Origin of the sequence: Amphritea atlantica, assembly GCF_900111095.1 — a bacterium.
Lineage (GTDB): Bacteria > Pseudomonadota > Gammaproteobacteria > Pseudomonadales > Balneatricaceae > Amphritea > Amphritea atlantica.
The window spans coordinates 1-100,044 of the sequence record NZ_FOGB01000017.1; the positions used below are offsets into that span (position 1 = coordinate 1).

A 100,044-nucleotide genomic window follows, 5' to 3' on the forward strand; every position below is an offset into this window, starting at 1 on the left:
GTTAACACTGATGTTCAAATCGTTAGAGCAACCAGTTTTGCTTGGCGACAATAGCGAGATGGAACCACCCGATCCCTTCCCGAACTCGGAAGTGAAACGTCTTAGCGCCGATGGTAGTGTGGAGCTTCTCCATGCGAGAGTAGGTCATCGCCAAGCACCTAATTACAAAACAGCCCCGATCATGAAAATGATCGGGGCTTTTTTCGTTTAGACGCCGCTACGCGGCTCGCTAGAACGGCGCTGCGCGCCTGCTAGTGGTTAGAATAAGCGTAAGATCAAGAGCAAAAGCCTTCTTAGTCGGGAGCATAGGTAATCTTCACAGAAAGGATATTTCGTTCTCTGAAGAAGCTAAGGCCCTGTAGCGAGCGGCGCTAGCATGCCCTCTGGGTACCCGTCGCGATAGTTTTTGCTAGCAGGAGCCGAAGGCTCCGTTCTGGCAAGCGACGCAGTCGCGTTTAGCGAGCTGCGAAGCAGCGGTCTAGCGACTGTTTTTATCAGTTGCTCGTCTTAAATTGCTCTAATAGTTGCATCAGGCTGTTTCCGGTGTGGTTGACCTGTTGGGCGTATTGCTTGTTTTTCTCGGCTTCTTCTGCTGAATCATGGGCATGTTCGAGGGTCATATTGATGATTTCTGATATCTGGCCGGTCACAGCTGACTGTTCCTCTGTTGCTGAAGCGATCATGCTGCTCATGTTGTCTATTTCATCGATCGAAAGACGGATCTTCTCAACGCTTTTTCTGACGTTTTCAGCAAGGTTGACGGTGTTATGGACATGTTCAGCCTGTCGTTCTACCTTGTCGGACATCTGATCGATAGCGCCATTGAGTTTCTTTATAATGAGACCGATATTGTCGGCTGCTTTTGCAGTGTTGACAGCAAGGGACCTGACCTCATCAGCAACCACTGCGAATCCCCGGCCACTGGCTCCAGCGCGAGCTGCTTCAATGGCTGCGTTAAGCGCCAGCAGGTTTGTCTGTTCAGCAAAATTCTGTATTACGTGGAGCGCCGATCCAATCTCCTTTCCGTCCTCTTTGAGCTGTAGAAGTGTCGCATTAGTGGCTTCGGTCTCTTCTTCCAGCTGATGGATGCTGGCTCGGGTATGTTCCATATCCTCAACGCCATTGACAACGATCTCTGTGGCCTGGCGGGTGGCGGTCGATGTTCGTACAGCGTTTTCAGCGACCTCCTGGTATGAACTGCTAAGCTGTTGGATCTGAACTGCTGCCTGCTCAGTTGAGAGTTGCTGTTTGTTGACGATCAGTGTCAGCGTATCTGAGCTGTTATTCAGCCCTTTGCCAAGCAGATTCAGAGCATCGCTCTCGGTGTGGATCTTGTCGATCAGTGTCATAAAGTACTGACGCAGGCTGGTGATTGAGTTGCTCAGAATTTTTAGTTCAACAATCTTACTTGGTGTATTGGGGTGACCATTAAGCTGGCCGTTTGCCAGCGCATCAAGTTGTTGGCAGGTGTTGCTTATAATCTGGCTAAGGCGGGTGTTCAGAATCCCCATAATGAACCCGATGATCGCGATTAACAGAATGCTGGTGATCAGCAGTGTGTTTGCCTGCTGGCCGGTAGTGTCGTAATGTTTTTGCAAGCGGCTCTGGTTTATCTGCAACTGTTCGTTGAGTTGATCAACCAGTGAGGTTGTTTGTTCTATAGATGTTGTCCGTTGTGTATAGATCTTCTCGATATTACTGAGCTCTTTGCTGTATCGTCGAACCAGGCTCTGCAGTTCCTGAATCAGCAGGTTTCCCTGTTCATCCTGACTCGTTTGGACTTCCGTCATGCTGTTGCCCAGTAGTGTTGCCAGAGTGTCGCTGCTGTCAGTTTCCTGATAGATGCCAAACCGTGGTAGCTGATCGAGTTGTTTGCTCATCTGCGTTAATTCATCAAGGCGTATATTAATATCCGAACGGTTTGGCTGGCTGGATGAAAAATAACGCTGACGGCTATGGGCCAGACCTGAGATAGTGGCAATGAACTTGCTCAGGATTGAGGTGTATTGCTGTTTTAGTGCTGGCTGATCGTTGCCTCCGTTAGCGGCGTAATCCGCTAGCTGGCTCAGGGTCGCGAGAATTTCGCGCTCATTGTTGATCAGCAGTTCCTGTGGTTGTCTGAGTTTGCCTGCGGCCCGAAGTTTCAACAGGGCGGTTGTCTGTAACTCAGTCAGGGTATTTTGTATTTCCGGTGCGCCACTGTCTGTCAGGCTTTTAACCTGCGGGTCTTTCTCTATGAGGCGGCTAAGGGCGTTATCGATGTCGGATAGCAGTGACGCATTACCTGAACTCAGATAGATAAGGATTGGCCGGTTTACCTGGGTGTTAATCTCTTGTTGGAGTCGCTGATAGTCACGGGTTTGGTTGAAACTGTTTTCCAGACGCTGTAGCGACCAGAGCATTGTGCTGGCCATTGCGGTAACAATAACTAATAAGGTAGCCCCGGCTACCAGGTTGATGTGGGATATTTTCATCGCTAACTGCCCGGATATTTAAAACCGTCATTTATATTTCTTTTATGTTACTGAGGTGTTTCGGGGTTTTTCTGAGATACTCAGAATGGTGGGTCAGGTTACATAGACAAGGCCGGTCAGATGGACTAAAATACCGCCGATTTGCATGCTGGAAATGCACTAGAAGAATTCTCTACAGAAAAGCGAGGCGGGCTTATGGTTCTACCTCGCTTTTTTGCAACTTACAGTTTTATTTATTCTGTTTAGATTTTCGCACTAAGCGGGGAGGTTAATTTTGACAAGACCAGCCATTCTGGCCCTTGAGGACGGCAGTATCTTCCGGGGAGTAGCGATTGGCGCGGATGGCCAGTCCAGCGGAGAAGTTGTATTCAATACTTCTATGACTGGTTATCAGGAGATTCTGACGGATCCATCGTATTGCCGTCAGATTGTAACCCTGACCTATCCACACATCGGTAACGTGGGAACAAATACAGAGGATGAAGAGTCCTCTCAAACATGGGTTGCAGGTCTTGTGATCCGGGATCTGCCGCTGACGGCCAGTAACTGGCGAAGTGAGCAGAGCCTTGATGACTATCTGAAAGCGAAAAACATCGTCGGTATTGCTGACATCGATACCCGCAGATTAACCCGTATCCTGCGTGAAAAGGGTTCGTTGAATGGCTGCATCATGGCCGGTGATATCGACGAAAATACCGCTCTGACAAGTGCAAAAGCGTTCCCAGGTCTGAAGGGAATGGATCTGGCCAAAGAGGTGACCACTGATGAGCAATATCAGTGGACCGCAACAACCTGGCATCCCGTTGATGGGCATCAGGATCTGTCTGAGGCCGAACTTCCGCATCACGTTGTTGCGTATGATTACGGTGTTAAGCGCAATATTCTGCGGATGCTGGTTGAACGGGGTTGCCGTCTGACGGTGGTGCCTGCGAAAACGCCAGCGGCAGACGTGCTGGCACTCAACCCTGATGGTGTATTCCTCTCCAATGGCCCCGGGGATCCGGAACCCTGTGATTACGCGATTGAAGCGATTCAGGAGATCTGTAAAACCGACCTGCCGGTATTCGGTATCTGTCTGGGACATCAGTTGTTAGCCCTGGCTTCCGGAGCACAGACCATGAAAATGAAGTTTGGTCATCATGGTGCAAACCACCCGGTGCAGGACCTTGAAAACAAGCAGGTGATGATCACCAGCCAGAACCATGGTTTTGCTGTTGATGAAAGTTCATTGCCTGACACCCTGCGGGCGACACATAAGTCGTTATTTGATGGTTCCCTGCAGGGGATTGAACGCACCGACCGTGCGGCTTTCAGTTTTCAGGGGCATCCTGAAGCGAGCCCCGGCCCGCGCGATGTTGCGCCGCTGTTTGATCGCTTTATTCGCGACATTGAAGCGCGAAAGGCCTGATACGCCTGATTTAAGGTCAATACGTACTGCCTGTGAGCTATCTCCGGGCAGCTTTTAAAGAATTAAAATTTTCGATCGGTTATTTACACATGCCAAAACGTACGGACATAAAAAGTATTCTGATCCTCGGTGCGGGTCCTATCGTTATCGGTCAGGCCTGTGAGTTTGATTACTCCGGTGCCCAGGCCTGTAAAGCTCTGCGTGAAGAGGGCTATCGCGTTATTCTGGTTAACTCTAATCCAGCGACCATTATGACAGACCCATCGATGGCGGATGCGACCTACATCGAGCCGATTCAGTGGAAAACAGTTGCAAAGATCATTGAGCAGGAGCGTCCTGATGCGCTGCTGCCGACCATGGGTGGTCAGACAGCGCTTAACTGTGCCCTTGATCTGGAACGCGAAGGCGTCCTGGAAAAGTTTGGCGTTGAGATGATCGGTGCGAATGCAGATACCATCGATAAAGCCGAAGACCGTGACCGTTTCGATAAAGCGATGAAGTCTATCGGCCTGGAATGCCCCCGTGCTGCGATTGCGCATAGTATGGAAGAGGCGTTGCAGGTGCAGTCGCAACTGGGTTTCCCATGTATTATCCGGCCATCATTTACGATGGGTGGCACCGGCGGCGGTATCGCTTATAACAAAGAAGAGTTTATCGAGATCTGTGAACGGGGATTGGATCTGTCGCCCACCAACGAGTTGTTGATCGATGAATCCCTGATCGGTTGGAAAGAGTATGAGATGGAGGTGGTTCGTGATAAAAACGATAACTGCATCATCGTCTGCTCGATTGAAAACTTCGATGCCATGGGGGTACATACCGGTGACTCAATCACCGTTGCTCCGGCACAGACACTGACGGATAAAGAGTATCAGTGGATGCGGGATGCTTCCCTGGCAGTACTGCGTGAAATCGGCGTTGAAACCGGTGGCTCTAACGTTCAGTTTGGCCAGTGCCCGAAAACCGGGCGTTTCGTGATTATCGAGATGAATCCCCGGGTATCCCGCTCATCCGCTCTGGCTTCCAAAGCGACCGGTTTCCCAATCGCTAAGGTAGCGGCGAAGCTGGCGATTGGTTACACCCTGGATGAGTTGCAGAACGATATTACCGGCGGTGCGACTCCAGCCTCATTTGAACCGGCAATCGATTATGTTGTTACCAAGATTCCCCGCTTCACCTTTGAGAAGTTTCCACAGGCAAATGACCGTCTGACAACCCAGATGAAATCTGTGGGTGAGGTGATGGCGATTGGCCGTACTCAGCAGGAATCTCTGCAGAAGGCTCTTCGGGGGCTGGAAGTGGGGGCGACTGGCTTTGATCCGATTGTGGATCTGAGCAGTGAAGACGCCCGTACCGAGATCGTGCGTGAGATGAAACAGCCGGGCGCTGAGCGAATCTGGTATCTGGGTGATGGATTCCGTCTGGGCATGACAGTGGAAGAACTGTACGAACTGTCTGGCATCGATCCGTGGTTTCTGGTTCAGGTTGAAGATCTTATTAAAGATGAGCTGCGGGTGTCTACCATGACGCTGTCTGAGCTGGATAAGACTGAACTGTATCGCCTGAAGCGCAAAGGTTTCTCTGATGCGCGTCTGGCTGTTCTGCTGGGTGTGTCTGAGAAACAGGTACGCAAGCAGCGTCACAAGCTGGATATCCGTCCGGTGTTTAAGCGTGTGGATACCTGCTCCGCTGAGTTTTCTACCGATACCGCTTACATGTACTCCACCTATGAGGAAGAGTGCGAAGCGAATCCTACCGAGCGAGAGAAGATCATGGTTATCGGCGGTGGTCCTAACCGCATCGGACAGGGTATCGAGTTTGATTACTGCTGTGTGCATGCGGCGCTGGCGGCGCGTGAGGATGGTTACGAAACCATTATGGTTAACTGTAACCCTGAGACCGTGTCTACCGACTACGATACGTCTGACCGTCTCTACTTTGAACCGATTACCCTGGAAGATGTGCTGGAAATTGTACATGTCGAGAAACCTAAAGGGGTTATCGTGCAGTACGGTGGCCAGACTCCGCTGAAGCTGGCGCTGGCGCTGGAGCATGCCGGTGTGCCGATTATTGGTACCTCTCCGGAAGCGATCGACCGGGCTGAAGACCGGGAGCAATTCCAGCAGATGCTTAAGCGTCTGGGGCTGAAGCAACCAGAGAACGCCACCGTGCGCTCTCTTGAGGAGGCGGTTATCGAGGCTGACAAGCTGGGTTATCCACTGGTTGTTCGTCCATCTTACGTATTGGGTGGTCGGGCGATGGAGATCGTCTATAAAGAATCTGAACTGCGTCAGTATATGACCTCTGCGGTTAAGGTATCCCACGATGCACCAGTATTGCTGGATCACTTCCTTAACGCCGCAGTAGAGGTCGATATCGATGCGGTGAGTGACGGCGAAACCGTGGTGATCGGTGCGATCATGCAGCACATTGAGCAGGCCGGTGTTCACTCCGGTGACTCAGCCTGTTCATTGCCGCCGTACAGCCTCCCCGAAGCTCTCCAGAATGAGATGCGGGAGATGGTGCGCAAGATGGCACTGGAGCTGGGTGTAGTGGGCCTGATGAATACTCAGCTGGCTTATCAGGACGGTGAGGTTTATGTCATCGAAGTGAACCCGCGTGCATCCCGTACCGTACCGTTTGTCTCGAAGTGTATCGGTGTCTCGCTGGCGAAGATTGGTGCTCAGGTGATGACCGGTAAAACCCTGAAAGAGATCGGTTTCACCGAAGAGATCGTTCCGACGCTGTTTAATGTTAAAGAAGCGGTGTTCCCGTTCAATAAGTTCCAGGGTGTTGATCCGATTCTGTCTCCGGAGATGAAATCTACCGGTGAAGTGATGGGTGTGGGTGAAACCTTTGGTGAAGCCTTTATGAAGGCGCAGTTGGGTGCAGGCGAGAAGATGCCAGCAACCGGTAAAGCCTTTATCTCGGTTCGTGAGGTCGATAAGCAAAATGTTCTGCCAGTTGCCCGCGATCTGGTCAGTCTTGGTTTTACCCTGGTTGCTACCCGCGGAACAGCGGCCTTGCTGAGAGAGAATGGGCTTGAGGTTGAGGTTGTCAATAAAGTGATGGAAGGGCGTCCGAACATCGTCGATATGCTGAAGAACGACGAAATTGTTTACGTCATTAACACCACTGAAGGCCGTAAGGCGATTGCGGACTCGGCTGAGATCCGGCGTTCAGCGTTGCAACATAAAGTGCCATACAGCACAACCCTGGCGGGTGCTGAAGCGATGATCATGGCGATGCAGTACGGCGAAGAAAAAACAGTACGCCGTTTGCAAAACCTGCACTAAGGAGCTGAGATTATGCAAAAATTTCCAATGACTGTTAGCGGTGAGAAAGCGCTGCGTGAAGAACTGGATGATTTGAAAACAGTACAGCGTCCTGCCGTGATCGCATCCATTGCGGAAGCGCGTGAGCATGGTGACCTGAAAGAAAATGCTGAATACCATGCTGCCCGTGAGCAGCAGGGGTTTATTGAAGGGCGTATTCAGGAACTTGAAGGTAAGCTGGGTTCCGCTCAGGTGATTGATGTAACGCAGATACCGCATACCGGAAAGGTTATTTTCGGTACCACGGTCGATCTGATTAACATGGACACTGACGAAACAGTGAGTTATCAGATTGTCGGGGATGATGAAGCGAACATCAAAGGCGGTAAAATTTCTATCAGCTCACCGATTGCCCGGGCCTTGATTGGCAAAGAGGAGGGCGATGTCGCTGTTGTGCAGACGCCTGGTGGCGGTGTTGAGTATGAAATTGATCAGGTGCACCATATCTGATCCTGAAGGATAAAAAAAACCGCCTATCGGCGGTTTTTTTGTTGTTGATCTGTTCCGGTCACATTAACGTAGCAGGTTAGACAGTTTGGGGTCCGGATGTTTGGCCGCCCGATAGAGCAGTGCAACATTACCGATCTCCTGAACGATGGTGGCCTCGACGATCTGGGCCATCTCGCTGATCAGTAATTTCTTAGCTTCGCGGTCACCCACGGCAAATTTTACTTTGATCAGTTCATGGTCTTCGAGGGCGCGGTCAGCTTCCAGAAGAATGTTTTCACTCAGGCCATTTCCGGCAACAGTGATGATAGGGTTAAGGCTGTGACCGATTGTTCGGAACTGCTTCTTTTGCGTAGGGGTTAAGCTCATACTAAAATACTTGACCTTTAAATTTTGGAGCGGAAGATCCGCTTCGAACCATAATGTAGAGATTTTACCTGAGTTAGTGTGTAGAAAGTAGACATTGACTCAAATTCCGGACGGGGATGTTGGTGGCAAGATCAAAAAGCAGCGGTCGATGGCTGCAGGAACACTTCGACGATCAGTATGTGAAGAAATCCAGAGAGCTGGGGTATCGTTCACGGGCAAGCTTTAAGCTGCTTGAACTCAATGAAAAGGATAAACTGATTCGTCCCGGGATGACGTTGGTTGACCTGGGGGCCGCTCCGGGAGGGTGGTCTCAGATTGCTGCAGAGCTGGTTGGTGATCATGGTAGGGTGGTATCATCTGACATACTGCCAATGGATCCACTGCCCGGCGTACAGTTTGTTCAGGGAGACTTTACTGAGGAGTCAGTGCTCAATGAGATTCTGCAAACATTGGGCGATCAGCTGGCAGACCTTGTAATTTCAGATATGGCCCCCAATATGAGTGGTATGAATGCTGTTGATCAGCCTGCGGCGATGTATCTGGTAGAATTAGCACTGGATATGGCGCGTCAGGTGCTCAAGCCCGGCGGTGATTTTGTTGCCAAAGTGTTTCAGGGTGAAGGCTTTGATGAATATATGAACGATATGCGCAGCAGCTTTACTAAGGTTTATAGCCGGAAGCCGGACTCTTCCAGAGCCCGTTCGCGTGAAGTCTATCTGATTGGACGAAACTTCCGTCCCTGATATAGTCAATACAGTGTAACTACTGTAGTTTTGTTTGTTTTCGGACGGACACTAATTTTGAGAAAACAGAGGGTTTACCTTTGAACGATATGGCAAAGAATTTGGTACTGTGGCTGGTTATCGCGGCAGTACTGTTAACCGTTTTCAATAACTTCAACAGCGAAAGCACCTCGCAGAAGCTCAACTATTCTGAATTTATCACTGCGGTGAAGAATGATCAGATTCGTCGGGTGGTTATTGACGGTTATACCATTGAGGGTGAGCGGACCAATGGCGAGCGTTTTGCCACAGTTCGTCCTGCACTGCAGGACCCTAAGCTGGTTGATGACCTGTATAACCACAAGGTGGTTATCGAAGGTAAGCAGCCAGAAAAACAGAGCGTCTGGACGCAGTTACTGGTTGCCAGCTTTCCAATCTTGATCATTCTTGCCATCTTTATGTTCTTTATGCGGCAGATGCAGGGCGGAGGTGGCGGCAAAGGCGGTCCGATGTCCTTTGGTAAGTCTAAAGCCCGCATGATGGGGCAGGATCAGATCAAGACCACTTTTGATGATGTCGCCGGTGTTGAAGAGGCGAAGGAAGAGGTTAAAGAGCTGGTTGATTACCTGCGTGATCCGGGCAAATTCCAGCGCCTGGGGGGGCATATTCCCCGCGGTGTATTGATGTCAGGTAACCCGGGTACTGGTAAAACCCTGCTGGCAAAAGCGATCGCCGGTGAAGCGAAGGTTCCGTTCTTTACTATATCGGGTTCCGATTTTGTTGAGATGTTTGTCGGTGTTGGTGCATCCCGGGTTCGGGATATGTTTGAGCAGGCGAAGAAAAATGCCCCCTGCATCATCTTTATCGATGAGATTGATGCGGTAGGTCGCCACCGTGGTGTTGGTATGGGTGGTGGTAATGATGAGCGGGAGCAGACACTGAACCAGTTGCTGGTTGAGATGGATGGTTTCGAAGGCACCGAAGGTATTATCGTTATCGCGGCGACTAACCGTCCCGATGTACTCGACCCCGCGTTGCTGCGTCCCGGGCGGTTTGACCGTCAGGTGCATGTTGGTTTGCCTGATATTCGTGGTCGTGAGCAGATTCTTAAAGTGCATATGCGCAAAGTTCCGCTGGGCGATGATGTCAAACCTGAACTGATTGCCCGTGGTACGCCTGGCTTTTCCGGGGCGGATCTTGCTAACCTGGTCAATGAGGCGGCCCTGTTTGCTGCCCGCTCCAGCAAGCGGACCGTGGGAATGGAGCAGTTTGAGCGAGCCAAAGATAAGATAATGATGGGTGCGGAACGTAAATCAATGGTGATGTCTTATGAGGAGCGTCTAAATACCGCTTACCATGAATCCGGTCACGCCATTGTAGGTCGACTGATGCCTGAGCATGATCCTGTGTATAAGGTCTCTATCATCCCGCGTGGCCGGGCCTTGGGTGTCACTATGTTTCTGCCTGAGGAAGACCGTTATAGTCACAGCCGTAAACTGCTGATCTCCAATATTTGCAGTCTCTATGGCGGCCGTATCGCCGAAGAGATGACGTTGGGTAAAGATGGCGTGACCACTGGCGCGTCTAACGATATTCAGCGCGCCACCAGTCTGGCCCGTAATATGGTGACCCGTTGGGGTCTGACCGATGAGCTGGGGCCAATCCTCTATGATGATGAGGAGCAGGATCCGTTCAATCGTGGTTATGGTCAGCCGGGCAAAGCGATGTCTGAAGAGTTGCAGGGTAAAATTGATTCTGAAACCCGCAAGATTATCGATGAGTGTTACGCGAAAGCTTATAAGATGCTGGAGGATAACCGGGATATTCTCGAAAATATGACTCAGGCATTGATGAAATACGAAACGATTGATAGCAAACAGCTTGATGAGCTGATGGATCGTAAGCCGGTTACGCCGCCTGAAGGATGGCAGGAGGCTGACTCAAAAGCAGCAGAAGATGAAGCGGCTGCGGCAGATAAAAAAGAGGAGTTTGATCTGGATGATGATCATAATAGCGACCTGAAAAGCGCTAAGAAGGACGACCCCTCTTCTGATTCAGATGCATCGGATAGCAATCTGCACTAAGCGATTTATGTCAAATGATAAGGCCGGTCCCAGACCGGCCTTTTTTAATAAAAAACCGAATGGAAGATACTGTGAACGACTTTTCCACTTACCGTTTCGGTAGCCGCACACTGGACCTGAGCCGTCCTCAGGTGATGGGTATTGTTAATGTGACGCCCGACTCCTTCTCCGACGGCGGGACCCTTTATGAAGCGCGTAAGCTGAGTGTTGACCAGGCCGTTGAACGGGCCCGACAGATGGTAAAGGATGGCGCAACGATTATCGATGTTGGTGGCGAGTCCACCCGGCCAGGTGCTGCTGCAGTCTCGCTGCAGGAAGAGCTGGACCGGGTGGTGCCGGTTGTGGAGCGGCTGAATGCTGAACTCGATGTGATAATTTCGGTTGATACCAGTGCGCCTCAGGTGATGACTGAGGTTGCCAGGCTCGGGGCTGGACTAATCAATGATGTGCGTGCTCTGGGACGTGAGGGAGCGCTGGAAGCCGCAGCCGAGACAAATCTGCCGGTGTGTGTGATGCATATGCAGGGAAGTCCTGCCACCATGCAGAATGCGCCCCACTATGATGATGTGCTGGATGATGTGAACTACTTTTTGCAACAGCGGATCACAGCTTGCAACGCCGCAGGTATAAGCAGTGACCGGATCATTCTTGATCCGGGATTTGGCTTTGGTAAAACTGTTGAGCATAATCTGCGTTTGCTGAATAATCTGCGTCAGCTTCATCAACTTGGTATGCCCCTTTTGGTGGGTACCTCCCGTAAAAGCATGATTGACCATGTGCTTAGCCGCCCGGTAGATCAGCGGTTGGCAGGCAGTCTGGCCACCGTCGCTATCGGCGTTCAGCAGGGCGGACAGATATTCCGGGTTCACGATGTCAGGGAAACGGTGGATGTGGTGCGGATGACCGAAGCCATAATGAATGAGGGCAGGATTGCAAATGACTAAACGATATTTTGGTACGGATGGCATTCGCGGTAAGGTCGGTACGGCGCCGATTACACCTGACTTCATGCTCAAGCTGGGGTGGGCTGCCGGAAAGGTGTTTGCCCGCAAGGGACGCAGCAAGATCATTATTGGTAAGGATACCCGGATCTCGGGTTATATGTTTGAGTCAGCACTGGAGGCGGGGCTTTCGGCTGCGGGGGTTGATGTGCTGTTGCTTGGGCCGATGCCAACACCGGCAATTGCCTACCTGACCCGCACTTTTCGCTGTAATGCCGGTATCGTGATCAGCGCCTCCCATAACCCCTATTATGATAATGGCATCAAGTTCTTCTCCGAACTGGGGACCAAACTGCCCGATGATATTGAGCACGCCATCGAAGCGCAGATGGATATGGCGATGACTACCGTAGAGGCGGCGGAGCTGGGCAAGGCGCGGCGGATCGAAGATGCTGCCGGTCGTTATATCGAGTTTTGTAAAGGGACAGTCTCTGGTGATCTGAGTCTTAAGGATATGAAGATTGTCGTTGATTGTGCCAATGGCGCCACCTATCACATCGCCCCCAAGGTGTTTCGCGAACTGGGTGCAACAGTGGTTGAGGTTGGTGCTTCGCCTGATGGCATCAACATTAATGAAGAGTGTGGTGCCACTGCGACGGCGCTGTTGGAAAAAACGGTTATTGCAACCCAGGCAGACCTGGGGGTGGCGCTGGATGGTGACGGTGATCGGCTGATCATGGTTGATCATAAAGGCGAATCGGTGGATGGTGATGAGTTGCTCTTTATCATCGCTATGGCGTTGCATCGCAGGAATCAGTTGAAAGGTGGAGTGGTTGGCACGCTGATGAGTAATTTTGGCCTTGAACAGGGGCTTAAACAGGCTGATATTCCATTTATCCGCGCTCAGGTAGGGGATCGCTATGTGCTTGAACAGTTAGTGGCTAATGACTGGCTGTTGGGTGGAGAATCTTCAGGCCATCTGGTCTGTCGTCAGTTGACCTCAACCGGCGATGGTATTGTTGCTGCGCTACAGGTTCTCAAAGCGATGACTGACGATCAGAAATCACTGCATGATCTTAAATCAGGCATGCGTAAAATGCCGCAAACGATGATCAATGTGCGTCTTACTGAGAAAGTAGACCTGGCTGAGCTGCCAGCAGTGCAGTCTGCTGTGGCGGATATTGAGGCGCGTCTCGGAGAGCGTGGCCGGGTACTGCTGCGTCCTTCCGGCACTGAACCGGTGGTTCGGGTGATGGTTGAGGGAGACGATGAGGCCTGGGTGGAAGCGCTTTGTGAGGAACTGGCCGAGGCTGTTCGTCAGGCACTTTAATATTATTGGGCGGGTGCGAAAATTTATTCGTTACCAGTGGATAGCTGCTTGTAACTTATCAGGAAACTGGGTACTATGTGCGCCGCTTTGCACAGAGGGAAACTCATGCGTAAGACGATAGTCGCCGGAAATTGGAAAATGAACGGAACCAGTGAGTCGATCAGGGCTTTGCTGGATGGTATCACCGCAGGTGTACCCGTTGTTGATGGTCTGGTGACGCTGGTCTGCCCACCTGCTGTTTACCTGTCGCAGGTTAAAGAGCTGCTTGGCAATGCTCCGGTTGTTGTCGGTGCTCAGAATGTATCCGCTCAGCCAAAAGGGGCGTTTACCGGTGAGTGGTCACTGGAAATGCTTCAGGATCTGGGTTGTGAGTATGTTATTCTGGGGCACTCTGAGCGACGTAGTCTGTTTAAAGAAACGGATGCTGATGTTGCAGATAAAGTTGATGCAACCCTGACTGCCGGGCTGACTCCGATACTGTGTGTTGGTGAAACGCTGACACAGCGTGAGGCGGGTGAAACCCTTGCGGTTGTGGCGACGCAGGTTGATGCAGTTGTTCAGCGGGTTGGTATTGAACGTTTTGCATCGGTTGTGATTGCCTATGAGCCGGTCTGGGCGATCGGAACGGGTCTGACCGCGACGCCTGAGCAAGCTCAGGAAGTGCATGCTGCAATCCGTGCCCGGTTGGCTGGTAGTGGTATGAAGGTAGCTGATAAACTGTCGATTCTGTATGGCGGCAGTATGAATGCCGGTAATGCGGCTGAGCTCCTGGCTCAACAGGATATTGATGGCGGCCTGATTGGTGGCGCATCTCTGAAAGCTGATGAATTCCTGACGATCTGCGCTGCGGCGGCAGAGAGTCGTAAGTAAGTGGAAAAATAATGGAAACTCTGGTTCTTGCTGTACATGTTCTGCTGGCTATTGCCATTATTGCTCTGGTGCTGTTGCAGCAGGGTAAAGGCGCTGAGGCTGGTGCATCTTTTGGTGCAGGTGCGTCTCAGACCGTATTTGGTAGCCAGGGCTCCGGCTCGTTTCTGAGTCGTATGACTGCGATTATTGCAACCGGACTGTTTATTACCAGTTTTGTGCTGGCTGTTTATGCAAAAGATAAGGCTGTATCGGTGAGTGATGCCGGTGTGCCTGCGGCAGAACTGATTCAGAGTGCTGCTGATAATGCTGAGCAGGTGCCGGTTCTGGAAGAGAATAAATTGCCAGCAGGGGATGCGGACGTACCGCCTGCTGAGTGATCCTTGTTTAATGCCGAAGTGGTGGAATTGGTAGACACGCCATCTTGAGGGGGTGGTGACCTAATGGTCGTGCGGGTTCAAGTCCCGCCTTCGGCACCATATCTAAGGAAGCGCATCTTTGATGCGCTTTTTTTTTGGCCTCGGCGTGACTACGTCCCGCGTTGGTTCATCTTCGATGAAGTCCTTTGGACCGTCGTCGCGGGCTCCGACGCCCAATATGTATCCATATAGTCGGCACCCTATTTAAGGAAGCGTATTGTTGATGCGCTTTTTTTGGCCTCGGCGTGACTGCGTCCCGCGTTGGTTCATCTTCGATGAAGTCCTTTGGACCGTCGTCGCGGGCTCCGACGCCCAATATGTATCTATATAGTCGGCACTCTATTTAAGGAAGCGTATTGTTGATGCGCTTTTTTATTTCTGTCTGAGCGGGGCTTCTTTTAGTAGAGGCTCTTATCTATCGCTACGCTTATGAGCAGATCGGGCCGCTTGCTGGTTGGTTTGGAAGGTGTCCGGCGGTATGTGTCGCGTGCTAATGTAGTGTAAGGGTGAAATGTTGATGCGCGTCGGGTAATCCCGGGAAGGTGTCCTTGAACTACTCAGACAGGAGGAGTATAATTCTCGCCGATTTCTGATGCGGGGTGGAGCAGCCTGGTAGCTCGTCGGGCTCATAACCCGAAGGTCGTCAGTTCAAATCTGGCCCCCGCTACCATTGTTAGGATGATAGATCAGAAGCAAGAGATTCGTGTAACGGCCTCTTGAGGGTTAATAAGATTCAGCATCATCTTTCGTTGTTATGTTCTTTCGGGAAAGTAACGGCAGATGCTGATTCCCGCTACCAATTCCAGTGGGTTGCTGATTTGGCGACCGGTCTGGGATTGTCGATCAAGCAGTACGTTGATTGGCCCCTTTTTAGGGGCTTTTTCGTACTTGCGGCCCATCGGGGTCGTATGTTGAATGGGTCTTTGACCCATTTTTTGTTTGCCTAAGAAAGTGCGTTTAGAGGTTTTTGCGTGTCAGCAAAGTTGAGTGTGTTACAGGAACTGATTGAGCCATCTGTGGTGGCTCTCGGTTATCAGTTATGGGGTATTGAGATGATATCCCAGGGGCGTCACAGCATGCTGCGGATCTACATTGATGCCGAACAGGGCATCGGGGTAGAGGATTGCGCCAGCGTCAGTCGTCAGGTGAGCGGGATTCTGGATGTAGAAGATCCGATTAGCGGTGAATATACATTAGAGGTTTCCTCCCCGGGGATGGACCGCCCGCTGTTTACTCTGGAACAGTACCAGGCGTTTGTCGGACATGTGGTGCAGCTGAAGCTGCGCATGCCATTTGAGGGGCGTCGCAGGTTTAAAGGCATCCTCAGTGGTATTGAAGATGAAGATATTGTGCTGGTTGTCGATCAGGAAGAATACCTGTTACCGATTGACCATATTGAAAAAGCAAACATAGTTCCTCAGTTCTGAGTGTAAAGAATTGAATTTTGAGGTTGGGGCAGTTGTATGAATAAAGAAATTCTACTGGTTGCAGAAGCAGTATCTAACGAGAAAGATGTTTCTAAAGAGGTGATCTTCGAGGCGATTGAACTGGCGCTGGCAACAGCGACCAAAAAACGCTACGACGAAGAAGCGGATATCCGTGTAGTCATTGACCGTGCAACCGGTGATTACCAGACATTCCGGCGCTGGGCTGTGGTGAGCAACGAAGGTGTGCCTCTGCTGGGCACTGAGCTGACCATGCAGGAGGCGGAAGAGATCGATGCAAGCCTGCAGCCTGGCGATATCTACGAAGAAGAGGTCGAGTCGGTTAAGTTCGGCCGCATTGCTGCGCAGACTGCTAAGCAGGTTATTGTGCAGAAGGTACGTGAAGCGGAGCGCGCTAAGGTTGTTGCACAATACAGCAGCCGTCTGGGTGAGCTTATCTCGGGTACCGTAAAGAAAGTGACACGGGACAACATTATTGTTGACCTGGGTAACAACGCAGAAGCTGTTCTGCCGCGGGATCAGTTGCTACCACGGGAAACCTACCGTATGGGTGACCGGGTGCGGGCAGTGCTGAATGAGATTCGCACCGAAGGACGTGGTCCACAGCTGGCGATGAGCCGCAGCTGTCCTGAGATGCTGATCGAACTGTTCCGTATCGAAGTACCTGAGATCTCTGAAGAGGTGATCGAGATTCGTGCAGCGTCCCGTGACCCGGGTTCGCGTGCCAAGATTGCCGTTAAAACGAATGATGGACGTATCGATCCGGTGGGTGCCTGTGTAGGCATGCGTGGTGCTCGTGTTCAGGCCGTTTCTAACGAACTGAGCGGCGAGCGTGTAGACATCATCCTCTGGGATGATAATCCGGCACAGTTGGTGATAAACGCGATGTCTCCGGCAGAGGTGGCTTCTATTGTTGTGGATGAAGATTCCCGCTCAATGGATGTTGCTGTCGCTGAAGAGAATCTGCCGATGGCGATTGGCCGCAGCGGTCAGAACGTTCGCCTGGCGTCAGAGCTGACCGGCTGGAAACTGAACGTCATGACCGAAGATGAGGCTGCAGAAAAACAGCAATCTGAAACCGGTTCAATCCTGGAGCTGTTTATTAAGCACCTGGATGTTGATGATGATATTGCGGGCATCCTGGTAGATGAAGGCTTCACCTCGCTGGAAGAGGTCGCCTACGTTCCCGCTGATGAGATGCTCGAAATCGATGGTTTCGATGAAGAGATTGTTGATGAACTGCGCAATCGCGCGAAAGATGCTCTGCTGAATCTGGCACTGGCGAATGAGGAGGCTCTTGAAAATTCTGAGCCGGCTCAGGATCTGCTGGAGATGGAAGGTATGGAGCGTCATCTGGCCTTTGTTCTGGCCAGTAAAGGTATCGTGACCATGGAAGATCTGGCTGAGCAGGCGGTTGAAGACCTGCTTGAGATTGAAGAGCTGGATAGTGAAAAGGCAGCAGCGCTGATTATGACTGCGCGCGCCCCATGGTTTGCGGACGAAGAATAAGTCAACGGAGGAGATAAACCCAGATGGCAGAAGTCACAGTAAAACAACTTGCCGAAGTAGTTGGCGTTCCCGTTGATCGTCTGTTAACGCAGATGAAAGAAGCAGGTATTGCAGGCAAAAATGAAGCCGCTTCAGTTACCGAAGATGAGCGTCAGAAACTGCTGAACCACCTTAAGCGCAGCCACGGTGAAAAATCCGATAGCGAGCCTAAGAAGATTACCCTGAAACGCAAAACAACCAGCCAGATCAAAGTGTCCGGTGCGGCGGGTAAGAAAACGATCAATGTTGAAGTGCGTAAGAAGCGTACCTATGTCAAACGTGCTGATGTTGAAGAGACTCCGGTAGCAGAAGTTAAAGGTAAGAATCTTCAGGCTGAGCTGGAAGAGCAGGCTCGTCGGGATGCCGAGCTGCAGGCCGCGCAGGAGAAACAGCGTGAAGAGGCACGCCTGAAGGCTGAAGCCGAGGCGAAAGCCAAAGCGGAGCGTGATGCGGCAGAGAAGCAGTCTGAAGCTAAACCCGCGGTGTCTAAACCGACAATGGCTAAGCCTGCTGCGGTAAAAACCGCGGCTCCTGCGGTGGCAGATGTTGAGCCTGCGACAGCTGCACCCAAGCAGGATCGTAAACAGACCCGGGAAAAGAATTTCCGTAGCCAGGATAAGCCTGCTGCGGGCCGCAAAGGCGGTGATAACAAGCGCTTATCCCGTAAGCCGGGTGGCCGTGATGGTGGCAACCGTCGAGGTGGCGGCAAGCCTGCTCAGCGGGGTATGACCAGTTCCAACGTTCAGGCGTTTGAGCGGCCAACCGCCCCGGTGATTCATGAAGTGGCGATTCCGGAATCGATTACCGTGGCTGAACTGGCGAAGAAAATGTCAGTCAAAGCGGCCGACCTGATCAAGGTCATGTTCAAAATGGGGGCGATGGCGACCATCAACTCCGTGATCGATCAGGACACCGCAACCCTGGTGGTTGAGGAGATGGGGCACACCGCTGTTGCGATGCAGGAAAATACCGTTGAAGATCAACTGATCGAAAGTGCCGGTGCTGCAGAAGAGATTGCCGGTGAGCAGGTTGAGCGTGCGCCGGTCGTGACGGTAATGGGTCACGTTGACCATGGTAAAACATCGTTACTTGACTATATTCGTGAAACCCGGGTGGCTGCCGGTGAGTCCGGAGGCATTACCCAGCATATCGGTGCGTATCACGTTGAAACCGGTCACGGTATGGTGAGCTTCCTGGATACACCGGGACACGCCGCCTTTACCGCAATGCGTGCCCGTGGTGCTCAGTTGACCGATATCGTTATTCTGGTGGTTGCTGCAGATGATGGTGTGATGCCACAGACTGAAGAAGCGGTGAATCACGCTAAAGCGGCAGGAGTGCCTCTGGTTATTGCGGTCAACAAGATCGATAAAGAGGATGCCGATCCCGAGCGGGTCAAGAATGAACTGGCCCAGCGTGATGTCCTGCCGGAAGAGTGGGGCGGTGATGTTCAGTTTGTTAACGTCTCAGCTAAAACCGGTGAAGGTATCGATGCACTTCTGGATGCGGTTCTGCTGCAGGCTGAGATTCTGGAGCTTAAAGCGATCCCTGAAGCGCCTGGACGTGGTGTTGTTGTTGAATCCCGTCTGGATAAAGGGCGTGGTCCGGTTGCCACTCTGCTGGTGCAGAACGGAACCCTGAGACAGGGTGATATCGTGCTGGCTGGTCTGCAGTATGGCCGTGTTCGGGCGATGCTGGATGAGAATGGTAAGCCCGTTAAAGAAGCGGGCCCGTCTATCCCGGTTGAGATTCTGGGACTGGATGGTACACCAGGAGCGGGTGACGAGTTCACCGTGGTCTCTAACGAGAAGAAGGCCCGTGAAGTTGCCTTATTCCGTCAGGGTAAATACCGCGAAGTGAAACTGCAGCGTCAGCAGCAGGCCAAACTTGAGAACCTGTTCGAAAATATGCAGGCCGGTGATGTTAAGACACTGAACATCATCATAAAAGCGGACGTTCGTGGTTCTCTGGAAGCGCTGACCAGCTCGCTGACGGATCTGAGCACCGACGAAGTTAAAGTCAATGTCGTTTCCGGCGGTGTCGGTGGTATTGCTGAAACCGATGCCAACCTGGCGGTAGCGTCCAGTGCGATCATGATCGGCTTTAACGTCCGTGCGGATGCACAGGCGCGGGCTATCGTCGAGCGTGAAGATCTGGAACTGCGTTACTACAGCGTTATCTACGATATCATCGATGATGTTAAACAAGCGATGACCGGTCTGCTGTCTCCAGAGTTTAAGGAACAGATAGTTGGTATCGCAGAGGTACGTGATGTCTTCCGTGCACCTAAGATCGGTGCAGTAGCGGGCTGTATGGTCACTGAAGGTTCAGTCTTCCGTAACAAGCGTATCCGGGTACTGCGTGAAAACGTGGTTATCTATGAAGGTGAGCTGGAGTCTCTGCGTCGCTTTAAAGATAACGTGGCTGAAGTCCGTCAGGGCATGGAGTGCGGTATCGGTGTTAAGAACTACAATGATGTGAAGGTCGGCGATCAGATCGAAGTCTTCGACACCATTGAAGTTGCGCGTACGTTGTAAGAGTGAATTAACAGACAATTATGGCAAGAGAATTCAGTCGTACACAACGGATATCTGACCAGGTCCAGAAGGACCTGGCACAGCTGATCCAGCGTGAAATTAAAGACCCCCGCCTGGGGATGGTGACTATCAGCTACGTAAAGATTGCCAAGGATCTTGGCTACGCTGATATCTATATCACCGTGATGGCGATGGGGGGAAAAGATGAAGCTACGGCGGTGAAGGAATCCCTTAAGGTTCTGAATAACGCTGCGGGCTTCCTGCGTGGACAACTGTCCAGCAAGATCAAACTGCGGGTGATGCCGCAACTGCGCTTCCATTTTGATGAGAGTGTTGACCGGGGCCGTCGCCTCAATGACCTGATTATTCAGGCCTCACGGGCGGACAGCAAACACGGTCAGGACGACGGGGAGTAACCTTTGGCAAGGCGGGCAAAAGGCCGGCCGGTCAACGGTATTTTTCTGCTCGATAAACCGGGTGGAATGTCGTCAAACCGGGCGCTACAAATAGTAAAACGGATCTATGGGGCCGCTAAGGCGGGCCATACCGGTGCGCTGGATCCACTGGCAACCGGGATGCTGCCACTTTGTTTCGGCGAAGCGACCAAGTTTTCCCAGTTCCTGCTGGATGCTGATAAGCGGTACGTCACGACGGCTAAACTGGGGCAGCGAACCGATACCAGTGATGCCGATGGGGAGGTCGTTGAAGAGCGGCCAGTACCGGAAAAGCTGACGGCAGAGCAGGTTGATGAGCTGTTGCAGCGCGAGTTTACCGGCCAGATCACTCAGGTGCCTTCGATGTTTTCGGCGCTCAAGCATAATGGTCAGCCGCTCTATAAACTGGCGCGTCAGGGGATTCAGGTCGAGGTGAAAAGTCGTCAGGTGACGGTTTTCAGTATCGATTTGCTGGATTTTCGCGGCGATGAAGTGGATCTGGATATCCGCTGCAGCAAAGGCACCTACATCCGTTCCATCGTTCAGGATATGGGCGAGATGCTGGGCTGCGGCGCGCATGTTAAAATGCTTCGCCGTCTCGATTCCGGCCCCTATAAAGCGGCGAGTATGATGCCGTTGGCTGATCTCGAACAACTGGTGGAAGAAATGGGCAGTGAGGCGACTCCGGAACGCATACAAACGCGTCTGGATGAGTTATTATTGCCGCCCTGGAGTCCGGTAGCAGATACCCCTGAGGTTATTCTGACCGGGCAGCAGACCCGCACCCTCTGTTTTGGACAGACGGTGGTGCTGGACACATCGGATGGCGCGAACCCGGCACAGCCGCTGGTACGTTTGCTTGATGGGGACAGCGGACGCTTTCTGGGTATTGGTGAGATCGATGCTGAGGGGACTTTGTTACCCCGGCGGCTGATGAGTACTCAGGAAAGTTAATTGAATTTGTGAGTGTGGCTCAGGCGACACTGACAATATGACGTTGAACTGAAAATATGCTCGGTACAACGCGACTATTAATCCACCACACAGATGCTGTGGTGTGCATATTATTTTTGGAGTTATTAAAATGGCATTATCTGTTGAAAAGAAAGCTGAGATCGTTGCTGAGTACGCTCGTGGCGAAGGCGACACTGGTTCACCTGAAGTACAGGTTGCTCTGCTGACCCACAACATCGTTGGTCTGCAGTCTCACTTCAAAGGTCACATTCATGACCACCATTCTCGTCGCGGTCTGATCCGCATGGTAAACCAGCGTCGTAAGCTGCTGGATTACCTGAAGAAGAAAGATGTAACTCGTTACGCTGATCTGATCAAGCGTCTCGGCCTGCGTCGCTAAGATAATGTTCCGGGGCCATCTATGATGGCCCCGGTGCTTTAAGATCGGCTGAAAAGCGATCTCTATATGCGTCTGTACAACGTTTTACACCAACCAGCCTGTACTCTGGTGCGTTCTTTAGTGACGGAGAGCCCAGCAGAGTACTGGCTATAAAGAGGCCGGTGTGACGTCGCACAGACATTTTTTTGTTTTGCATAAAGATAAGGAATTGTATCGTGCCACAAGCAATTACAAAGACATTCCAATACGGTAAACATGAAGTGACCCTCGAAACCGGTCGGGTTGCCCGTCAGGCGAGCGGTGCTGTACTGGTGACTATGGCTGGCGTACAGGTACTGTGTACGGTGGTGGGGGCTAAATCTGCCCGCGAAGGTCAGGACTTCTTCCCACTGTCTGTTCACTACCAGGAAAAGTACTATTCAGTCGGCCGTATCCCGGGTGGTTTCTTCAAACGTGAAGCGCGTCCATCTGAGAAAGAAACGCTGACCTCCCGTCTGATTGACCGTCCTATCCGTCCACTGTTCCCTAAGGGTTACATGAATGAAGTACAGGTTATCTGTACTGTTATGTCTGCGGATAAGATCAACGATCCTGATATCGCTGCCATGATCGGTACCTCTGCAGCCCTGGCTGTTTCAGGTATTCCGTTCCAGGGGCCAATCGGTGGGGCCCGTGTGGGTTACACTGAAGAAGCGGGTTACATGCTCAACCCAACCTACGAAGAGCTGGAAGGCTCTATGCTGGACATGGTGGTTGCCGGTACCTCTGATGCAGTGCTGATGGTTGAATCTGAAGCTCAGGAACTGTCTGAAGATGAGATGCTGGGTGCGGTTGTATTTGGTCACCAGCAGATGCAGGTTGCTATCAATGCAATCAACGAGCTGGTTGCTGAAGCGGGTAAGCCACGTTGGGAATACACCCCTGAAGCGAAGAACGAAGCCCTGATTGAACAGGTTCGTGGTGTGGTAGGCGAAGATATCAACAACGCTTACCTGACAGCTGACAAGATGGAGCGTCAGAACGCTCTGAATGCGGCCCGTGATAAAGCGGTCGAGGCTCTGTGTGGTGAAGAGGGTCAGCCTTCTGCCGGTGAAGTGTCCGGTATCTTCAAATCACTGGAGAAAGAGATTGTCCGGGGTCGTATTCTTGATGGTCAGCCACGTATCGATGGCCGTGACAGCAAGACTGTCCGTGGTATCGACGTAGAGATTGATGTACTGAGCGGTACTCACGGTTCTGCACTCTTTACCCGGGGTGAAACTCAGGCGATCGCTACCTGTACACTGGGTACTGCCCGTGATTCCCAGATCATCGATGCGATCGAAGGTGAGCGTCGTGATCCGTTCATGCTGCACTATAACTTCCCTCCATACTCTGTTGGTGAAGCGGGTCGTATGGGGGCAACCGGTCGTCGTGAGATCGGTCATGGCCGTCTGGCGCGTCGCAGTGTTGCTGCGGTTCTGCCAACCCAGGAAGAGTTCCCATACACCATCCGTATCGTGTCTGAGATCACTGAATCCAACGGTTCAAGCTCTATGGCGTCTGTTTGTGGTGCGTCTCTGTCGATGATGGATGCGGGTGTACCTCTGAAAGCGCCCGTTGCCGGTATCGCGATGGGTCTGGTTAAAGAGGGCGAGCGTTTCGCTGTCCTGACCGATATCCTCGGTGACGAAGATCACCTGGGCGACATGGACTTTAAAGTGGCCGGTACTGAAGCGGGTGTTACTGCGCTGCAGATGGATATCAAGATCACCGGTATCACTGAAGAGATCATGGAGATCGCTCTGGAGCAGGCGTATGAAGCACGTGCTCACATTCTGAAAGAGATGGCTAAAGTGATCGGTTATGCTCGTCCAGAGCTGCCTGACAACGCGCCAGCGATGACGCTGCTGGAGATCAACCCAGAGAAGATCCGTGACGTTATTGGTAAAGGTGGTGCAACCATCCGTGCGCTGACCGAAGAGACCGGAGCCACTATCGATATCGAAGATAACGGTACTGTCCGTATCTACGCAGCTGATAAAGCTGCCGCGAAAGCGGCTGTTGATAAGGTTCGCGAGATCACTGCAGAAGCTGAAGTCGGCAAGATCTACGAAGGTAAAGTGGTACGTCTGGAAGAGTTCGGCGCATTCGTTAACATCCTGCCGGGTAAAGATGGTCTGGTTCACATCTCTCAGATCGCTAACAAGCGTATCGAGAAAGTCACCGACTACATCAAGATGGATGATGTGGTTAAAGTTAAAGTGATGGAAGTTGATCCTCGTGGTCGTATCAAGCTGACCATGCGTGATCTGGAGCAGGATGAGTCTGTAGAATAAGATTCTGTTCCGCGGTTAAAAAAGCCCTGCTGATGCAGGGCTTTTTTGTTTATAGCCCCAGTTTCAATTGACTGGAATTTCATAGAGGATTGAAGATGAAAGCGATCACCGCTGTTATATTAACCCTGCTACTGGCCGGTTGTGGTGGCGATGAAGTAGGGGATGTCTCACTGGGATTACTGACCACGAAAGATATTAAGCTGAATGTGCTGGTAGATCCGGTGGTCACTGGAGTCACCTGCCATATCGCCAGTATTGAAGCGGATCTGGATTTCTCCGACCCCAGTGATTCTTCGATCGCCTGCCGTCAGACCGGGCCGATAACGCCAGAGATGATCGCTGCTATCGACCGCTCCAAAGATGGTGAAATCGTGTTTCGGAAGTCGAAAAGTGTATTCTTTAAGACCATGAAGGTCCGACGCATCTTTGATCCTGAATCACAGACACTGATGTATCTGTCTTACTCCACCAAAGAGACCAACGGCAGCTTTAAGCACAGCTTGTCGACGGTGCCGTTATGGGGGACACAGGCCTATAACAGCAGTCGCTAGACGTGATGGCGTCACTTGCCAGACGGCGCTTCTCGCCGTGCTAGAAAAGCGTTCTTTATTCAGTTTTTTGCGTTGAGTATTTATTATCCGCTACCCCGAAGCCCAGCATTGATGGTGCTCAAGCTAGTTGTCCCAACGTTATGCACAGGCTTGTTCTGGGGGATCTGGGGATAACATGGCAGCCACGAGTTAGTTACTCATCGACTAAATAATATTAGCTTGCGGATTGGTATAGTGTCAGACCTGCAATGGAAGGCTGCTCCTGGTTGTCACTGTGTGCCAGCGCCTGCAACAGGCGACCGGTAATGCAGGTGAAACATTGCGGGCCGTTGCTGCGACAGAGTGAGTTTGCACAGGCGTTGAGCAGCAGTTCATGGGCTGCTTGTTGCTGCACTCTGCGATCAGTTGAAAAGAGCTCACCGCAGGTGACAATCCCCTGCTCGATCAACTCGCACACGGCACTGCCGCGCCACTCAGCGATCAGATTTTCAGACAGGCCACTGTGCAATTTGATAACAGGTTCGCGGCGTTCCATCCAGGCATCTATTCTGAGAACATTCATCAATACATCTCCATATTTAAATGATAATGATTCTCATTATGTTTGTTCCGGCTGAGAATGCAACAGTTTTTTACAGGTTTCTCATCTGAAGAGTTATCAGCGAAGTCATGGGGCAACGCTTTATACCTTTTGCTCTAGACTGGAGTGGCACAGCAGGGGGGCGATGATGAACTTGAAGGTGTGGCACAGGTCTTAATTAAAACGGGAGTAGAATATGAATGGGATTGGCCGGACGTTTTTGCTGGCTTTTTTAAGCCTGAGTGTAAGCTTCAGTGTATACGCTGGGAAGTTGGATACCCCTTTGCCTGCTCCTGAGTTTAGCCAGACCGATGCCGATAGCTGGTTTAACAGTCCGCCGCTCTCGCTGAAGGCGCTGCGGGGAAAAGTGGTGATGCTGGATTTCTGGACCTTTGATTGCTGGAACTGTTATCGCTCTTTTCCCTGGATGCATGAGCTTGAGCAGACACTTGCTGACGAGGCGTTTACTGTCATTGGTGTTCATACCCCGGAATTCCCCCATGAGCGTGTCAGGGCTAATGTGAAGGCTAAAATCGATGAGTTTGAGCTGCATCACCCGGTGATGATGGATAATAACTTTACCTACTGGCAGATGATGGGTAACAAATACTGGCCGACCTTCTATCTGATCGATAAGCAGGGCCGGGTGCGTTCCATCTATATCGGTGAGACGCATGCGGGGTCGACGCAGGCAAGGGCGATCGAAAAAGATATTCGCGAATTACTTCGTGAGTAGTTAGACGTCGCTTCGCTTAAAAGCAGTAGCCAGAACGGCGCTTCGCGCCTGCTCGTGGCTAGAAAAGGCCTTCTTAACTAGTGTATGACAATCTGCGTGGTAAGCTTGGTTCTGTGCAATTATAAACCGGTTATCAGAAGTAGGTTGGGATGAGGCCCGAATCCCAACAGCAAAGTTATACGTGACGGCGTCACTTTCGAGCTGTTAATAGATTCCTTTTTGATACCAGGCTTTAAGATAGTTTCCAGAGTATAAAAGGGCATCAGAATAGTCTGAATATAATTGAGTTATTAAGGGCTCGTAGCTATATACAGTTGACTGGTTGTTTTCGGCCTTAATGTAAGTTTCGAAGGAGTTCCCTATGAGCACATATATTTATCGAGATTCAATGTTTTACGCTTTTTCTAGCAAGGGAAGCGAAGCTTCCCGTCTAACCACTAGCAAGTGACGAAGTCACGTTCTAGCCACTTTGTTTTTCCCGCATAACGCAGTACAGTCTGAATCCATAAATCGTGTAAAGACAGTTAAGAAAACCGAAGACGATATCAAACAGGGCGCGGATGATCAGTGAATCGATGCCCATAGCCTGTAGCAGGGTTTCGATTAACAGGTTGCCGCCCAGCAGCACGACAAACAGAAAAGCCAGTCCGTTAAGCAGCGGCCAGAAGTAGTCGGAGGTGTCCTGCCAGCTGTTTTTGAGGGCATCAGCCGGAGCCGATCGTTCGATAATGCTGTGATATTCAGCGAAGCCCAGACGGATCAGGACAAACACTCCAGGAATAAAAAACAGCAGCAGGCCAATGGCGATAGCGAAGGCGCCTAGCAGTTTGGTGATAAACAGTGATCCCCAGCGCTGGAGGCCGATTTTCAGGGCTGCAGTAGTGCTGATCGGAGCATTACTGACCACTGACTCCAGGTAGGCGATGGTGGCGCCCGCATAGAGGGGCAGGAAGATCAGGCTGGCCAGATAGAACATCAGGACTGAGTTGTTTAACTCCGGGTTTTCCGGATCGACCGATTGCATCGCGCTCATGCTGATCAGGGTTATCAAAATGATAAACGGCAGCTGTATACGCATTATCGGTTGCATATTGGCGCGGAAGAAAAACCAGGTTTGTTTAAGGTAGGTGGAGACCATGCTGTGTTTTTAACTCATCTCTTATTTCGGTTGGGCCAGTAATATCAGCTTAAAACTGCCATTATCGGCGATTGTTTCTACGATTGAGAACCGCTTTTGGGCTTTTCGTTCAAGGGGAATGTGCAGGTTTACCACAAAACAGGCGACACCATCAGTCTGCAGATGTTTACGGGCAGCCTCCAGAAACCGGTCGGTCATGTCACCCTCGATACCGAAGCCCTGATGGAACGGGGGGTTGCAAACGATCAGTGGGAATCGCGCCACAATTTCCTCTGCACAATCGGCCGCAATGACCTCGGCATCGATTCCCTGCTGCTTAAAGTTTTCCTTGCAGGCCTGCAGGGCGCCGGCGTTGTTATCGGTGGCAGTGATCCGGCAGCCTGTAGGGGCACAGTTCAGCGACAGATAACCATAGCCGCAGCCCAGATCAAGGGCGGTTTGCGGTGGGCCTGGTAGTCGTTCGATAAAGCGGGGTAGTTCGGCGACCAGAAAAGCGCTGCCTTTGTCGATCTTATTCCAGCCGTAGACCCCGGGTTTGCTGATATAACTGAAATTTTCGTCAGCCGCCACTTCTCGAAGGCGGGTGTAATCCTGATCTTCGAGCAATTCTGTATCAGGGACTCCCGGTGACGTCAGCACACCCATCCAGGTATTTTTGTCTGACTTGGACTGTTCCATCTGTCCGGAAAACAGTTTTTTTGCCTTATCCAGATAGGTTTTAATCCCTTCGTTTTTCAACCCGGAGATGCATAGAGTGCCGCCGGGCTTGAGGATGCGGATCGCCTGGTTGATCACATGGTGCACTACCGGTTTTTCTTTCGAGATCCGGTAGATAATTTTGTCTACGCTATGATTTTCATAGGGGCTGAAATCAAAGTCAGAAAACTGGCTGTTCCAACCGGCTTCTTGCAGTTGTTGGCAGAGATCAAAGCGGTTGCTGATAACGGTAACGGTCGGGTTAACCCGGCTGGTCTGATTCAGCAGGTTTTCATCGGCAATCCATAGTGCGATGCCGTGGGCGCTGTCCAGCTCGGGTTTTACCAGAGAGAAGGCGGTGTCAGTCATCAGAAAGAGTTGGCCTCTGCTTCGGTGAGAAAACGAAATTCGCCGGGTTCCAGTTCTGCATCCAGGATGATCGTGCCGATCTGTTCACGGTGCAGGGCGATGACTTTATTGCCCATGGCGGCAAACATCCGCTTAACCTGATGGTAGCGGCCTTCGTGCAGGGTCACCCGGGCCTGAGTCTCTGAAAGCACTACCAGTGTGGCTGGCAAGGTGGGGTTATCCTCATTGCGCAGCAGGATGCCATTGGCAAATGCTTCGACGTAGTCCTCGGTGATAGGGTCTGCCGTGGTGACAAGGTAGACTTTATCGCAACGATGTCGGGGCGAAGTGACCCGGTGTGACCACTGACCATCGTTGGTGATCAGTACCAGCCCGGTGGTGTCAATATCCAGTCGTCCGGCGGGGTGAAGGTCACGGATGTTGTCCAGCTCCAGCAGATCGATCACTGTTGGGTGTTCTGCATCTTCAGTAGCACATACGGTGCCCTGCGGTTTGTTCAGCATCAGATATCTGGGGCCCGGAGGTGAAACTTCCCGGCCCTCAAGTGACACCTCATCATCGCTGCTCACTTTATACCCGTGATCCTGACAGATCTGACCGTTGACCTCGACATTCTTGCATTTGATCTGTCGTTTAATAAGACTGCGGGGTAAACCGGTTGCCTGACTCAGATATTTATCCAGTCGCATCGAATTTCATCTGCCTGTTATCAAAAAACAGCTAGTATACCGGTAGCAGCCGGAATGCAATAGAGCTGGTAATCAGCTAATATACGCCGCCCGTCTAATGACTAATTTAAACTGACCGTGTGACTGCCTGTGAAGCTTTTTGTAGATAACCTGACCAACGTTGACTTTTCTTACCTGCACCCGCAAAGAGGTCTGCTGGGAGAGTCCTGGCTGGTCCAGCTGGTGCTGGATGGCAACCTGAATGAGCAGGGTATGATCTGTGACTTCGCTATTGTAAAAAAAGCGGTAAAGCAGTGGTTTGATAACTGTATCGACCATGGCTTAGTGGTGCCCACCGCAATGGCTAACCTGTCAGCCATTCAGACCGGTGGGGAAACAACCGTGACCTGGCAGTACCCTGATGGCGGAGAGTTTTTCTGCCGTTCACCCAAACAGGCGATAGTGCTGGTGGATCTGGAACAGGTGACGGAGACCAGTCTGGCTAAGTGGTGTAAAGATCAGCTGCTGGCGCTGTTTTCTGATGAGGTGCAGGGGCTGGAGATCAGTTTTGTGCCTGAGTCGATCAGTGGCGCCTTCTATCACTACAGCCATGGTTTGCAGCAGCACGATGGCAACTGTCAGCGCATCGCCCACGGACATCGCTCGCGGATTGAGATATATCTTGATGGTCAGCGTGATACCGGCGTAGAGCAGCACTGGGCTGAAATCTTTCATGATATCTATATCGGTACCCGCAGCCACCTGCTGGCAGAACCCTCCACAGAGCACCACTATCAGTATGATGCGCCGCAGGGCCAGTTTGAGATCAGATTACCGGCAGAGCATTGTTATCTGATCGATACGGAAACGACTGTTGAGCAGATTGCCTGTCATCTGGCGGGGCAGGTAAAAGCGGAATACCCTGATCGTGACGTGATGGTGAGAGCTTTTGAAGGGGTCGGCAAGGGCGCCATTGCCACCGCCTGAGTGATGTGGGAGGTGCGTCCTCGCGGCGATTGGGCCACCAGAGTGCAGGACACCCCGCGATAAGGCAAAAAAAGCCCCGACTGGTCAGTCAGGGCTTTTCTGTTTTCAGTCGGGTATTAAGCGCGTTCGATTGCCAGCGCAGTACCCATACCACCACCGATACACAGAGTCGCCAGACCTTTCTTGGCATCGCGACGAGCCATCTCGTGCAGCAGCGAAACGAAGATACGGCAGCCTGAAGCACCGATTGGGTGACCCAGAGCGATAGCACCACCGTTCACGTTGACGATGTTAGTATCCCAGCCCAGGTCTTTGTTAACTGACATCGCCTGTGCCGCAAACGCTTCGTTGGCTTCAACCAGTTCCAGATCATCAATAGTCCAGCCCGCTTTTTCCAGCGCTTTCTGAGTGGCGCAGATTGGGCCAGTACCCATGATAGAAGGGTCAACCCCTGCAGACGCATAGGCTTTGATAGTCGCCAGAACCGGCAGACCCAGTTCAGCGGCTTTCTCTGCAGAGCAGAGGATTACCGCAGCAGCGCCGTCATTAATCGTAGAGGAGTTACCCGCAGTAACGGTGCCGTCTTTCTTGAATGCTGGGCGTAGTTTGCCCAGCGCTTCAGCAGTAGCGCCGTGACGTGGCTGCTCATCTGTATCAAAAACGATTGGATCACCTTTGCGCTGAGGAATAACCACGGGGATTATCTCATCAGCAAATTTGCCTGCTTTCTGAGCGGCTTCCGCTTTGTTCTGAGACGCAGCGGCAAAGGCATCCTGCTCTTCACGGGTGAAACCGTATTTCTCAACGATGTTTTCAGTGGTGATACCCATGTGATAGTCGTTGAACGCATCCCACAGGCCATCTTTGATCATGGTGTCGACCATCTTCCAGTCACCCATGCGGGCACCGTTGCGGGAGTTAGGCAGGATGTGCGCAGAGGCGCTCATGTTTTCCTGGCCGCCAGCAATAATCATCTCAGCATCGCCACAGCGGATCGCCTGAGTGGCCAGTTGCAGTGCTTTCAGGCCGGAACCACAGACTTTGTTGATCGTCATGGCCGGGACATCAATCGGCAGGCCGGCATTGATCGTTGTCTGACGGGCAGGGTTCTGGCCGCAGCCAGCGGTCAGCACCTGACCCAGAATAACTTCATCGATCTGGTCAGCCTGGATGCCGGATTTTTCCAGCAGACCTTTAATAACGGTAGCGCCAAGATCGCTGGCAGGAACAGATGCCAGAGAACCATTAAAATTACCTACGGCCGTACGGCCTGCAGCTACAACAACAACATCACGCATGATCATTCCTCTTGCTTGTAAGATTGCTGCGGTAGTGTAGTCACGTACTGTGACTATTTAATGGCAGGTCAGCCAGTAACCTGTCACGAAACACTCTGCAGCTTTTTTTGTAGTAATCATCTTTGTGCAGTGCAGTACAGCATAGTCGAAAGCCAACTGCAATGGGGTTTCCCCTAATCTGGCGGCATGAAGAATAAAAAATGACGCCAGATCGTTCAATTTAGCAGTTGTTTAATCGATTACCAAGCCGACCAAAGGTGAAGATGCCACATAAGGGTTATGTTCAGAGATCAACAACCATATTATCAATCAGACGGGCTTTGCCCAGATAGGCGGCAGCCACCAGTACTAACTGGGTATCGTCCGGGCCGGCGTGTTGCAGATCCTTGCGGTTGCAGATGGTGTAGTAGTCCCGCTTAAAGCCTGCCTGCTCGAGTCGCTGCTGAGCTTCTTCCTGTAATGCGGCATAGTCGCGGCGCCCAGCGCTGATCTGGGCAATAGTCTGACAGATCGTCTGGTTCAGAATAGGAGCCGTCGCTAATTCTGCTTCGGTCAGATAGCCGTTGCGCGAACTCAGGGCCAGGCCACTCTGGGCCCGGGCAATTGGCGCGCCAAGGATTTCAACCGGCAGAAACAGGTCTTCAGCCATACGACGGATAACCATCAGTTGCTGGAAATCTTTTTCGCCAAAGATAGCGACATCGGGCTGGACGATTCCAAACAGTTTACACACCACGGTGGCAACCCCGCGAAAATGTCCTGGACGGCTGGCACCGCAGTGGATATCGGAGATCCCTGGCACTTCGATCAGTGTCTGGATTACCTGACCGTTGGGGTACATCTCATTGATATTCGGCGCAAACAGATAGTCGCAGCCTGCGGCTGTCAGTTTTTCCTGATCTGATGTCAGGGTGCGTGGATAGGCATCCAGGTCCTCATTCTCACCAAACTGCAGTGGGTTGACAAAGATGCTGGCGACGGTGATGTCGGCATGATTGTTCGCCTGGTGAATCAGTTGGATATGCCCGGTATGGAGATTGCCCATGGTTGGAACAAAACCGATTTTTTTGCCCGCACGACGCTCTTGGCCGAGGGCTTCACGCAGCTCAGCGATAGAATAGATGGTTTTCATGATGGTTAGAATCCGTGTTCAGGTCCGGGGAAGGTACCGGCCTTCACTTCGTCAGCATAGGCTTTGAAAGCGGCGGCGATATCATTGTTGTCAGCCATAAAGTTTTTGACAAACCTGGGGCTGCGGCCCGGAGTGATTCCCAGCATATCGTGCATCACCAGCACCTGAGCATCTGTGTCTGCACCAGCGCCGATACCGATAACCGGAATGTCTACCGCTTTAGTGATCTCGCCTGCCAGCAGTGCGGGAACGCATTCCAGCAGCAGCATCGCTGCGCCAGCCTGTTCCAGACGTACGGCATCTTCGATCATCTTTTTTGCGGCACTGTTATCACGTCCCTGTACTCTGTATCCCCCCAGGACATTGACCGCTTGTGGTGTGAGCCCAAGATGGGCGCATACCGGAACTCCGCGTTCTGCCAGAAGGGTAATTGTTTCGTCCAGCCAGGCAGCACCTTCCAGTTTGACAATATGGGCGCCGGCCTGCATCAGCGCGGCGGCGCTGTCCATTGCCTGCGCGGGGGTGCCATAGCTCATAAAGGGCAGATCGGTCATGATCATCGAACCCTGATTGCCTGCTTTTACGGCGGCGGTATGGTAAGCCATCTCTTCTAGGGTGACCGGCAGAGTGCTGTCATTGCCCTGCAATACCATGCCCAGGGAGTCGCCCACTAATATCACCTCAACACCAGCGGTGCTGATAAGGTGGGAAAAACAGGCGTCGTATGCGGTAAGCACCGCAAACTTTTCACCGGCCTGTTTACGAGCCATCAGTGTATGAAGGGTAATGCTGCTCATAAGAGAACCTGCTTATTTATTACTCAGACGGGGGGATTATACATAGCCCTTTTCCGTTTAACTATTATCTATTGTGCATAGCAGTAAAAAACGATTTATATTATTGTTTTTAAAGAATTTTATGTTTTATTAAATTCGTTCGAGAGTGCCTTTTTCGCACTGCTTAATGCATTCGGCGAGACTTTTCTGCTGTGCAATAGTCAGGTCTGGGTTGATTTCTGCCAGAGGATAGAGCACAAAATTGCGCTCATGAAGGTAGGGGTGGGGGACGGTTAATCGTTCATTGCTGATTAACTGATCACCGTAGAGCAGCAGGTCCAGATCCAGCGTGCGGGGACCCCAGTGCTGAACTCTGACCCGCTGATGCTGTTGTTCCAGTGCCTGTAGTGCATCAAGCAGCTCAAGCGGAGACAGGCTGGTCTCCAGGCTGGCAACTGCATTGATATAGTCGGGCTGACCGGGCGGACCAACCGGATCGCTGCGATACAGGCTGGAGTGGATCAGATGGCGGCAGTTGTCTAAACGTTGCAGCTCCAGCAGTGCGGTGGCTACCTGTGTCACCGGATTTTCAAGGTTGCTGCCCAGCCCTATGTAGCAACGGGTCCAGGGGCTGGATGCGGGAGACTCAGCCATTATTCTGCTCATGCTTTTTTGCTGGTGAGCGGCGTCTGCGGCGTCGTTTGGGGGCCTCGTCTTTGGGGACTTCGCGGGACATATGGCTGCGTATCTGCGGGTTCTGTGTCTGATAGTCAGTCCACCATTTACCCAGGCCTTCCAGATCTTCACCGCTGTTTTCGCGCAACACCAGCAGGTCATAGGCGGCCCTGAAACGTGGATGTTCCATCAGCCGGTCGGCCCGTTTGCCCTGACGGCGGGGAAGGCGGAACTGCAGCTCCCAGATCTCTCTGATCGGTGTGGAGAATCGCCGTGGAATAGCGGTCTGACTTATCTGCTCGCCAATTACCTGATTGGCCGCTTCATGCATTGCCGGCACCGTATGCAGCCCTTCCTGCTGTTGCAGTTTACGCATCCGTTGCTGCATTGGATACCAGAGCAGGGCGGCAAACAGGAAGGCTGGAGTGACGCTCTTGTCCTGCTGCAGCCGGCGATCGGTATTCTGCAGGGCATTCAGTACCAGTTGTTCTACCGGAGCCCCTTGCGGGTTATCAAGACAGTATGCGGTCTGGCTGAAGATATGTTCCAGCAAACCGTATTTACGGAACTGATGGTAAGATTCCACACCATGGCCAGACTGGAATATTTTCAGTACTTCGTCAAACAATCGGGCCGGCGCGATATCTTTCAGCAGATAGCCCAGCTCATACAGCGGGGCTTCTGTTTCTGGCTCAATGGTAAACCCCAGTTTGGCAGCAAAGCGCGCTGCTCTGAGCATCCTTACCGGGTCTTCCCGATAGCGGGCGTCAGGATCGCCAATCATCCGCAGAGTGCGGTTTTTCAGGTCGTTGTAGCCGTGCGTGAAATCATAAACACAGTGGTCTTTAGGACAGTAGTAAAGTGCATTGACGGTGAAATCGCGCCGTAGTGCGTCCTCTTCAATGGTGCCGTAGACGTTATCGCGCACGATCATACCGCTGTCGTTCTGACGGCCATGCTCGCCATCGCTATTTTTGGGGTGACTGTCATGGCTGGCGCGGAAGGTGGCTACTTCGATCATGTCCCGGCCAAACCGGACATGCAGTAGTTTAAAGCGCCGGCCGATCAGGCGTGAACGACGGAACAGCGCATGTGCCTGCTCCGGGGTGGCATTGGTGGCAACATCAAAATCTTTGGGGTGCTTATTCATCAGCAGGTCGCGGATACATCCGCCCACCAGATAGCCTTCGTAGCCTTCATCCTGCAGGTGATAAGCGGTCTTCATCGCTGCGTCGTTCAGCTGTCGGCGAGGAATTTGATGAACCTCTTCGGGAATAAGCTGAGGGCCGCTGGTTTGCGGGCTGGCTTCGCCGGCTGAGCGTTTTCGATGACTACCGAATAGTTTACGGATAAACGAGCCTATTGGTGATGAGTTTTTGTCCATATAACACTGAGAAACTTGCGCAGAAATAAGAGCGCAGAATAATAGCATGAAATCTAATCAAAAACGCAGTTAAAGCCGCAGTTTTACTGATCTATAGTGCAAAGGGTGTAGGAAATATAACAGGACAAAAGGAGATGGGTAAGCTGACCGCTTTTAGACAACAACTCTGTCTTAGCTTGTTGTTTTTATTTCTAAGAGCACTGTTTCGGGACCGTTGTATTGGGTGTCAATTCAGCGATCAGCTTGTAGAGCCTCATTTTTATTTTTATTCGAGGCGGTGTACTTATCGACCATAATCTGGGTTTTATTTTTATTATGATTATTGGCGGTAAGTATTGTTCTTCTTCTTGTCCGTATATACAGCAGTAGTTGTGCCAGTTTTGTTAACTATATGTTTTTATTATATTTATTGTTTTTGAGAGCTGTTTGTTACCCTGTTACCGCAATAGAGGGTAACAAAAAGTGTTACCTTTTTACTCATGCTGCATCTGCTCAATGGGGGATAAGTAACACTTTTGCTCCCGTTCTGATGGCAGTCTTTTCAGACCTTGTTATGCCTCTTTAGACTTTCGTGGAATACCCAGCTTCTGGCGGCGCTCCCATAAACACTTGCGACTGATGCCCAGTTTTTTTGCCAGCTTGGTTTCACTCATGTTGTCCTGATTTTCCAGTACGAAGCGCTGGAAGTAATCATCCAGAGAGAGGTTCTGGTCCGGGCGGCGCTCACGGAGATCGATCTCTGTTTCCGCGACAAGTGAGTGACCACTGGCAAAGCTGGATTCCAGTTCTGCCAGAGAATTGGACTCGATATCGAGCCCCAGCAGGTCTGTGGTGATGTGGTGATCATCCGCCAGAATAACCGCCCGTTCAATGGCATTCTGCAGTTCGCGGACATTGCCTGGCCAGTTATACCGTATCATCGTGTCGCAGGCATCGGCACTGAAACTGAGCAGCGGGGAGCCGAGTTTTTCGCAGCTTTTCTGCAGGAACTGCTGAGCGATCTCGATAATATCCTCACCGCGTTCCCGCAGTGGCGGCATTTGCAGCTCCATGACATAGAGCCGGTAATAGAGATCTTCGCGGAACTCGCCCGTTTTGGCCAGGGCTTTCAGATTGCGGTGGGTGGCGGCAATCAGCCGGACATCAACGTGGGTCGATTTGACCGCGCCTACTCTGCGGATCTCGCCCTCCTGTAAAAAGCGGAGCAGTCGGGCTTGTGCTTCCAGAGGCAGTTCGCCAATCTCATCAAGGAACAGAGTACCGCCATTAGCGGCTTCGATCAGGCCGTTGCGGGCCGAATCTGCGCCGGTAAATGCCCCTTTCTCGTGGCCAAACAGCTCTGATTCGATCAGGGTTTCCGGGATCGATGCACAGTTTACGGATACCATGGGCGAGCCTGAACGGTCGCTCTGCTGGTGGATAGCTCTGGCTGCCAGTTCTTTACCGGTGCCAGATTCGCCCTGAATCAGAACGGTGGCATCGGTGCGCGCCACCTTGTGAATCCGGCTGAAGAGGTTTCTCATCGCGGCACAGTTACCGACCATCTGGTTTTCCGGCAGTTGTGCTCCTGCACTACGGTCAGCGGTTTTGTCATCGCCCCCGCGCAGCTTGATAATGCTGGCGATGGTTTCCAGAATCTCTTCGTGATCAAACGGTTTGGCAATATAGTCAACGGCCCCCAGCTTCATCGCATCCACGGCGGAGCGCATGCTGGCGTAACTGGTCATAATGACCACCGGGACCGCTTTGGCCAGGTTGATCAGGTCAGTGCCCGGGGCACCGGGCAGGCGCAGATCACTGATGATCAGGTTGTAATCATTGAGATTGAACTGGCTGGTTGCTTCGTCAACGGACCCTGCGTCGTCGACACTGTAGCTGTTGCGCTCCAGCAGTCGCCGGAGGGCAGAACGTATAATAGACTCATCTTCTACGATCAGAATGCGGCTCATTCGGTTTACCTTTGCTTCTTGTCCTCTGGTCGGCAGGTGTTTGTTATCTTACAAACTTAATCCTGCAACGTGACCGGGAGGGTGATAACCACCTGAGTGCCATTGTTCTGATTTTTATTGGCGGGACTCACTATGCTAATACTACCATAATGCTCTTCAATGATGTTATAGACCAAAGGCAGCCCTAATCCAGTGCCTTTACCGGGGTCTTTGGTGGTAAAAAAGGGTTCAAACAACTTGTTCTGGTGTTCCGGGGCGATCCCGCTGCCCTCATCCGTCACCGTGATCTCGATGGAGTTGCTGTTGCGTTTGGCATCCAGCCATACCCGGCCATGGATTGGGGTCGCATCACAGGCATTATTGATCAGATTGACAAACACCTGCATCAGCCGCTGTGGGTCGCCGCTGATATTGACGGTGGCATCGATATTGTTGATCAGATTAATCTCGCGTCCACGGCTGTCCATCGACACCAGGTGAAGTGCCTCATCGGTCAGCGCTTTGAGGTTGATATCTTCCTGCAGCTGTTTGCCCTCACTCTGACCGGTATGCGCAAAGCGGATCAGCGACTGCACTATACGGGTGATGCGGTTAGTCTGGGCAACAATCTGTTCGCCGCTTTCAAGGATGATCTCATCATCGGTTTCATATTTCAGGTTCTGCGCCAGGCAGGCGATTCCGGTGACCGGATTGCCAATTTCGTGTGCTACTCCGGCAGCAAAGCGGCCGATTGAGGCGAGTCGTTCGTTGTGGGATAGCCGGTTGACCAGAATCTGGTTTTCGGTTTCATTTTCCAGCAGGATCACCATCGATTCTGAGTTTTCCGCCAGACTGGCTTTGTGCAGACTCAGCCAGCAGTTCTCTCCGTTGATCAGCAGGTGGTGAGAGAGCAGATGGTTTTGTTCCTGTGTTGAAAAGTCATGCAGCAGCGCCCCCCAGGGCTCAGGCAGGTTGATTAATCTGCGAGTCAGCACTGATGAGGTTTGTAAGCCGGTAAACTGTTCCATCTCCTGATTCCAGAAGATAATCTGGCCTTTTTCGTCCAGCGAACAGGCGCCCACAGGTAAGCGTTGCAGGGTCATCCGGTGGTGGCGGCGCAGGTTATCCAGTTCAGCTGCCAGGCCGCTGAGCCGGGTTTGATAGTTTTCCAGTTGTCCCTCCAGCAGATGGATGTCCCGGGTGCGGTACTGATCCAGGGTGTCTTTGTGAATCTGCTGGTTTAACAGTGTGCTGGCTTCAACCGGTCCGAACAGAGCGCTAAGCCGGCTCTCAATCAGGGTCCTGAGGCGCATCAGGTCGATAGCGTTAAGCTCGCCGCGGTGCAGATTCAGCTCCTGTAATGCTTGTTCAACCTCCTTCTGGGCTGTCGCTTTTCCCAGTCGGGCACTGAGTAACGTCACCAACTCGTCGCTGTGACTGATGTTTAACTGAGGGCCAACCGGACGTTGCAGGCTGTTATGCAGACAGGCGCTGGCGCTGGCGATCTCTTCCGGTGAGCTGCGGGTAATGATGGAGGCCAGCAGGAAGACGATAATATTGGCTGTCAGCGCATAGATGGCGATGTGGTGCCAGTTCTGATGATACATAATCGATGCGTCATCGCTGATCGTTCCATTCAGCAGGGCGGTGAGCATCGGGAAAATCCAGGTGCTCATGCCAACAATCAGTCCGAGGCAGAAGCCCGTGCGGTTGGCTCCCGGCCAGAAAAGTGTTGCGAGGATGCCCGGCAAAAACTGCATAAAGGCGATAAATGCCAGGGTACCAAGCCAGTGGATATTGTAATTCAGGCCGACCTCAGCATAGAACAGATAGCTGCTAACCATCATCACGATAATGAGTATCCGTCTGAGCCACAGCAGATGGGAATATAACCGCTGTGTTGATAGCGGCGGAACCAGTGGCAGGATCAGATGGTTCTGTAGCATCGAGGCGATTGAAATGGTCGCTACAATGATGATTCCGCTGGCTGCGGTCAGGCCGCCGATAAAGGCCAGGGTGGTGATAAAGCCGGATTCCAGTTTAATGCCCAGATTGAGAATCAGGAACGCGGGCTGATCTGCAACCCCCAGGCGGATGCCCGCCCAGAGAATAGGGGGCACTGCTAACGCCAGTATCAGCAGGTAAAGCGGTACCCCCCAACTGGCTTTGTGCAGACTGTTGGAAGAGGTGTTTTCGGTAAACATCATATGGAAGGTGTGCGGCATCACGATGATGGCTGAGAAAAAGCCCAGCAGCATGGTGCGCCACATATCGCTGTCCAGTTGTGTGTCGAATACCGCCAGTTCTTCAGGGTGTTGCTGCAGCCATAACTCCAGTCCGCCAGGACCTCCCATCACATTGAACAGAGCGTACAGCGCTATGGTCGTGAGGGCGAACAGCTTGATCAGTGATCCCGTTGCCATCGCCACAATCAGACCGGTACGGTTATAGCGCAGAGAGGGGTTGCGGGCCCCCACCAGAATCGAAAACAGAGCGATCAGGGTGCAGAAACCCACCGCGATCTGATCTGAAGAGAAGTCCTGATTAAGAATATGCAGTGAATCTGAGACCGCCTGAATCTGAATCGATATGAGTGGCAGAATTGCGATCAGGGAAAAAATCGCTGTCAGGGCGCCGGCCGTGGCGGAACGAAAGCGGAAGGCAAACAGGTCGGCCAGCGAGCTTAGCTGGTAGGTGCGGGTGATCCGCAGAATCGGAATCAGTATCACCGGCGCCAGAAAGAAGGCGGCAGACGCACCGAGATAGGATGCCAGAAAACTGTAGCCAGACTCTTTGGCAATGGCGAAGGTACCATAAAAGGTCCAGACACTGGTGAATACCCCCAGTGACAGCACATAGGTGACCGGATGATAGATGATGCGTTTGGCAACCCAGCCCCGTTCAGTGATGTAAGCAGTACCAAACAGGGCGGTCAGATAGGCGATGGCGATCAGCAGCAGGCCAGCCAGATTAAAATTCATCGCTACGCCGTCTCCTTTCCAGTATGGCGACAATCAGGATCAGAGCAGCCCAGATAATATAGGGCCTGTACCAGGGCGTGGAAGAATCAGGCCACCACTGATCGAGAATAGGAGACAGCAGGTACCCTCCGATGACCAGGACGATCAGGACGCGGTAAAAATGCATCAGCTATCCTCCAGAATAATGCCTGTTTGTTTTGGCACAGCGGTGATATCCCAGTGCGCAGAGGCCCAGCTAAGACACTCTTCAATATTGCTGTCGGTTAATTCTGCCACGGGTTGCTGACCAAGAAAATCCAGGGCGCGGATGATCAGCTGTAGTGCCTGATCTTCATCCAGTGCCGGGGCCAGGGTTTGTTTACTGAGCTTCTGCCCCCCGATGTTGGTTGCGACAGGAATATGGGCATAGGCTGGCTGAGGGTATCCCAGTTGTTGTTGCAGCTGTATCTGCTTCGGCGTTGAATCAAGCAGGTCGGAACCGCGGACGATATGGCTGATCTGTTGCGCGGCATCATCAATTGTGACCGCCAGCTGATAGGCAAAAAAACCATCCCGGCGGAAGATGACAAAATCCTCAACCTGATCTCCGAACTGCTGGTGGCCCTGAATCCGGTCATCGAACGGGTGATCCTGATCACAGCGACTGCGAATGGCACAGTGCGCATCGGTCACAGGTGGGTGGTTGCGACAATAACGATCATAGAGTAAGCCGCCGCTGCGTTTGCGAATCTGCTGTCGGGAGCAGCTGCAGCGATAGGCCGCGCCACTTTGAATGAGCTGTGACAGAATATCGCTATAGATCGCGTGTCGGTCACTCTGACGAATGACTTCGCCATCCCAGTGCAGTCCAAACTGTTCCAGTGTTTTTAAGATGCTGTCGCTGGCACCCTCAACCTCGCGGGGAGGGTCAAGATCTTCGATGCGTAATAGCCAGCGACCCTTATGTGCGCGGGCGTCAAGATAGCTGGCAACAGCAGCCAGAAGGGAGCCGAAATGGAGCGGGCCAGTGGGTGAGGGAGCGAAGCGACCGGTATAGATCATTGCAGAAGCGGCTGACAGGGTCAGCCGCGAACAGATCAGATACCCAGCTGTTTCTCTTTGATCTCAGCCAGTGTTTTGCAGTCAATGCAGAGTGTTGCTGTCGGGCGTGCTTCCAGACGTCGCACACCGATCTCTACACCGCAGGCTTCGCAGTAGCCGTAATCATCTTCGTCGATGCTTTCCATCGCTTTAGATATTTTGTTGATCAGCTTACGCTCCCGGTCCCGGGTGCGTAGTTCAAGGCTGAACTCCTCTTCCTGGCTGGCGCGGTCGCTGGGATCAGCAAAGTTGGTTGCTTCTTCCTGCAAATGGTTAACGGTACGGTCTACCTCTTCCATTAGCTCCTGTTTCCAGGCGTTCAGAATTTGGCGGAAATGATCTTTTTGAGCTTCGTTCATGTACTCTTCGCCATCCTTGATAGGATAAGGCACAAAGTGTGTGAACTGTGTTTCTTGATTCGGCATAGTTCTGCCTCGCTTCTCTCTCAACAGGTCGGGCAATGGTGCCCGAACGCTTCTACCAACGGCCATGATGCTGAAGGTGTTTAAACCAACCATCAGAAGGGAGCTGAAGTTACCAGAACCTTTGAGTTTTCACCAGCCCCAAGATCAAAAAACTGTAAATCATCTGAAACGGCCACATTTTTGATTTTTTTCAATCTGTTGTGTAGTCCAGAGTCATTCAAAGCGGCACAACGACTAACTATAGCAGCGATTAGTTGTTTTATCGCAATCGTTACGTGGCTGATGTGGTGATTCCGGGGAGTGACGTTATTCTTTCAGGCTATGACTAATGTATAATCCTGACCATTCAAAAACGGTCAACAGAGGGAGCCGCGTGTGATGAATCACTGGTCGGATCGGGTCGCTGATATCGAATCCTTTAAAGTTATGGATCTGCTCAAACGGGCCAAAGAGCTGGATGCTCAGGGGCATGATGTTGTGCATATGTGTGCCGGAGAACCCGACTTTGCCACCCCGGCGCCGGTTGCCGAGGCGGGGATCGCGGCGATTCGTGATGGCCACACCCAGTACACTCCGGCGGCCGGAATTCCCCCGCTTCGTGAGGCGATCGCCGGGTTTTATCAGCAACGCTATGGTCTGAATATTCCGGCGGAACGGGTGATTGTTACGGCGGGTGCTTCCGGAGCATTGCTGATGGTGTTTGCGACCCTGACTAACCCGGGGCAGACCTTTATGATGGCTGATCCCGGTTACCCCTGTAATCCCCGTTTCCTGCGTTTGTTGGAGGCGCGGGGACAACTGGTGCCGGTTGGCACAGATGACAACTACCAGTTAACCCCGGAGCTGATCGAGCAGAACTGGAACAGCAATACTGCGGGGGTTCTGCTGGCTTCCCCCGCTAATCCAACTGGTAGTGTGGTGCACAGAGAGCAACTGGAGCTGATCTCGCAGACGGTCAAAAGCAGAGCGGGTCACCTGATAGTCGATGAGCTGTATCACGGTCTGACCTATGGTTTTGATGCCCCCACGGTACTGTCGGTAGATCAGGATGCGTTTGTTCTGAACAGTTTCTCAAAGTATTTTGGCATGACGGGCTGGCGACTGGGCTGGACGATTGTGCCCGACGCAGCGGTGGCGGATATTGAACGGCTGGCGCAGAATCTGTTTATCTCGCCTCCGACTATTGCGCAGCACGCTGCTCTGGCGGCGTTTCGTCCTGAGACTATTGATATCCTCGAACAGCGCCGCGAAGCGTTCCGGGAGCGGCGGGACCTGCTGGTTGACGGCCTGCGGAAATTGGGTTTTGAGATCCCGCTGATGCCTGAAGGCGCGTTTTACGTCTATGCCGATGCTTCCCGGTTTACCGACAATACTTTCGATTTCTGCTGGGAACTGCTGGAACAGGATAAAGTGGCGGTCACCCCGGGCATCGATTTTGGTGAGTACCGGGCCAACCGCTATATCCGTTTCTCTTACACCACCAGTCTGACACAGATCGAAAAAGCCCTTGAACGACTGCGAAAAAGGCTGAGCTGATGCTACTGGACAATATGCAGCCCGGCCGGCTGATCAAACGCTACAAACGGTTTCTGGCGGATATCGAGCTGGATAATGGGCGACAGTTGACAGTCCACTGCCCGAATACGGGGTCAATGAAAAACTGTGCTGATCCTGGCAGTCAGGTCTGGATTCAGGACTCCGGCAATCTGAAACGTAAATACCCCTTTGGCTGGGAGCTGGTGCAGGTTGAGGGGCGCTTCTGGGCCTGTATCAATACCGGTCGGGCGAATGCGCTGATCCGGGAAGGGATTGAAAACGGAGTGATTACTGAATTGCAGGGGTACAGCTCAATCCGGCAGGAGGTCAGGTATGGCGATGAGAACAGTCGTATTGATCTGTATCTGGAGGATGAGCAGCGGCCCCCCTGCTATGTGGAGATCAAGAATGTCACCCTGCTGGAACAGAACGGTATCGGCACCTTTCCCGATGCCGTCACCACCCGGGGGGCCAAGCATCTGCGGGAGCTGATGCTGATGGTCTCAGAGGGATATCGGGCGGTGTTGATGTTCTGTGTCCCCCACACCGGTATTGAACAGGTGCGTCCGGCGGATCATATCGATCCGGCCTATGGTCAGTTGCTGCGCGAGGCGGCCGCTGCGGGCGTTGAGGTTTACGCCTATGGCGCCTCGATTTCGCCACAGCAGGTGGTGATCAGTCAGCCGTTGCCGGTCTGTCTGTGACCCCTATTCCGGGATGCAGAGCTGCCCGTCGATAATCTCATAGCTAACCGGGATCAGGCTGGCTCCGGCGCAGGGGCCTGCGATGCATAGCCCCTTGTCGATGGTGAATAGCGCGCCATGAGTGGAACACTGGATAAACTGTTTTTCCACATCGAGAAATGTATCGGGCAGCCACTCCAGCGGAACACCTTTATGGGGACAACGGTTTTCATACAGGTAGATGCGCCCCTGTCGACAGACCGCAAACAGCTTGCGCTGATTCAGTTCTATCCCTTTCGCGCTGTTTTCAGTCAGCTCACTGATGTCGAATAACGGGGTAACGGTTGGCATAGTGAATCCGGTTAATCTTCGGTTGAGAAAATATCAGGTCGTTGTGCTGATACTGCTATTATAATCGCCAACTTTCATTGCCAATGATAGCGTCTTATTAAAAAGAGGGTGCCCTTAATCTGTGAATAGCCTGCTGGCAACTCTGATTGAGTTGCGTGTTTTTATAATTACCCTGTTAGTGTCGGGTGCTGTTCATCTGACACTGATCGGTAGCGGCTGGCTGTCTTCACCACAACCGGTTCGTCTGGGCGGACAGGAGCTGAATGTCCGGGTGACCGCTCCCCGCAGCGACAACGGCAGTGAGGAAAGCAGCCGGGAGGTGAATGAATCACATGAGCGTAGTGCACCACATGAAAGCAGCGCGCCTGTTATTGCAACGGCAACCGATCAGCCGGCAGTGATGTCTGCAGCCAAACCGCCTGTCAGGCCTGCAGCTCAGCCGGTTGCGACCTCCCCCGAACGGGTGCCTGATCATGTTCCCCCCGCCGCTGAGCCGGATTCGAAAGCTGACTCCGCTGAGACTCAGCTACCCAAAGCCGAGGCTCCTGCGGTGGTTCGGGAACCGCCTGAGAAGCCACCGGTAACGCGTCATCAGGCAGAACTGCTGTCCTCTCAAAGCACACCGGTGTATCAGAACCACCCGGAATTCAGGGTGTCGCCAGCGCCGCCTCAGTATCCACGACTGGCACGTAAAAGGGGGATTGAGGGGCAGGTGGTTTTGCGGGCTGAAATCGGCCGGGATGGCGCTGTCGAGGGGGTAAGGGTGGAACACAGCTCAGGCTCTGACTTGCTGGATCAGGCCGCCCGGGACGCGGTGCAGCAGTGGCAGTTTGTTCCGGCCAGACAGAATGGATTAGCGGTGGCGTCTTATGTCCGGGTGCCGGTTGATTTTGTTCTGGAGAAACGCTGATGAGTCATCGCACGATAGTGATTGGATTATGGGTGTTATTGCTAATATCGGCGCTTTTTTCACTGATGACCGGTCCCGTGGCTGTCGATCTGAGTGGCGTGCTTGATGACTCTGTCGCCAGTCAGGTGTTCTGGCAGTTGCGTCTGCCACGCCTGATGCTGACGTTGCTGGCCGGAGCGCTGCTGGCGATCACCGGAGCGGCTGCACAGTCGTTATTTCGTAATCCGCTGGCCGATCCCGGTCTGATCGGTATCTCCGCCGGGGCGGCCCTCAGCGCGGGGGCGATGATGGTGTTGCTGGGTAGTTCGGTCTACCTGCTGGGGGGGCTGATGTTACCACTGGCGGCGTTTGCCGGAGGAGTGCTGACCACTTTGCTGGTGGCGCGGTTATCGGTCACCCTGCAGGGGGTGTCAGTCACCAATATGTTGCTCTGCGGTATCGCGATCAATGCGATTGCCCTGGCCGGTCTTGGCGGGCTGAAATATCTGGCGGGTGATCAGCAGCTGCGTCAGCTGAGCTTTTGGTTACTGGGCAGTCTGAATCATAGTCGCTGGCAGGATTTGCTGGTGCTGCTGGTGGCTGCAGTACCGGTATTATGGCTATTACCCCGCTATGGCCAGAAACTGAATCTATTGTTGCTGGGGGAGCAGCAGGCCGGCTTGTTAGGGCTGAATGTGGTGCGTTGTAAGCGGCTGATGATTCTGCTGATCGCTCTGGGAGTCGGCGCCGTTGTGGCACTCACCGGTATTATCGGTTTTGTCGGTCTGGTCGTCCCCCATCTGGTACGTCTGTTAACCGGCCCTGATAACCGTCGTCTGCTGCCTCTGTCGGCGCTGCTGGGGGCGGTGTTGCTGACCGTTGCCGATAGTGTATCGCGACTGCTGGTGAGTCCTGCTGAGTTGCCGGTCGGTATTGTCACCGCGCTGGTGGGCGGGCCATTTTTTCTGTTGCTGTTAACCCGGCGTAAGCGGGAGTTGAACATATGTTAACCGCTACCGGTCTCTGTCTGAAACGCAATGGGCAAACGCTGCTGGACGATATCTCTGTAGAACTGCCGCCGGGGGAGATAACGGTATTGCTCGGACCAAATGGTGCAGGTAAATCCACTTTGTTAGGGATGCTCTGTGGGTTGAACCGGGCGGACAGTGGCCGGGTTTGTCTGGCTGGCGTCGAGTTGTCCGGGATGGAGCCGCAACTGAGAGCGCGTTATCTGGCGATGTATACCCAGCAGCAGCCGCTCAACTTTCCTTTCCGGGTGGCGGAGGTGGTGGCACTGGGCTGCTACCCGTTGCTGTTGGACCGGTCAGCGACAGCGGCAAGGGTGGCAGCCTGTTTACAGCAGTTTCAACTGGAATCGCTGGCGCAGCGCGATTATACCTCCCTCTCCGGTGGTGAACAGCAGCGCGTGCAGGTTGCCCGGGTGCTGGCTCAGGCGGGGCCCGATTGTCAGGTGTTGTTGCTGGATGAGCCGGTCAGTGAGATGGACCTGAGGTATCAGCAACTGCTGCTGCAACAGATCAGAATGGTCGCCGCGGCGGGGGTATCGGTCTGTTGTGTGCTGCATGATCTCAATCTGGCGGCGCAACTGGCAGACCGGGTGGTGCTGTTACAGCAGGGGCGGATGGCCGCCGTGGGGCCGGTGGACAGTGTGATGACTGAACGACAGCTCAGCGATCTTTATCAGGTGACTGTGCGAAAAACCGACACCCTGTCTGGTCCTGTCTTTATCAGCCAGTCCGGCCCTTAATCGTTTAATGATAAACTGATTTGCGGATCCCGCCGGATCTGCTCAAAGAGACTTTCGACTGGATCTGCGCAGTTGGTATCCACTTTATAGCAATAGCGTTGCTCTGCCTGGGTTAATGGCTGTTTGGTTTTCTGCTGCTGCCGCATGATCTGTACATCGGCATCGGAAGGGTCTGCAGCCTCCGCTACGCGGCGTTCCAGACGTTGCTCCATTAAGGTCTGGTTGCAGGTACAGGAGATAATGCGCATCTCAACCCCCAGTTTTTCAGCAATGCGGCGATAACTCTGACGGGTACGTTCGCGGATAAAGGTGGCATCAACGATCACTGTTTCTCCCACTCTGAGCAGCTTCTCGGTGAGGGCCTTGAGGTGGTTGAAGGTATGCACATTCATCTCGTTGCCATACAGCTGCAGTTTTTCCCCTTTCAGGCTCAACTCCCGATGCAATCGTTTACGTTCAACGTCTGAGCGGATTCGGATAGCACCACTGCGCTCCAGCAGCTGCTGGCTCAGGTAGCTTTTGCCGCTGCCTGATACACCATGCATCAGAAACAAAACCGGGGAGGGCTTGTTGGCATAGCTCAGTGCCAGCCTGATATAGCGGCGGTATTCCGCAAGGTCGACTTGCTGGCCAATCACCGCAACTTTGGCGCGTACCATTGCCCGATAACCTTTATAAAAGTTAAGTAACCGGGTGCCGTCGTAGTCACCGGTAATTTCCAGATAGCGGTTCAGACAGCGATTGGCAAAGGCATGCTGTTGATTGGCTTCCAGGTCCATCAGCAGGAATGCCAGATCGCAGATGGTGTCGATCCAGCGAAACTCCAGATTGAATTCAATGCAGTCAAACAGCCTGACCTGGTTATCCAGCAGGGTGGTATTGCCCAGGTGCAGATCGCCGTGACACTCACGAATATTGCCTTCGCGCTTGCGTTGTTCAATCTTTGAAGACAGACTGCGGAACTGCTGACTGACCTGATAGGCTAATTGCTGTAGTTCCAGCCAGTCATCGAGTGAATGCAGATGCTCGCCGGTGTGGGTGAAATTATCGCTGACCACCTGCCAGACCGTGTCAGTTTCGCCCCAGGGGCCATCGTTACTGGCGTGGGGTACAGCAAGGTGAAAGTCTGCAATCTGCTGACTCAGCGCGTCAATGTGAGCGTTGGTCAGGGCGCATTTTTGTAACAGCCGGTCCAGCCGCAGGCCGTCATCAAACTGGCGCATTTTTACCGCATACTCGAACGGTTCCGCCGAACTATTCGGTTCAGAGTTGTCTGTATCAGCAGCAGGTGCGTCGCTCTCCACCGGTGAGGCTGTCACTGAAGATGTGTTGGCCGGTTCAGGAATGGTTAATTCCACAGCGGTTAGTGTGGGGCTGGCCGGCGAGCCGCAAATGGCGACGACCTCCTGATATATATCCGGAGCTAATCGTTGATTCAGGCGGAGTTCTTCATAACAGTAGTGTTTGCGACTCTCCAGACTGGTAAAATCAAGAAAACCAAAATTGACCGGTTTCTTGATTTTATAGGCGATCTCGCCGGTCAGAATTACCCAGGAGATATGCGTCTCAATCACCCGGATCTCAGCGACCGGATGAGGATAATTGTTTGGATCTGACAGGGCTGTGATCAGTTCTTGAGTCATATATTTTTTAGTAGTTGCCGGAATTCACAGAGGATTATACGTAGCCAATGGCAAAAAAGAGAGGGGCAGCTGCATCCCGTTCCCAAAAGAGTCGCAAAACGAAGTCAAATAAGCCCTCCTGGAAGCGTCGGCTGTTTAAACTGTTTCTGAAAGTGTCCCTGGTAATGCTGGTGATTGCCGCTGCCGGGCTGGTATATCTGGATGCTCAGGTGCGGGCGAAGTTTGAGGGTAAACGCTGGGCGCTGCCTGCGAAGGTGTATGCCCGGCCTCTGGAGCTGTTTCCCGGTCAGCAGCTGAGTCGTGACGATCTGAAAATCGAGCTGAAAGGGTTGGGCTATCAGTTTACCTCACGCGCCACTCAGCCGGGCAGTGCCGAATGGGCAACCTCGCGGGTGCGGCTGTATACCCGTGGGTTTGATTTTCCCGACGGTCAGGAGAGCGCCCGTAAACTACTGATCGATTTCAGTGGCGATACGCTGACCCGTATTCGTGATGAGTCGGGCAGTCAGTTGCCGCTGGCACGCTTAGAGCCTGTATTGATTGGCGGTATCTACCCCAAAGACAATGAAGACCGCGATCTGATCCAGCTCTCTGAAGCGCCCCCCCATCTGGTGGATGCTCTGATCGCCATCGAAGACCGCAACTATTACAGCCATTTCGGTATCTCCCCGCGGGGGATCGCCCGGGCGATGGTCGTCAATGTTAAAGCGGGTCGTTTTGTACAGGGTGGCAGCACTCTGACGCAGCAGTTGATTAAAAACTTCTACCTCAGCTCAGAACGTTCGCTCAGCCGTAAGCTGGCCGAGATTCCGATGGCGGTGCTGCTGGATCTGCACTATAGCAAAGATGAGATTCTCGAGGCGTATCTCAATGAAGTTTATCTGGGGCAGGAGGGTTCCCGGGCGATTCACGGTTTCGGTCTGGCCAGCCAGTATCTGTTTGCACAGCCGATTCGGGAACTGAAGCTGCATCAGGTTGCGTTGATGGCGGCGCTGGTTAAGGGACCTTCATTTTATGATCCCCGTCGCCACCCACAACGGGCCACTGAGCGGCGAAATCTGGTGCTTAAAGTGTTGCAGGAGCAGGGCAGCATCACTCTGGAAGAGCGGCAACAGGCGGAGAAACAACCGCTGGGGGTGGTGAAACAGCAGAGTCTGCTCAAAGGCGCTTATCCGGCATATCTGGATCTGGTGAAGCGGCAATTGCGACAGGAATACCCCGAAGAGGCGCTTAACAGTGAGGGGCTGAGGGTGTTTACGGCCCTGGACCCGATCGCCCAGACACGGGCTGAAACCAGTCTGGTCAGTGTTATCGGTAAGCTACAGCAACGTTACGGCAAACCAGTTAAAGAGCTGGAGGGCGGGATGGTGGTGAGCAACCCGCTGAGTGGTGAGGTGCTGGCTATTGTGGGTGGGCGCAATACCCGCTACCAGGGGTTTAATCGGGCGCTGGATACGCTGCGTCCGGTGGGATCATTGATTAAACCGGTGGTATATCTGGCGGCGCTGGAGGGAGACTATACCCTTGCTTCGATCATAGAGGATGAACCGCTCGAAGTGAAACTGCCCAATGGTGACGTGTGGCAACCACAGAACTACAGTCGTACCAGTCACGGTCCGGTGCCGTTGCACACCGCGCTGGCACACTCCTACAATCAGTCATCTGCGCGCCTGGGGCTTGAGATTGGCACCGCTAAGGTGGTGGATATGCTCAGGCGACTGGGTTTGCAGCGTGATGTTGATGAATACCCTTCAATGCTGCTGGGGTCGACTGCGCTATCACCGCTGGAGGTCGCTCAGCTGTATCAAACCATCGCCGGAAACGGCTATCAGGTGCCGATGCGGGCGATCCGGATGGTGACCGATAGCAACAATGAGGAGCTGTCCCGATACCCTTACAACATCCTGCAGACGGTGGCATCCGGCCCGGTACACCTGATCCAGTATGGTTTGCAGGAGGTGGTGCGCGAGGGCACCGCCCGTTCGGTGTATAATCGCTTACCTCAGGATCTTATTGTGGCGGGTAAAACTGGCACCACCAATGATCAGCGGGATAGCTGGTTTGCTGGTTTTGCCGGTGACCGGCTGGCGGTTGTCTGGCTGGGACTGGATGATAACAAGCCGTTGCCGCTGACCGGTAGTAGCGGCGCGCTGCGGGTATGGACCGAGTTTATGGCGCAGACCCGACCGCAGCCTTTCATGGCGGAAAGACCGGATACAATCAAGTACCATTGGGTAGAAGATAGCACCGGGCTGATGTCGGGTGAAGGGTGTGAGGGAGCCCGGGAACTACCCTTTATCGAGGGCACTGAACCTAAGGAATCATCCGGGTGCGGTGACAATGTTATCAGTAATCCGCTTGATCTTCTCAAGCGCTGGTTCAGAACGGAATAAACAGATGAAAAAAGTGATATCGACAGGTTGTGGGCTGCTCTTAACATCATTACTCGCCGGTTGTATGGGCGGTAATGCCAATATTAACCCGATTGTGGAGGACCGTTCAGAATCCGGCAGCGGGGTCGCGGTTGATCCGAATGTCGGTTCAGATACTGCTGTGGCGACGCCGGTTGATACCGGTCAGGGCTTCACGGTGGTGAACCGTCAGGTTGCCGCGCCAGCGCCTGTATCCAGCAGCAATCCGGCCGTTATCGCTCTGCTTCAGGGCGCACTTGAACAGCAAAAACAGGGCGAGTACAGTGCAGCGCAAAGCAGCCTTGAGCGGGCTCAGCGGATAGCACCCCGTGATCCCCATGTATATATGCGGCTGGCTGATCTGCGTCGTCAGCAGGGACAGTATCTGCAGGCAGAACAGTTTGCCCTCAAAGGGCTGACCCTGGCCCGTGGACAGTCGGCCATGGAGCGCAAATTCTGGATTCTGATTGCGGATATTCGCAGTGAGGGTGGAGATCACAGCGGCGCGGCGGTGGCCCGGGATAAAGCGAACATGTTATGAAATCCAGCGTTATCGCTGGCAATCGCTGTTGAGTTAAACCGGTTACGAACCGCCATTGCCGCTATGATTGAGTAGCGGTTTAGGCGGCTTTTAATCTTCACAGTGTCTGAGTCATAAACCGGTTTATCAGATACGCCGAACAGTTACCGAAACGTTCACCTCAGCTTTATATGACCCTGACAGGAAAGTTGTGTGCCGGTTAAAAAGTTGAATATTGACTCTGGTTGTTGGCAAAACTCCGGTTATGATAGTGCTATTCGTTGTTCAAAAATGAGTAGCTCTACCATGTCAGAATCCAGGTTGCAGGCGGTTATCGGTGATCACTTCCTGTTTTCATCGTTATCGCAACAGGCCCGTGAAACACTGGTGCAACACTGTCGCACGATTAAATTGAAAAATGATGAAACTCTGTTCAGTCAGGGGGGCGAAGCTCATAGCTTCTATCTGGCACTCAGCGGTGCAGTGAAACTGTTTCGGGTGTCCCCGGATGGTCAGACCAAGGTGATCGAGGTGATTCATGCCGGCGAGACCTTTGCTGAGGCTCTGATGTTTATGGATCAGATACGTTACCCTGTCAATGCGTCAGCGATGGGGAGTGCCGAGGTGATGGTGATCCCCAATAAGCTTTATAAAGAGATGCTGCTGGCCGCCCCCCAGAGCGCGATGAAGCTGATGGGCACCATGGCGGTTAAACTGCATCGGCGGATCAAAGAGATCGAAACCCTGACACTGCAAAATACCCGTCACCGGCTGGGCAACTATCTGTTCGGGCTGGCGCCGGATCCGGCGGCAAAACAGAGTGTCTTCCAACTGCCGATGGCGAAACAGCTGATCGCATCGCAGTTAGGCATGCAACCGGAAACCTTTTCCCGACTGATCAAAGAGATGAAGACCCAGGGGTTGATTGAGGTGAACGGGGCTGAGGTACAGGTGCATGATCTGCAGGGGCTTCGGGCGTTTGGTCATTGACGATTCCCGGCAGCTGAGCCCGCGATATTACAGAGATAAAAAAAGGGCTGGCCCTGCAGGGTCTGCCCTTTTTTACATCTGGCTATCGATCAGATAGCGACAATATTTTCAGCCTGAGGGCCTTTAGGACCACTGGTGACAGTAAACTGTACCTGCTGGCCTTCAGCCAGGGTTTTGAAACCATCGCTGACGATTGCGCTGAAGTGAGCGAAAACATCGGGACCGGAGAGCTGCTCAATAAAACCAAAACCTTTAGTTTCGTTGAACCATTTAACCGTGCCGGTTGTTGAATTAGACATAATAATATCCTGAAATTTAAATAGAGTAGTGCCTTCAAAAGGCTTGAATCGCATCAAAATGTAGACTGAGACTTAGAAACTGCAGGACGTGGTGTTACGAATAAAACAACGAAATGTAGGATGTAAATATGAGACTTCTTTCTAGCTGCCGATCACTGTATAGAGTTAGTGCGGACTTGTATATAAGTTTCTGAGTTTATCTGTGATCCACGGAGGGGAGGTTACCAGTATTCAGCTTTATCCGGCCCAGCGAGTTGGCAAAATACTTCTCGGAGAAATAGACCATGAAGCCGAGCATTGCCAGAACGGTTGTTAATAGCAGTGCCCGGCTTTGCAGTACCACGCAGGCATAGAGACCCGAGGCGGCTACGGCCAGATAGAGCAGTGCTGCTCTGGTATTCTGCACCAGATCGAACAGACCGCAGTAGACCATGATCGAACCGAGAAAATAACCGAGAGCAACCAGACGGGGATAACGCCTCGCCTGATGCATGCCAAATGCGGTAAAGGTGATACACAGACCTGTGATCAGTGGTGGGTCTAAAGCACAAAGGGCAGATCGGTTACACCAAAATCGATACCCAACTGACTCAGGGCCGTGGTGAGCTGTCCCCGGTGATGAGTGCTGTGGTTAAACATATGGGCTGCCAGCAACCATGCAGGTTTAGTCCTCGCCGTTCCATCGATTTTACTGATATAGGAAAAATCACTCTCCAGCCAGCTTTGCTTCAGACGATCCGCCCAATCGATGATTTTCTGGTCCCACACTTTTCTAGTGTCAGCGAGTTCGGAGAAATCCGGGTAAAGAATGCCGCCGAATTCCGGCACCTCATCTTCCTTCCCCATAAAGCGGGATAACCAGGCAATATCGCCATACATAAGATGATCCAGAGTGCCGTGGATCGATTTGAAGAACAGTTTCATATCCGTCCGGCGTTGTTGATCCGGAATGGTGGCGCAGGCGTTGTAGAGCTGATCATTCATTCTGGCGTTGTAGCGGGCCATGGTTTGACAATAGCTGGGGCTAATCATAAGTGTTCCTTGTCTATTGCGACAGAGGTAAAGTCTCACTATCCAATCGAACTGATAGTGTATCAGATCAGAGTGAGATTCCAGTGGCCCGTCGTGAGGGAGAGCTCATCCCGGGAAGGTGAAGCCTGACCGGCTTTTCTGACGTTCGCTTTTGTCAGCTCTGTCAGGCTTGTTGCTGATTAAACCGAACCATCTGTTTAATCGACATCGCGCAAAGGGGCAGACCTGCTGCCAGAAGTAGGGTGTTGATTCCACGATCCACGGCGGTTTCACCGACCCCAGGCGGGGTATCACCAGGCGCCATCCTCTTTTTATCTGTCTAAGCTGCTAGCCCGAGAGCAGGGAAAAGAGGCAGAGTAAAATATAAAAAACGAACCTTACTCTGCCTTATACTCTATTTACTGCATGACCCCTTTTTGGCCATCTCTAACTGTGCGACCTCATTTTTCCCCTTCTCTTCGTCGACTAATTCCAATCCAGCACCACCGACAAAGGCCCCTAATTTTATATATTGTCTAACAAAATAATTCTTTCCGCCCTCTGTTTTAACCAAGAGATCGTTAGGAGAGAACTCCGATTCAGTTGATACTTTATGTTCTTCACCTCCACCTACCTCTTCGTAGAAAAACATATCGGGTGCTGTCTCTCCAATACATTTTCCGTCAACCCACACATCTTTTTTCAGAGCTGCACCAAATACACCAGCACGGTAAATATATAACCCAGCATTTTCTTTGTTTGATGGGGGATTGAACTGCTTAGCCACATCCGCTTTTTCTTTGCTTTCCATGGGGACTGAGGCACATCCAGCTAATAGAGATGTTGCTACAGCTGTTGCAATAAGGAGTTTATTCATTGCTCTTCCTTGTTTATTGATAAGTAAGTGTTGCTTGTTAAGTTAAACCTGCTTTTTGAATTTGTCAGAAGTTTGTTCAGAATTAAACCGAATCATCTGTTTAATTGACATCGCGCAAAGGGGCAGAGCTGCTGCCAGAAGTAGTGGATACAGATAGCTGCTATCTGCCAGCGGATTGACGACCAGATTGCCCGGGCCGGTCAGCATCAGGGCGACCGCCATATTGATTGCAGCCAGCAGGGTAATACTGCGCAGTTGCTTCTCGCCGGTCATGAAGGCTGAGGCGAGCATGGCCGCGCTGACGGCAACCGCAACCATCTGTGTATAGATCTCGCCATGCTCCATCCGCCGTAACAGTTCAAACAGAGCGAACAGGCCGATCAGCCAGCGTCCCCAGGCGGGGCGACTCCAGTGATTGTTGCGGGCGCTGACCAGCATAGCGCTGGCCAGCAGCGGGATGGCGGCATAGTAGGCCAGATTGCTTAGCAGGCGCTGGAAGGTTTGCAGGTCCATGCCGCTGCTGGCAACCAGCTGCGTGGTCAGCAGGTCAGCAAGGGCGGCAACGCCGATAAATGCCAGACTCAGGGATGCGGCTTGGAGTGTGGCTTTAGGCTGATCATCAACAAGGGGCTGCGCGGCGCGTTTAAGGAGCAGAGCCGAGGCCATTGAGCTGATGATCAGCGCAACCAGTGTCAGGGTGAGCAATACAGATTACTCCGCAGCCAGTCTGGCAAATACCCGGCCAGCCGCTTCGATGGTGGCGTTGATATCCGCTTCGGTGTGAGCCTGAGACATAAAGCCTGCTTCAAACGCAGACGGTGCCAGATAGATACCCTCGTCCAGCATGCCATGGAAGAAACGGCCAAACTTATCGGCATCGCACTTCATCACTTCAGCGAAGCAGGTGACCTGTTCCTGATCGGTGAAGAACAGACCGAACATACCGCCGACCTGGGTGGTGGTGAATGGCACGCCGTGACGCAGTGCCATCGCTTCGAAGCCCTGCGTCAGCAGTTCGGTTTTAGCGCTGAGTTTCTCGTGAAACCCCTCCTCTTGAAGGGCGGTCAGCATCGCCAGACCAGCCGCCATCGCCAGTGGGTTGCCGGACAGTGTGCCAGCCTGATAAACCGGTCCCAGAGGTGAGATGTGTTCCATAATCTCTCGTTTGCCTCCGAAGGCTCCGACCGGCAGGCCACCGCCGATAACCTTGCCCATGGTGGTCAGATCGGGAATGACACCGTAATAACCCTGTGCGCCTGTCAGGGAAACCCTGAAGCCGGTCATCACTTCATCCAGAATCAGCACGGTGCCGTACTGGTCACAGATATCACGCAGTCCTTCCAGGAAGCCTGGAACCGGTGGAATGCAGTTCATATTGCCGGCAACCGGCTCAACAATAATACAGGCGATCTCGTTGCCCGCTTCGGCAAATGCTTCACGGACATTGTCGAGATCGTTGTAGGTGAGGGTGATGGTGTGTTCAGCCAGACTGGCGGGGACGCCGGGAGAGCTTGGTTCGCCCAGGGTCAGCATACCGGAACCGGCTTTCACCAGCAGCGAGTCGGAGTGGCCGTGGTAGCAGCCTTCAAATTTTACGATCTTGTCTCGGCGGGTATAGCCACGGGCCAGGCGGATCGCGCTCATGGTGGCTTCGGTACCGGAGTTAACCATCCGTACCAGATCCATGCCCGGCATCATCTCGCAGACCTTGTCCGCCATGTCGATCTCAATCGCTGTGGGCGCACCAAAGCCCAGTCCTGAGTCCATGACGTTGCGGACAGCATCCATAACCGCTGGGTGTGAGTGACCCAGAATCATCGGTCCCCATGAGCCAACATAGTCGATATATTTATTGTCATCCTCATCGAACAGATAGGCCGCTTCACCGCGCTTGAAGAAGATCGGTGTACCTCCGACACCTTTAAAGGCGCGAACCGGTGAATTAACGCCACCAGGAATATGGGCCTGTGCGGCCTGAAATAAAGATTCTGAACGGGACATGATGAACTCTCTTAAATTCGTGTCGTGAGCGGATCAGTTAAACAGACTGTCAAACTGTCCGGCCCGGGCGCAAATATCATCGCAGGCAAACAGACTGTGGATCACTGCGATCATATCCGCCCCGGCTGAAATTACCTGCCCTGCATTATCCATATTAATGCCGCCAATCGCTACCACCGGAACGGGTAGTGTTGATCCAGCTTCAGCTAACAGAGAAATGGGGGCAGGCGTGGCATCGGGTTTGGTACTGGAGGGGAAAAAGGCGCCAAAGGCAACATAATCAGCGCTTTGCTGACAGGCGGTCTGTGCCAGTGTCAATGAACTGTGGCAGGTGTTGCCGATAATAGCTTCCCTGCCCAGATATTCACGGGCCTGGCTGATGTTCCCGTCACTCTGGCCCAGATGAACACCATGGGCACCACAGGCCCTGGCTAACTCAGTATCATCGTTGATCAGCAGAGGGCGATGAAACTGATTACACAGATCCACCAGTGCCAGTGCCTGTTGCAGACGTTTTGCCTGATCGGTTGATTTGTCCCGGTACTGAATGATGCGGGCACCACCCCGCAGAGCCTGCTCTACCTGGAATAGCAGGCTGTCGGTATCCGGCATAAGAGTACTATCGGTAATGGCGTACAGGCCATGTAATGGGGGTTTTGTCATCGGTGGATCGCTGCTGTGTTGTGGGTTAATCGATTTTCTGGGTGTAGAACTGTTCCACCTGTTCCCGGGTCAGGGTGCCGGTAATCTCCTTGCTGTAGTTCTGTATCCAGAGGGCATCCAGACGTTCACTGTTCATCCGGTCCAGAGCCTCTTTCAGGGTTGCGTTGATGCCCAGAGAGACAATATCTTTGCGGATGGCGGGCACTTCCATAAGATCCAGTTCCAGCTGTGGGTCAAAGCCGTTCAGTTCGCTTTCCCGGTCGATAAAATACTGTAAATCGGCCGGTAACATCATATAGCGGGGAACCCCCGGACGATCCTCCAGCACCAGCCATTCAGGCCGTTGCTCCAGTGCTTTTATGGCGGATTCACAACCGATAGTCCGATCGCAACAGACAAAGCTGGTATTCATCACACTGGCTACTCCCAGGCGGGACAGCACCTGAGTCAGCGGTTCCTGACGGTAATCCAGCCCCTGTGCTTTGAGAGAACTGAGGAAGATCGATGGTTGATTAAAAAAGAACCGTACAGTGGTGCTGGCGACCACAATGGCCAGCATCCCGGGGAAAATAATATTTGGATTACCGGTCAGTTCCAACAGTGCGATCAGGGCCGCCAGTGGTGCATTCAGTACGGCTCCCATCATCGCCCCCATCCCCAGCATGGCGTAGAAGCCAACACCGGAATGACTCTCGCCACTATAGTAACCGATCAGCATGGCAAAGGTGGCGCCGGTGATTGCGCCGATATAAAGCGTTGGACCGATCAGCCCGCCGGGGATGCCCAGGCCGAGAACGATGGGTGTCAGCAACCATTTAGCGATGAGTAATCCTGCCAGTAGTGCCAGGCTGGAATGGCCCTGTAAAACTTCTGAAATGGTGTCATAACCGAGCCCCATGACCTGTGGATACCAGATCGCAACCAGACCCGTTAGCGCGCCTGAAATCAGAAGTTTGATCCCCAGAGGCCAGCTAACTGACTTCTGCGTTTGTACCATAATGCGGATAAATCCCCCGGCGAGCAGCGCACAGATAATGCCCAGTAAAATTACAAAAGGGATTTCGGCGACCGACTGAATCTGCAATGCCGGGATAGTGAACGCTGACTCCACACCATAGGTCACCCGGATCAGCAGAGCCGCGGTGACAGAGGCAACCAGCACCGGGGTAAAACCGATCACGGTATACTCCATCAGAATCACTTCCATGGAGAAGATCACCCCGGCCAGCGGTGTATTAAAAGCGGCGGATATCGCGGCGGCCACCCCGCATCCGACTAATAATCGCAGCGTGTTATTGGGCAGTTTAAGCACCTGACCGATAAGACTGCCGCAGGCCGCACCCAGATGGATGGCCGGCCCCTCCCGACCAACGGAGTGGCCGGTTAGCAGTGCAATAGCAGCGCCGAAAAACTGCACCAGCATATTTTTCGCAGGCAGCTGTCCCTGATGGTAACTGAGTCGTTCGAGTACATGGACAACACCGATTTTGCGGCTGGAGGGGAGTAATTTCCATAGCAGCATTAAGATTGCGATGCTGCCACCAAGCGGCAGGATAATGCGCACCCAGGTGGGTAAGCCCTCAAAGTTTTCACTGTTATGATCCGGTAGCCAGAACTCCAGAGGGATATCTATCACCAGTCGGAAGGCGAGAATGAACAGACCTGCAACCAGGCCTGACACAATTCCCAGCAGTACCAGTTGCGGTAAAGCTTCAGCATGGGCCAGCCGGTTGCGAAAGTGAGCGAATGAGAGGGAGTCTTTGAACATCCGGAACGAGTCAGCCTGTATTTAAAACCGCTTTAAAGAACGACGTGGCGGGGCTTTTCGTGGTGTATTTTACTGATACCCAATAGTAATGCCCCTCAAGGGTTTGTATCATACGCAGACAGAATAGAAAACCGTAGAACGATTTGTGAGGTCAAAGTGATCAAAGTAGGTATCGTAGGTGGCACCGGATATACCGGCGTAGAGCTGCTCAGGCTGTTGGCGAACCATTCCCAGGTGTCGGTCGAGGTCATTACCTCCCGCTCTGAGGAAGGGATGCGAATCGACGATATGTACCCCAACCTGCGTGGTCACTATGATCTGCAGTTTACGGTTCCGGATGTGGAGACCCTGGCGCAGTGTGATGCAGTGTTCTTTGCAACCCCGCACGGGGTGGCGATGAAAATGGCTCCTGAACTGGTCGAACGGGGCGTTCGGGTGATCGATCTGGGGGCGGATTTCCGCATTAAAGATCTGGAACTCTGGTCTAAATGGTATGGCATGGAGCACACCAGCGCAGAGCTGGCGGCGAAAGCGGTGTATGGTTTGCCTGAGGTGAATCGTGAAGCGATTAAGACCGCGCAGATGATCGCCTGCCCGGGATGCTACCCAACAGCGACTCAGCTGGGTTTTCTGCCACTGGTTGAAAATGGTCTGATCGATCATCGTCGTCTGATTGCCGATGTGAAATCTGGTGTCAGTGGTGCCGGTCGTGGCGCCAGTGTCGGTTCGCTTCTGTGTGAAAGCAGTGAAAGCATGAAGGCTTATGCAGTTGCCGGCCATCGTCACCTGCCAGAGGTGAAACAGGGATTAAGTGAAGCTGCAGGCCGCCCCGTTGGTCTGACGTTTGTACCCCACCTGACACCGATGATCCGGGGTATTCATGCAACCCTTTATGGCATTCTGAAAGATCCGGTTGATGGTTTGCAGGAGCTGTTTGAACAACGATATGCGAATGAGCCGTTTGTGGACGTGATGCCTGCGGGCAGTCTGCCTGAAACCCGCAGCGTCAAAGGTGCCAACATGTGCCGGATCAGTGTTTTCCGGCCACAGAACGACGATACCGTGGTGGTACTGTCGGTGATTGATAACCTGGTCAAAGGGGCAGCAGGACAGGCAATTCAGAATCTCAACATTATGTTTGGCTTTGAAGAAACAGAGGGCCTGCGTCACGCTGGGATGATGCCATAAACAGGAATTATCTATACTTGACTAATTTACTTGGTTAATAAGATAATAGCGCCTGAACAGGCAAAATCGATTTAAGTGGAGCAGATATGACAGAGATGACTGACCAGCAGCCGGAGATGGTTTTTTCCGATTCCGCAGCGGCAAAGGTAAGAAGTCTGATCGAAGAGGAACAGAACGATAACCTTAAACTGAGGGTATTTATTACCGGTGGTGGGTGTGCTGGGTTCTCTTATGGCTTCACATTTGATGAGGCGATAGCCGACGATGACACCGCAATAGAAAATCATGGCGTCACCATGGTGGTAGACCCGATGAGCTATCAGTATCTGGTGGGATCAGTGGTGGATTACAAGGAGGGGCTGCAAGGCTCCCAGTTTGTGATTAATAACCCAAATGCCACCACTACCTGTGGCTGTGGCTCCTCTTTCTCCATCTGATTGCACATCTGTTACCACAGTTAAAAAGCCAGCATCTGCTGGCTTTTTGCTTTTTGGTCATTGGGTGATTAACCCAGCACGTGGGAAATATATATTTTTGCTGTCAGACCAAACAGTGTCAGGCCCCCTAATATTCCGAGAAAAATAGTCCGCCCTTCACGGTTAGCTCCCGCTTTCAGCGATACGTGCCAGACGCTCCAGAGCTTAAAAACAATCATTCCGATAACTGCAATAAAGACACAGATTTCGCTTGTAGACCAGATAACCATTGTCTGACTCTCCAATAATATTCATTTGACATGAATATTATATCTGAATAACATTCATTTCAAATGAATATTAAAGGGTCTGTTCAGGAGTCAGGCAATGAAAAGATCAGCGCTTCTTAAATCTCTTAGCCGTGAGCATCATGGCGCATTGATTTATGCCAAACGGTTGCTGGATCTCTCGCAAAAAGACACCCGTTTAATGCAGAGCTACTGGCGGGATATTTGTGAGGCTGTGCAAGCAGAGCTCAAGACCCATTTTGCCGAGGAAGAGAAGCTGGTTGAGGGGATCAGTGAGCCGCTGTTGGCGCGCTTCAGAGATGAGCACCGGCAGCTACGAGCGTTATTCAAGAGTGAGGATGCCGACCAGTTGAAGCGATTTGCTAACCTGCTCAGAGAGCATATTCGTTTTGAAGAGCGAGAGCTATTTCCCTGTTTAGAAGCGCGTTATTACGAGGTCTTGCAACAGAATCAGATGCGCTGAAGTAGTGATGCAGCGTCTGGTAATACATAAATCAAATTAAAGCTTTGTCAATCTAAAGGGTGGTTATGCAAACAGAAACAATAGCTATTGTGAAAGCGACAGTGCCTGCTATTCAGGCGTCGGGAGAAGCGATCACACAACATTTTTATCGGCTGCTGTTCGCCGAGAATCCGGAACTTCAGCATGTGTTCAATATGGCCAGTCAGGCAAACGGTCGGCAGCAGTCAACCCTGGCCGCTGCGATTCTGGGATATGCCGCGAATATCGACAATCTTGCTGCGCTGGGTGGTGCGGTTGAGAAAATCGCCATGAAGCATTTTAGTCTGGATATAACCCCGCCACAGTATGAGACTGTCGGGCGTAATCTGCTAAAGGCGATCAGGGCGGTGTTAGGTGAAGAGGTTGCTACAGACAGTGTTTTGCAGGCCTGGGCAGAAGCGTACCAACAGTTAGCGGATATTCTGATTGGCCGCGAACAACAGCTCTATGCCCAGGCTGAAGCAGAGGGATGGTCTGGTTTTAAAGCGTTCAGTGTTACCCGTATCGTCGATGAGAGCGATGAAATCCGCTCCATTTATTTGCGTCCAGTCGATGGTAAACCGCTGCCTGTATACCTTCCTGGTCAGTTCATCAGTATGAAAGTCGTCAACCCGGACTGGGAACATGAAGAGATACGTCAGTATAGCCTGTCTGACCGTCATACCCCCGAGGGGTATCGCATCTCAGTTAAGCGGGAGCCTGCGCCTGTTGCTGGCATTCCTGAAGGGCGGGTGTCTAATTATCTGCATACACAGATCAGGGAGGGGAGTCAGCTGGCGATCCATATGCCCGGGGGTGATCTGTTGCTGCAGCAGAATAGGCGTCCCGTGGTGCTGATTAGCGGAGGCGTGGGGATCACCCCGATGTTGAGTATGCTGAATGAACTGATGCTCAATCAGGATGACCGAAAAATTGTCTGGCTGCATGGTACCCGTAACCAAAAGAGTCATGCATTTGCAGAACATATTCATTGTCTGAAAAGGGACTACCCTGATCTGACCGCAGCCACCTTTTATGATGCCCCGGCTGGTGTCCGGCAAGGGGTTGATTATGACCACCAGGGTTATATCACAGCGGACTGGCTGGCGCATTATTGCCCGGAGGATGCAGAATACTATTTTTGCGGCCCCGTCCCCTTTATGAAAGCGATCTATCGGCAGTTGAAAGCGCGAGGTGTCGAGGATGAAAGACTTCACTATGAAGTCTTTGGACCGGGGGAAAGCCTGGCTTAAACAGATGAAACTGATTCTTAAGAGTGCAATGGTTGCCGGAGTGATGTCGCTGTTCTTCTGTTTCAGTACTGATCAGTTGGGCGTGTGGAGTAAACTTTATCCACAAGCGGCGGCACTCGCGGCATGCTGCAATTTGTTGTTACGGCGATTATGATTGCTTCCGCTATGGCGAGGGAATTAAACGGGGTATAGTTGTCTATGCCCCGTTTTTTATTGTTTCTGACTTGAGGAGTGGCTATGAGACTAAGCGCTTTTACCGATTTTGGCCTGCGAACATTGATGTATCTGGCTACTCTGGAAGAAGCGCGGTTGAGTAGCGTGGCAGAAGTGTCCGCCGTCTATCAGGTGTCTCAGAGTCATATGGTGAAAGTAATTGGGCAACTGGCTAAACTGGGGTATGTGCAGACGATTCGCGGTAAGAATGGCGGCATCCGGCTGGCGCAGTCTCCTGAATCGATCAATATTGGCGATGTCATCGAACAGTTGGAAAACCATCTGGATGGTGTTGATTGTCTGTCAACGTCCTGTCAACTGCTGCCTTGCTGTGAATTAAAAAAAGCACTGATGGAGGGGATGCGGGCGTTTATCAATACCATGCGTCAGTACACGCTGGCCGATCTGATGGTGAATAAGCGGCAACTGATCCCGTTGCTGGCCGCAGGCTGATTCTTTGCCCAATGATGTGCCAGTTCAGAACGGCTTTTCAGTCGGGTAAGCTGAATCACGCTTTATCCTCTTCATTATTAAACGATCTCCCTCAATATTGCAGTCGCTGACCGGCCCGATAGCGAATATTTAATGATTTCATCACTGTTTATTCAAATGGTGATTTTTTTGCTGAAATATATCGATAAATCCCTCTTTTAAATAATGATATTTTTAATTTGATTCATTTGTAAGTCGCTGAATTTTAATTGATTTTATAAAAACTGAAAGTGCTGTTCTTCTGGAGCGTTTCTTGCTTTTTCACGACAGGATGCTTGCGTCCTGAAAAGTCATAAAAACACTAATAAGAACAGGAACTATTTTATGAAAAAGGGTGTGTTGAGACCGGGCCATGTACAGGTTCGGGTATTGGACCTGGATGAGGCCGTTAAGCATTACACTGAGGTGCTTGGGCTGATTGAAACAGATCGTGATGATCAGGGGCGGGTGTACCTTAAAGCATGGACAGAGGTGGATAAATACTCGCTTGTTTTGCGGCAGTCCGATGCTCCGGGGCTGGATTATGTCGGCTACAAGTGTCTTGATGAAGCCGCCGTTGAGCGTTTACAACAGGAGCTGACTGAGTTTGGCTGCCATGTTGAGGAGATCCCTCCCGGTGAACTGAAGGGGTGCGGTAGACGAGTCCGGTTTGATTCACCTACCGGCCATCTGTTCGAACTCTATGCCAGCAAAGAGCAGACAGGCCGTTGGGGGGTGGGTAACCATAATCCTGAAGCCTGGCCCCGGGGGCTGAGAGGGATGAAAGCTCAACGCTTTGATCACTGTCTGCTCTATGGACCCGATATTGCCGGAACGATCCAGCTGTTTGAGAAGGTGCTGGGGTTCGATCTGGCGGAACAGGTTGTTGATAACCAGGGCAACCGTCTGGCAGGCTTTCTCACCTGTGGTATGAAAGCTCATGATGTTGCCTTTATTGAGTGTCCGGAGAAGGGGAAACTGCATCATATCTCCTTCCTGCTGGAATCCTGGGATGAGGTGCTACGCGCAGCGGATCTGATAAGCATGACCGATACATCCATTGATATCGGCCCTACCCGCCATGGCATTACGCACGGTAAGACAATCTACTTCTTTGATCCTTCAGGGAATCGGAATGAGGTGTTTGCCGGAGGCGATTATTTCTATCCTGATCATGGCCCGATCACCTGGGATGCTGAGCAATTGGGTAAGGCGATTTTCTATCATGACCGGGTGCTGAATGACGCTTTTCTAAGCGTCCTGACCTGACGTATTCAGATGAAAAAGCGGTACTGCAACGGTTGTTGTACCGCTTTTTACACCGCTTTTTATCGTTCGATCCTGTTTTACTGACGTTACAGCTTGAGAGTCAGCGTCGGGGTGAGTGCGCGGGAGCAGCATGGGGTAAAGTGCTGGTTTTGCTGGCGCTCTTTATCGGTCAGAAACATGTCCTGATGATCAGGAGTACCCTCCAGAATCTCCAGGACACAGGTTCCACAGACACCCTGCTCACAGGAGCAGGGTATTTCATAGCCACTTCGGACCAGAGCATCCAGAGCTGTTTCATCTGCAGCGACATTGATGACATCGCCGCTGCTGTTAATCACCATAGAAAAGGGCTGACCCAGACCGCTGGCAGGAGGAGCCGATCGCTTGAACAGTTCATAATGGATACGTTCCTCAGCCCAGCCCGCCGCTAACGCAGTGTTGGAAATAAACTGGATAAAGCCTTCGGGGCCGCAGACAAAAAGCCGCGAATCGTCACTACGGTGTGCGAGTGTCTGTGGGGCAAATGCCTGCTTTTGTTGGTCAAAATAGATGCGGCTATGTTCAGCAAAGGGCGAGGCTTGTATCTCTGCCAGAAATGCAGCACTGCGGTCGGAGCGGGCGCAGTAATGCAGTTCGAATGACTTTCCCTGACTGTGCAGGTACTGAGCCATAGAGAGGATGGGGGTGATACCTATCCCTCCGGCGATCAGTACCGTATGCTCACACTCCTGCAGTGGAAAGTGGTTTCTTGGTTCACTGATGGTGACCGTGCTTCCCGGCGTCAGGCTGTCATGCAGCTTAATCGATCCTCCACGTCCGCCGGCTTCACGCAGAATAGCAATCTCATAGGTTTTGCCTTTATCCAGACTATTGATCAGCGAATATTGTCTGATGGTGTTGTTATCGATATGCAGATCGATGTGTGATCCGGGGTCAAAGGCTGGCAGGCGGGTGCCGTCAGCGCTGGCGAGTACCAGCGAAACGATATTTTCGGCAATCATCTGTTTTTTTATCAGAGTAACTTCAATCATGATCATTATCTCACAGGGTTAAGCCAGGGTTTGTGTAAACCCTGGCTCTGGATTTAAGCCGATTCGATTTCAAGCAGTTCGCTCAATTTACGTCTGACCCTAATCCCCCCGGCATCGCTGGATAGCAGTACTGGCTGCAGTTCCCAGAATCCAGATTCTCCCATCTCCTGCTGCTGGGCTTCGATCATCGGTTTATCCTCCTCGATAAATGCCTGTTCCATCCCTGCCATTTTTGCCGCGTTGTATTCCCCATCCTCTTCCAGATAGTTGCGGGCTGAGGCAAAAAAGTAGTGGGTGGAAAACTCGGTTTCCGGGGTCATGATATGAAAGTCATAAAGTTCCAGACCATCATTTGTGTAATCGGTGCTGTCCTGAACGGCGGCGACTTTCAGGTGCATGTTTGAAGGCGCGTGCCAGTCAACCTGAAAATATTGATTGGCTTCATCTTCAGGGCGTGGCAGGTGCACCGCAAACAGCTGCATGGCAGGCTCTGCCAGCCAGTCCCAGCGTACCGAGATCACCTCACCCTCTTCCTGTACATTTGGCAGTAACGGGCTGAGTTTCCCCCCGGTATTGATCAGCGGGCCGTGCAGATGATCGATGTGACTCAGATCCATGATGTTGTCGGTCAGCAGCTGGTAATTGCATTTGTTATACATGTAGATATGTCCGACAGCGGTGTCCGGCTTTTGGGACAGTACCGAGCAATCCATTATTTTGCTGCGATCAGCTTTACTGCGGTTGCCCATCCAGATCCAGATAAAGCCGTCCCGTTCCTCTATCTCATAACTTTTTACGGCGCAGGCTTTGGGAATTTTGCCGTTGCCGTGGGGGTTGTGGGTGCACTCGCCCAGCTCATTAAACTTCAGGCCGTGATAGAGACAGGTGATCTCATCGCCGCTGCGGATGCCTTTACTCAACGGCGCAAACCGGTGGGGGCAGCGGTCACGCAGTGCCGCGACAGAACCATCTTCCTTGCGGTAAAACAGCACCGTCTCGTCGATGATTTTGCGGGTTAATAGGGTTTCAGTGTCGAGTTCGGTTGTCAGGGCGGCGACATACCAGGCATTTTTCAGAAAGGTGAGCTTTGTCTTGGTGATCAGTTCCATGGGGTTTGTTCTCTTTTTATTTTTAATGAATCGAGGCCGTACCAGAATACGGACTCCCTAAACGCCCGGGATTACCGGGTGAATCGTTGGTCTGTGATCGGGTCGATCAGAGTGAACAGATCAGCTCGCCTGATGTTGGCAGAGCGTTCTGTGGCGCATTCGCTTGGTGGCGAGCGGCCTGTCCGGAGAGATCAGTGTTTTCTTTTGGGGTGCTGAGACAACCCTGTGAAGAAGGCTGCCCGGGGCAGCCGGGCGTGGAGATGGCTTTTTGATGATCAATAGTAGGCATAGTAACTGTCTTTGTTTATTTTTTTAATTGACAGTAATGACAAAGCATATGGCAGGCCATTTTATTAAAAAGGTAATAAAAACAGGATATTATATGGTTTGTAGGCGATACGTTGAACGCCTGTGTCGAACGGAGTTGAATAAATAAGGAATATTTTGCTGAAAGTTTTCTACAAATCAGGAAGTGCGCGGCCACATAGCAGAGCAAGCATAAGAGGGGAGATCAGCATCCTTGCTGAGTTTGACGCTTAGTCAGTATCACCGCTTTGATGCTTTTTAAGCCGGTATTCGAACTGCCCGCGTCTGAGATTCAGATATCGGGCTGCAGCTGAAATATTACCGCCATTACGGCTCAGTGCATGCTGCAGTATCAGGTGTTCAATTTCATCAAATGAGCTGATTCCCGACAGTATCTCCTCGATGGCAGCCCCGGTTATATTTGTCTGTTCGCCCGGGTCGGTGGTTGAGCTGTTGCGTGTATCGGCGGAAGTCAGGACCCTGTTGTTTGCGCTAAGGGTATAGTCTTCATCAATCAGCAGATGTTCGATATCAATATTGCTGTTCTCCTCTGCCAGAATAACGGCCCGCTCGCAGACATTCTCAAGCTCGCGCACGTTGCCTGGCCAGCTGTGGTTGAGCAGTTGATTGAATGCCTGTCTGGAAATACCCGTGACCGGCTTCTGCATCTCTGCGGCAAAGCGGTTTATAAACAGATTGATCAGCAGGGCGATATCATCGGTTCTTTGCCGTAGCGGCGGAATCTTAATTGGGAAAATATTGATCCGATAGTAGAGGTCAGCCCGGAAGTGACCGTTGGCAACGTCTTCGGTCAGATTAGTATTGGCTGCGGCGACGATACGAACATTCACCCTGATGATTTCGGTGCCTCCGACCCGCTCGACCTCTTTCTCCTGCAATGCCCGTAGCAGTTTACCCTGCGCGGCTAATGGCAGGCTGCTGATCTCGTCGAGAAACAGGGTTCCGCCATCAGCCCTTTCAAACCGTCCGGGCCTCGACTCCACCGCTCCTGTAAAAGCACCTTTCTGCACTCCAAACAGTTCTGCTTCTACCAGGTCAGCAGGGATGGCTGCACAGTTGACCGAGATAAATGGCCCGGTGGCTCGCTGGCTGATCGAGTGCAACGCCTGGGCAAAGCGTTCTTTACCGACACCGCTTTCCCCAATTAACAAGACCGAGGAGTGAGTGGCTGCGACTTTTTTAAGCTTGCTGGCCACCGCATTGAACTGTTGTGAAGAGCCCACCATATCGGGAAGAACGGTGTCCGGGGCTGCTGCAGGCTCTGTTAATGGTATGCAGTTGCTGGATTTTGGCCGGGAGATAAAGGTTTCAATCTGCATGAAGCCGAGATGTTCATCAATATCATCGGCTTCCTCCAGTGGGGTAGCGACAACACGGCAGTGCTTATGTCCCATGCCGACACACTCAGTCTCTTTCCAGACGATAGGGCGTCCCATCACCGTGGTGGTGTAACCACAGGCATAGCCGGTCATCAGCCAGCATGCGGGAGATCCACTGACGCCCAGGTGTTCCAGATGGGCTTTGGATTCCCAGGACGACTCCCAGATATAATCGCCCCAGAAGCGTCCGGTATCTTCGTCGTAATGCATCTTTTTCACCGCCCGGTTAAGAACAAAGCCTTCCAGCTCTCTTATCTTAGGGCCGAAGGTGAACAGTTTATCGAGGGCGGTGATCCCCTGCTTTTTCAGCTGCAGGGCATCCTGAGTACCCTGCTGATAACCCAGGCGGGTAAAAATCTCACGGGTGGTTTTAAGGCCGATTCTTTCAATAAACTCTCTGCGAAGGCTGGCCAGGGTATAACCGTGTAACAACAGCATGCGCTGTCCCAGCAGATAGATCTTTCCCTCTGCTGTTTTATCGAGAATCTCATTTTCTAATAAGAAGGGGGTTTCAATGCTCTCATCTTTGTGCATTTTTAGTGTTCTGCGTATTTATTGTTTTTTTATCTTACGGCGTTATTTTGGCGCGGGCAAACAGGCCGTGGTAACGGTTTCTGGCAGGAAGAGAAATGATTGATGGTGTCCGGAATGTCGATCTGGTGTCAGTTTGGTGACTGGGTTGCCCAACAGATTGTGCCCAGGGGGCGGTATCCTGCCGCGCCGGTCACCTCAGGAATGTTACCGCTCAGTCGGTTGAGGGTGCGGTAGGCCAGCCAGGCAAATGCCGCCGCTTCAACCCAGTCCGGGTCGAGGTTTAATTCTGCGGTGGTGCTCAGGTAGTGCGGTTCAAGCAGCTCAGTCAGGCGGGCCTTCAGCCGGCTGTTATGGCTGCCTCCGCCACAGAGAAAGACCTGCAGATCGCTCAATTGATGGCTTTTGATGGCATCGGCAATCGACACAGCGGTCAGTTCCAGCAAGGTGGCCTGAACATCTTCTGGCGGAGGGCTTACTGCGAGGGCATTCACCTTCTGCTCCAGCCAGTGCCGGTTAAACTGCTCGCGGCCAGTGCTCTTCGGGGCTGGTTCACTGAAGTAAGGCAGCGCCAGCATCTGCTGCAGCAACTGAGGGACTATTTTCCCCCGGGCCGCCCAGCGTCCATCCCGATCATAGCTTTCATGCTTGTGTTGCATTATCCAGCTGTCCATCAGCACATTGCCGGGACCAGTATCGTAACCCCTGATGGGTTTGTCTTCAGCGGCTTCGAGAATGGTGAGATTGGCCATACCGCCGATATTCACCAGAACCCGGTTCACTGTTGTGTGACGAAACAGGGCGTTGTGAAACGCGGGCACCAGCGGTGCACCCTGACCGCCAGCGGCCATATCACGGCGGCGGAAGTCTCCGATGGTGGTGATGCCGGTGCGTTCGGCGATCAGATTCGGATCACCGATCTGCAGGGTAAAGTTTGCTTCGGGTCGGTGACGAATGGTCTGCCCGTGGCTGCCGATCGCAGCAATCTGCTTCTGCTCCAGATGGTGTGTGCTGATCAGGTTATTAACCGCGCTGGCAAACAGTTCGGCCAGTTGAAGGTCAAGCCGCCCCAGCCGTTCAATCTCATTATCACCGGGGGTTAACAGGGCCAGGATGGCCGCATGGATCGCTGAAGGGATCGGTTCACTATGGCTGGCGAGCAATTCAAATTGGGGCTCAAAGCGAACCGCCACCGCATCGATACTGTCGAGACTGGTGCCCGACATCAGGCCTATATAGATGGGTGCACAGATGGAGCCGTTCATCAATATATCTGCCTGTCGCTTACGAAGATCAGTGGGCTGCTGAGGCCAGCTGGGTTGCTTTAAACGATTCCAGCTGAGCCAGTGTCTGTTTCGCCACGGAGAAGAATTGCTGCCGCTCCGCTTTATCTATTGGTGCCGCGTGGGGCAGTTTAACTGTCTGCGGATTTTTGTGTACCCCATTAACCCGGAACTCATAGTGCAGATGGGGGCCGGAGGCGAGTCCGGTCTGGCCGACATAACCGATCACATCCCCCTGACTGACCCGGCTGCCGGTTTTCTGACCTTTGCGGAAACTGTTCATATGGCCATAGAGGGTGGTGATATTACCGCCATGCTGGACGATAACGCAGTTGCCGTAGCCGCCTTTTTTGCCGCGCCAGATAATTTTACCATCGCCCGCCGCCTTGATCGGTGTGCCGGTGCGAGCGGCATAGTCGGTGCCCTTATGGGCTCGTGTCAGGCCAAGCACGGGGTGTTTTCGACGTGCTTTGAAGCTGGAGCTGATGCGGGCAAAGTCCACCGGGCTGCGCAGAAATGCCTTACGCATACTGTCACCTTCCGGGGTGTAGTAACTGCTATTGCCATCGCTGTCGGTATAACGGATAGCGGTGTAGGTTTCTCCCTGATTGATAAACTGGGCTGAGAGAATATTGCCTTCGCCGATCTTTTTACCCTCGAGATATTTCTCTTCGTAGACCAGGTTGAAACGGTCGCCCTGGCGCAGATCGAGAACGAAGTCGATATCCCAGCCAAAAATAGCCGCCAGTTCCATAATCATCTTGTCAGACAGGCCCGCCGCAGAGGCATCCAGAAACAGCGAGTTTTCGATGCTGCCTGAGGCAAAGCGGGTCTCGATGTCTGGCTGCTTGGTTATCTCTTTAACACTGAATCCCTGATCAGTGGCGGTGAGCAGTGAGCTTTCCAGCTGATTGCGGATATGCTTTAGCTTTATCAGCTGTTTATCTTCGATGACAAAGCTCAGGGTTTGACCGGGGTAGATCCGTTTCAGAGCCTCAGTGCCTTTCACGGCAGTGCTGACCAGAAAAGCATCCCGACCGGTAAGTCCCGCGCGTTTAAAAACAGAGGTCAGGGTGTCGCCACTGCGTACGGTCACATCCTTCCATACATCCGCTTTCTGCGTTGCTGGCTGAGCGGGGGACGTTAGCTTTGAGGGGACCATCATGGCGACCTGAGTGTTCCCTGCGTCAGATGGGTGCCTGTTGTCAGGATCAGATTGCTGCGCTGCCGAGGGTAGCGGTTGTGGGTCGTTGATATGGGGTTGAGTAAAGGTTATTGGTGCATCCGAAGCGGGTGCTTCCGCAGAGGGCATCAGCATCGCTGTCAGGCCGATGATTACCGTACAGATAATGACCGCCATCAGGTGGGTGACCGGAAGATGCTTTTTTAACCGCTCAACTAGAAACACGGCAGTTTACCTCAGTATTGTAAAATTCGATGAATTATACCGGATGCTGTCACATAACCGAAATATTCACTCTGTATCGGCGAAAATCATTACAAATTAAGCGAATATTCGGCTATCCACAGACACGATTGTCTCTTTTTTATATCAGCCCGGCAGGTCTACCCGCTCGGTAAGTCTGGATCAGAGCATCTTTTGTCAGAAAAGTTCTGTTTTGCCCGTTGCTTTATTCAGGCGCAGGCAGTCCAGAAAAAGTGACGGTTATCGCTCTATATCAGCATCATAGGTTTGTCGGATCTGATGTGGAAGGGTAGAATACGCCCCCAATCCATGATGACTACTTATTTTGAGAAGGTAAATAGAAGGCAATGACAGACAAAACACTGCTACAGGATCTCAATGCGCGCGGACTGATCGCGCAGATGACCAGTGAAGAAGAGCTGGAACAACACCTGGCTGAAGGTTCTGTCACCCTCTATTGTGGCTTTGATCCCACCGCCGATAGCCTTCACATCGGTTCGCTGGTGCCACTGCTGGCGCTGAAACGTTTTCAGCAGGCCGGTCACAAGCCGCTGGCGCTGGTGGGTGGTGCCACCGGTCTGATCGGTGATCCGAGCTTTAAAGCTCAGGAACGCAAACTCAACGATGACAGCACCGTGGCGGGCTGGGTTGAAAAACTCAAAGGTCAGGTGAGTCAGTTTATCGACTTCGACTGTGGTGAAAACAGTGCGGAAGTGGTGAATAACCTCGACTGGACCCGGGGGATGGATATTCTCACCTTCCTGCGGGATGTGGGTAAGCATTTCTCCGTTAACCAGATGATTGCTAAAGAGTCGGTCAAACAGCGGATCGACCGGGAAGGTGAGGGGATCTCCTTTACCGAATTTACCTACATGATTCTGCAGTCATACGATTATCAGCAACTGAACGCCAGTCACGGCTGCACCCTGCAGATTGGGGGTTCTGACCAGTGGGGTAATATTACCGGTGGTACCGAGCTGACCCGACGCATGAATGGCAACAAAGCCTTTGGTCTGACCCTGCCGCTGATTACTAAGTCTGATGGTACTAAGTTTGGTAAAACTGAGTCCGGTACCATCTGGCTGTCCTCTGCAAAAACATCGCCTTACGCCTTCTACCAATTCTGGCTGCAGACTAATGACGCTGATGTGTATAACTTCCTCAGATACTTTACCTTTTTATCGATTGAAGAGATCGACGGGCTGGAAAAAGCAGATGCTGAACGTGAAGGTCGCCCTGAAGCGCAGTCTGTTCTGGCACGGGAAGTGACCCGTCTGGTACATGGTGAAGAGGGGCTGGTAGCCGCCATGCGCATCACAGACGCCCTGTTCAGCGGCAACCTCTCTGATCTGAGTGAAGCGGATTTTGAACAGCTGCAACTGGATGGACTGCCTTCATCAAGCCTGACGGACGTTGATCTGGCAGAGACGCCCCTGACCACACTGCTGAGTGATGCAGGTCTGGCGGCTTCCGGTAAGCAGATCAAAGATGCTCTGCAGCGTAATGCGGTGATCGTCAACGGTGCTGAGAAGGGGATGGATGACAATATGAAAGCGGCTGAACTGTTTGCCGCGGCAAACGGCACTTTCGGTCGCTTCTTCCTGGTGAAACTGGGCAAGAAAAAGCACCACCTGTTTGTGATCTGATTGTTTACCTGACTACTAAATAAAACGCGCTACCCGAAAGAGTCAGCGCGTTTTTTTATGACCAGAATCAGTGCATATAGAAGTCAAAATCCTCGACGGACTCTTTTAGTGCTTGAATAGCGTGTTCATAGTGTTTGATTTGCCGCGAGACAGATAAAACCGGGAATATGAAAATAATGACAAATGCGTAAACCGGTAGGTAGGGAAAATTTATCATCGCGAAGAGTGTGAACGCTAATAACAGATAAGCGAACAACCGCTGGTACTTAAGACGGTTCAGGTTTTTGTTTAACCTGTCCATCTTCTCATTGTATTCACTGGCTTTGGAAAAACTCAGATCTTTCAATACAGAATGATTCATCGGTTACACCTCCATGTGTTAACTACTATGACAGTCAATGCAACGCTGCTCAGGCTTGAGTGCCACCATTCGGCCTATTGATTGTATTTTCTACATTAAAGCGGAGACACTGTTTTCAATAAGAAGCATCTATAACTCGTACAAGCACATAAATGATAAAGGCTGAACATATTAGAGTAATCCTCCAGTCTGACTCTTCCTCTGGTTCAATTGAGTCGTCAATTTCTTCAACTGCTTTTTCGATAGATGATAGAGTAAACAGTTCCATAGTCCCCTGACCAATGGAGTCAGGAGGCACGAAGAGAATATTATCAGTGACTGAAACGTATATGGATGGTTCGTTGTCTCTGACAAACCTTCCTAAGCCTATCTCAGGCCCTGAATCATCGAGATGATACGGCTCCCAGTCTCCAGCTTCCACTAAGTTTATAAAGGTATCTCCTTCTTTTTTTATTGCCACGTAAAACTTTAATGTGATTTCCATTCGCCTGGCTTCTTCCATTGTAAGCCCGTCACAATCCCTGTTCATAATGCTTGTAGATTTCCTTTTCAATAATATTAGAAGAATAGAGTGCCAACGATTGCTTATATCTATGTCATGGATGTTTGAACTCCACTGTTAAACATATCAATTTCCGGGCCCAGGGTGGGCTTAAAGTGCTGTTCGGCACGCAGTTGATTTATCGCCTCTTCAAACTCGTCATCATCCATTGAGAACCAGTAATCGGGTTTACGATTAGTTTTAGCATCGTAGGCGGCTGTTGTGGGGTCGCGGGGCCGGGCTAGCTCCAGCTCTGGCACATCGGGCATCGGTTGGCTGGTGTCCATATAGCGCTGAATCAGGTTCCAGATCCGCTCAAACTCCTCAGGTTGCTGGCTGGAGCTGAAACCGTGCAGGGGAATACTGTCGAAGTAGCGATGATAGCGGTGCACCAGATGCAGCTGATAGCTGAGTATGCCCTGATGGCTGGGGCTGCTAACCAGATAACAGTCGAACTCCGGAAAAGGATGGCTATAGAGCTCTTTATTGTTTTTATAGCGGATGACCATGCCGGTGCTGCGGCTGAACGAAAAATGTTTGACCGCTTTCATAAACCAGGGCATGGGGAGGTAGCCGCGGCCCGAGGCTTCGAAGTAGCCCCAGATCAGGCCTGAAGGAAGAAACACATAAACGCTATATATATATAAAGTCGAGTAGTCCATTTAAATCTTCAGGGTCATCAAAATATAGATATATGGTAATGAATGGAAAAAGTGGGCCCAGGAAGACGCAAAAACCTTTCGCAAACATGGTGATGTAAAAGTAGATTAATCCCCAGCGATTAAGTGAGCCTATGGTGCACTGATTTTCATCCCAAAAAGTTTCGCCTTTATTGTCTTTGATGCGCTGTTTAATTTCTGCGGGTGTTGGCTCCTGGATCATACTGATGGGAACCGTTTCGTTGGCCCGGTTCCAGGGCAGGGGATTGCCGCCCTGCAGTAGTTTAATCAGCGAGCCCTGTTCCGGGCGTGGTTTCTGCCTGGAGTAGCGCTCGCTGTTCCAGGCCGTGCTGCTATAGGGCGTTATCTGTTGGAAGTCCATTTCTATCTATTCAGTCCGTTAGTGTGCTCAGGCGTTATCAGGCTTGTATGCCGCCATTAAACAGATCGATCTCCGGGCCCATACTAGGCATAAAACGTTGCTCGGCGCGTAGTTGATTGATTGCCTCTTCAAACTCGTCATCATCCATTGAGAACCAGTAATCGGGTTTACGGTTGGTTTTAGCATCGTAGGCGGCTGTTGTGGGGTCGCGGGGCCGGGCGGGTTCCAGTTCCGGGATATCGGGCATCGGCTGGCTGGTGTCCATATAGCGCTGAATCAGGTTCCAGATCCGCTCAAACTCGTCCGGTTGCTGGCTGGTGCTGAAACCGTGCAGGGGAATACTGTCAAAGTAACGGTGATAGCGATGTATCAGATGCAGCTGATAGCTGAGTATACCCTGATGGCTGGGGCTGCTAACCAGATAACAGTCGAACTCCGGGAAGGGGTGACTGTAGAGCTCTTTGTTGTTTTTGTAGCGGGTGACCATGCCAGTACTACGGCTGAAGGTGAAATGTTTGACGGCTTTCATAAACCAGGGCATGGGGAGGTAGCCGCGGCCAGAGGCTTCGAAGTAGCCCCAGATTAGGCCTGAAGGAAGGAACACGTAAATGCTATATATATATATGGCCCCAGCTATTTTTGTAAAGCCCCAGCCGTCAAAAACAGCAAAAGAAAGTAATACAGCAATAAACACAGGTAGTAATATGGTACATATTCCTTTGGCTATAGCAGTAAGATAAAAGTAGATTAATCCATATTTATTCAGTGACCCAGCACTATGCTGGTTCTCATCCCAGTGGGTTTCGCCTTTATTGTCTTTGATGCGCTGCTTGATCTCGGTTGGGGTGGGTTCCTCAATCATACTGACGGGAACGGTTTCGTTGGCCCGGCTCCAGGGCAGTGGATCGCCTCCCTGCAGAAGCTTTGTAAGGGCTCCCTGTTCCGGCCGGGGTTTCTGGTTGCGGTAGCTCTGGCTGTTCCAGGCGGTATCTCTATAGCGACTCTGTGGTGTTTCTGCTCTATTCATCATTTATCCTGTTACTGTTCCCAGCCAAACTCATTGGCCCACCAGTATTCTCCTTTTGTAAAGTTCGGGGTGCTAGTAGGGCTGCCAGCCTCTTCCTCTTTGCTTAACGGTGGGGTGGGAAAGGTATGTTCGCCGATCTGTAACTGGGCCCGGGTATGGAAATGGGCGTTGTAGTCATAGATATAGGTACTGCCTTGCCACACTTTGTATTCGGCATCTGAGCGAGGGATTGATTTTCTGTAACAGTAAAAATAAATAAAACCGTTATCTACTTTGTGTTTATAGATGGATTGTGCATCCTGATGCTCTATCTTTTCAGCGGTGAAAATTGGTTTTTTTCGGCCGTTACGTGTGACTTTTACGGTGCTCTTTAATACTGCCTGTCGGGCATGGAAGCGCAGTGCTTGCTGATCTGGATTGCTCAGGCCAAACAGATTGCTGGTGACCCAGACGCCGTGAGTGACTCCAAGATTTTCCAGATGCAGGTGTAGTTTAGTGGGCAGTTCGATCTGCTGTATCGGGTAGGTTTTAATCCGCAGATTCATAATCAGGTTGATAAAGTGCTGCCAGGCTTTGTCCTGCTTTTGCAGATACTTATAGTCGCCGGTCCGGTCGGGACTTGCGCCAAAAGGGCCGTTTTTAAGCCAGGTCTCCATCGGACTGTCTTTAAACAGCATGTAGAGGCCGTAACCTGCCAGGGCAATGGTCAAACCTATCCAGCCTAGTGGACCCAGGAGAGATGTGGTGGGGTAAAGACCAGCAAAGGTCGAAACAGCGGTCCCTGTGGCGACCATTGCCATAGCGAATGCAGCATCATTGTCCTGGGCTGCTATTAGCAGGCTGGTATCCCATACAGCGACTGCTGTGGTAAGCGCGCCACCGATGACTCCGGCTATCAGTAAGCGGGACATAGTAGCGGTGAGCTGGAGATTCATAGAGGGGAACGATAGGAAACGAACAATTCCGGCTGGTAACTTAATAACTGTTTTAGTTGAATAAGCAGCTACACGGCCAGCTTCTTGCGTCAGAAAATTCGAGGCATTTACTATAGCAACTCCTAAGTCCAAGACTGCGCTTGTTCGTGAAGTCAATTTATAGTAGTCACTATGTTTTTCATCAAATCCAGCCGAAGTTCTCTGTAGGTTCATAATTTCCAACACCACAATAAAATAGGGCATGCCTAACCGGTAGTAGGCTTTAGCTGCAATCTTTTCCCCTTTGCTTTGGGGTTTTATTTCGTTGCCCAGATCCGCTTCTTGGGCTAACTGTTCGACCTTCATCTGGGTGATAAGGTTATCCTCGGGTACCATCAGTACTCTAAGGTCGGCTTTGCTGCGGGCAGTGGCGCCCTGTCTTAGCTCGGTGCCTTTGAGGCTGCGCTTGTTGGTGGAGGCCAGCAGTCTGCCGTTGCTTTCCTGAAGTATGCCAGTGCGCTTTGAGGTGGTTTTTTGACGCTGCCCTTCGGTGAGACCGAAATGCAGCCCGGCTTTTTTACTGTGTACCCCCACCACATAGGCGCCCGCAATCGATTCGCCGGAGGTGGGAATAAAGGTGGCTTGCCCGAAACTGTCCGGCGCTATCAGTTTGCCCAGACGGATATTGTCGAGGTAGGCGGCCTTGAATTCGATAGTTTCTACAAGCTGGCTCAGGCTGGCGCGGGCGCTGGCTTTGTTCTGCAGCGCCAGCATAGCGGTAAAGAAACCACTCAGGACTCCGTCGGCGGTATTGAGGATACGGCGGCTGCCGGCAAATCCATCTTCATTATTTTCGGCCAGTAGCGTCGCGTGTTCCATTATTTCGATATTGTCGCTGAGTAGCAGGTTATCACCTGCCCAACGGGCGATGTTTTCCGTGGTTGCCAGGCCACTGCCGTCGTTCACTGGCACGGGTGCGGTGTAGGCGGTGTCCAGCGGCACCTGATCGGCAGGGGGGTAGAGCAGGGCATGCAGCGGATGGCTGGTGCCCCGGGTGTAGAAGTTGGATATGATATCGTGACCGGGCCAGTCTGTTGTTTGCGTTTTATCCTGTAATGGATCAATGGCGGCTAAATTCTGACTGAGAGCCTGCATGGCGTTGCCGACAATGACGTAGGCCCCGGGGGCGCCGCAATCGAGACTGGTTATATCCCGGATGACGGCTGCCGTGGCTGGATTATCCAGTGTTTGCCCGAGGGCTTGTTGAAACAACGCCATATCCTCTCGGCAGCGACGACGTTCAATGCTGCGCAGTGTGCGCTGGAATACCCCGATAGGGCTGTAGTTAAAGCTGTCCAGGTGCTTGTGGTTGGGGTTTTCCTGGCCGTTGGGCAGTTTGTCTGGCACCACAAAGCGTTGCACCAGCTCGGCATTTTGAAAATATTTCTGCTGGCCCGCATCTTCCAGTATATGAAACAGGCAGGCGCTGGTCTGCATCGCCATCTGAGTATGGTGGCGAAGTTCGAATAGCGGGTCGGGCAACACCATGAGTTTGAGTTGCCGGGCTTTGGCATCGGCCAGATAATCGATCGAGCTGTGAGCCTGCCAGAGGCTGTCCTCCTGGCTGGCGTTATTCATTTTCCGGTTGTACTGGGTTGCACGGGCGCCATATTCCAGCCGTTGGTGAGTGCTATTCTCCAGTGTTGATAGCAGGCTGTTGCTGTTATTGCGCAGCGAATCGACTTCGAAGCTTAGGCCGTCGTAAAGATAACGCAGATGGTTGCCACTGAGGTCTTGATTATAGCGACTGGGGTCGGCCAGCTTGTGTTCAATCTCCGGTTCGCGCAGGCGCATCGTTTTGAAGGTGGTGTTCAGTTTTTCTCCCAGCACATTAATGCTGCGGTGAGTAATCAGGCTGGTACGTTGTTGCAGGATCGTTTGATTATCGGGGTGTTCGAGAAAGTTGAGGTAGGCAGCGCTCCACTGAACTTCCGAATATGCGATATGCAAGCGTTGAGGGCTGCCATTGGCTTTGGTGGGCAGCCAGATATCTTTGAGTGGTTTGCCGACGGCTTTGCGAGGGCCTTTTTTGAACGGTTTGTCAAAGCCTTCCCGGTGGCGATAAAGATGGGTGTCACGAAACTCTGCGCCGCTGTCTTCTCTGTTTTTTATCTCGATCTCTCGCCACAGCTGATTGCCCTGAAAAATATAGATATAGCCATTACGTACGGGCGCCATATATTGCTCTGGGTACTGTTGTGGCTGATAACTGGGTAGCAGCGTGAGGGGAACGACCGCTTGCAGATGATAATTCTGTTCGTAATTTTCATCCCGATATTGATATTCCTGTTTGTCGACCGCTTTGAATAATGGCAGTTTGATTGGCCCGCCTTCGTCGCATTCGATGCTGAGCCAGACGTTGCGTTTTTCGGTTTCAGGTGTCCAGTCCCAGCTAAAAATACTATAGCCTGATTGTTCCATCCGTTGCTGTTTGGCTTCGATGTATTCCTGCTGCACCTGATCATCGCTGCTATAGAATTGAAATGTCTGCGTTGAGCTGTGATGGGTGCCATTGACGCTGATGAAAAAGTAGTTGTCAAAACAGGCGGTTTTTGGACGTGACATCTGAATTATTCCTTTAATTCCCGGGGTCATGAATTGTGAGTGCCGTGCTGGATGAAACGGAGGTGTGGCACTATTGGCTATTGGTATGTGGCTTCACTGCCTTAGATGTGGGGAGTTTAAGTTATACCGTCAGTTATGTTAAGGGGGGGGCTGCTTTTTGAGGAAAAGGCAGGCCCTTTCGGGCCTCTGTTATTGGTTTAAGATGTGACTGGTACGGCCTTCTTAATACAGCGCGCTCTTTATACAAAGCTCTTAATACAACACTTGTAATACAAAGCTTTTAATACAAAGCTTTCTCGTCCCGTACCAGATCTTTCAGCATCTCCAGAAACAGGGTGTCTGCCTCGCTGTGTTCTGCGGGGATCTTAATGCTGGTGGTGGCGGACAGCTCATCCGCTATTTTTACGTTGGCGTGCTTATCGTCTATATATTTGCGGGTGATCTCCAGTGCCGTTTCACAGATGCTGGGTTCAACCATTATCTTGCGCAATACCAGTACAAACTCATTGAGTGCGCGTTCCTTGTTTTTAATTTCCGCAGTGCTCATGCAACGATCTCCGACTCAAAAAATGATAAATGCTTTTTCACCACTATAGCACTCTCCTCCATCGCTCTGCAGCTATCCGTTTCAGCATCTGAAAAATATAGTATTTATCATGGATGATCTCTTGATCAATTCCTGTACTGCTGGCAGAATGGCGGCACAATTTAGTTGTTTCTGCGCTAAGTAGGTCACCCCGAAGCAGAAACCTGATAAGCACACCCAGCTTATTTTCCCGGGTTTACAGTGTGTACCCACACTTAATCACCGGATGAAGAGTTGCTTTTGCCTTTCTCTGACCGTACCGGTCATCTTCGCAAAAGCCTGCTGGTTGATGTTATTACACACCAGTAGGCGCGTCATAACATCCTCCAGTATCAGAATTTTTATACATGCTTTGATGCGTGTAATTTGAGGATACTATTGTGGAACAACTTTCAGGCGGCGAAATGGTAATTCGCGCCCTTAAAGATGAGGGTGTGAAACACATCTACGGCTATCCGGGCGGAGCGCTGCTGCATATTTATGACGCTCTGTTTCAGCAGGAAGATGTACAACACGTGCTGGTTCGCCACGAGCAGGCCGCTACCCATATGGCTGATGCGTATGCCCGTGCAACCGGTAAAGCCGGTGTGGCACTGGTGACTTCCGGCCCGGGTGCTACCAATGCGATTACCGGTATTGCAACAGCATATATGGATTCGATTCCGATGGTGGTGATTACCGGCCAGGTCATGAGCTTCCTGATCGGTGAAGATGCGTTTCAGGAGACCGACATGATCGGTGTCTCCCGTCCGATAGTGAAACACAGCTTCAGTGTGCAGAACCCTGAAGATATTCCCTCCATCATTAAGAAAGCGTTCCATATTGCGGAAAGTGGTCGTCCGGGACCGGTTGTGGTTGATATTCCCAAGGATATGACTAATCCGACCGATCGCTTTAATTACGAGTATCCGAAAAGTATTAAGCTGCGCTCATATAACCCGGTCACCCGGGGGCATAGCGGCCAGATTAAGAAAGCGATCGATATGGTGCTGGGTGCCAAGCGTCTGGTTCTCTATACGGGTGGTGGTGTCATTATGGGTGATGCCAGCGCGGAGCTGACCGAACTGGCTAAGCTGCTGAATGCGCCGGTAACCAACACCCTGATGGGGCTGGGTGGTTATCCGGGTACCGATCGTCAGTTTATCGGTATGCTGGGGATGCACGGTAGCTATGAAGCGAATATGGCGATGCACCATGCGGATCTGATCCTGGCGGTGGGTGCCCGTTTTGATGACCGGGTAACCAATGGTGTGGATAAGTTCTGTCCAACCGCGAAAATTATCCACGTGGATATTGACCCCGCTTCGATTTCGAAGACTATCCAGGCCGATGTGCCAATTGTAGGCCCTGCCAAGCATGTATTGCAGGAGATGGTCGAACTGGTTAAAAGCAGCAAAAAACAGCCTGGCAAAGAATCGATCGATGCCTGGTGGCAGCAGATCGATGAGTGGCGTGGCCGTCACGGTGGCCGTTTCCGCACCGATGATTCGGAGCTGATGAAACCGCAACAGGTTATCGAGATGCTGAGCAAGGTCACTAAAGGTGATGCTTATGTTTGTTCTGACGTCGGTCAGCACCAGATGTTTGCGGCACAGTATTATAAGTTCAATAAACCGAATCGCTGGATCAACTCCGGTGGTCTGGGCACTATGGGCTTTGGTCTGCCTGCGGCGATGGGTGTAAAGATGAACTTCCCGGATGAGGAGGTTGTCTGTGTCACCGGTGAAGGCAGTATTCAGATGAATATTCAGGAGCTGTCGACCATCAGTCAGTACGATATTCCGGTTAAGGTTATCTGTTTGAACAATCAGTCTCTGGGCATGGTGCGTCAGTGGCAGGATATGAACTATGAATCACGTCACTCGCAGTCCTATATGAAGTCCCTGCCGGACTTCGTTAAGCTGGTTGAAGCTTATGGACATGTCGGGATGAAGGTTGAGAAGTATGAAGACCTTGAAGCGGCAATGACTGAAGCGTTCTCCCTGAAAGATCGCATGGTGTTTATGGATATCGCTGTAGATCCGTTTGAGCATGTATACCCGATGCAGGTACCACGTGGCTCTATGCGGGATATGTGGCTGAGCAAGACGGAGAGAACCTGATCATGAGACATATTATTTCTGTGCTGATGGAAAACGAGCCAGGTGCGCTGTCCCGGGTTGTGGGTCTGTTCTCCCAGCGTAACTTCAATATTGAGTCGCTAACGGTAGCACCAACGGAAGATTCCACTTTGTCACGCCTGACGGTCACCACGATCGGTAGCGATCGGGTGATCGAGCAGATCACCAAGCAGCTGAATAAGCTGATCGATGTGGTGAAGGTGGTTGATCTGACTGAAGGTGATCATATCGAGCGTGAGCTGATGATGATCAAACTGAAAGCCAGTGGCCAGATGCGTGCGGAGATCAAGCGTACGGCGGATATTTTCCGCGGTCAGATTATCGATGTAACGCCGACCACCTATACGGTTCAGCTGACCGGTGCCAGTGATAAGCTGGATGCTTTCATCGAAACCCTGGGCACCAGCCATATTATGGAGGTGGTACGTACTGGTGTCTCCGGTCTGTCCCGTGGTGAAAAGGTGTTGAGCCTGTAACACTTTCGAACTGTTAAAAAACCGCTCATTGAGCGGTTTTTTTTGGTCTCTGTGAAGGGTGGGAAACAAAGAGGGGCTAATTTTCTGGTGAATCGTTGATTCCGACTATACTAAGTATTCCCCCGGCAGAAAAAGCTAAAAACCGGGGAAGCAGACCGGCGTCACAGGGAATCTGCAGTCTTCTGGCGCACAGAGAGCCAGGATGGCCTATCAACAGAGTTCCGGTCTGAGGAGGTTATTATGATCCGTTCAGTCAGGCTGATCGCTCTGTCGTCGATCGTCGTGGTTGCCCAGCTGGGTTCGTTCAATACAGTCGAGTATCAGGACGCTAATGCCAGGAGCGGCACTGTCAGCAGCGTTGTCAGTTATATGTCCAGTGATTTGACCAGAGATTTTAGCCAGTATTCTCAGCAACCTTTATGGTGGCAGACGAGTCTGTTCCCACGCTGGAACGATACCTATGTTGTTGTATTTGAGCAGAAGATGCTGGCCTGAGGTTTTGTTCGCCACGAAGATGGTGCCGGGTTAATCAATACTGGTGTTTCTAATTTAAGCGTATTACTCTTGGTCTCACAATAACTGGTTATAGTACTCAGAGATCATCCTATGAGTGGAAAACTGCTCTATCTGGTGGGCGCTTCTGGCAGCGGTAAAGACAGCTTGCTCGAGGGGTGTCGTCGGCGCCTGCAGGCAAATCATGGCTGCTTTGTGGCTCATCGTTATATCACCCGAGCCCCGAATGTCGGTGGCGAAAATCATATCCACCTCTCACCGGAAGAGTTTGATATGCGTGCCAGCATGGGGATGTTTGCCATGCAGTGGTACTCTCATGATTACAGCTATGGTATCGGTTCAGAGATCGATAACTGGTTGTCGAAAGGGGTTAATGTGGTGATCAACGGCTCCCGTGAATATCTGCAGATCGCAATGCATGCTTATCCCAATCTGATTCCTGTGCTGGTTGAAGTTGAAGAGGATATTCTGCATCAGCGGCTGACAAAAAGGGGCCGGGAGAGTGAAGCCGAGATTATCAAACGGCTGGCCCGGCATCGTCAGTTTGTTGATAGCCTGCCGGACAATATTCAGCTGATTGATAATAACTCCAATCTGCAGGATGGCGTTGATGCATTGCTGAAACTGATTGAGTCGCTGGCACCCGAGTCGGTTAAACCGGCCCGTTCTACGCATTAATCCGACCTTAATTACACAGTTATCTGAGGGTGCTATGATCGCACCCTCTTTTTTTGTCGGGGAAGTAAAATGTTCAGTATCGAAATGAGCGTAAGGGATTATGAACTGGATATGCAGGGCATCGTCAACAATGGCGTCTATTTTAATTATCTGGAGCACGCCCGCCATGAGTTTCTGCTTAGCAGCGGTGTTGATTTTGCAGCATTGACCGAAGCGGGTATCCATCTGGTGGTGATCCGTTCTGAACTGGATTACCAGTCTTCATTGAAGAGTGGCGATCGTTTTCGGGTGGAAGTTGAGCTGGAGCGGATCAGTAAAGTGAAGTTTGGTTTCCGTCAACGGGTTGTGCGAGTCAGCGATGACAGGTTGTGTGTAAACGGCCTGGTGATCGGCACGGCACTGAATGAGCGTGGCCGCCCCTATATCTCACCTGAGCTTGATGCGCTGTTCAGTGCATGATTAAAACCGCTTTTGATAGCCCGGCCATTGTACTATTGATCGGGCTCTGTATGTTATTCGGCCTGAATCAGACGGTGGTTAAGTTTGGTCTGGAAGGCATCTCGCCGTTGATGCAGGCCGGTCTGCGTTCTGTTGGTGCATCACTGCTGCTGATGTTGTGGATGACGTTACGTGGAGAGAAGATCTTTCGTGACGACGGTGCTTTCTGGTGGGGGGTATTACTGGGGGCGCTGTTTGCCATCGAGTTTCTGCTGATCTATATCGCTTTGACGCTGACTACCGCATCCCATACCACCATATTTCTCTATACCTCGCCCTTTATTGTCGCCCTGGGGACCCATCTGTTTGTTCCGGATGAGTCACTGAAACGATCACAGGTGGTAGGGTTGCTCATTGCGTTTGCCGGGGTTTTCTTCGCCTTCCGAGATTCAGTCGATGGTGAGGCTTCCCTGTTGGGTGATAGTCTGGCGCTGGCCGCGGCGTTTTTCTGGGGTGCCACGACGGTGGTGCTGAAAGCCTCTCCCCAGCGACACCAGTCGCCCTCCCGGGTGCTGCTGTATCAACTGGTGGTTTCGGCGCTGGCACTGCCTTTGCTTTCGTGGCTGATGAATGAACCGGGTATTACGCAGTTGTCGTCATGGGTGGTTGGGTCGCTGCTGTTTCAGACCGTTTTGATGGCGTTTGCCGGGTATCTCGCCTGGTTCTGGTTGCTCAGCCACTATCCGGCAGCGAAAATTGCCAGTTTTACCTTCCTGACGCCTCTGTTTGGCGTGCTGTTTGCCTGGATGATTCTGGATGAGCAGTTAACATACGATATGCTGGGAGCACTGTTGCTGGTGGCACTGGGCATCTATCTGGTTAATAAGCCGGGTCGGCGGGTGTAGCTGAGGCTAGCGGATCTGTGACCAGAAAGCATCGATCAGCGGGCTTTGCAGTTTCTTTTTCAGGGCAAACAGGCCTACGTCGTAAGCTTTTAGTTGCGGCTCAATGTCGAGGATGCGTACCCGCTCTGCCAGCGGACTGTTGTCCAGTACGATTTTGGGCACGACTCCAACCCCAAACCCCAGACTGACCATGCTGACAATCGCCTCATTACCGGCCACCTGCGCATAGATAAGGGGTTTGCTCTGGCGTGCTTTGAACCACTGATCTATCCGTTTACGTGACACACCCTCCTCCGACAGAATCATCGGGATGGCCGACCAGTCGGGTGAACCTCTGAGCATCGGGTCAAGCTGGAGATCTTTCTGTGGAGCGATAAACAGCAGTGGTGAAGTGGCAATATGTTTGAAGGCCAGGCTGGCGTTCAGGGTGTCAGGTTTAGCGGCAATGGTGATATCGTCGGTGCCAGCCAGCACCCGCTGAATGGCGTTTTCCGGATCGCCGGTATGCAGTTTCAGTTCAATTCTGGGGTGCTGTTTGCGAAAATCACTGAGAATATCGTAAAGAAAGCTGTAACTGGCGGTGACGGAGCAGTAAACACTGATCTCCCCCTGCAGTTCCTGTACCCCTTCCAGCAGAGAGTTACGTACCACATCCCACTGGGTCAGCGCTTCCCGGGCATATATCTGAAACCGGGCTCCCTCACGGGTCAGACTGACGGTGCGGTTGTCCCGTTCAAACAGTTGCACGCCCAGCGATTCTTCCAGCTGCTTTATCGCCCGGGTCAGTGCTGAAGGGCTGATATGACAGGCTTCGCTGGCCCGGCCAAAGTGAAGGGTGTCACAGAGACTAATGAATAACTTCAGCGATCGGGTGTCCATGCAGAGGGTTTCCAAAGAACGGTTGGCTGGGCGGATGCAACGCTGTCGTCGGCAGACTTTGTTGCAGTATTAGAAATGTATTTTTTCATATGTTTCTGAAAGTGCAATATATTCAGGCGGGGTAACCCTGTTTTTGTGTATTCATCTTTGATCTGGATTAGGGAAATCTGAGGCTATAGAGGGTAGTGTTTGCGGTCATATTCACGTTGCAATGGCGCGCTGTCGCCCTGAGGTCTGATATGAAGTATGACATCGTAATAATTGGCGCAGGCCCGGCCGGACTGAGTTTTGCCCGGTCACTGGGGGAAACATCCCTGAAAGTGCTGTTGGTAGAGCGTTCATCCCTGACGACGTTGCGTGAACCCCCGGAAGATGGTCGTGAGATCGCCCTGACCCATCTGTCGGTAGAGATGATGAAAGCTTCGGGAGCCTGGCAGCAGCTTGCGGATAAAGATGTATCACCGATCTGTGCCGCAAAAGTTCTGGATGGTAATTCCAGCTATACCCTGGATTTCGATAATGATGATGCCGATCTGGATGCTTTGGGTTATCTGGTGCCAAACGACAAAATACGCAAAGCCTATTTTGAGGTGGTTGAAGGTATCGACAATGTTGAGCTGTTAACCGAAACCTCCGTTGAGGAGGTCGGCAGTGGCAGTGATAGCGCCTGGGTTATCCTCTCTAATGGAGAGCGGGTTGAGTGTGATCTGCTGGTGTCTGCGGACAGTCGTTTCTCAGAAACCCGCCGGAAAATGGGTGTTCCGGCCACCATGAAGGATTTCTCCCGTACGGCGATTGTGTGTCGTATGGAGCATACACTGCCTCATAATCAAACCGCTTTCGAGTGTTTCCACTATGGGCGTACTCTGGCGATTCTGCCAATGACCGGCAATCTCTCCTCTATCGTGGTGACTGTTTCAAGTGCTGAGGCCGATACCATTTTCAATATGAGTGAAGAGGCGTTTGCTGCGGATATTGAGCAGCGTTTGCAGGGCCAACTGGGCAGTATGAAGCTCTATGGTCGGCGCCATCTCTACCCGCTGGTAGCGGTGCATGCCAACAAGTTTATTGGTCGCCGGTTTGCGGTGATAGGTGATGCTGCGGTGGGGATGCACCCGGTGACCGCTCACGGATTTAATCTGGGATTACGCAGTCAGGAGACCCTTACCAAAGAGATTAAACAGGCGCTGTCTAAGGGAATGGATATCGGCAGTTATACGGTGTTGGAAAAATACCAGAGCAACCATATGCGGGTCACTAAACCGCTTTATATGGGCACTAATCTTGTGGTTGGTTTGTTTACCAATGATAACTTTGCGGCCAAGATTGCCCGCAAGGCGACTTTGAGAATTGCTAATAACTTTTCTCCATTGAAGCAAGTGATCACCCGTAAGCTGACTGAGAAGCGGATCGATATCCCTTTCTTTCTGCCAGGGCTGAAATAGTAGCTGCATTCTGTTAACAGCATCGCTTTGAGGGCTGTATCGCTGTGATACCGCCCTTTTTCTATTGAGTCTTCAATCGGGGAAGGTATTCTTAGAACTGCGGTAACAACAAAGTTGCCTGAGCAGAGGCCTGTTATGAAAACCCGTGAACAACTGAAAATTCTGCTGTTGCAGATCCGTGATGGCGAGCAGGTGCGTCGGGAAGAACATCATAGCTTTGCTGAGTACAGTGGTTTGAAGCCGCAACAGATAGCGATTCTCAATGTTTTTGATACGCCGGATTTTCCGCTCACGGTGGCTGATGATTACGATGCTTTGCTGGTGGGCGGTGCCAGTGAGGCGGACGTTCTCAAACCTGATCAATATGGTTTTATCCCCCGGTGTGAGTCGCTGATCCGTCACTGTGCAGACACCGGCAAGCCTGTATTTGCCTCCTGTTTTGGTTTTCAGTTAGCGATACTGGCGTTGGGAGGGCAGATTTTTCACCGGGATACCGGCTTTGAAATGGGGGCTATTCCGATTACGCTGACAGAAGCTGCCACCCATGATCCGCTCTATTATGATACACCGGATCAGTTTGCTGCCGTTTCAGTACACCGGCAGTACGCCAAAACCCTGCCGCAAACCTGCCAGTTGCTGGCTTATACCGATCAGTGTGTTCACAGCTTTAAACTCAGGGGGAAGCCGTTCTGGGCTTTTCAGTTCCACCCTGAGGTCGATAAAGCCACCCTGATTGAGCGACTGACTTTTTATAAGTCACATTATACCGAGGGCGATGGTCAGCTGGAGCAGGTGTTGAGTTCGGCGGTTGAAACCCCGGAGTCGAATATTCTGGTGCGTAAATTTGTTGACCGGGTGCTGCTGGGAACCTGACCCTGTTTCTGTCCCCGGCTGTCGTGTAGACATAGCTTTCCCGGATTCGGAAAAGTAGAATGTCGTTACATTTTGTTAATCCATTGGTGTAAATAGCTCTATGAATGACCCACAGGGAAACAAACCAGAACCATCTGAACAGTCCGATCAGGAACAGTCATGTCCTGATCAAACGGGGCCTAAGCCTCGCAGCAGAGGGATCTACCTGCTGCCGAACCTGTTTACCACAGGGGCGCTGTTCTGTGGATTTTATGCTGTAGTGGCTGGTATGAACGGGGTTTTTGATAATGCCGCCATCGCAATTTTTGTGGCGATGGTGCTGGACGGCCTGGATGGTCGTGTTGCCCGTCTGACCAATACCCAGAGTGCCTTTGGCGCGGAGTATGATTCATTATCAGATATGGTCTCTTTTGGCGTGGCGCCGGCGTTAGTAACGTTCAGCTGGGCGTTGAGTGGTGCAGGTAAATTTGGCTGGTTCTGTGCCTTTATCTATGTTGCCGGGGCAGCCCTGCGACTGGCGCGTTTTAATACCCAGATCGGTTCGGTTGATAAGCGCTACTTTATCGGGCTGCCAAGCCCGGCAGCTGCGGCCTCGGTGGCGGGTTTAGTCTGGGCCTGTGTTGAGTTTGGCATCGATGTCAGCGGCTTTGTTTACCCTATCGCTATCTATGTGGCCTTAATGGGTGTGCTGATGGTCAGTAACGTGCTCTATTACAGTTTCAAAGATGTCGATCCCAAGGGAAAAATTCCCTTTATGATTCTGCTGGTGATCGTATTAACGATCGGTGTTATCTCTATCAGCCCGCCTATCTTCCTCTGGCTGCTGCTGTTGGCTTATACCCTTTCTGGTCCGGTTCTCTGGTTGCTGCGTAAACGTAAAGCACTTAGCAGTTAGTTGTTGTCCAATACAGGCAGGAGGTGGTTATGGTGAAGCGGTATAAATCTGGCGGATCGCAACCGGTCCTGCCATCTGAGATCACGCCCGAGTCAGTGTATCGTGACCGGCGTCGTTTTATGCAGGCGGCGCTGTCTGTCGCGGCACTCCCTGTGGTGGGGCTTCCATCCCTGACAGAGGCGGCCGGATATGATATTCCGGCGGACCTGCCGCGATATAAAGGGCCTGACTGGCTGCAACCTAAGCTGGCAGAGGCTGGCCGTAATGCAGAGTTATCAACCCGTGAAACCCTCGCACCCTACTACAATGTAATCACCCACAATAACTTCTACGAGTTTGGTACGGATAAGCGTGATCCGGTGCGCAATGCCCAGGAATTTAAAACCGACCCCTGGATGGTTGAGATCAGCGGTGAAGTGGCTAAGCCGGGCAACTATCATCTGGAAGATATTCTTGCCCCCCATGCACTGGAGGACCGGGTGTACCGTCTGCGCTGTGTCGAGGCATGGTCGATGGTGATTCCCTGGCTGGGGTTCCCGCTGGCGGATCTGATTAAACGGTTCGAGCCCACCTCGAAAGCGAAATATGTGCAGTTCACCACGCTGCTGGATAAAGAACAGATGCCGGGACAGCGGGGCTTTTTTAGCACGATAAAGTGGCCCTATGTGGAGGGACTGCGAATGGATGAGGCGATGCACCCGCTAACACTGATGGCGGTGGGGCTTTATGGTAATGCTTTGCCCCCTCAGAATGGCGCACCGTTAAGGCTGGTTGTGCCCTGGAAGTACGGTTTTAAATCGATCAAATCCATTGTTCGGATCCATTTCAGTGAAACCATGCCGGCAACCAGCTGGAACATGACTGCGCCGGATGAGTATGGTTTCTATGCCAATGTTAACCCTGAAGTTGACCACCCGCGCTGGTCCCAGGCGACCGAGCGGCGTTTACCCTCTTCACTGTTAACACCCAATATTATTGATACACTGCCCTTTAATGGCTATGCCGACCAGGTTGCCCATCTCTATAAGGGGATGGATCTGACCCAGTGGTTCTGATGGTGTCAGTGGCACCCATGAGGCTTTTTCGCTGGTGGTTATTTTTCTTATTACTGTTGCTGCCGCTGGGGATGCTGGTTGAAGGTTTATTGACCAATGACCTGGGGGCTGATCCTGCTAAGTATATTGTTAAAGAGCTGGGGTTCTGGGCGCTGTGTTGGCTATGGCTGACGCTGGCGGTTACGCCGTTGAGAAAGTTTTTCGGCTGGCGCTGGCTAATGGCTTATCGGCGCATGTTCGGGCTGTATGCTTTTTTCTATGCGGTTCTGCATCTGCTGGCATTCGCTACGTTCCTGCTTGGCTGGCGCTGGGATATGCTGATGACTGAGCTGACAAAACGTCCCTATATTGTCATGGGATCACTGGCGTTATTGTTATTGCTGCCCTTAGCCGTAACGTCCACGCAGAAGATGCAGCGCCGGCTTGGCAGACGCTGGAAAAAACTGCATTTGCTGATCTATCCTGCCAGTCTGTTGGTGCTGTTTCACTTCGTCTGGCAGATTCGCTCAGACTTCTTTCAACAACTTATTTTTGCAATTCTGTTGGCTATTTTGCTTGGCTATCGACTATACCTTAAGAGGCGCAGTTAATAAGAGGGGTGGTTCTTATGTATCCGAACCTGTTCTCAGAAAAACTGCTGCTGTTAATAAGTTGGATCGCCAGAATTCACAGATCGTGGTGCATGGTTTTTACCAAGCCACCCGATGAAAGGGAAAGGAAATATAATATTCCTATGCAATCGATGTGGTTAGGGCTGCTGGCTTCAGCAGTGTTTCTGATTGCACTGATTTCGTTACTGTACTGGCTTTTAACGACGTTGGCAGGATAGGCAGTTTTCAGAAAAATTTATCGGTTTTTTCTCTCCTACAGGGGCGGCATTCATGCGCCCCTGTCCTCTGTTTAGCGACGGAACTTTCCCCTTGCACTCTGAAATCTGCTGCTATACTGGCTTATAACCAAGTGATCGACTGGGATATTGGTTTGGACTAAAAAGGATCATTTTAGGCTTGGTATGCAGCTGTTGAGTATTCAACAGAAAGGAGGCCTGAGAATGAGACGACGTATTGGAAGGGTCCTGTTTTTTGCGGGGCTTTTTTATGCGCCGCTGGTGACAGCGCAGTGGCAGGTAAATCTGGTTGAAGGGGCAACTGAGATCAGTCGATCTGTCTACAACCTGCATATGATCATTTTCTATATCTGTGTGGCCATTGCTGTGGTGGTGTTCGGCGTGATGTTCTGGTCGATCATCTGGCACCGCAAATCCCGTGGAGCGAAAGCTGCTCATTTTCATGAAAGCACCTGGGTCGAGATCATCTGGACCATTGTCCCTGTTGTGATTCTGGTTTCGATGGCGGTGCCCGCCAGTACCACGCTGATTCAGATGTACGATAAAAACAATGCGGACATCGATATTCAGATAACCGGATATCAGTGGAAATGGCGGTATAAATATCTCAATCAGGATATCGATTTTTTCAGTACCCTGGCGACTCCCCGCGAACAGATCAGTAATGAACAGCTCAAGGGGGAACACTATCTGTTGGAAGTGGATAATCCTCTGGTCATTCCTGCCGGTAAAAAGGTGCGTTTCCTGTTGACGTCAAACGATGTCATTCACTCCTGGTGGGTGCCTGCACTGGCGGTTAAGAAAGATGCCGTTCCCGGTTTTGTTAATGAGTCCTGGACCCTGGTTGATGAACCGGGTATCTATCGCGGCCAGTGCGCCGAGCTCTGTGGCAGGGATCACGGTTTTATGCCGATTGTGGTCGATGTTAAATCTCCTGAAGATTATCAACTATGGGTTGCAGAGCAAGCCAGCCTTAAAGCTGCAGAGGCAGTATCGGCGCAGAAGGAGATGAGTCAGGCTGAGCTGATGTCCCGGGGAGAAGAGGTTTACAAAGGCACCTGTGCCGCGTGTCATCAGCCGGAAGGACAGGGGCTCCCAGGTATCTTCCCGGCACTGGCAGGAAGCCCGTTAATGACAGGAGATCCTGCTGAGCATATCAATGTGGTACTGCATGGCCGCTCCGGTACCGCGATGCAGGCGTTTGGTGAACAGCTCAAAGCGGTCGATCTGGCGTCAGTGATCACTTACGAACGTAATTCATGGGGTAACCAGGGCGGTGTGGTTACGGTTCAACAAATCAGTAAGTTGTTGAAGGAGTAGGGTGATGGGTAGCTTAGAGCAATCAGTCCATAGTACAGGTCACCATGGCCCTGCCACAGGTATCACCCGCTGGCTCTACACGACCAATCATAAAGATATCGGTACGCTCTATCTGTTCTTCAGCCTGACAATGTTCTTTATTGGTGGCTGTATGGCGCTGACCATTCGTGCCGAACTGTTTCAGCCAGGATTGCAGTTGGTCAGACCCGAGTTTTTCAATCAGATGACCACCTCTCACGGATTGATTATGGTGTTTGGCGCGGTGATGCCCGCTTTTGTCGGTCTGGCAAACTGGCTTATCCCAATGATGATCGGTGCCCCGGATATGGCGCTGCCGCGGATGAATAACTGGAGCTTCTGGATCCTGCCCTTTGCTTTCACCATGATGCTTTCCACGCTGTTGATGGAGGGTGGTGGCCCCAATTTCGGCTGGACTTTTTATGCTCCGCTGTCCACTACATACGCTCCGCCCAGTGTGACGTTTTTCATCTTTGCCGTGCATATGATGGGAATCAGTTCGATTATGGGGGCGATCAATGTGATCGCCACGATTCTTAATATGCGCGCCCCTGGCATGAAGCTGATGGATATGCCTCTGTTTGTCTGGACCTGGTTGATAACCGCTTTTCTTCTGATTGCGGTAATGCCTGTTTTAGCCGGTGTGGTGACCATGATGCTGATGGATATCCATTTTGGTACCAGCTTTTTTGATGCTGCCGGTGGTGGTGATCCGGTGCTGTTTCAGCATGTGTTCTGGTTCTTTGGTCATCCGGAGGTGTATATCATGATTCTGCCCGCGTTTGGGGTTGTGTCTGAAATTATTCCCACCTTCGCCCGTAAGCGTCTTTTTGGTTATACCTCAATGGTGTATGCCACTGCATCGATAGCGATACTCTCATTCATTGTCTGGGCACATCATATGTTTGCTGTAGGGATGCCGCTGGCCGGTGAGTTGTTCTTTATGTTTACCACGATGCTGATAGCCGTGCCTACCGGGGTGAAGGTGTTTAACTGGGTTGCCACCATGTATCGGGGGTCAATGACCTTTGAAACGCCGATGCTGTTTGCGCTGGCTTTTGTGGTGCTGTTTACTATTGGCGGCTTTTCCGGCCTGATGCTGGCGATCGCACCAGCGGATTTCCAGTATCACGATACCTACTTTGTGGTGGCGCATTTTCACTATGTACTGGTACCCGGCTCCATTTTCGCGCTTATGGCAGCGACCTATTTCTGGTTACCTAAGTGGACCGGGCATATGTATAACGAGTCGATGGCTAAGCTACATTTCTGGCTCTCTTTTATCGGTGTCAATATCACCTTCTTCCCGATGCACTTTCTGGGTCTGGCGGGGATGCCCCGACGCATTCCCGATTATGCGCTGCAGTTTGCTGATTTCAATATGGTGGCCACCTTTGGCGCGTTCCTGTTTGGATTTTCCCAACTGGTGTTTGTGTATAACATCATCAGTTGCATCCGCTCGGGCAGGCAAGCAACAGACCGGGTCTGGGAAGGTAGTCATGGGCTTGAATGGACGCTGCCTTCGCCACCGCCCTATCACTCGTTCACTGAGCCGCCAGTATTTACACATCCCTACAAAGAGAATGACCGAGGTGTGTGATGAATCAGCTGCAGCAACGTAATCGGTCCCTGTTAATAAAGCTGTTAGCCGGGACCGTGCTGATGTTTGGTTTTGGCTTTTTACTGGTGCCTTTGTATGACGTGTTTTGCGATGTGACCGGCTTAAACGGCAAACTGCAGAACACGGGGGCTCTGACACAAGAATATAAAGTTGATAGCAAACGCCAGATACGGGTGCAGTTTCTGGCGGTCAATAATGAATCGATGCCGTGGCGTTTGCGACCCGAGCAGGCGGAGATCTCGGTCCATCCGGGACAGATGACGCAAACCGCTTTTTTGGCATTTAATCCAACCGAGCGGAATATGGTCGCTCAGGCGATACCCAGTGTGGCTCCCTCTGAAGCTGCTCCCTACCTGCACAAGGTGAACTGCTTCTGCTTTGAACAGCAACCGCTTGCTGCCGGTGAAAAGCGCGCCATGCCGCTGGTGTTTATGGTGGATGATCAATTGCCGGGCTATATCTCCACCATCACGCTCTCTTATACCCTGTTTGATATTACCCCCGAATCCAGCCCGGTCAGCGGTATTGCTGTTGCACCTGCAAGGAGTGTTCTATGAGTACTCAGGCTTACTATGTACCCGCTCAAAGCCGCTGGCCAATAATGGCTTCGGTTTCCCTGTTTCTGATCGCCTTCGGGGCCGGAACACTCATTAACGCACTGAGTGCTGATGCCGGTGGCGGACTTGGACTAACACTGTTGCTGGCCGGTGCGCTCTGTATGGGGCTTATTCTCACCGGCTGGTTTGGTCATGTTATCGATGAAAGCCGTCAGGGGCTCTACTCAGACCAGATGGATCGTTCGTTTCGCTGGGGAATGAGCTGGTTTATCTTCTCTGAAGTTATGTTTTTCTCAGCCTTTTTTGGCGCTCTGTTTTATGTCAGAAATCTTTCAGTGCCCTGGTTGGGAGGGGAGGGAGAGAAAGGCGTGGCGAATATGCTGTGGCAGGGCTTTGAAGCCACCTGGCCGCTGATGAAAACCCCCGATATGACTGCCTATCCTGGCCCTGGTGGGTTGATCGATCCGCTACATCTGCCACTGGTGAATACTCTGTTACTGTTAAGTTCCAGTGTTACAGTCACCTTTGCTCACTATCGCTTAAAGCAGGATCGCCGGCCTCAGGTGATACTGTGGTTGCTACTCACAATCGCCCTTGGATCGGCATTTCTGGTGTTCCAGGCGGTGGAATATATCGAGGCTTACCACGAATTAGGGCTCACACTTCATGCCGGTATTTATGGTGCCACATTCTTTATTCTGACCGGGTTTCACGGCATGCATGTGACGCTGGGAACGCTGATGCTGATAATTATTTTACTGCGGGTGATACGGGGACATTTTGAACCAGACCATCATTTTGGTTTCGAGGCGGTTTCATGGTACTGGCATTTCGTGGATGTAGTCTGGGTTGGATTATTCCTGTTTGTCTATCTGTTGTGAATGGGCTGTTGTGACGTGGGCTGTTGTGATGATGGCATCAGCGGGAACGGGGTGCGTAGTTGCAGTTCGCCACTGTAAAAGCCAATCAGAATGATAAGCAGAAGGAACGCCGCCTGGGATACCCGTAAAACCAGCGATTGCACGGTACGTCGTGAGCGACTTTGATCCTTCAACAGAAAATAGAGGCCTGCAAAAAGACTGATAATGATCAGAGCAAAGATGATAACAATGATGATCTTAAACATATTCAGTACTCGGTTTCGAAATGAGTAAAACTGTTTTAAAACACGCCTCTATGAGTAAAGTCCAGAGGCTCCCGCTTAGCAAGTGGGTGATCGTTACGTTGACAGTGTTGCTGATCCCTCTTTTGTTATGGCTGGGGGTATGGCAGTTGCAGCGGGCGGCCGAAAAGCAGCAATTGCTGGATCGTTGGAACAGTGCCCGTACCAATCTGACAGCGTTGCCAGAGTCTGTGACTGACTCTGTAGGTGTGCATCTGAGAGGCCGATTTGTTCCTGAGGTGATTTATTTGTTGGATAACAGAACACGAGAGGGACGGGCAGGTTACGAGGTGGTTGTGCCCTTTAAAGCGGAGAAATCGATGCGAGAGGAGCGGTTGGTGCTGGTTAATCTGGGCTGGATAGCGGCCAGTCAGTATCGCGATCAGTTGCCTGAGATTGATCTGCCGCAGAAGGTTGTCAGTCTGAGTGGCCGGCTGGTTACTCCGTCAGCACCGTTACAGCTGCTTCCTGATACCTGGTCGCAGAGCGGGTTGGTAAGAATACAGCAACTGGATATGACCCGGCTGAGGCTACGACATCCCGGATTGTATCCGGCGGTGATTCGACTGGAGAAACCGTTATTGCCCGAATTGAGGGTCGGCTGGCCAGTGGTAACAATGTTACCCGAAAGGCACATCGGCTATGCCGTTCAATGGTTCGGTCTGGCGCTTGTGCTGATGGGTGGGTGTGGCTGGCTTATCTGGCATCGCAGGCAGGAGGTGTTATGAGCAACACAGGTTATCCGCGTACTGTATTCTGGCTGGTATGGGCGGTTGCCCTGTTACCCCTGTTGGGTGCGTCACTGGCATATTTCTCGGGCTGGCGGCCTGCAGAGCACATTACCCAGGGTGAACTCTACCCTCCGGGTGTGACGCTGAGTGATCTGCAACTGGGCGACCCGGCGTTAACCGCAGAGGGAAGTTGGCGGTTGATTTTGCTGGTAGGTGACAAGTGTGGTGACGAATGTCATCGTTGGCAGGCTTTGTTGCCAAACCTGCATGCCTCACTGGGTAAGGACAGGGATCGGTTACTCTGGCAGCAGGTTGAAAACAACCAGCAGGGAGTGGGACTGTTGCTGGCTGATCCTCAGGGATTTATGGTTACCCGCTACAGTCTGTCACTGCCGCCGCAATCGATTATCAAAGACCTGAAACGTTTACTACGGATTTCTAAGGTGGGATGAGATGAATACCCGGCGCCCACTGATTATCTGTTATCTGGCCATTGTTCTGGCTGTGCTGGTGATTCTGATGGGGGGCTGGACCCGGATTATGGATGCCGGACTTGGCTGCCCGGACTGGCCCGGTTGTTTCGGGCAGATGACTGCGCCCATCTCTGCAGCACATATAGCCGAGGCACAGCAAAAATTTGCCGGCGTCGAGGTTGATGCTGCAAAAGGCTGGCTGGAGATGATCCACCGTTATATGGCGTCCACACTGGGACTGCTGATTCTGCTGCTGGCGGTGGTTGCCTGGCAAAAACGCAAAGAGTCAGGATATCCGGTGGGTCTGTCTCTTTTTCTTCTGGTGCTGGTGGTCTGCCAGGGCGTGTTTGGTATGTGGACGGTTACTCTCAAATTGCTGCCACCCGTGGTCTCCGGGCACCTGCTGGGAGGCTTGCTGACCCTGATGATGCTTATTTTGCTGGCGGGCAAACTGCGTCAGTCTGCTAAACCAGCGAAAGTTGTTTCAGGGCGGTGGATTATGCGGTTGGCAGTGTTGGTGTTGTTTATGCAAATTCTGCTGGGGGGATGGACCAGTGCGAACTACGCTGGTTGGGCCTGTACTCACTGGTTAAGCTGTGTCGAAGGGCAGCGCACGGAACTGGATTTCAGGTCAGGTTTCAGTCTCAGTTTTGATATTGGTCAGAATCATCAGGGCGGAACCCTTTCCCAGCCAGCCAGGGCTGCGATACAGATGACCCACAGGGTTGGAGCGCTGGTGGTGGTGGCGACTATGTTCCTGGCCGGAGCCCTGGCACTGCGCCACAGCGCCAGCAGAACCCCGGCCCTGATTCTCTTCACTCTGCTGATTGTGCAGATTTTTATGGGAGGGGCTAATGTGGTTTATGGGGTGCCCACCTGGCTGGCGTGGTTGCACCATGTGGGAGCTGTATCCCTGCTCTTGTGCTTGTTATGGCTTAAGGCGCGTTACGAATCGGAGGTTTACTATGAATAATAGTCTGCAGCGAGTATTCCATTCACCCTTTGCTCTGTGCCGTGATTACCTTGAGTTGTGTAAGCTCAGAGTCGTGGCAGTGATGTTGCTCACCGCTATTGTGGGGATGTGTCTTGCAACACCGGAGCTCCCTCCGATAGCAACCATGATCAGTGCAACATTGGGGATAGGCCTGATGGCCTCGGGAGCAGCAGCGGTTAATCATGTGATGGACCGGAATATCGATGCCAAAATGGCCAGAACTCACCGCCGACCATTACCACAGGGAAAGATTGATGAGACCCGGGCGCTGCTGTTTGCCGCCCTGCTATCCCTGTCTGGTATCACAGTACTGATATTCTGGACCAACCTGTTAACCGCATGGCTGACGCTCGGGGCACTGATCGGTTATGCCTTGATCTATACCATGCTGCTAAAACGGGCGACACCGCTGAATATCGTTATCGGAGGGATCGCGGGGGCCGCCCCGCCACTGCTGGGCTGGGTTGCAGTAACTGGCCGGATCGAGCCGGATAGTCTGCTGCTGGTACTGATTATTTTTGCCTGGACGCCACCGCATTTCTGGGCGCTGTGCATCCATAAAAAAGATGACTATGCCCGGGCAGGCGTGCCTATGTTGCCAGTGACTCATGGGGAGGGCTATACCCGGCTGCAGATTCTGCTTTATACCGTGCTGATGGTGTTGACGACACTTTTCCCCTTTATGACCGGTATGAGTGGTCTGATATACCTTATAGGGGTGACGCTGCTGAACCTGCGGTTTTTCCAGTGGGCTGTAAGAGTGTATATGGCGAATGATTCAACAGCGCCGATGTCGATGTTCTGGTTCAGTGTGAAATATATTATGTGGTTATTTGTCGTGTTATTGGTCGATCACTACGTAATAGGTCTACACTGATTAAAATAGGACACACAATTTCAATCGATTTGATTTTCTGATTTTTAAAGACTGTCAACGACAGATGAAAACCGGACGTTAAGGAGAGTGCGGTTACCCAAAAACAAGAGTAAGGCCGGGAACGAATCCGAGCCTTGGGAGGAATGACCTATGTTTCTGCAACATATGTGGGGTGTCATCTACGACCCTAAACATGAGTGGCGAGATATACGTAAAGAGCATTACTCAATGATGCACTGCTTCTTGTCACAGATAAGCATTCTGGCAGCTATCCCGGCCCTGTCGCTTTTTATTGGTACAACCCAGATAGGCTGGAGTATTTCCGGGGGAGAGTTCGTCAAACTGTCTATACAGAGTGCAATGATGGCGGCTATCGCATTTTACGTTGCGATGTGGATAGGCGTGGGCTTTATTGCTTATGTTATCCACTGGATGGAGCGAACCTATGGCGGGAAAGCCAGCCTGGATGATTGCATGGTGCTGGCGACATTTACCGCGACACCTATGTTTATGGCGGGTATTGTCGGTTTATACCCGGTTCTGTGGCTGAATGTGATCGTAGGGATGGTGGCACTGGCCTATACGGTCTATCTGTTGTTTACAGGAGTGCCTGAAATCATGCAGATTCCTGAGGACAGAGCATTTTTCTTCGCCTCTTCAATTCTGACTGTTGGTCTCTGTGTTCTGGTGGGGCTTCTGGCGGTAACGGTTATTATGTGGAGTACTGTCATCCCTCTCAACTATGTAGGCGGTTAGTCTATTTTAGGAGCTAGACGCGACTTCGTCGCTTGCTAGTGGTTAGAACGGAAACTGCGTTTCCTGCTAGAAAAAGCAACGAAAAACATAAAACCGCCGTCAGGCGGTTTTTATGTTTTTGGATTCTGTTTTGCGGACG

95 protein-coding genes, 2 tRNA genes and 1 rRNA gene are annotated in these 100,044 nt (G+C 51.9%); 58 read left to right on the forward strand and 40 right to left on the reverse strand.

Annotated elements, in window-relative coordinates:
• The first annotated feature begins 40 nt into the window (after window positions 1-40).
• Window positions 41-156 (forward strand): 5S ribosomal RNA (gene rrf / locus BMY09_RS19300).
• 338 nt (window positions 157-494) lie between these two features.
• Here rrf and BMY09_RS19305 read toward each other — a convergent pair.
• Window positions 495-2,474: a methyl-accepting chemotaxis protein gene (locus BMY09_RS19305; RefSeq protein WP_091361520.1), complete on the reverse strand. Its 1,980-nt coding sequence runs from the start codon at window positions 2,472-2,474 to the stop codon at window positions 495-497.
• A gap of 274 nt (window positions 2,475-2,748) precedes the next feature.
• Between BMY09_RS19305 and carA the strand changes: the two genes are divergently transcribed.
• The 3 genes from carA (at window position 2,749) to greA (ending at window position 7,667) form a co-directional block, all read left to right on the forward strand.
• Complete coding sequence (carA, locus tag BMY09_RS19310; RefSeq protein WP_091361522.1) at window positions 2,749-3,882, forward strand: glutamine-hydrolyzing carbamoyl-phosphate synthase small subunit; 1,134 nt, start codon at window positions 2,749-2,751, stop codon at window positions 3,880-3,882.
• An 89-nt stretch (window positions 3,883-3,971) separates the two neighbouring features.
• Entirely contained in the window at window positions 3,972-7,178 is a 3,207-nt protein-coding gene (gene carB / locus BMY09_RS19315) for a carbamoyl-phosphate synthase large subunit (RefSeq protein WP_091361523.1), read from the forward strand.
• A gap of 12 nt (window positions 7,179-7,190) precedes the next feature.
• The gene (gene greA, locus BMY09_RS19320; RefSeq protein WP_091361525.1) at window positions 7,191-7,667 is read left to right on the forward strand and encodes a transcription elongation factor GreA; all 477 of its coding nucleotides are present in this window, start codon (window positions 7,191-7,193) and stop codon (window positions 7,665-7,667) included.
• 63 nt (window positions 7,668-7,730) lie between these two features.
• Here greA and BMY09_RS19325 read toward each other — a convergent pair whose 3' ends face one another.
• Entirely contained in the window at window positions 7,731-8,033 is a 303-nt protein-coding gene (locus tag BMY09_RS19325) for a YhbY family RNA-binding protein (protein WP_091361527.1), read from the reverse strand.
• 116 nt (window positions 8,034-8,149) lie between these two features.
• On the opposite strand from BMY09_RS19325, the gene rlmE reads away from it, so the two are divergent.
• The 16 genes from rlmE to BMY09_RS19405 all read left to right on the forward strand — a co-directional run bounded on the left by rlmE (window position 8,150) and on the right by BMY09_RS19405 (window position 24,583).
• Complete coding sequence (gene rlmE / locus BMY09_RS19330) at window positions 8,150-8,776, forward strand: 23S rRNA (uridine(2552)-2'-O)-methyltransferase RlmE (protein WP_245756633.1); 627 nt, start codon at window positions 8,150-8,152, stop codon at window positions 8,774-8,776.
• An 89-nt stretch (window positions 8,777-8,865) separates the two neighbouring features.
• On the forward strand, window positions 8,866-10,839 hold the full coding sequence (gene ftsH, locus BMY09_RS19335; protein ID WP_091361531.1) for an ATP-dependent zinc metalloprotease FtsH: 1,974 nt from the start codon (window positions 8,866-8,868) through the stop codon (window positions 10,837-10,839).
• A 71-nt stretch (window positions 10,840-10,910) separates the two neighbouring features.
• On the forward strand, window positions 10,911-11,783 hold the full coding sequence (folP, locus tag BMY09_RS19340; protein WP_245756634.1) for a dihydropteroate synthase: 873 nt from the start codon (window positions 10,911-10,913) through the stop codon (window positions 11,781-11,783).
• On the forward strand, window positions 11,776-13,110 hold the full coding sequence (gene glmM, locus BMY09_RS19345) for a phosphoglucosamine mutase (protein WP_091361539.1): 1,335 nt from the start codon (window positions 11,776-11,778) through the stop codon (window positions 13,108-13,110). The genes folP and glmM overlap by 8 nt, the downstream gene beginning before the upstream one ends.
• 105 nt (window positions 13,111-13,215) lie before the next feature.
• Complete coding sequence (gene tpiA / locus BMY09_RS19350) at window positions 13,216-13,980, forward strand: triose-phosphate isomerase (RefSeq protein ID WP_091361542.1); 765 nt, start codon at window positions 13,216-13,218, stop codon at window positions 13,978-13,980.
• Between the two features lie 11 nt (window positions 13,981-13,991).
• Entirely contained in the window at window positions 13,992-14,357 is a 366-nt protein-coding gene (gene secG / locus BMY09_RS19355) for a preprotein translocase subunit SecG (RefSeq protein WP_091361545.1), read from the forward strand.
• A 12-nt stretch (window positions 14,358-14,369) separates the two neighbouring features.
• Window positions 14,370-14,456: transfer RNA gene (locus BMY09_RS19360), tRNA-Leu, on the forward strand.
• 533 nt (window positions 14,457-14,989) lie between these two features.
• A tRNA-Met gene (locus BMY09_RS19365) sits at window positions 14,990-15,066 on the forward strand.
• 301 nt (window positions 15,067-15,367) lie between these two features.
• A complete protein-coding gene (gene rimP / locus BMY09_RS19370; RefSeq protein WP_091361548.1) occupies window positions 15,368-15,823 on the forward strand; it encodes a ribosome maturation factor RimP in 456 nt (151 codons plus the stop codon).
• Window positions 15,824-15,859: 36 nt separating this feature from the next.
• Window positions 15,860-17,350, forward strand: coding sequence for a transcription termination factor NusA (gene nusA / locus BMY09_RS19375; RefSeq protein ID WP_091361552.1), 1,491 nt, complete (start codon window positions 15,860-15,862; stop codon window positions 17,348-17,350).
• A gap of 23 nt (window positions 17,351-17,373) precedes the next feature.
• Entirely contained in the window at window positions 17,374-19,926 is a 2,553-nt protein-coding gene (gene infB, locus BMY09_RS19380) for a translation initiation factor IF-2 (RefSeq protein WP_091361557.1), read from the forward strand.
• A gap of 20 nt (window positions 19,927-19,946) precedes the next feature.
• Window positions 19,947-20,342, forward strand: coding sequence for a 30S ribosome-binding factor RbfA (rbfA, locus tag BMY09_RS19385; RefSeq protein WP_091361562.1), 396 nt, complete (start codon window positions 19,947-19,949; stop codon window positions 20,340-20,342).
• Window positions 20,343-20,345: 3 nt separating this feature from the next.
• Window positions 20,346-21,314 carry a tRNA pseudouridine(55) synthase TruB gene (gene truB / locus BMY09_RS19390; protein WP_091361566.1) on the forward strand — a complete coding sequence of 323 codons (969 nt, stop codon included), beginning with the start codon at window positions 20,346-20,348 and terminating at the stop codon, window positions 21,312-21,314.
• Window positions 21,315-21,444: 130 nt separating this feature from the next.
• A complete protein-coding gene (gene rpsO / locus BMY09_RS19395) occupies window positions 21,445-21,714 on the forward strand; it encodes a 30S ribosomal protein S15 (RefSeq protein WP_091361726.1) in 270 nt (89 codons plus the stop codon).
• A 215-nt stretch (window positions 21,715-21,929) separates the two neighbouring features.
• On the forward strand, window positions 21,930-24,032 hold the full coding sequence (pnp, locus tag BMY09_RS19400; protein WP_091361572.1) for a polyribonucleotide nucleotidyltransferase: 2,103 nt from the start codon (window positions 21,930-21,932) through the stop codon (window positions 24,030-24,032).
• 95 nt (window positions 24,033-24,127) lie between these two features.
• Window positions 24,128-24,583 carry a CreA family protein gene (locus tag BMY09_RS19405; protein WP_091361576.1) on the forward strand — a complete coding sequence of 152 codons (456 nt, stop codon included), beginning with the start codon at window positions 24,128-24,130 and terminating at the stop codon, window positions 24,581-24,583.
• 214 nt (window positions 24,584-24,797) lie between these two features.
• On the opposite strand, the gene BMY09_RS19410 is transcribed toward BMY09_RS19405, so the two are convergent.
• Entirely contained in the window at window positions 24,798-25,145 is a 348-nt protein-coding gene (locus tag BMY09_RS19410) for a hypothetical protein (protein WP_091361580.1), read from the reverse strand.
• 214 nt (window positions 25,146-25,359) lie between these two features.
• On the opposite strand from BMY09_RS19410, the gene BMY09_RS19415 reads away from it, so the two are divergent.
• Complete coding sequence (locus tag BMY09_RS19415) at window positions 25,360-25,899, forward strand: redoxin domain-containing protein (RefSeq protein WP_091361584.1); 540 nt, start codon at window positions 25,360-25,362, stop codon at window positions 25,897-25,899.
• A 460-nt stretch (window positions 25,900-26,359) separates the two neighbouring features.
• Here the strand turns inward: BMY09_RS19415 and BMY09_RS19420 are convergent, their stop codons facing one another.
• The 3 genes from BMY09_RS19420 to rsuA all read right to left on the reverse strand — a co-directional run bounded on the left by BMY09_RS19420 (window position 26,360) and on the right by rsuA (window position 28,791).
• A complete protein-coding gene (locus tag BMY09_RS19420) occupies window positions 26,360-26,977 on the reverse strand; it encodes a hypothetical protein (RefSeq protein ID WP_139203223.1) in 618 nt (205 codons plus the stop codon).
• An 81-nt stretch (window positions 26,978-27,058) separates the two neighbouring features.
• Window positions 27,059-28,102 carry a class I SAM-dependent methyltransferase gene (locus BMY09_RS19425; RefSeq protein ID WP_091361592.1) on the reverse strand — a complete coding sequence of 348 codons (1,044 nt, stop codon included), beginning with the start codon at window positions 28,100-28,102 and terminating at the stop codon, window positions 27,059-27,061.
• The gene (gene rsuA / locus BMY09_RS19430) at window positions 28,102-28,791 is read right to left on the reverse strand and encodes a 16S rRNA pseudouridine(516) synthase RsuA (RefSeq protein WP_091361596.1); all 690 of its coding nucleotides are present in this window, start codon (window positions 28,789-28,791) and stop codon (window positions 28,102-28,104) included. Before rsuA ends, BMY09_RS19425 begins: the two co-directional genes overlap by 1 nt.
• 129 nt (window positions 28,792-28,920) lie before the next feature.
• Here rsuA and BMY09_RS19435 point away from each other — a divergent pair, with 129 nt between their 5' ends.
• The gene (locus BMY09_RS19435; RefSeq protein ID WP_091361600.1) at window positions 28,921-29,757 is read left to right on the forward strand and encodes a 6-carboxytetrahydropterin synthase; all 837 of its coding nucleotides are present in this window, start codon (window positions 28,921-28,923) and stop codon (window positions 29,755-29,757) included.
• Window positions 29,758-29,873: 116 nt separating this feature from the next.
• On the opposite strand, the gene BMY09_RS19440 is transcribed toward BMY09_RS19435, so the two are convergent.
• From BMY09_RS19440 to dksA, 9 genes are all read right to left on the reverse strand, one after another.
• Window positions 29,874-31,055, reverse strand: a complete 1,182-nt coding sequence (locus BMY09_RS19440) for an acetyl-CoA C-acetyltransferase (protein ID WP_091361603.1) — start codon at window positions 31,053-31,055, stop codon at window positions 29,874-29,876.
• Between the two features lie 283 nt (window positions 31,056-31,338).
• On the reverse strand, window positions 31,339-32,187 hold the full coding sequence (gene panC, locus BMY09_RS19445; protein ID WP_091361605.1) for a pantoate--beta-alanine ligase: 849 nt from the start codon (window positions 32,185-32,187) through the stop codon (window positions 31,339-31,341).
• A gap of 5 nt (window positions 32,188-32,192) precedes the next feature.
• On the reverse strand, window positions 32,193-32,984 hold the full coding sequence (panB, locus tag BMY09_RS19450; protein ID WP_091361607.1) for a 3-methyl-2-oxobutanoate hydroxymethyltransferase: 792 nt from the start codon (window positions 32,982-32,984) through the stop codon (window positions 32,193-32,195).
• A 129-nt stretch (window positions 32,985-33,113) separates the two neighbouring features.
• Window positions 33,114-33,629, reverse strand: a complete 516-nt coding sequence (folK, locus tag BMY09_RS19455) for a 2-amino-4-hydroxy-6-hydroxymethyldihydropteridine diphosphokinase (RefSeq protein ID WP_245756635.1) — start codon at window positions 33,627-33,629, stop codon at window positions 33,114-33,116.
• Window positions 33,610-35,022 carry a polynucleotide adenylyltransferase PcnB gene (gene pcnB / locus BMY09_RS19460; RefSeq protein WP_091361614.1) on the reverse strand — a complete coding sequence of 471 codons (1,413 nt, stop codon included), beginning with the start codon at window positions 35,020-35,022 and terminating at the stop codon, window positions 33,610-33,612. The genes folK and pcnB overlap by 20 nt, the downstream gene beginning before the upstream one ends.
• Window positions 35,023-35,573: 551 nt before the next feature.
• The gene (locus BMY09_RS19465) at window positions 35,574-36,971 is read right to left on the reverse strand and encodes a sigma-54-dependent transcriptional regulator (protein ID WP_091361616.1); all 1,398 of its coding nucleotides are present in this window, start codon (window positions 36,969-36,971) and stop codon (window positions 35,574-35,576) included.
• A 56-nt stretch (window positions 36,972-37,027) separates the two neighbouring features.
• Window positions 37,028-39,931: an ATP-binding protein gene (locus BMY09_RS19470; RefSeq protein WP_091361620.1), complete on the reverse strand. Its 2,904-nt coding sequence runs from the start codon at window positions 39,929-39,931 to the stop codon at window positions 37,028-37,030.
• Between the two features lie 165 nt (window positions 39,932-40,096).
• Complete coding sequence (gene gluQRS, locus BMY09_RS19475) at window positions 40,097-40,972, reverse strand: tRNA glutamyl-Q(34) synthetase GluQRS (protein ID WP_091361624.1); 876 nt, start codon at window positions 40,970-40,972, stop codon at window positions 40,097-40,099.
• Between the two features lie 35 nt (window positions 40,973-41,007).
• Entirely contained in the window at window positions 41,008-41,436 is a 429-nt protein-coding gene (gene dksA / locus BMY09_RS19480) for an RNA polymerase-binding protein DksA (protein ID WP_091361626.1), read from the reverse strand.
• A 378-nt stretch (window positions 41,437-41,814) separates the two neighbouring features.
• Here dksA and BMY09_RS19485 point away from each other — a divergent pair, with 378 nt between their 5' ends.
• Window positions 41,815-42,972, forward strand: coding sequence for a pyridoxal phosphate-dependent aminotransferase (locus BMY09_RS19485; protein WP_091361628.1), 1,158 nt, complete (start codon window positions 41,815-41,817; stop codon window positions 42,970-42,972).
• On the forward strand, window positions 42,972-43,676 hold the full coding sequence (gene sfsA, locus BMY09_RS19490) for a DNA/RNA nuclease SfsA (RefSeq protein ID WP_091361630.1): 705 nt from the start codon (window positions 42,972-42,974) through the stop codon (window positions 43,674-43,676). Before BMY09_RS19485 ends, sfsA begins: the two co-directional genes overlap by 1 nt.
• A 3-nt stretch (window positions 43,677-43,679) precedes the next feature.
• Here sfsA and BMY09_RS19495 read toward each other — a convergent pair whose 3' ends face one another.
• Window positions 43,680-44,006, reverse strand: coding sequence for a Rieske (2Fe-2S) protein (locus BMY09_RS19495; RefSeq protein WP_091361632.1), 327 nt, complete (start codon window positions 44,004-44,006; stop codon window positions 43,680-43,682).
• Between the two features lie 121 nt (window positions 44,007-44,127).
• Between BMY09_RS19495 and BMY09_RS19500 the strand changes: the two genes are divergently transcribed.
• Genes BMY09_RS19500 through BMY09_RS19510 form a run of 3 tightly spaced genes read left to right on the forward strand, consistent with a single transcriptional unit; the run spans window position 44,128 to window position 46,663 of the window.
• The gene (locus BMY09_RS19500; protein WP_091361633.1) at window positions 44,128-44,916 is read left to right on the forward strand and encodes an energy transducer TonB; all 789 of its coding nucleotides are present in this window, start codon (window positions 44,128-44,130) and stop codon (window positions 44,914-44,916) included.
• Window positions 44,916-45,905 (forward strand): FecCD family ABC transporter permease, encoded by a 990-nt coding sequence (locus tag BMY09_RS19505; protein ID WP_091361635.1) that lies wholly within the window; start codon window positions 44,916-44,918, stop codon window positions 45,903-45,905. The genes BMY09_RS19500 and BMY09_RS19505 overlap by 1 nt, the downstream gene beginning before the upstream one ends.
• Window positions 45,899-46,663 carry a heme ABC transporter ATP-binding protein gene (locus tag BMY09_RS19510; protein ID WP_091361636.1) on the forward strand — a complete coding sequence of 255 codons (765 nt, stop codon included), beginning with the start codon at window positions 45,899-45,901 and terminating at the stop codon, window positions 46,661-46,663. The genes BMY09_RS19505 and BMY09_RS19510 overlap by 7 nt, the downstream gene beginning before the upstream one ends.
• Here the strand turns inward: BMY09_RS19510 and BMY09_RS19515 are convergent.
• A complete protein-coding gene (locus tag BMY09_RS19515) occupies window positions 46,660-48,306 on the reverse strand; it encodes a bifunctional aminoglycoside phosphotransferase/ATP-binding protein (RefSeq protein ID WP_091361638.1) in 1,647 nt (548 codons plus the stop codon). The genes BMY09_RS19510 and BMY09_RS19515 overlap by 4 nt on opposite strands.
• 47 nt (window positions 48,307-48,353) lie before the next feature.
• Between BMY09_RS19515 and mrcB the strand changes: the two genes are divergently transcribed.
• From mrcB to BMY09_RS19530, 3 genes are all read left to right on the forward strand, one after another.
• A complete protein-coding gene (gene mrcB, locus BMY09_RS19520; RefSeq protein ID WP_091361640.1) occupies window positions 48,354-50,699 on the forward strand; it encodes a penicillin-binding protein 1B in 2,346 nt (781 codons plus the stop codon).
• Between the two features lie 4 nt (window positions 50,700-50,703).
• Window positions 50,704-51,258 (forward strand): tetratricopeptide repeat protein, encoded by a 555-nt coding sequence (locus BMY09_RS19525; protein WP_091361641.1) that lies wholly within the window; start codon window positions 50,704-50,706, stop codon window positions 51,256-51,258.
• A 285-nt stretch (window positions 51,259-51,543) separates the two neighbouring features.
• The gene (locus tag BMY09_RS19530; RefSeq protein WP_175483602.1) at window positions 51,544-52,227 is read left to right on the forward strand and encodes a Crp/Fnr family transcriptional regulator; all 684 of its coding nucleotides are present in this window, start codon (window positions 51,544-51,546) and stop codon (window positions 52,225-52,227) included.
• An 89-nt stretch (window positions 52,228-52,316) separates the two neighbouring features.
• Here BMY09_RS19530 and BMY09_RS19535 read toward each other — a convergent pair whose 3' ends face one another.
• The 9 genes from BMY09_RS19535 to BMY09_RS19570 form a co-directional block, all read right to left on the reverse strand.
• Window positions 52,317-52,526, reverse strand: a complete 210-nt coding sequence (locus BMY09_RS19535; protein ID WP_091361645.1) for a cold-shock protein — start codon at window positions 52,524-52,526, stop codon at window positions 52,317-52,319.
• Between the two features lie 196 nt (window positions 52,527-52,722).
• A complete protein-coding gene (locus tag BMY09_RS19540; protein ID WP_175483603.1) occupies window positions 52,723-53,019 on the reverse strand; it encodes a hypothetical protein in 297 nt (98 codons plus the stop codon).
• A 47-nt stretch (window positions 53,020-53,066) separates the two neighbouring features.
• Window positions 53,067-53,558: a DinB family protein gene (locus BMY09_RS19545; protein WP_091361646.1), complete on the reverse strand. Its 492-nt coding sequence runs from the start codon at window positions 53,556-53,558 to the stop codon at window positions 53,067-53,069.
• Between the two features lie 163 nt (window positions 53,559-53,721).
• Window positions 53,722-53,862 carry a hypothetical protein gene (locus BMY09_RS22240; protein WP_175483604.1) on the reverse strand — a complete coding sequence of 47 codons (141 nt, stop codon included), beginning with the start codon at window positions 53,860-53,862 and terminating at the stop codon, window positions 53,722-53,724.
• Window positions 53,863-53,952: 90 nt separating this feature from the next.
• The gene (locus tag BMY09_RS19550) at window positions 53,953-54,414 is read right to left on the reverse strand and encodes a DUF2846 domain-containing protein (RefSeq protein ID WP_091361648.1); all 462 of its coding nucleotides are present in this window, start codon (window positions 54,412-54,414) and stop codon (window positions 53,953-53,955) included.
• 42 nt (window positions 54,415-54,456) lie between these two features.
• Window positions 54,457-55,119 (reverse strand): hypothetical protein, encoded by a 663-nt coding sequence (locus BMY09_RS19555; RefSeq protein ID WP_091361649.1) that lies wholly within the window; start codon window positions 55,117-55,119, stop codon window positions 54,457-54,459.
• A 6-nt stretch (window positions 55,120-55,125) separates the two neighbouring features.
• Window positions 55,126-56,415: a glutamate-1-semialdehyde 2,1-aminomutase gene (gene hemL, locus BMY09_RS19560; protein ID WP_091361651.1), complete on the reverse strand. Its 1,290-nt coding sequence runs from the start codon at window positions 56,413-56,415 to the stop codon at window positions 55,126-55,128.
• 33 nt (window positions 56,416-56,448) lie between these two features.
• The gene (gene thiE, locus BMY09_RS19565; protein ID WP_091361652.1) at window positions 56,449-57,078 is read right to left on the reverse strand and encodes a thiamine phosphate synthase; all 630 of its coding nucleotides are present in this window, start codon (window positions 57,076-57,078) and stop codon (window positions 56,449-56,451) included.
• Between the two features lie 25 nt (window positions 57,079-57,103).
• Window positions 57,104-58,846 (reverse strand): chloride channel protein, encoded by a 1,743-nt coding sequence (locus tag BMY09_RS19570; protein ID WP_091361654.1) that lies wholly within the window; start codon window positions 58,844-58,846, stop codon window positions 57,104-57,106.
• Window positions 58,847-59,002: 156 nt separating this feature from the next.
• Between BMY09_RS19570 and argC the strand changes: the two genes are divergently transcribed.
• The 7 genes from argC to BMY09_RS19605 all read left to right on the forward strand — a co-directional run bounded on the left by argC (window position 59,003) and on the right by BMY09_RS19605 (window position 64,445).
• The gene (gene argC, locus BMY09_RS19575; RefSeq protein ID WP_091361655.1) at window positions 59,003-60,034 is read left to right on the forward strand and encodes an N-acetyl-gamma-glutamyl-phosphate reductase; all 1,032 of its coding nucleotides are present in this window, start codon (window positions 59,003-59,005) and stop codon (window positions 60,032-60,034) included.
• An 86-nt stretch (window positions 60,035-60,120) separates the two neighbouring features.
• Entirely contained in the window at window positions 60,121-60,471 is a 351-nt protein-coding gene (erpA, locus tag BMY09_RS19580) for an iron-sulfur cluster insertion protein ErpA (protein ID WP_091361657.1), read from the forward strand.
• Between the two features lie 366 nt (window positions 60,472-60,837).
• Window positions 60,838-61,221: a hemerythrin domain-containing protein gene (locus BMY09_RS19590; RefSeq protein WP_091361660.1), complete on the forward strand. Its 384-nt coding sequence runs from the start codon at window positions 60,838-60,840 to the stop codon at window positions 61,219-61,221.
• A gap of 65 nt (window positions 61,222-61,286) precedes the next feature.
• On the forward strand, window positions 61,287-62,492 hold the full coding sequence (gene hmpA, locus BMY09_RS19595; RefSeq protein WP_091361661.1) for an NO-inducible flavohemoprotein: 1,206 nt from the start codon (window positions 61,287-61,289) through the stop codon (window positions 62,490-62,492).
• A gap of 4 nt (window positions 62,493-62,496) precedes the next feature.
• Window positions 62,497-62,646, forward strand: a complete 150-nt coding sequence (locus BMY09_RS22245; RefSeq protein ID WP_175483605.1) for a hypothetical protein — start codon at window positions 62,497-62,499, stop codon at window positions 62,644-62,646.
• Window positions 62,647-62,729: 83 nt separating this feature from the next.
• Window positions 62,730-63,158: an Rrf2 family transcriptional regulator gene (locus BMY09_RS19600; RefSeq protein ID WP_091361664.1), complete on the forward strand. Its 429-nt coding sequence runs from the start codon at window positions 62,730-62,732 to the stop codon at window positions 63,156-63,158.
• Window positions 63,159-63,521: 363 nt separating this feature from the next.
• Window positions 63,522-64,445: a catechol 2,3-dioxygenase gene (locus tag BMY09_RS19605; RefSeq protein ID WP_091361665.1), complete on the forward strand. Its 924-nt coding sequence runs from the start codon at window positions 63,522-63,524 to the stop codon at window positions 64,443-64,445.
• An 86-nt stretch (window positions 64,446-64,531) separates the two neighbouring features.
• Here the strand turns inward: BMY09_RS19605 and BMY09_RS19610 are convergent, their stop codons facing one another.
• The 5 genes from BMY09_RS19610 to BMY09_RS19635 form a co-directional block, all read right to left on the reverse strand.
• On the reverse strand, window positions 64,532-65,476 hold the full coding sequence (locus BMY09_RS19610) for a PDR/VanB family oxidoreductase (protein ID WP_175483606.1): 945 nt from the start codon (window positions 65,474-65,476) through the stop codon (window positions 64,532-64,534).
• Between the two features lie 53 nt (window positions 65,477-65,529).
• Window positions 65,530-66,585, reverse strand: coding sequence for an aromatic ring-hydroxylating oxygenase subunit alpha (locus tag BMY09_RS19615; protein WP_091361669.1), 1,056 nt, complete (start codon window positions 66,583-66,585; stop codon window positions 65,530-65,532).
• A gap of 536 nt (window positions 66,586-67,121) precedes the next feature.
• Entirely contained in the window at window positions 67,122-68,825 is a 1,704-nt protein-coding gene (locus BMY09_RS19625) for a sigma-54-dependent Fis family transcriptional regulator (RefSeq protein ID WP_091361673.1), read from the reverse strand.
• 128 nt (window positions 68,826-68,953) lie between these two features.
• Window positions 68,954-70,087 carry an anhydro-N-acetylmuramic acid kinase gene (locus BMY09_RS19630; protein WP_245756636.1) on the reverse strand — a complete coding sequence of 378 codons (1,134 nt, stop codon included), beginning with the start codon at window positions 70,085-70,087 and terminating at the stop codon, window positions 68,954-68,956.
• A gap of 28 nt (window positions 70,088-70,115) precedes the next feature.
• Window positions 70,116-71,513, reverse strand: coding sequence for an OapA family protein (locus BMY09_RS19635; protein WP_091361675.1), 1,398 nt, complete (start codon window positions 71,511-71,513; stop codon window positions 70,116-70,118).
• Window positions 71,514-71,878: 365 nt separating this feature from the next.
• On the opposite strand from BMY09_RS19635, the gene tyrS reads away from it, so the two are divergent.
• Window positions 71,879-73,177: a tyrosine--tRNA ligase gene (gene tyrS, locus BMY09_RS19640; RefSeq protein WP_091361676.1), complete on the forward strand. Its 1,299-nt coding sequence runs from the start codon at window positions 71,879-71,881 to the stop codon at window positions 73,175-73,177.
• A 67-nt stretch (window positions 73,178-73,244) separates the two neighbouring features.
• Here the strand turns inward: tyrS and BMY09_RS19645 are convergent, their stop codons facing one another.
• The 7 genes from BMY09_RS19645 to BMY09_RS19675 all read right to left on the reverse strand — a co-directional run bounded on the left by BMY09_RS19645 (window position 73,245) and on the right by BMY09_RS19675 (window position 80,233).
• The gene (locus BMY09_RS19645; protein ID WP_091361677.1) at window positions 73,245-73,538 is read right to left on the reverse strand and encodes a hypothetical protein; all 294 of its coding nucleotides are present in this window, start codon (window positions 73,536-73,538) and stop codon (window positions 73,245-73,247) included.
• Window positions 73,539-73,653: 115 nt separating this feature from the next.
• The gene (locus BMY09_RS19650; RefSeq protein WP_139203225.1) at window positions 73,654-74,022 is read right to left on the reverse strand and encodes a hypothetical protein; all 369 of its coding nucleotides are present in this window, start codon (window positions 74,020-74,022) and stop codon (window positions 73,654-73,656) included.
• Window positions 74,023-74,129: 107 nt separating this feature from the next.
• Window positions 74,130-74,741: a hypothetical protein gene (locus tag BMY09_RS19655; RefSeq protein ID WP_091361679.1), complete on the reverse strand. Its 612-nt coding sequence runs from the start codon at window positions 74,739-74,741 to the stop codon at window positions 74,130-74,132.
• Window positions 74,713-75,120, reverse strand: coding sequence for a hypothetical protein (locus BMY09_RS19660; RefSeq protein WP_091361681.1), 408 nt, complete (start codon window positions 75,118-75,120; stop codon window positions 74,713-74,715). Before BMY09_RS19660 ends, BMY09_RS19655 begins: the two co-directional genes overlap by 29 nt.
• Before the next feature lie 37 nt (window positions 75,121-75,157).
• The gene (locus tag BMY09_RS19665) at window positions 75,158-76,147 is read right to left on the reverse strand and encodes a hypothetical protein (protein ID WP_091361682.1); all 990 of its coding nucleotides are present in this window, start codon (window positions 76,145-76,147) and stop codon (window positions 75,158-75,160) included.
• Window positions 76,148-76,158: 11 nt separating this feature from the next.
• Window positions 76,159-79,686 (reverse strand): MFS transporter, encoded by a 3,528-nt coding sequence (locus tag BMY09_RS19670; protein WP_091361684.1) that lies wholly within the window; start codon window positions 79,684-79,686, stop codon window positions 76,159-76,161.
• 280 nt (window positions 79,687-79,966) lie between these two features.
• Complete coding sequence (locus BMY09_RS19675; RefSeq protein WP_091361685.1) at window positions 79,967-80,233, reverse strand: hypothetical protein; 267 nt, start codon at window positions 80,231-80,233, stop codon at window positions 79,967-79,969.
• Window positions 80,234-80,652: 419 nt separating this feature from the next.
• On the opposite strand from BMY09_RS19675, the gene BMY09_RS19680 reads away from it, so the two are divergent.
• The 6 genes from BMY09_RS19680 (at window position 80,653) to BMY09_RS19705 (ending at window position 85,402) form a co-directional block, all read left to right on the forward strand.
• Window positions 80,653-82,374 (forward strand): acetolactate synthase 3 large subunit, encoded by a 1,722-nt coding sequence (locus BMY09_RS19680; RefSeq protein ID WP_091361687.1) that lies wholly within the window; start codon window positions 80,653-80,655, stop codon window positions 82,372-82,374.
• A gap of 2 nt (window positions 82,375-82,376) precedes the next feature.
• Window positions 82,377-82,868: an acetolactate synthase small subunit gene (gene ilvN / locus BMY09_RS19685; protein WP_091361688.1), complete on the forward strand. Its 492-nt coding sequence runs from the start codon at window positions 82,377-82,379 to the stop codon at window positions 82,866-82,868.
• A gap of 240 nt (window positions 82,869-83,108) precedes the next feature.
• Window positions 83,109-83,363, forward strand: a complete 255-nt coding sequence (locus BMY09_RS19690; RefSeq protein WP_091361690.1) for a hypothetical protein — start codon at window positions 83,109-83,111, stop codon at window positions 83,361-83,363.
• Between the two features lie 111 nt (window positions 83,364-83,474).
• Window positions 83,475-84,059 carry a phosphonate metabolism protein/1,5-bisphosphokinase (PRPP-forming) PhnN gene (gene phnN, locus BMY09_RS19695; protein ID WP_091361691.1) on the forward strand — a complete coding sequence of 195 codons (585 nt, stop codon included), beginning with the start codon at window positions 83,475-83,477 and terminating at the stop codon, window positions 84,057-84,059.
• Window positions 84,060-84,128: 69 nt separating this feature from the next.
• Complete coding sequence (locus BMY09_RS19700) at window positions 84,129-84,518, forward strand: acyl-CoA thioesterase (protein ID WP_091361693.1); 390 nt, start codon at window positions 84,129-84,131, stop codon at window positions 84,516-84,518.
• A complete protein-coding gene (locus BMY09_RS19705) occupies window positions 84,515-85,402 on the forward strand; it encodes a DMT family transporter (protein WP_091361695.1) in 888 nt (295 codons plus the stop codon). Before BMY09_RS19700 ends, BMY09_RS19705 begins: the two co-directional genes overlap by 4 nt.
• Window positions 85,403-85,408: 6 nt before the next feature.
• Here BMY09_RS19705 and ilvY read toward each other — a convergent pair whose 3' ends face one another.
• Window positions 85,409-86,281 carry an HTH-type transcriptional activator IlvY gene (ilvY, locus tag BMY09_RS19710; protein ID WP_091361697.1) on the reverse strand — a complete coding sequence of 291 codons (873 nt, stop codon included), beginning with the start codon at window positions 86,279-86,281 and terminating at the stop codon, window positions 85,409-85,411.
• A 239-nt stretch (window positions 86,282-86,520) separates the two neighbouring features.
• Between ilvY and ubiM the strand changes: the two genes are divergently transcribed.
• From ubiM to BMY09_RS19760, 9 genes are all read left to right on the forward strand, one after another.
• Window positions 86,521-87,726, forward strand: coding sequence for a 5-demethoxyubiquinol-8 5-hydroxylase UbiM (gene ubiM / locus BMY09_RS19715; RefSeq protein ID WP_091361699.1), 1,206 nt, complete (start codon window positions 86,521-86,523; stop codon window positions 87,724-87,726).
• Between the two features lie 135 nt (window positions 87,727-87,861).
• Complete coding sequence (locus tag BMY09_RS19720) at window positions 87,862-88,599, forward strand: type 1 glutamine amidotransferase (protein WP_091361701.1); 738 nt, start codon at window positions 87,862-87,864, stop codon at window positions 88,597-88,599.
• 100 nt (window positions 88,600-88,699) lie between these two features.
• Window positions 88,700-89,494, forward strand: a complete 795-nt coding sequence (gene pssA, locus BMY09_RS19725; RefSeq protein ID WP_091361703.1) for a CDP-diacylglycerol--serine O-phosphatidyltransferase — start codon at window positions 88,700-88,702, stop codon at window positions 89,492-89,494.
• 29 nt (window positions 89,495-89,523) lie between these two features.
• Window positions 89,524-90,549: a protein-methionine-sulfoxide reductase catalytic subunit MsrP gene (gene msrP / locus BMY09_RS19730; RefSeq protein ID WP_091361705.1), complete on the forward strand. Its 1,026-nt coding sequence runs from the start codon at window positions 89,524-89,526 to the stop codon at window positions 90,547-90,549.
• Between the two features lie 17 nt (window positions 90,550-90,566).
• The gene (locus tag BMY09_RS19735) at window positions 90,567-91,139 is read left to right on the forward strand and encodes a protein-methionine-sulfoxide reductase heme-binding subunit MsrQ (protein ID WP_245756637.1); all 573 of its coding nucleotides are present in this window, start codon (window positions 90,567-90,569) and stop codon (window positions 91,137-91,139) included.
• A 461-nt stretch (window positions 91,140-91,600) separates the two neighbouring features.
• Complete coding sequence (gene coxB, locus BMY09_RS19745) at window positions 91,601-92,716, forward strand: cytochrome c oxidase subunit II (protein ID WP_091361731.1); 1,116 nt, start codon at window positions 91,601-91,603, stop codon at window positions 92,714-92,716.
• Between the two features lie 4 nt (window positions 92,717-92,720).
• Window positions 92,721-94,334: a cytochrome c oxidase subunit I gene (ctaD, locus tag BMY09_RS19750; RefSeq protein ID WP_091361709.1), complete on the forward strand. Its 1,614-nt coding sequence runs from the start codon at window positions 92,721-92,723 to the stop codon at window positions 94,332-94,334.
• Window positions 94,334-94,912, forward strand: a complete 579-nt coding sequence (locus tag BMY09_RS19755; RefSeq protein ID WP_091361710.1) for a cytochrome c oxidase assembly protein — start codon at window positions 94,334-94,336, stop codon at window positions 94,910-94,912. Before ctaD ends, BMY09_RS19755 begins: the two co-directional genes overlap by 1 nt.
• Window positions 94,909-95,793, forward strand: a complete 885-nt coding sequence (locus BMY09_RS19760; RefSeq protein WP_091361712.1) for a cytochrome c oxidase subunit 3 — start codon at window positions 94,909-94,911, stop codon at window positions 95,791-95,793. Before BMY09_RS19755 ends, BMY09_RS19760 begins: the two co-directional genes overlap by 4 nt.
• On the opposite strand, the gene BMY09_RS19765 is transcribed toward BMY09_RS19760, so the two are convergent.
• Window positions 95,781-96,038, reverse strand: coding sequence for a twin transmembrane helix small protein (locus BMY09_RS19765; RefSeq protein WP_091361714.1), 258 nt, complete (start codon window positions 96,036-96,038; stop codon window positions 95,781-95,783). The two genes, BMY09_RS19760 and BMY09_RS19765, sit on opposite strands and share 13 nt — an antisense overlap.
• Window positions 96,039-96,058: 20 nt before the next feature.
• On the opposite strand from BMY09_RS19765, the gene BMY09_RS19770 reads away from it, so the two are divergent.
• The 5 genes from BMY09_RS19770 to BMY09_RS19790 all read left to right on the forward strand — a co-directional run bounded on the left by BMY09_RS19770 (window position 96,059) and on the right by BMY09_RS19790 (window position 99,905).
• On the forward strand, window positions 96,059-96,802 hold the full coding sequence (locus BMY09_RS19770; RefSeq protein ID WP_091361715.1) for an SURF1 family protein: 744 nt from the start codon (window positions 96,059-96,061) through the stop codon (window positions 96,800-96,802).
• Window positions 96,799-97,257, forward strand: a complete 459-nt coding sequence (locus BMY09_RS19775; protein ID WP_091361717.1) for a hypothetical protein — start codon at window positions 96,799-96,801, stop codon at window positions 97,255-97,257. The genes BMY09_RS19770 and BMY09_RS19775 overlap by 4 nt, the downstream gene beginning before the upstream one ends.
• 1 nt (window position 97,258) lies before the next feature.
• A complete protein-coding gene (locus BMY09_RS19780; protein WP_091361719.1) occupies window positions 97,259-98,251 on the forward strand; it encodes a COX15/CtaA family protein in 993 nt (330 codons plus the stop codon).
• Window positions 98,244-99,149, forward strand: coding sequence for a heme o synthase (gene cyoE, locus BMY09_RS19785; RefSeq protein WP_091361720.1), 906 nt, complete (start codon window positions 98,244-98,246; stop codon window positions 99,147-99,149). Before BMY09_RS19780 ends, cyoE begins: the two co-directional genes overlap by 8 nt.
• Window positions 99,150-99,299: 150 nt before the next feature.
• Complete coding sequence (locus BMY09_RS19790) at window positions 99,300-99,905, forward strand: Yip1 family protein (RefSeq protein ID WP_091361722.1); 606 nt, start codon at window positions 99,300-99,302, stop codon at window positions 99,903-99,905.
• The last annotated feature ends 139 nt before the right edge of the window (window positions 99,906-100,044 follow it).

Excerpts from the sequence above, each read along its gene's own strand:
- BMY09_RS19625 (WP_091361673.1), bottom strand. The coding sequence starts at position 68,825 with ATGCACAAAGATGAGAGCATTGAAACCCCCTTCTTATTAGAAAATGAG.
- BMY09_RS19425 (WP_091361592.1), bottom strand. The coding sequence starts at position 28,102 with ATGACTGACACCGCCTTCTCTCTGGTAAAACCCGAGCTGGACAGCGCC.
- msrP (WP_091361705.1), top strand. The coding sequence starts at position 89,524 with ATGGTGAAGCGGTATAAATCTGGCGGATCGCAACCGGTCCTGCCATCT.
- BMY09_RS19770 (WP_091361715.1), top strand. The coding sequence starts at position 96,059 with ATGAGTAAAACTGTTTTAAAACACGCCTCTATGAGTAAAGTCCAGAGG.
- BMY09_RS19510 (WP_091361636.1), top strand. The coding sequence starts at position 45,899 with ATGTTAACCGCTACCGGTCTCTGTCTGAAACGCAATGGGCAAACGCTG.
- ilvY (WP_091361697.1), bottom strand. The coding sequence starts at position 86,281 with ATGGACACCCGATCGCTGAAGTTATTCATTAGTCTCTGTGACACCCTT.
- BMY09_RS19615 (WP_091361669.1), bottom strand. The coding sequence starts at position 66,585 with ATGGAACTGATCACCAAGACAAAGCTCACCTTTCTGAAAAATGCCTGG.
- pssA (WP_091361703.1), top strand. The coding sequence starts at position 88,700 with ATGAATGACCCACAGGGAAACAAACCAGAACCATCTGAACAGTCCGAT.
- BMY09_RS19420 (WP_139203223.1), bottom strand. The coding sequence starts at position 26,977 with ATGCGTATACAGCTGCCGTTTATCATTTTGATAACCCTGATCAGCATG.
- BMY09_RS19720 (WP_091361701.1), top strand. The coding sequence starts at position 87,862 with ATGAAAACCCGTGAACAACTGAAAATTCTGCTGTTGCAGATCCGTGAT.
- ctaD (WP_091361709.1), top strand. The coding sequence starts at position 92,721 with ATGGGTAGCTTAGAGCAATCAGTCCATAGTACAGGTCACCATGGCCCT.
- BMY09_RS19470 (WP_091361620.1), bottom strand. The coding sequence starts at position 39,931 with ATGAATTTTAATCTGGCTGGCCTGCTGCTGATCGCCATCGCCTATCTG.
- BMY09_RS19525 (WP_091361641.1), top strand. The coding sequence starts at position 50,704 with ATGAAAAAAGTGATATCGACAGGTTGTGGGCTGCTCTTAACATCATTA.
- BMY09_RS19590 (WP_091361660.1), top strand. The coding sequence starts at position 60,838 with ATGAAAAGATCAGCGCTTCTTAAATCTCTTAGCCGTGAGCATCATGGC.
- BMY09_RS19410 (WP_091361580.1), bottom strand. The coding sequence starts at position 25,145 with ATGAATGTTCTCAGAATAGATGCCTGGATGGAACGCCGCGAACCTGTT.
- BMY09_RS19675 (WP_091361685.1), bottom strand. The coding sequence starts at position 80,233 with ATGAGCACTGCGGAAATTAAAAACAAGGAACGCGCACTCAATGAGTTT.
- BMY09_RS19650 (WP_139203225.1), bottom strand. The coding sequence starts at position 74,022 with ATGGAAATCACATTAAAGTTTTACGTGGCAATAAAAAAAGAAGGAGAT.
- panB (WP_091361607.1), bottom strand. The coding sequence starts at position 32,984 with ATGAGCAGCATTACCCTTCATACACTGATGGCTCGTAAACAGGCCGGT.
- BMY09_RS19550 (WP_091361648.1), bottom strand. The coding sequence starts at position 54,414 with ATGAATAAACTCCTTATTGCAACAGCTGTAGCAACATCTCTATTAGCT.
- BMY09_RS19415 (WP_091361584.1), top strand. The coding sequence starts at position 25,360 with ATGAATGGGATTGGCCGGACGTTTTTGCTGGCTTTTTTAAGCCTGAGT.
- BMY09_RS19655 (WP_091361679.1), bottom strand. The coding sequence starts at position 74,741 with ATGGACTACTCGACTTTATATATATATAGCGTTTATGTGTTTCTTCCT.
- BMY09_RS22240 (WP_175483604.1), bottom strand. The coding sequence starts at position 53,862 with ATGGCGCCTGGTGATACCCCGCCTGGGGTCGGTGAAACCGCCGTGGAT.
- ilvN (WP_091361688.1), top strand. The coding sequence starts at position 82,377 with ATGAGACATATTATTTCTGTGCTGATGGAAAACGAGCCAGGTGCGCTG.
- BMY09_RS19495 (WP_091361632.1), bottom strand. The coding sequence starts at position 44,006 with ATGCCAACCGTTACCCCGTTATTCGACATCAGTGAGCTGACTGAAAAC.
- phnN (WP_091361691.1), top strand. The coding sequence starts at position 83,475 with ATGAGTGGAAAACTGCTCTATCTGGTGGGCGCTTCTGGCAGCGGTAAA.
- tyrS (WP_091361676.1), top strand. The coding sequence starts at position 71,879 with ATGACAGACAAAACACTGCTACAGGATCTCAATGCGCGCGGACTGATC.
- BMY09_RS19570 (WP_091361654.1), bottom strand. The coding sequence starts at position 58,846 with ATGTTCAAAGACTCCCTCTCATTCGCTCACTTTCGCAACCGGCTGGCC.
- nusA (WP_091361552.1), top strand. The coding sequence starts at position 15,860 with ATGAATAAAGAAATTCTACTGGTTGCAGAAGCAGTATCTAACGAGAAA.
- pcnB (WP_091361614.1), bottom strand. The coding sequence starts at position 35,022 with ATGGACAAAAACTCATCACCAATAGGCTCGTTTATCCGTAAACTATTC.
- BMY09_RS19690 (WP_091361690.1), top strand. The coding sequence starts at position 83,109 with ATGATCCGTTCAGTCAGGCTGATCGCTCTGTCGTCGATCGTCGTGGTT.
- BMY09_RS19605 (WP_091361665.1), top strand. The coding sequence starts at position 63,522 with ATGAAAAAGGGTGTGTTGAGACCGGGCCATGTACAGGTTCGGGTATTG.
- BMY09_RS19665 (WP_091361682.1), bottom strand. The coding sequence starts at position 76,147 with ATGAATAGAGCAGAAACACCACAGAGTCGCTATAGAGATACCGCCTGG.
- rlmE (WP_245756633.1), top strand. The coding sequence starts at position 8,150 with ATGTTGGTGGCAAGATCAAAAAGCAGCGGTCGATGGCTGCAGGAACAC.
- BMY09_RS19705 (WP_091361695.1), top strand. The coding sequence starts at position 84,515 with ATGATTAAAACCGCTTTTGATAGCCCGGCCATTGTACTATTGATCGGG.
- BMY09_RS19630 (WP_245756636.1), bottom strand. The coding sequence starts at position 70,087 with ATGAACGGCTCCATCTGTGCACCCATCTATATAGGCCTGATGTCGGGC.
- BMY09_RS19540 (WP_175483603.1), bottom strand. The coding sequence starts at position 53,019 with ATGCATCAGGCGAGGCGTTATCCCCGTCTGGTTGCTCTCGGTTATTTT.
- BMY09_RS19610 (WP_175483606.1), bottom strand. The coding sequence starts at position 65,476 with ATGATTGAAGTTACTCTGATAAAAAAACAGATGATTGCCGAAAATATC.
- BMY09_RS19325 (WP_091361527.1), bottom strand. The coding sequence starts at position 8,033 with ATGAGCTTAACCCCTACGCAAAAGAAGCAGTTCCGAACAATCGGTCAC.
- BMY09_RS19505 (WP_091361635.1), top strand. The coding sequence starts at position 44,916 with ATGAGTCATCGCACGATAGTGATTGGATTATGGGTGTTATTGCTAATA.
- BMY09_RS19735 (WP_245756637.1), top strand. The coding sequence starts at position 90,567 with ATGAGGCTTTTTCGCTGGTGGTTATTTTTCTTATTACTGTTGCTGCCG.
- cyoE (WP_091361720.1), top strand. The coding sequence starts at position 98,244 with ATGAATAATAGTCTGCAGCGAGTATTCCATTCACCCTTTGCTCTGTGC.
- ubiM (WP_091361699.1), top strand. The coding sequence starts at position 86,521 with ATGAAGTATGACATCGTAATAATTGGCGCAGGCCCGGCCGGACTGAGT.
- BMY09_RS19755 (WP_091361710.1), top strand. The coding sequence starts at position 94,334 with ATGAATCAGCTGCAGCAACGTAATCGGTCCCTGTTAATAAAGCTGTTA.
- secG (WP_091361545.1), top strand. The coding sequence starts at position 13,992 with ATGGAAACTCTGGTTCTTGCTGTACATGTTCTGCTGGCTATTGCCATT.
- BMY09_RS19440 (WP_091361603.1), bottom strand. The coding sequence starts at position 31,055 with ATGCGTGATGTTGTTGTTGTAGCTGCAGGCCGTACGGCCGTAGGTAAT.
- BMY09_RS19765 (WP_091361714.1), bottom strand. The coding sequence starts at position 96,038 with ATGTTTAAGATCATCATTGTTATCATCTTTGCTCTGATCATTATCAGT.
- BMY09_RS19535 (WP_091361645.1), bottom strand. The coding sequence starts at position 52,526 with ATGTCTAATTCAACAACCGGCACGGTTAAATGGTTCAACGAAACTAAA.
- erpA (WP_091361657.1), top strand. The coding sequence starts at position 60,121 with ATGACAGAGATGACTGACCAGCAGCCGGAGATGGTTTTTTCCGATTCC.
- hemL (WP_091361651.1), bottom strand. The coding sequence starts at position 56,415 with ATGTCCCGTTCAGAATCTTTATTTCAGGCCGCACAGGCCCATATTCCT.
- BMY09_RS19530 (WP_175483602.1), top strand. The coding sequence starts at position 51,544 with ATGTCAGAATCCAGGTTGCAGGCGGTTATCGGTGATCACTTCCTGTTT.
- panC (WP_091361605.1), bottom strand. The coding sequence starts at position 32,187 with ATGAAAACCATCTATTCTATCGCTGAGCTGCGTGAAGCCCTCGGCCAA.
- BMY09_RS19700 (WP_091361693.1), top strand. The coding sequence starts at position 84,129 with ATGTTCAGTATCGAAATGAGCGTAAGGGATTATGAACTGGATATGCAG.
- BMY09_RS19775 (WP_091361717.1), top strand. The coding sequence starts at position 96,799 with ATGAGCAACACAGGTTATCCGCGTACTGTATTCTGGCTGGTATGGGCG.
- BMY09_RS19670 (WP_091361684.1), bottom strand. The coding sequence starts at position 79,686 with ATGTCACGTCCAAAAACCGCCTGTTTTGACAACTACTTTTTCATCAGC.
- BMY09_RS19465 (WP_091361616.1), bottom strand. The coding sequence starts at position 36,971 with ATGAGCCGCATTCTGATCGTAGAAGATGAGTCTATTATACGTTCTGCC.
- folK (WP_245756635.1), bottom strand. The coding sequence starts at position 33,629 with ATGAGCAGAATAATGGCTGAGTCTCCCGCATCCAGCCCCTGGACCCGT.
- BMY09_RS19405 (WP_091361576.1), top strand. The coding sequence starts at position 24,128 with ATGAAAGCGATCACCGCTGTTATATTAACCCTGCTACTGGCCGGTTGT.
- coxB (WP_091361731.1), top strand. The coding sequence starts at position 91,601 with ATGAGACGACGTATTGGAAGGGTCCTGTTTTTTGCGGGGCTTTTTTAT.
- infB (WP_091361557.1), top strand. The coding sequence starts at position 17,374 with ATGGCAGAAGTCACAGTAAAACAACTTGCCGAAGTAGTTGGCGTTCCC.
- greA (WP_091361525.1), top strand. The coding sequence starts at position 7,191 with ATGCAAAAATTTCCAATGACTGTTAGCGGTGAGAAAGCGCTGCGTGAA.
- BMY09_RS19485 (WP_091361628.1), top strand. The coding sequence starts at position 41,815 with ATGAATCACTGGTCGGATCGGGTCGCTGATATCGAATCCTTTAAAGTT.
- sfsA (WP_091361630.1), top strand. The coding sequence starts at position 42,972 with ATGCTACTGGACAATATGCAGCCCGGCCGGCTGATCAAACGCTACAAA.
- thiE (WP_091361652.1), bottom strand. The coding sequence starts at position 57,078 with ATGACAAAACCCCCATTACATGGCCTGTACGCCATTACCGATAGTACT.
- dksA (WP_091361626.1), bottom strand. The coding sequence starts at position 41,436 with ATGCCGAATCAAGAAACACAGTTCACACACTTTGTGCCTTATCCTATC.
- BMY09_RS19305 (WP_091361520.1), bottom strand. The coding sequence starts at position 2,474 with ATGAAAATATCCCACATCAACCTGGTAGCCGGGGCTACCTTATTAGTT.
- BMY09_RS22245 (WP_175483605.1), top strand. The coding sequence starts at position 62,497 with ATGAAACTGATTCTTAAGAGTGCAATGGTTGCCGGAGTGATGTCGCTG.
- BMY09_RS19790 (WP_091361722.1), top strand. The coding sequence starts at position 99,300 with ATGTTTCTGCAACATATGTGGGGTGTCATCTACGACCCTAAACATGAG.
- BMY09_RS19545 (WP_091361646.1), bottom strand. The coding sequence starts at position 53,558 with ATGATTAGCCCCAGCTATTGTCAAACCATGGCCCGCTACAACGCCAGA.
- carB (WP_091361523.1), top strand. The coding sequence starts at position 3,972 with ATGCCAAAACGTACGGACATAAAAAGTATTCTGATCCTCGGTGCGGGT.
- BMY09_RS19600 (WP_091361664.1), top strand. The coding sequence starts at position 62,730 with ATGAGACTAAGCGCTTTTACCGATTTTGGCCTGCGAACATTGATGTAT.
- BMY09_RS19645 (WP_091361677.1), bottom strand. The coding sequence starts at position 73,538 with ATGAATCATTCTGTATTGAAAGATCTGAGTTTTTCCAAAGCCAGTGAA.
- gluQRS (WP_091361624.1), bottom strand. The coding sequence starts at position 40,972 with ATGATCTATACCGGTCGCTTCGCTCCCTCACCCACTGGCCCGCTCCAT.
- BMY09_RS19780 (WP_091361719.1), top strand. The coding sequence starts at position 97,259 with ATGAATACCCGGCGCCCACTGATTATCTGTTATCTGGCCATTGTTCTG.
- BMY09_RS19660 (WP_091361681.1), bottom strand. The coding sequence starts at position 75,120 with ATGGACTTCCAACAGATAACGCCCTATAGCAGCACGGCCTGGAACAGC.
- ftsH (WP_091361531.1), top strand. The coding sequence starts at position 8,866 with ATGGCAAAGAATTTGGTACTGTGGCTGGTTATCGCGGCAGTACTGTTA.
- hmpA (WP_091361661.1), top strand. The coding sequence starts at position 61,287 with ATGCAAACAGAAACAATAGCTATTGTGAAAGCGACAGTGCCTGCTATT.
- rpsO (WP_091361726.1), top strand. The coding sequence starts at position 21,445 with ATGGCATTATCTGTTGAAAAGAAAGCTGAGATCGTTGCTGAGTACGCT.
- BMY09_RS19515 (WP_091361638.1), bottom strand. The coding sequence starts at position 48,306 with ATGACTCAAGAACTGATCACAGCCCTGTCAGATCCAAACAATTATCCT.
- tpiA (WP_091361542.1), top strand. The coding sequence starts at position 13,216 with ATGCGTAAGACGATAGTCGCCGGAAATTGGAAAATGAACGGAACCAGT.
- rbfA (WP_091361562.1), top strand. The coding sequence starts at position 19,947 with ATGGCAAGAGAATTCAGTCGTACACAACGGATATCTGACCAGGTCCAG.
- mrcB (WP_091361640.1), top strand. The coding sequence starts at position 48,354 with ATGGCAAAAAAGAGAGGGGCAGCTGCATCCCGTTCCCAAAAGAGTCGC.
- rsuA (WP_091361596.1), bottom strand. The coding sequence starts at position 28,791 with ATGCGACTGGATAAATATCTGAGTCAGGCAACCGGTTTACCCCGCAGT.
- BMY09_RS19760 (WP_091361712.1), top strand. The coding sequence starts at position 94,909 with ATGAGTACTCAGGCTTACTATGTACCCGCTCAAAGCCGCTGGCCAATA.
- glmM (WP_091361539.1), top strand. The coding sequence starts at position 11,776 with ATGACTAAACGATATTTTGGTACGGATGGCATTCGCGGTAAGGTCGGT.